At 73.5% G+C, this 94,900-nt stretch carries 86 protein-coding genes; 47 read left to right on the forward strand and 39 right to left on the reverse strand.

Going from position 1 to position 94,900, the window contains the following annotated elements; genetic code table 11:
* Positions 1 to 151: 151 nt before the first annotated feature.
* The 3 genes from ACIRPK_RS18005 to ACIRPK_RS18015 are packed head-to-tail and all read right to left on the reverse strand — an operon-like array spanning position 152 to position 3,727.
* A complete protein-coding gene (locus ACIRPK_RS18005; RefSeq protein ID WP_403039643.1) occupies positions 152 to 1,363 on the reverse strand; it encodes a ketosynthase chain-length factor in 1,212 nt (403 codons plus the stop codon).
* Positions 1,360 to 2,628, reverse strand: coding sequence for a beta-ketoacyl-[acyl-carrier-protein] synthase family protein (locus tag ACIRPK_RS18010; RefSeq protein WP_403039646.1), 1,269 nt, complete (start codon positions 2,626 to 2,628; stop codon positions 1,360 to 1,362). Before ACIRPK_RS18010 ends, ACIRPK_RS18005 begins: the two co-directional genes overlap by 4 nt.
* A gap of 34 nt (positions 2,629 to 2,662) precedes the next feature.
* Positions 2,663 to 3,727 carry a glucose-1-phosphate thymidylyltransferase gene (locus ACIRPK_RS18015; protein ID WP_403039649.1) on the reverse strand — a complete coding sequence of 355 codons (1,065 nt, stop codon included), beginning with the start codon at positions 3,725 to 3,727 and terminating at the stop codon, positions 2,663 to 2,665.
* A gap of 221 nt (positions 3,728 to 3,948) precedes the next feature.
* Here ACIRPK_RS18015 and ACIRPK_RS18020 point away from each other — a divergent pair, with 221 nt between their 5' ends.
* A complete protein-coding gene (locus ACIRPK_RS18020; protein WP_403039652.1) occupies positions 3,949 to 4,665 on the forward strand; it encodes a TylF/MycF/NovP-related O-methyltransferase in 717 nt (238 codons plus the stop codon).
* Between the two features lie 6 nt (positions 4,666 to 4,671).
* Here the strand turns inward: ACIRPK_RS18020 and ACIRPK_RS18025 are convergent, their stop codons facing one another.
* The gene (locus ACIRPK_RS18025; RefSeq protein WP_403039655.1) at positions 4,672 to 5,571 is read right to left on the reverse strand and encodes a BTAD domain-containing putative transcriptional regulator; all 900 of its coding nucleotides are present in this window, start codon (positions 5,569 to 5,571) and stop codon (positions 4,672 to 4,674) included.
* A gap of 474 nt (positions 5,572 to 6,045) precedes the next feature.
* On the opposite strand from ACIRPK_RS18025, the gene ACIRPK_RS18030 reads away from it, so the two are divergent.
* Genes ACIRPK_RS18030 through ACIRPK_RS18060 form a run of 7 tightly spaced genes read left to right on the forward strand, consistent with a single transcriptional unit; the run spans position 6,046 to position 13,842 of the window.
* Positions 6,046 to 7,071, forward strand: coding sequence for a methyltransferase (locus tag ACIRPK_RS18030; RefSeq protein WP_403039657.1), 1,026 nt, complete (start codon positions 6,046 to 6,048; stop codon positions 7,069 to 7,071).
* An 8-nt stretch (positions 7,072 to 7,079) separates the two neighbouring features.
* Positions 7,080 to 7,859, forward strand: coding sequence for an NAD-dependent epimerase/dehydratase family protein (locus tag ACIRPK_RS18035; RefSeq protein WP_403039660.1), 780 nt, complete (start codon positions 7,080 to 7,082; stop codon positions 7,857 to 7,859).
* Positions 7,856 to 8,881: a methyltransferase gene (locus ACIRPK_RS18040; protein ID WP_403039663.1), complete on the forward strand. Its 1,026-nt coding sequence runs from the start codon at positions 7,856 to 7,858 to the stop codon at positions 8,879 to 8,881. Before ACIRPK_RS18035 ends, ACIRPK_RS18040 begins: the two co-directional genes overlap by 4 nt.
* A 15-nt stretch (positions 8,882 to 8,896) precedes the next feature.
* Positions 8,897 to 10,075, forward strand: coding sequence for a nucleotide disphospho-sugar-binding domain-containing protein (locus tag ACIRPK_RS18045; RefSeq protein WP_403039665.1), 1,179 nt, complete (start codon positions 8,897 to 8,899; stop codon positions 10,073 to 10,075).
* A 10-nt stretch (positions 10,076 to 10,085) separates the two neighbouring features.
* On the forward strand, positions 10,086 to 11,585 hold the full coding sequence (locus ACIRPK_RS18050; RefSeq protein ID WP_403039668.1) for an FAD-dependent monooxygenase: 1,500 nt from the start codon (positions 10,086 to 10,088) through the stop codon (positions 11,583 to 11,585).
* A gap of 6 nt (positions 11,586 to 11,591) precedes the next feature.
* Positions 11,592 to 12,575 carry an aldo/keto reductase family protein gene (locus tag ACIRPK_RS18055; RefSeq protein WP_403039670.1) on the forward strand — a complete coding sequence of 328 codons (984 nt, stop codon included), beginning with the start codon at positions 11,592 to 11,594 and terminating at the stop codon, positions 12,573 to 12,575.
* Complete coding sequence (locus ACIRPK_RS18060) at positions 12,568 to 13,842, forward strand: AMP-binding protein (RefSeq protein ID WP_403039673.1); 1,275 nt, start codon at positions 12,568 to 12,570, stop codon at positions 13,840 to 13,842. The genes ACIRPK_RS18055 and ACIRPK_RS18060 overlap by 8 nt, the downstream gene beginning before the upstream one ends.
* A gap of 73 nt (positions 13,843 to 13,915) precedes the next feature.
* On the opposite strand, the gene ACIRPK_RS18065 is transcribed toward ACIRPK_RS18060, so the two are convergent.
* Genes ACIRPK_RS18065 through ACIRPK_RS18075 form a run of 3 tightly spaced genes read right to left on the reverse strand, consistent with a single transcriptional unit; the run spans position 13,916 to position 16,404 of the window.
* Entirely contained in the window at positions 13,916 to 14,671 is a 756-nt protein-coding gene (locus ACIRPK_RS18065) for an ABC transporter permease (RefSeq protein ID WP_403039676.1), read from the reverse strand.
* 12 nt (positions 14,672 to 14,683) lie between these two features.
* On the reverse strand, positions 14,684 to 15,658 hold the full coding sequence (locus tag ACIRPK_RS18070) for an ATP-binding cassette domain-containing protein (protein ID WP_403039679.1): 975 nt from the start codon (positions 15,656 to 15,658) through the stop codon (positions 14,684 to 14,686).
* The gene (locus ACIRPK_RS18075) at positions 15,655 to 16,404 is read right to left on the reverse strand and encodes a PadR family transcriptional regulator (RefSeq protein WP_403039681.1); all 750 of its coding nucleotides are present in this window, start codon (positions 16,402 to 16,404) and stop codon (positions 15,655 to 15,657) included. Before ACIRPK_RS18075 ends, ACIRPK_RS18070 begins: the two co-directional genes overlap by 4 nt.
* On the opposite strand from ACIRPK_RS18075, the gene ACIRPK_RS18080 reads away from it, so the two are divergent.
* Positions 16,367 to 18,841 carry an excinuclease ABC subunit UvrA gene (locus ACIRPK_RS18080; RefSeq protein ID WP_403039684.1) on the forward strand — a complete coding sequence of 825 codons (2,475 nt, stop codon included), beginning with the start codon at positions 16,367 to 16,369 and terminating at the stop codon, positions 18,839 to 18,841. The genes ACIRPK_RS18075 and ACIRPK_RS18080 overlap by 38 nt on opposite strands.
* 163 nt (positions 18,842 to 19,004) lie before the next feature.
* On the forward strand, positions 19,005 to 20,231 hold the full coding sequence (locus ACIRPK_RS18085) for a methyltransferase domain-containing protein (protein ID WP_403039687.1): 1,227 nt from the start codon (positions 19,005 to 19,007) through the stop codon (positions 20,229 to 20,231).
* A gap of 58 nt (positions 20,232 to 20,289) precedes the next feature.
* Here ACIRPK_RS18085 and ACIRPK_RS18090 read toward each other — a convergent pair whose 3' ends face one another.
* The 4 genes from ACIRPK_RS18090 to ACIRPK_RS18105 form a co-directional block, all read right to left on the reverse strand.
* The gene (locus ACIRPK_RS18090) at positions 20,290 to 21,282 is read right to left on the reverse strand and encodes an NAD-dependent epimerase/dehydratase family protein (protein ID WP_403039690.1); all 993 of its coding nucleotides are present in this window, start codon (positions 21,280 to 21,282) and stop codon (positions 20,290 to 20,292) included.
* The gene (locus ACIRPK_RS18095) at positions 21,279 to 22,481 is read right to left on the reverse strand and encodes a nucleotide disphospho-sugar-binding domain-containing protein (protein WP_403039693.1); all 1,203 of its coding nucleotides are present in this window, start codon (positions 22,479 to 22,481) and stop codon (positions 21,279 to 21,281) included. The genes ACIRPK_RS18090 and ACIRPK_RS18095 overlap by 4 nt, the downstream gene beginning before the upstream one ends.
* Complete coding sequence (locus ACIRPK_RS18100; protein WP_403039696.1) at positions 22,478 to 23,683, reverse strand: acyltransferase family protein; 1,206 nt, start codon at positions 23,681 to 23,683, stop codon at positions 22,478 to 22,480. The genes ACIRPK_RS18095 and ACIRPK_RS18100 overlap by 4 nt, the downstream gene beginning before the upstream one ends.
* Before the next feature lie 102 nt (positions 23,684 to 23,785).
* Positions 23,786 to 24,952: a nucleotide disphospho-sugar-binding domain-containing protein gene (locus ACIRPK_RS18105; protein ID WP_403039699.1), complete on the reverse strand. Its 1,167-nt coding sequence runs from the start codon at positions 24,950 to 24,952 to the stop codon at positions 23,786 to 23,788.
* 197 nt (positions 24,953 to 25,149) lie between these two features.
* Here ACIRPK_RS18105 and ACIRPK_RS18110 point away from each other — a divergent pair, with 197 nt between their 5' ends.
* From ACIRPK_RS18110 to ACIRPK_RS18140, 7 genes are read left to right on the forward strand one after another with little or no spacing between them, the layout of a single operon-like run.
* Positions 25,150 to 26,310: a nucleotide disphospho-sugar-binding domain-containing protein gene (locus tag ACIRPK_RS18110; protein WP_403039702.1), complete on the forward strand. Its 1,161-nt coding sequence runs from the start codon at positions 25,150 to 25,152 to the stop codon at positions 26,308 to 26,310.
* Positions 26,298 to 26,888, forward strand: coding sequence for a dTDP-4-dehydrorhamnose 3,5-epimerase family protein (locus tag ACIRPK_RS18115; protein WP_403039705.1), 591 nt, complete (start codon positions 26,298 to 26,300; stop codon positions 26,886 to 26,888). The genes ACIRPK_RS18110 and ACIRPK_RS18115 overlap by 13 nt, the downstream gene beginning before the upstream one ends.
* Positions 26,885 to 28,513 (forward strand): FAD-dependent oxidoreductase, encoded by a 1,629-nt coding sequence (locus tag ACIRPK_RS18120; RefSeq protein WP_403039708.1) that lies wholly within the window; start codon positions 26,885 to 26,887, stop codon positions 28,511 to 28,513. The genes ACIRPK_RS18115 and ACIRPK_RS18120 overlap by 4 nt, the downstream gene beginning before the upstream one ends.
* On the forward strand, positions 28,510 to 29,277 hold the full coding sequence (locus ACIRPK_RS18125) for an SDR family NAD(P)-dependent oxidoreductase (protein ID WP_403039711.1): 768 nt from the start codon (positions 28,510 to 28,512) through the stop codon (positions 29,275 to 29,277). Before ACIRPK_RS18120 ends, ACIRPK_RS18125 begins: the two co-directional genes overlap by 4 nt.
* 52 nt (positions 29,278 to 29,329) lie before the next feature.
* Positions 29,330 to 30,289, forward strand: coding sequence for an aromatase/cyclase (locus ACIRPK_RS18130; protein WP_403039713.1), 960 nt, complete (start codon positions 29,330 to 29,332; stop codon positions 30,287 to 30,289).
* Positions 30,273 to 31,838 carry a class I adenylate-forming enzyme family protein gene (locus tag ACIRPK_RS18135; RefSeq protein WP_403039716.1) on the forward strand — a complete coding sequence of 522 codons (1,566 nt, stop codon included), beginning with the start codon at positions 30,273 to 30,275 and terminating at the stop codon, positions 31,836 to 31,838. The genes ACIRPK_RS18130 and ACIRPK_RS18135 overlap by 17 nt, the downstream gene beginning before the upstream one ends.
* Positions 31,835 to 32,119, forward strand: a complete 285-nt coding sequence (locus ACIRPK_RS18140) for an antibiotic biosynthesis monooxygenase family protein (RefSeq protein WP_403039718.1) — start codon at positions 31,835 to 31,837, stop codon at positions 32,117 to 32,119. The genes ACIRPK_RS18135 and ACIRPK_RS18140 overlap by 4 nt, the downstream gene beginning before the upstream one ends.
* Before the next feature lie 241 nt (positions 32,120 to 32,360).
* On the opposite strand, the gene ACIRPK_RS18145 is transcribed toward ACIRPK_RS18140, so the two are convergent.
* Complete coding sequence (locus tag ACIRPK_RS18145; protein ID WP_403039721.1) at positions 32,361 to 32,588, reverse strand: hypothetical protein; 228 nt, start codon at positions 32,586 to 32,588, stop codon at positions 32,361 to 32,363.
* Positions 32,589 to 32,735: 147 nt separating this feature from the next.
* Positions 32,736 to 33,146, reverse strand: a complete 411-nt coding sequence (locus ACIRPK_RS18150) for an organic hydroperoxide resistance protein (protein WP_403039724.1) — start codon at positions 33,144 to 33,146, stop codon at positions 32,736 to 32,738.
* Between the two features lie 114 nt (positions 33,147 to 33,260).
* Between ACIRPK_RS18150 and ACIRPK_RS18155 the strand changes: the two genes are divergently transcribed.
* Entirely contained in the window at positions 33,261 to 33,749 is a 489-nt protein-coding gene (locus ACIRPK_RS18155; protein WP_403039726.1) for a MarR family winged helix-turn-helix transcriptional regulator, read from the forward strand.
* A 95-nt stretch (positions 33,750 to 33,844) separates the two neighbouring features.
* A complete protein-coding gene (locus ACIRPK_RS18160) occupies positions 33,845 to 34,831 on the forward strand; it encodes a cytochrome c oxidase assembly protein (protein WP_403039729.1) in 987 nt (328 codons plus the stop codon).
* Positions 34,832 to 34,894: 63 nt separating this feature from the next.
* On the opposite strand, the gene ACIRPK_RS18165 is transcribed toward ACIRPK_RS18160, so the two are convergent.
* Complete coding sequence (locus ACIRPK_RS18165; protein WP_403039732.1) at positions 34,895 to 35,593, reverse strand: TetR/AcrR family transcriptional regulator; 699 nt, start codon at positions 35,591 to 35,593, stop codon at positions 34,895 to 34,897.
* A gap of 126 nt (positions 35,594 to 35,719) precedes the next feature.
* Here ACIRPK_RS18165 and ACIRPK_RS18170 point away from each other — a divergent pair, with 126 nt between their 5' ends.
* Positions 35,720 to 37,171: an MFS transporter gene (locus ACIRPK_RS18170; protein WP_403039735.1), complete on the forward strand. Its 1,452-nt coding sequence runs from the start codon at positions 35,720 to 35,722 to the stop codon at positions 37,169 to 37,171.
* 7 nt (positions 37,172 to 37,178) lie between these two features.
* Here ACIRPK_RS18170 and ACIRPK_RS18175 read toward each other — a convergent pair whose 3' ends face one another.
* The 9 genes from ACIRPK_RS18175 to ACIRPK_RS18215 all read right to left on the reverse strand — a co-directional run bounded on the left by ACIRPK_RS18175 (position 37,179) and on the right by ACIRPK_RS18215 (position 46,243).
* Complete coding sequence (locus tag ACIRPK_RS18175; RefSeq protein WP_403039738.1) at positions 37,179 to 38,501, reverse strand: DUF2254 domain-containing protein; 1,323 nt, start codon at positions 38,499 to 38,501, stop codon at positions 37,179 to 37,181.
* A 68-nt stretch (positions 38,502 to 38,569) separates the two neighbouring features.
* Positions 38,570 to 39,589, reverse strand: coding sequence for a DUF2278 family protein (locus ACIRPK_RS18180; RefSeq protein ID WP_403039741.1), 1,020 nt, complete (start codon positions 39,587 to 39,589; stop codon positions 38,570 to 38,572).
* A gap of 122 nt (positions 39,590 to 39,711) precedes the next feature.
* Positions 39,712 to 41,559 (reverse strand): protein kinase, encoded by a 1,848-nt coding sequence (locus ACIRPK_RS18185; protein ID WP_403039744.1) that lies wholly within the window; start codon positions 41,557 to 41,559, stop codon positions 39,712 to 39,714.
* Positions 41,560 to 41,832: 273 nt separating this feature from the next.
* A complete protein-coding gene (locus ACIRPK_RS18190; RefSeq protein WP_403039747.1) occupies positions 41,833 to 42,573 on the reverse strand; it encodes an urease accessory protein UreD in 741 nt (246 codons plus the stop codon).
* Entirely contained in the window at positions 42,570 to 43,256 is a 687-nt protein-coding gene (ureG, locus tag ACIRPK_RS18195; RefSeq protein ID WP_403039749.1) for an urease accessory protein UreG, read from the reverse strand. The genes ACIRPK_RS18190 and ureG overlap by 4 nt, the downstream gene beginning before the upstream one ends.
* A complete protein-coding gene (locus tag ACIRPK_RS18200) occupies positions 43,246 to 43,908 on the reverse strand; it encodes an urease accessory protein UreF (protein WP_403039751.1) in 663 nt (220 codons plus the stop codon). Before ACIRPK_RS18200 ends, ureG begins: the two co-directional genes overlap by 11 nt.
* A gap of 10 nt (positions 43,909 to 43,918) precedes the next feature.
* On the reverse strand, positions 43,919 to 45,640 hold the full coding sequence (locus tag ACIRPK_RS18205; protein WP_403039753.1) for an urease subunit alpha: 1,722 nt from the start codon (positions 45,638 to 45,640) through the stop codon (positions 43,919 to 43,921).
* Complete coding sequence (locus ACIRPK_RS18210) at positions 45,633 to 45,944, reverse strand: urease subunit beta (protein WP_403039755.1); 312 nt, start codon at positions 45,942 to 45,944, stop codon at positions 45,633 to 45,635. The genes ACIRPK_RS18205 and ACIRPK_RS18210 overlap by 8 nt, the downstream gene beginning before the upstream one ends.
* Positions 45,941 to 46,243 carry an urease subunit gamma gene (locus ACIRPK_RS18215; protein WP_403039757.1) on the reverse strand — a complete coding sequence of 101 codons (303 nt, stop codon included), beginning with the start codon at positions 46,241 to 46,243 and terminating at the stop codon, positions 45,941 to 45,943. Before ACIRPK_RS18215 ends, ACIRPK_RS18210 begins: the two co-directional genes overlap by 4 nt.
* 306 nt (positions 46,244 to 46,549) lie before the next feature.
* Here ACIRPK_RS18215 and ACIRPK_RS18220 point away from each other — a divergent pair, with 306 nt between their 5' ends.
* The gene (locus ACIRPK_RS18220; protein ID WP_403039759.1) at positions 46,550 to 47,779 is read left to right on the forward strand and encodes a glycerophosphodiester phosphodiesterase; all 1,230 of its coding nucleotides are present in this window, start codon (positions 46,550 to 46,552) and stop codon (positions 47,777 to 47,779) included.
* A 54-nt stretch (positions 47,780 to 47,833) separates the two neighbouring features.
* On the opposite strand, the gene ACIRPK_RS18225 is transcribed toward ACIRPK_RS18220, so the two are convergent.
* From ACIRPK_RS18225 to ACIRPK_RS18245, 5 genes are all read right to left on the reverse strand, one after another.
* Positions 47,834 to 48,982 carry a DUF3103 family protein gene (locus ACIRPK_RS18225; protein WP_403039761.1) on the reverse strand — a complete coding sequence of 383 codons (1,149 nt, stop codon included), beginning with the start codon at positions 48,980 to 48,982 and terminating at the stop codon, positions 47,834 to 47,836.
* Between the two features lie 198 nt (positions 48,983 to 49,180).
* Positions 49,181 to 49,834, reverse strand: coding sequence for a response regulator (locus ACIRPK_RS18230; protein ID WP_403039763.1), 654 nt, complete (start codon positions 49,832 to 49,834; stop codon positions 49,181 to 49,183).
* Between the two features lie 23 nt (positions 49,835 to 49,857).
* A complete protein-coding gene (locus ACIRPK_RS18235; protein WP_403039765.1) occupies positions 49,858 to 51,186 on the reverse strand; it encodes a sensor histidine kinase in 1,329 nt (442 codons plus the stop codon).
* 8 nt (positions 51,187 to 51,194) lie between these two features.
* Positions 51,195 to 52,493 carry an FtsX-like permease family protein gene (locus tag ACIRPK_RS18240; protein ID WP_403039767.1) on the reverse strand — a complete coding sequence of 433 codons (1,299 nt, stop codon included), beginning with the start codon at positions 52,491 to 52,493 and terminating at the stop codon, positions 51,195 to 51,197.
* Complete coding sequence (locus ACIRPK_RS18245; protein ID WP_403039769.1) at positions 52,490 to 53,323, reverse strand: ABC transporter ATP-binding protein; 834 nt, start codon at positions 53,321 to 53,323, stop codon at positions 52,490 to 52,492. Before ACIRPK_RS18245 ends, ACIRPK_RS18240 begins: the two co-directional genes overlap by 4 nt.
* 167 nt (positions 53,324 to 53,490) lie before the next feature.
* On the opposite strand from ACIRPK_RS18245, the gene ACIRPK_RS18250 reads away from it, so the two are divergent.
* The 3 genes from ACIRPK_RS18250 to sph all read left to right on the forward strand — a co-directional run bounded on the left by ACIRPK_RS18250 (position 53,491) and on the right by sph (position 56,380).
* Complete coding sequence (locus ACIRPK_RS18250) at positions 53,491 to 54,063, forward strand: TetR/AcrR family transcriptional regulator (protein ID WP_403039771.1); 573 nt, start codon at positions 53,491 to 53,493, stop codon at positions 54,061 to 54,063.
* A gap of 68 nt (positions 54,064 to 54,131) precedes the next feature.
* Complete coding sequence (locus ACIRPK_RS18255; protein WP_403039773.1) at positions 54,132 to 55,166, forward strand: SDR family oxidoreductase; 1,035 nt, start codon at positions 54,132 to 54,134, stop codon at positions 55,164 to 55,166.
* Positions 55,167 to 55,402: 236 nt separating this feature from the next.
* A complete protein-coding gene (sph, locus tag ACIRPK_RS18260; RefSeq protein WP_403039775.1) occupies positions 55,403 to 56,380 on the forward strand; it encodes a sphingomyelin phosphodiesterase in 978 nt (325 codons plus the stop codon).
* Positions 56,381 to 56,424: 44 nt separating this feature from the next.
* Here the strand turns inward: sph and ACIRPK_RS18265 are convergent, their stop codons facing one another.
* Positions 56,425 to 56,850 (reverse strand): SRPBCC family protein, encoded by a 426-nt coding sequence (locus tag ACIRPK_RS18265; RefSeq protein ID WP_403039777.1) that lies wholly within the window; start codon positions 56,848 to 56,850, stop codon positions 56,425 to 56,427.
* 175 nt (positions 56,851 to 57,025) lie between these two features.
* Between ACIRPK_RS18265 and ACIRPK_RS18270 the strand changes: the two genes are divergently transcribed.
* The 5 genes from ACIRPK_RS18270 (at position 57,026) to ACIRPK_RS18290 (ending at position 59,614) form a co-directional block, all read left to right on the forward strand.
* On the forward strand, positions 57,026 to 57,691 hold the full coding sequence (locus tag ACIRPK_RS18270; protein WP_403039779.1) for a VanZ family protein: 666 nt from the start codon (positions 57,026 to 57,028) through the stop codon (positions 57,689 to 57,691).
* Positions 57,692 to 57,699: 8 nt separating this feature from the next.
* Positions 57,700 to 58,302 (forward strand): DUF4230 domain-containing protein, encoded by a 603-nt coding sequence (locus tag ACIRPK_RS18275; protein ID WP_403039781.1) that lies wholly within the window; start codon positions 57,700 to 57,702, stop codon positions 58,300 to 58,302.
* Positions 58,303 to 58,399: 97 nt separating this feature from the next.
* Positions 58,400 to 58,918: a hypothetical protein gene (locus ACIRPK_RS18280; RefSeq protein ID WP_403039783.1), complete on the forward strand. Its 519-nt coding sequence runs from the start codon at positions 58,400 to 58,402 to the stop codon at positions 58,916 to 58,918.
* Positions 58,919 to 58,992: 74 nt separating this feature from the next.
* Positions 58,993 to 59,280 carry a DUF1905 domain-containing protein gene (locus ACIRPK_RS18285; protein ID WP_403039785.1) on the forward strand — a complete coding sequence of 96 codons (288 nt, stop codon included), beginning with the start codon at positions 58,993 to 58,995 and terminating at the stop codon, positions 59,278 to 59,280.
* A gap of 142 nt (positions 59,281 to 59,422) precedes the next feature.
* Positions 59,423 to 59,614: a YegP family protein gene (locus ACIRPK_RS18290; RefSeq protein ID WP_403039787.1), complete on the forward strand. Its 192-nt coding sequence runs from the start codon at positions 59,423 to 59,425 to the stop codon at positions 59,612 to 59,614.
* A 69-nt stretch (positions 59,615 to 59,683) separates the two neighbouring features.
* On the opposite strand, the gene ACIRPK_RS18295 is transcribed toward ACIRPK_RS18290, so the two are convergent.
* On the reverse strand, positions 59,684 to 60,736 hold the full coding sequence (locus tag ACIRPK_RS18295) for a S1 family peptidase (protein WP_403039789.1): 1,053 nt from the start codon (positions 60,734 to 60,736) through the stop codon (positions 59,684 to 59,686).
* A gap of 283 nt (positions 60,737 to 61,019) precedes the next feature.
* Here ACIRPK_RS18295 and ACIRPK_RS18300 point away from each other — a divergent pair, with 283 nt between their 5' ends.
* The 4 genes from ACIRPK_RS18300 (at position 61,020) to ACIRPK_RS18315 (ending at position 64,977) form a co-directional block, all read left to right on the forward strand.
* Positions 61,020 to 61,745 carry a DUF6215 domain-containing protein gene (locus ACIRPK_RS18300; protein WP_403039791.1) on the forward strand — a complete coding sequence of 242 codons (726 nt, stop codon included), beginning with the start codon at positions 61,020 to 61,022 and terminating at the stop codon, positions 61,743 to 61,745.
* 117 nt (positions 61,746 to 61,862) lie between these two features.
* A complete protein-coding gene (locus ACIRPK_RS18305; RefSeq protein WP_403039793.1) occupies positions 61,863 to 63,269 on the forward strand; it encodes an NAD(P)/FAD-dependent oxidoreductase in 1,407 nt (468 codons plus the stop codon).
* Positions 63,270 to 63,391: 122 nt separating this feature from the next.
* A complete protein-coding gene (locus ACIRPK_RS18310; RefSeq protein ID WP_403039796.1) occupies positions 63,392 to 63,760 on the forward strand; it encodes a DUF6188 family protein in 369 nt (122 codons plus the stop codon).
* Positions 63,761 to 63,852: 92 nt separating this feature from the next.
* On the forward strand, positions 63,853 to 64,977 hold the full coding sequence (locus ACIRPK_RS18315; RefSeq protein ID WP_403039799.1) for a DUF5685 family protein: 1,125 nt from the start codon (positions 63,853 to 63,855) through the stop codon (positions 64,975 to 64,977).
* A gap of 75 nt (positions 64,978 to 65,052) precedes the next feature.
* Here the strand turns inward: ACIRPK_RS18315 and ACIRPK_RS18320 are convergent, their stop codons facing one another.
* The gene (locus ACIRPK_RS18320; RefSeq protein ID WP_403039802.1) at positions 65,053 to 67,611 is read right to left on the reverse strand and encodes a collagenase; all 2,559 of its coding nucleotides are present in this window, start codon (positions 67,609 to 67,611) and stop codon (positions 65,053 to 65,055) included.
* 1,138 nt (positions 67,612 to 68,749) lie between these two features.
* Here ACIRPK_RS18320 and ACIRPK_RS18325 point away from each other — a divergent pair.
* Entirely contained in the window at positions 68,750 to 71,740 is a 2,991-nt protein-coding gene (locus tag ACIRPK_RS18325; RefSeq protein WP_403039805.1) for an NPCBM/NEW2 domain-containing protein, read from the forward strand.
* Positions 71,741 to 71,823: 83 nt separating this feature from the next.
* Here the strand turns inward: ACIRPK_RS18325 and ACIRPK_RS18330 are convergent, their stop codons facing one another.
* On the reverse strand, positions 71,824 to 74,103 hold the full coding sequence (locus tag ACIRPK_RS18330) for a glycosyl hydrolase family 18 protein (RefSeq protein ID WP_403039808.1): 2,280 nt from the start codon (positions 74,101 to 74,103) through the stop codon (positions 71,824 to 71,826).
* 235 nt (positions 74,104 to 74,338) lie between these two features.
* On the opposite strand from ACIRPK_RS18330, the gene ACIRPK_RS18335 reads away from it, so the two are divergent.
* Positions 74,339 to 76,000, forward strand: a complete 1,662-nt coding sequence (locus tag ACIRPK_RS18335; RefSeq protein ID WP_403039811.1) for a carbohydrate binding domain-containing protein — start codon at positions 74,339 to 74,341, stop codon at positions 75,998 to 76,000.
* Positions 76,001 to 76,054: 54 nt separating this feature from the next.
* Here ACIRPK_RS18335 and ACIRPK_RS18340 read toward each other — a convergent pair whose 3' ends face one another.
* Positions 76,055 to 76,714: a 4'-phosphopantetheinyl transferase family protein gene (locus tag ACIRPK_RS18340; protein ID WP_403039814.1), complete on the reverse strand. Its 660-nt coding sequence runs from the start codon at positions 76,712 to 76,714 to the stop codon at positions 76,055 to 76,057.
* A 41-nt stretch (positions 76,715 to 76,755) separates the two neighbouring features.
* Positions 76,756 to 77,316: a CGNR zinc finger domain-containing protein gene (locus ACIRPK_RS18345; protein WP_403039817.1), complete on the reverse strand. Its 561-nt coding sequence runs from the start codon at positions 77,314 to 77,316 to the stop codon at positions 76,756 to 76,758.
* Positions 77,317 to 77,398: 82 nt separating this feature from the next.
* Between ACIRPK_RS18345 and ACIRPK_RS18350 the strand changes: the two genes are divergently transcribed.
* The 10 genes from ACIRPK_RS18350 (at position 77,399) to ACIRPK_RS18395 (ending at position 87,949) form a co-directional block, all read left to right on the forward strand.
* Positions 77,399 to 78,280 (forward strand): alpha/beta fold hydrolase, encoded by an 882-nt coding sequence (locus ACIRPK_RS18350; RefSeq protein WP_403039819.1) that lies wholly within the window; start codon positions 77,399 to 77,401, stop codon positions 78,278 to 78,280.
* 489 nt (positions 78,281 to 78,769) lie between these two features.
* On the forward strand, positions 78,770 to 79,750 hold the full coding sequence (locus ACIRPK_RS18355) for a cytochrome P450 (RefSeq protein ID WP_403039822.1): 981 nt from the start codon (positions 78,770 to 78,772) through the stop codon (positions 79,748 to 79,750).
* Positions 79,751 to 79,806: 56 nt separating this feature from the next.
* A complete protein-coding gene (locus ACIRPK_RS18360; protein WP_403039825.1) occupies positions 79,807 to 80,934 on the forward strand; it encodes an acyl-CoA dehydrogenase family protein in 1,128 nt (375 codons plus the stop codon).
* A 5-nt stretch (positions 80,935 to 80,939) separates the two neighbouring features.
* Positions 80,940 to 82,151 carry a GNAT family N-acetyltransferase gene (locus ACIRPK_RS18365; protein WP_403039828.1) on the forward strand — a complete coding sequence of 404 codons (1,212 nt, stop codon included), beginning with the start codon at positions 80,940 to 80,942 and terminating at the stop codon, positions 82,149 to 82,151.
* A complete protein-coding gene (locus tag ACIRPK_RS18370) occupies positions 82,138 to 82,623 on the forward strand; it encodes a type II toxin-antitoxin system RatA family toxin (RefSeq protein ID WP_403039831.1) in 486 nt (161 codons plus the stop codon). The genes ACIRPK_RS18365 and ACIRPK_RS18370 overlap by 14 nt, the downstream gene beginning before the upstream one ends.
* Complete coding sequence (locus tag ACIRPK_RS18375) at positions 82,620 to 83,846, forward strand: aspartate aminotransferase family protein (protein ID WP_403039834.1); 1,227 nt, start codon at positions 82,620 to 82,622, stop codon at positions 83,844 to 83,846. The genes ACIRPK_RS18370 and ACIRPK_RS18375 overlap by 4 nt, the downstream gene beginning before the upstream one ends.
* A 25-nt stretch (positions 83,847 to 83,871) precedes the next feature.
* Entirely contained in the window at positions 83,872 to 84,126 is a 255-nt protein-coding gene (locus ACIRPK_RS18380) for an acyl carrier protein (RefSeq protein WP_403039836.1), read from the forward strand.
* Positions 84,123 to 85,379, forward strand: a complete 1,257-nt coding sequence (locus tag ACIRPK_RS18385) for a beta-ketoacyl-[acyl-carrier-protein] synthase family protein (RefSeq protein ID WP_403039839.1) — start codon at positions 84,123 to 84,125, stop codon at positions 85,377 to 85,379. Before ACIRPK_RS18380 ends, ACIRPK_RS18385 begins: the two co-directional genes overlap by 4 nt.
* Positions 85,380 to 85,415: 36 nt before the next feature.
* Positions 85,416 to 86,441: an SDR family oxidoreductase gene (locus ACIRPK_RS18390; protein WP_403039841.1), complete on the forward strand. Its 1,026-nt coding sequence runs from the start codon at positions 85,416 to 85,418 to the stop codon at positions 86,439 to 86,441.
* A 65-nt stretch (positions 86,442 to 86,506) separates the two neighbouring features.
* Positions 86,507 to 87,949, forward strand: coding sequence for an MFS transporter (locus ACIRPK_RS18395; protein WP_403039844.1), 1,443 nt, complete (start codon positions 86,507 to 86,509; stop codon positions 87,947 to 87,949).
* On the opposite strand, the gene ACIRPK_RS18400 is transcribed toward ACIRPK_RS18395, so the two are convergent.
* The 4 genes from ACIRPK_RS18400 to ACIRPK_RS18415 all read right to left on the reverse strand — a co-directional run bounded on the left by ACIRPK_RS18400 (position 87,924) and on the right by ACIRPK_RS18415 (position 91,018).
* Positions 87,924 to 88,559, reverse strand: a complete 636-nt coding sequence (locus ACIRPK_RS18400; RefSeq protein WP_403039847.1) for a hypothetical protein — start codon at positions 88,557 to 88,559, stop codon at positions 87,924 to 87,926. The two genes, ACIRPK_RS18395 and ACIRPK_RS18400, sit on opposite strands and share 26 nt — an antisense overlap.
* Positions 88,560 to 88,658: 99 nt before the next feature.
* Positions 88,659 to 89,324 carry an SDR family oxidoreductase gene (locus ACIRPK_RS18405; RefSeq protein ID WP_403039850.1) on the reverse strand — a complete coding sequence of 222 codons (666 nt, stop codon included), beginning with the start codon at positions 89,322 to 89,324 and terminating at the stop codon, positions 88,659 to 88,661.
* A gap of 101 nt (positions 89,325 to 89,425) precedes the next feature.
* A complete protein-coding gene (locus tag ACIRPK_RS18410) occupies positions 89,426 to 89,992 on the reverse strand; it encodes a DJ-1/PfpI family protein (protein ID WP_403039853.1) in 567 nt (188 codons plus the stop codon).
* Between the two features lie 231 nt (positions 89,993 to 90,223).
* On the reverse strand, positions 90,224 to 91,018 hold the full coding sequence (locus tag ACIRPK_RS18415; protein WP_403039855.1) for a VIT1/CCC1 transporter family protein: 795 nt from the start codon (positions 91,016 to 91,018) through the stop codon (positions 90,224 to 90,226).
* Between the two features lie 199 nt (positions 91,019 to 91,217).
* On the opposite strand from ACIRPK_RS18415, the gene ACIRPK_RS18420 reads away from it, so the two are divergent.
* Entirely contained in the window at positions 91,218 to 92,321 is a 1,104-nt protein-coding gene (locus ACIRPK_RS18420; RefSeq protein ID WP_403039858.1) for a helix-turn-helix domain-containing protein, read from the forward strand.
* Positions 92,322 to 92,362: 41 nt separating this feature from the next.
* Here ACIRPK_RS18420 and ACIRPK_RS18425 read toward each other — a convergent pair whose 3' ends face one another.
* On the reverse strand, positions 92,363 to 93,148 hold the full coding sequence (locus ACIRPK_RS18425) for a S1 family peptidase (protein ID WP_403039861.1): 786 nt from the start codon (positions 93,146 to 93,148) through the stop codon (positions 92,363 to 92,365).
* A gap of 124 nt (positions 93,149 to 93,272) precedes the next feature.
* Here ACIRPK_RS18425 and ACIRPK_RS18430 point away from each other — a divergent pair, with 124 nt between their 5' ends.
* Positions 93,273 to 94,754, forward strand: coding sequence for an MFS transporter (locus tag ACIRPK_RS18430; protein ID WP_403039864.1), 1,482 nt, complete (start codon positions 93,273 to 93,275; stop codon positions 94,752 to 94,754).
* Positions 94,755 to 94,900 lie beyond the last annotated feature (146 nt).

Raw genomic sequence — 94,900 nt, forward strand, 5'->3', positions numbered from 1 at the left:
GGGGGTGGCGTTGCTGTGCGGGGGGGGGGTGGCGGGGTTTGGGGTGGGCGGGCCCGGGGGGGTCCCGGGGGCGGGCCCCGCCCCCCGCCCCCCCCCGGGGGGGGGCCCCCCCCGGGCGGGGGGGGCCCCGCCCGTCGTGGCGGCGCCGGTCTCAGCCGCCCGGCGCCGCCACGGCCACCGCCGAGTTGAAGCCGCCGTGCCCCCGGGCGAGCACCAGGGCGCGCCGCAGCGGCTGCCGGCGCGGCGCGGTGACCAGGTCGATCGGGTAACCAGGGGCCGGGCGGCGGACGTTGACGGTCGGTGGGATCACCTGGTCGCGCAGCGCGAGCAGCGCGGTCGCCACGTCCAGCGGACCGCTGCCCGCCGCGAGCCGGCCGGTCATCGTCTTGGGTGCCGTCACGGGCACCCCGTACGGGCCGAACAGAGCGGTCAGGACCGCCACTTCGGCCCGGTCGGCGGCGAGGGTACCGGCCGCGTCGGCGAACACCACCTCGACCTGCTCGGGTTGCCAGCCGGCCTGGGTGATCGCCTGGCGGGCGGCCCGGAGCAGGCCCGCGCCGGGCTCGGCCCCCTGGTGGCCGTCGAAGGAGGTGCCGTACCCGGCCAGCACGCCGTGCACCCGGGCGCCGCGGGCCAGCGCGGCCCGCTCGTCCTCCAGCACCAGCAGGGCGCCGCCCTCGCCGGCCACGTGCCCGCAGGCCCGCTCGTCGAACGGCAGGTAGGCGGCGGCCGGGTCCTCCCGGGTGCTCATCGTCCCGCTGGTGAGCTGGGCGGTCCAGCTCCACGGGCAGAGCGAGCCGTCGACCGCGCCGCTGACCACCACCGGTGTACCCCGGCCGATCAGCCGCCGGGCCTGGACGAGCGCGTCGAGACCGCCCGCACCATCCGCCACCACCACCCCGCTGGGGCCGCGCAGGCCGTGCCGGATCGAGATCTGACCGGTGTTCACGGCGTAGAACCAGGCGAAGGACTGGTAGGCGCTGACGTGCGCGCCGCCCTTGGACCAGAGGTTCTGCAGCTCGCGCTGGCCGAACTCGAAGCCGCCGGCGGTGTTGGCCGTCACCACCCCGATGTCGTACTCGCCAAGATCGGCGGGGTCGAGGCCGGCGTCGCCGAGCGCCCAGGCGGCGGCGACCAGGGAGAGCCGGGTGACCCGGTCGGTCTGCGGCAGCAGCCGGTCGGGCAGCTGGGCGGCCGGGTCGAAGCCGGTGATCTCGCCGGCCAGCCGGGCCGGGTAGGGCTCCGGGTCGAACCTGGTGAGCCGGGCGATGCCGCTCTCGCCGCGCAGCACCGCGGACCAGTACGCGTCCAGCCCCGCGCCGTTGGGGGCGAGCAGGCCGAGGCCAGTGAAGACCGCGGTCATCGGGCACCGCCCTCGGGCCGGGCGAGCACCATGGCGCTCTGGAAGCCGCCGAAGCCGCTGCCGATGGTCAGCACGGTGTGCAGCTCCTGGTACCGGGCGTGCAGCGGCACGTGGTCGAGGTCGCACTCGGGGTCGGGGGTGTGCAGGTTCGCGGTCGGCGGGACCACGCCGTGCCGCAGGGCGAGCGCGCAGGCGGCGATCTCGATCGCGCCGATCGCGCCGAGCGAGTGACCCACCATCGACTTGATCGAGCTCATCGGTGTCGCGTAGGCGTGGGCGCCGAGGGCGAGTTTGACGGCGGCGGTCTCGTGCCGGTCGTTCTGCTGGGTGCCCGAGCCGTGCGCGTTGACGTAGTCCACCGCCTCGGGGGCGGTGCCGGCCTCGGCCAGTGCGAGGCGGATCGCCTCGGCCAACTCCCGTCCGTCGGGCCGCAGTCCGGTCATGTGGAAGGCGTTGCAGCGGGAGCCGAAGCCGGTGATCTCGGCGTAGACGGTGGCGCCGCGCCGCACCGCGTGCCGGTACTCCTCCAGCACGAACATGGCCGAACCCTCCCCCAGCACGAAGCCGTTGCGGGTGACGTCGAAGGGGCGGGAGGCATGCGCCGGGTCGTCGTTGCGGGGCGTGGTGGCCCGGATCGCGTCGAAACAGGCCAGCGTGATCGGCGAGATCGGGGCCTCGGTGGCGCCGGCCACCATCACGTCGGCGCTGCCCTCGGCGATCAGCTCCCGGGCGTGCGCCACCGCGTCGAGGCCGGAGGTGCAGCCGGTGGACACCACCGCGGCCGGACCGCCGGCGTTCACCCGCCGGGCGATCTCGGCCGCCATCGAGCTGGGCACCAGGTGGCCGTAGAGGTGCGGGACGGCGTAGCCGGGGTCGACCAGCCAGTCCCGGCCACCGTCGCTCACCGCGACGTACTCGCGCTCCAGGCTGGTGGTGCAGCCGACGGCACTGCCCACCGTGACGCCGAGCCGGCCCGGGTCGACCTCGTCGAAAGCGAGCGCGGCGTCGGCCACCGCCTCCTCGGTGGCGACCACCGCGAACTGGGTGGCCCGGTCCATCCGCCGGACCTCCTGCGGGGTCAGACCGTGCAGCGTCGGGTCGAAGTCGCACTCGGCCGCGACCCGGGAGCGGAAGGCGGAGGCGTCGAAGAGCGAGATCGGCCGGGTCGCCGTCCGGCCGGAGGTGATCAGCTCCCAGAACGCCTTGGTACCGGTGCCGCCCGGGGCCACCGTGCCGATGCCGGTGATGACGACGCGCCTGTTCATCGGTTGCCCTCCCTGGGGTACGGATCCGGACCGCTCATGCGAGTACGCGGAGTTCGGTGTGGTCGCCGACCACCAGCCGGTGCCCGCCGCCGGGCGGGGAGCTGCCGACCCGGGCGGAGCGGCCGATCACCGAGCCGTGGATGCCGTTCACGTCGGTGACGGTCGCCCGGTCGAGCAGGATGGTGTGCGCCAGGCCGGCGTCGGTGAGCACGCAGTCCGCGCCGATCGAGGTGTGCGGACCGACGTAGCTGTCCTCCACCAGCGCGCCGGCGCCGACGATCAGCGGGCCACGCAGGTGCGAGCGGACGATCCGCGCACCGGGCTCGACCACCACCGGGCCGAGCAGCGTGCTGGCCCGGTCGACACTGCCCTGGACCGAGGTCTCCAACCGGTCCAGCAGCAGCCGGTTGCAGTCCAGGATGTCGTCGATCCGGCCGGTGTCCCGCCACCAGCCGGTGATCTCCGCGGCCCGGACCTCATGCCCCTCGGCCACCAGCAGCTGGAGCGCGTCGGTGATCTCCCACTCGCCGCGCAGACTCGGCTCGATCCGGGCGACCGCGTCGTGCACCAGCGGGGAGAAGAAGTAGGCACCGGCCACCGCCAGGTCGCTGCGCGGCCGGCGGGGCTTCTCCTGAAGCGCCGTCACCCGGCCGTCCGGGCCGGTCTCGACGATGCCGTACTCCTCCGGGTTCGGCACCCGGACCACGGCCACCTGGGCGGCGGGCCGGCGTGTCCGGAAGGTGTCGGCGAGGCCGGCCAGGCCGTCCGAGAAGACGTTGTCGCCGAGGTACATCACGAAGTCGTCGTCGGCGAGGAAGTCCCGGGCCAGCAGCACGCAGTGGGCCAGTCCGAACGGTGCCTCCTGGTGCAGCCAGGTGATCTCCAGGCCGAAGCGGGAGCCGTCGCCGACCGCCGCCCGGATCTCCCGGTGCCAGTCACCGACCACCACCGCCGCCTCGGTGACCCCGGCCCGGCGGAGCTGCTCCAGGCCGTGGAAGAGCACCGGTTTGTTGGCCACCGGGACCAGTTGCTTGGGCATCGCATGGGTGAGCGGGCGCAGCCGGGTCCCCATGCCGCCGGCCAGAACCAGAGATTTCAAGGCCATTCCTTCCTGCGGTCCAGGATGTATTTCCCCCTTGGTATCCCGCCGCCCCCACAGAGCCGGTCGAGCCGTGGTCGAACTGACCGGAGCCCGTTCGGCACCGGCCTTCGAGTGGATTTCGAGCGCGCGGCCGTACGTTTTCCGTTCCGGTGACCGGCGGTATTTCGGATCGAGGAGGAAAAGTGGTCGCAGCGAACGGCGAGCTCTATCTGGATCTCATGAAACGGGTACTCGCGAACGTCATCTACGAGGACGCGCCGGTCGGCTGGTACGGCGACGTGGACGGCTACCGCACCGAGCTGCGCTCGTCCGGCCTCGACCTGCCCACGACCGCGCACACGATGGTGGGGCTGAAGCGGCTGGACAACGTCCAGGCTTGCGTCGAGCGGGTGTTGGCGGACGGCGTTCCGGGCGATCTGATCGAGACGGGGGTGTGGCGCGGCGGCGTCTGCATCCTGATGCGGGCGGTGCTGGCGGCGCACGGCGTGCGGGACCGCCGGGTCTGGGTGGCGGACTCGTTCGAGGGCGTGCCGGTGGTGCACTCCGAGAGCCACCCGCTGGACCGGGAGATGGAGCTGCACCGGATCAACGGGGTGCTCAAGGTGACCCGCGAGGAGGTGGCGGAGAACTTCGCCCGCTACGGGCTGCTCGACGACCAGGTCCGATTCCTGGAAGGGTGGTTCGAGCAGACCCTGCCGTCAGCGCCGATCGGCGCGCTGGCGGTGCTGCGGCTGGACGGCGACCTCTACGAGTCCACCACGGATGCGCTGACCCACCTCTACCCGAAGCTGTCGGTGGGGGGCTTCGTGATCGTCGACGACTACAACATCGAGCCCTGCCGGCAGGCCGTCACGGACTTCCGCGCCCGGCACGGCATCCGGGAGCCGATCCTGCCGGTCGACACCTGCGGGGTGCACTGGCGCCGGGCGGCGTAGCCCGGGTCAGCTGGCCAGGCGGGACGTCCAGGGCCCGGGGGGTGCCGTGGGCGTTCCGCCGAGCCGGTCCAGCAGCAGGTTCCCGTCCGCCTGGTCGGGGCCCTGCTCCAGCGCCGGGTCGGCGGTCAGCATCGCCCGGTGCAGGCTCTGGATCCGCAGCGACGGATCGAGCCCGAGCTCGCCGACCATGTGCTCGCGGAGCCGACGGAAGACCTCCAGCGCCTCCGGACAGCGCCCGCACCGGTACAGCGCGAGCATGTACTGGGCGTGCAGGTTCTCGTTCATCCGGTACTGGCCGACCAACGATGCCAGCTCGCCGGGGAGTTCGTGGTGACGCCCCAACCGGAGCCGGGCGTCGACCCGTTGCATCAGCGCGGTCAGCCGGCTCTCCTCCAGACGGCGGATCTCGGCGTCCAGCAGCGGGCCCGGCTTGACGTCCACCAGCGGTGCGCCGCACCAGAGTTCGAGGGCCTCGGTGAGCAGGCGGACGGCCCTCTCGTCGTCGCAGGCGCCGATCGCCTGTCGGCCGTCGGCGATCAGTCGCTCGAACTCGTGGGCGTCGATGTCACCATGACGGACGATCAGCTGGTAGCCGCCGAACTTGGTCACCAGGACGTTCCGGGCCACCTCGGCCGCGGAGATGCCCAGCGCCCGGCTGAGCATCCGGCGGATCTGCAGGACGTACGTCTGGAGCGTGGTCTGGACGCTGACCGGCGGGTTGTCGCCCCACAACTCGCGGGCCATGGCCGCCGTGGGGACGACCCGGTTCGCCTGCATGACGAGCAGGGCGATGATCTTGCGCGGCTTGGGTGCGGTGAGTTCGTCGGCCATGTTGGCCCCGTCGGGGGTGCGCAGCTTCAGCGCGCCCAGAACTTGAATCTTGAAGCACTCGGGATGATCGCTCATGATCACTTCAGTCCCCGCAATTTCGTCGGTGCTCGAAGTCTCGTGAGACTAGTGTCGTGAGATTAATTGTTCACGTCAAGATTGTTCTTTCGGGGGCCGTCGGCCTCCCGGGCCCCGCCACCCCTAGCCCCTTCCCACAAAGCCGCTGGTCAACCACCTCCATCGGGGTGGTCGAAAACGCCGAACGGCGACCTCTTGGTGCGGGCACGGAGAGTATTCAACTCCCCCAGGCAAACCCCAGGTCACAAATGTAAAGGTTCCGCAAAGCCGCTGGCCCGGCCCCGGCCGTCTACTTCGACGTCGTCACGCCCCCGTCACCCGGCGTGCAACCCGGCTCGTTTTCTGTGATCTGCCTCACACTCCGCGCGCCCCTGTACGCCCCCGGGCTCGACCACGACTTGAGCAGGTTGCCAGGGAGCGGGACACACGATGCTCTGGCGCACCGTCAGTTCCCGTCCAACCCAGGGAGACCGGATGACCGACGACCCAGTACCGACCGTCACCAGGCAGGACCTGCTCACCATGATGTCCTCCGTCCGCCGGACCGGCGTGCTGCGGGCCGGCGTCGACCTGTTGGTCTTCGACGCCCTCGCCGACGGGCCGGCCCGCTCCGAGGCGGTCGCCACCGCCTGCGGGGCCGACCCGCGCGCCGTGCACATCCTGCTGAACGCCCTCGCCGCGATCGGCCTGCTGGAGACGGACGGTGACCGCTTCCGGCTCGCCCCGGGCGCCGACGGCATCCTGGTCAGCACCCACCCCGACTACTACGGCCACGCCGTCCGGCTCGCCGCCAGCGACTACGAGTGGGACGCGATCAAGCGGCTCGGCGACGCCGTCCGCAGCGGCGGCACGGTGATGGAGCAGAACGCCGAGACGCCCTCCTACACCTTCTGGGAGGACTTCGCCGAGCTCGGCACCCTGAACACCCAGCCGATCGCCGACCTGGTGGCCGACGCGGTGTTCCCGGTGCCCGGCCGGGACCGGCCCACCGTGCTCGACATCGCCTGCGGGCACGGCCTGTACGGCTACACCCTGGCCGCCCGCGACCCGCGGGCCGAAGTCTGGTCGCTGGACTGGCCCAACGTGCTGGCCGTCACCGAGGCCAACGCCGAGCGGCTCGGGGTCCGCGACCGCGCCCACTACCTCCCCGGCGACATGTTCGACGTCCCACTCGGCGGCCCGTACGACGTGGTGGTGGTGGCCAACGTCCTGCACCACTTCTCGACAGAACGGGCGACCGAGCTGCTGGCCCGGGCGGGCAGCGCGCTGCGGCCCGGCGGGCGGCTGGTGGCGATCGCGATCAGCACCGGCGACGCCGCACCGCACCGCGACCCGGTGCCGCACCTGTTCTCCGCGCTGATGCTGGCCTGGACCTCCGAGGGGCAGGTGCACCCGCTCTCCGCGTACGAGGACATGGTCGTGGCGGCCGGCTTCACCCGGCCCAAGCTCCACACCCTGCCGCACAACCCGCTGCGGGTGCTCATCGCCGAACGTCTCTGAGGAGCGCCATGGAGATCGTCGGACGCGGGTTCCTGGCCGGCAGCCTCCGGCCGCTGGCCGCCGCCCATCCGGACACGGTGGTCTTCGCGGCCGGCGTGTCCAGCGGACACAGCACCTCCGACCCGGAGTTCGCCCGGGAGGCCGAGCTGCTCTACCGGGTGCTCGCCCGCTGCGAGCGGGACGGCCGGCAGCTGGTCTACTTCTCCACCTGCGCTAGCGGCATGTACGGCGCGGGCAGCCGGGACAGCCGGGAGGACCGGCCGGTCTTCCCCAACTCACCCTACGGGCGGCACAAGTTGGCGATGGAGGGGGTGCTGCGCGCCTCCGGCGTCGACGCCCTGGTGCTGCGGCTCGCCTACACCGTGGGCCGGACCCAGCGCAGCCACCAGCTGATGCCGTCCCTGGTCGCCCAGGTCCGCTCGGGGTCGGTGCGGGTGCACCGCGGCGCCCGGCGCGACGTGGTGCACGTCCGGGACGTGGTCACCGTGATCGACGCCCTGCTGGCCAAGGGCGTCTCCCGCGAGGTGGTCAACGTCGCCTCGGGGTACGCCGTACCGATCGAGGAGATCATCGCCCACCTGGAGTCCCGGCTCGGCACCGCCGCCGTGCACGAGACCGTGGACGTCACGGACGACCATTCGGTCTCCAACGAGAAGCTGCTCGGCCTGCTGCCCGCCGAGGCCCGACCCCCTTTCGGACCCGACTACTTCCGGACCGTGGTCGACCGCTTCCTGGACACCCCCTCCTCCGCCCCGCCCCTCCCCCGCCAACGGAAAGGCACGACATGACCGTCCTCGCCCAGACCTCGGGACCGGCCTCGGTGGCGCGCGCGCTGCTGCGGCTGAACACCTCCTACTTCCAGGCGAAGGTGCTGCAGAGCGCCGTGGAGCTCGACCTGTTCGGACTCCTCGCCGAGCAACCCGCCACCGCCGGGCAGCTGTTCACCCGGCTCGGCCTGCGCCCCCGGCCCGGCGCCGACTTCCTGGACGCCCTGGTCGGCCTCGGTCTGCTGGAGCGCCGGGACGGCCGGTACGCCAACCACCCGGAGGCGGCCGAGTTCCTGGTCCCCGGCAGCCCGCGCTACCTCGGCGGCTCGATCGCCCAGCACTCCCGGCTGCACTTCCGCTCCTGGGCCTCGCTCACCGACGTGCTGCGCACCGAACCCGCCAAGGTGCAGCGGGACTTCCGCAAGGACTTCGAGAACCTCGACGGCGTGCGCGGGCTGATGGCGCACATGGACGCCTTCAACAGCTTCGTCGCCGACGAGCTGGACCGCTGCGTGGACTGGTCCCGGTACAGCACCTTCGTCGACGTCGGCGGGGCCCGCGGCAACGTGGCCGCCCACCTGGTGCGGGTCCACCCGCACCTGACCGGTGCGGTGTTCGACCTGCCGCCGGTGCAACCGCTGTTCGACGAGCACATGGCGGCGCTCGGCACGGCCGGGCGGGTCCGGTTCGCCGGCGGGGACTTCTTCGCCGACACCGCCCCCGCCTCCGACGTGGCCGTCCTCGGACACGTCCTGCACGACTGGCCGCCGGCCGCCCGTGCCGAGCTGCTGAAGCGGGTCTTCGACGCGGTGAACCCGGGTGGCATCGTGGTCGTCTACGACGCGATGCTCGACGACGACCGCACCGACCCGGTCTCCCTGCTGCAGAGCCTGAACTGCGGGATCATGCGCGACGGCGGCTCCGAGTACACGGTCGCGGAGTGCCGCGGCTACGCCGAGGACGCCGGCTTCACCTTCGTGTCGGCCGACCCGGTCGACTCCCTGACCGGAGACCGCGTGCTGATCGCGGCCAAGCCGTCCTGACCTCACGGAGTCGCTGTGCGCGTCCTGTTCACGACGGCGGCCTGGCCGTCGCACTACATGTTCATGGCCCCGCTCGCCTGGGCCTTCCGCGCCGCCGGCCACGAGGTCCGGGTGGCCGCTCAGCCGCACGTGGTGGAGACCGTGCTGGCCTCCGGACTGACCGTCGTCCCGGTCGGGCCCGACCTCGACTTCGCAGCGCTGCACCGCAGGTTCGTGGCGGAGACCGATCCCGCGCTGTACCGGACCAGGGACGCGATCATCACGATCTTCCACCGGGTGGCCGAGATGATGGCACCCGACCTGGTCGCGCACGCCGAGGCGTGGCGGCCCGACCTGATCGTCCGTGACCCGGTCGCGTTCGCCGCCTCGGTGGCCGGCCAGGTGGTGGGTGCCCCGGTGGTCCGGCACGCCTGGGGTCCCGACCTGTACGGCACCGACCCCGGCAAGTGGCTGGCCCACCACGTCCTGGAGCGGCTCGGTCCGACCTACGCGCTGTACGGCGTCGAGGCGCCGGGGACCTTCGACCGGTTCGCCGTCGACCCGACCCCGCCCGCGCTGCGGATCGACGCCCCGGGGCGGTCGGTGCCGATGGCGTACGTGCCGTACAACGGCCCCGGCGTGGTGCCCTCCTGGGTGCTGGAGCCGCCGGACCGGCCCCGGGTCTGCATCACCTGGGGCACCTTCACCTCCACCGCGACCGACCAGCCCGAGATGTTCCTGGTCCCGAAGATCCTCGACGCGCTGGCCGAGCTGGACGTGGAACCGGTGCTGGCGGTCACCGCCGCCGAGCGCGCCCTGCTCGGCGGGCACCGGCCCGGGGTCCGGATCGTCCAGGACCTGCCGATCCACACCGTGCTGCCGAGCTGCTCGGCGGTGGTCCACCACGGCGGTGCCACCACCGTGCTCTCCGCGGCCCGGTTCGGCGTCCCGCAGCTGACCATGCCGCACCTCTTCGAACAGCGGCTCAACTCCGACCTGTTGGAGGCGGCCGGCGCCGGCGTCCAGCTGACCGCCGGGCAGGCCGGGGTGCCGGCGATCCGCGCCGCGGTGGCCGATCTGATCCGGCCCGACGCCCCGCAGGCCGCCGCCTCGCGGGCGCTGCGCGAGCAGATCCTCGCCATGCCGCCGCTGGCCTCGGCGGTCGACCGGATCGAGTCCTGGCTGCGCAACGGCGCCGCGGACCTCGATGCCTGAGGGAGGCCCGATGGAGTACGACGTCGTGGTCGCCGGCGGCGGGCCGGTCGGCCTGCTGCTCGCGGCGGAACTGCGCCTGGCCGGGGTCCGGGTCCTGGTGGCCGAACGGCTGACCGAGCCGGCCGGCCACGACCGCGCGGGGGTGCTGCACACCCGCACGGTCGAGTACCTGGACATCCGGGGCCTGCTGGAGCGCTTCAAGGACGGCATGGCGACCGTCTCGGGGCTGCCGTTCGGCGGCATCTTCAGCCGGGGCCTGGACCACACGCTGGCCCTGACCCGGCACCAGTACAGCCTGCTGGTACCGCAGTCACGGACCGAGCAGTTGCTCGCCGAGCACGCCACCGCGCTGGGCGTCGAGGTCCGGCGCGGCCACCAGCTCACCGCACTGGCCCAGGACCCGGAGGGGGTGACCGTCACCCTGGCCGGGCCGGACGGCGAACACCGGGTCCGGGCCCGCTACCTGGTGGGCTGCGACGGCGGGCGCAGTACGGTGCGCCGGCTCGCCGGCATCGGCTTCCCGGGGTTCGCGCCCACGGTGAGCGCCCTGATCGGCTACGTCACGCTCGCCGAACGGGACCTGCCGAAGCGCTGGCTGCGCACCGCGAACGGGGTGGTGGTGCTCGCCTTCCCCCCGGAGGGCGGCACCGGCCGGGTGGTGGTCATCGAGTACGGCCGACCGCACCCGCCGGCCCACCACCCGGTCGACCTGGCGGAGTTGCGGGCCGCCACGCACCGCGTCTACGGCCGGGAACTCGACCTGGTCGAGCCGGTGCAGTGGATGTCCCGGTTCAGCGACGCCACCCGGCTGGTCGAGAGCTACCGGTCCGGCCGGGTGCTGCTGGCGGGCGACGCCGCCCACATCCACTTCCCGATCGGCGGCCAGGGCCTCAACACCGGCGTCCACGACGCCGTCAACCTCGGCTGGAAGCTGGCTGCCGAGATCCACGGCTGGGCCCCGCCCGGCCTGCTGGACAGCTACCACCGGGAACGGCACCCGGCGGTCGAGCGGATGCTGCTGTACACCCGGGCCCAGCTCGCGCTGATGAACCCGGACGAGCACCACGTCACCGCGCTGCGGCAGGTGTTCGAGGAACTGCTGCACCTGCCGGACACCAACCGGCAGCTGACCGAGGCGCTCAACGGACTCGACCTGCGCTACGGCGAGCCGGACGGCGGCACCGAACGGCACCCGCTGGACGGCAGGTTCGCCCCCGACCTCGACCTGAAGGCCGACGGGGTGCCCACCCGGATCGCCGAACTGCTGCACCGGGGAAGGGGGTTGCTGGTCGACCTGAGCACGGACGGCACCCCGGCCCGGACCGCCGCACCCTGGCGCGGCCGGATCGACGTCACCACCGCCGAGGCGCCGCAGGGCGCACCCGCCGCCGCCCTGCTGATCCGGCCGGACGGCCACGTCGCCTGGGCGGCCGGGCCCGAACCGGCCGCTCCGGCCGACGGCTTGGCAGCGGCCCTGACCCGGTGGTTCGGACCACCGGACTGGAGGTAACACGGCATGGAGCACCGATATCTCGGCCGCAGCGGACTGCGGATCAGCGAGGTGGTCTTCGGCAACCTGCTCTACCCGCAGGACAGCACGCCCGACGAGAGCGTGCTCGCCTGCCTGCGGGCGGCCCTGGACAGCGGGATCACCACCTTCGACACGGCGGACATCTACGGCCTTGGCCGGTCCGAGGAGTTGCTCGGCCGGGCGCTGGCCGGCGTGCCCCGGGACGGGGTGGTGGTCTGCACCAAGGTCTTCTTCCCGACCGGCACCGGGCCGAACGGCTCCGGCCTGTCCCGCAAGCACGTCCGCGAGGCGCTGCACGCCTCGCTGCGCCGGCTCGGCACCGACTACGTCGATCTCTACACGGCGCACCGCTACGATCCGAACACACCGCTGGAGGAGACCATGTCCGCCTTCGCGGACCTGGTCAGGGCGGGCCGGGTGCTCTACCTCGGGGTCTCCGAGTGGACCGCCCCCCAGATCACCGAAGCGGCCCGGCTGGCCCGCGAGTTGAACGTCCAGCTGGTCTACAACATGCCGCAGTACTCGGCGCTCTGGCGGGAGCCGGAGGCGGAGGTGGTGCCGGCCTGTGAGCAGTTGGGGATCAGCCAGGTGCCGTACTTCACCCTCGCCCAGGGGGTGCTGACCGGGAAGTACCGCCCCGGCGCACCGGCGCCGGAGGGGTCCCGGGGGTCCGCCGAACTGGTCGGCGGGCGGGCCAGGTTCATGCGGCGACTGCTGACCGGGGAAGTGCTCGGCCGGGTCGCCCTCCTGGAGCCGGTGGCGGCCGAGGCGGGCCTGACGCTGTCCCAGCTGGCGGTCGCCTGGGTGCTGCACCGCCCGAACGTGGCGGGGGCGGTGATCGGTGCCTCCCGGCCGGAGCAGGTCAGGGAGAACGCCGTCGCGTCCGGGGCGAAGCTCGACCCGGCGACCATGGCCAGGATCGACGAGGTCCTCGGCCCGGTGCTCGACGACGGAGGCTCGGATGGCTGAGCAGCACCGACTGCTGCCCCCGGCCGGGCGCACCGGGCGCGGCGCTCCGTCCCGCTACGCGGCCGAGCTGTTCGGCGGGCTGCGCCGCTGGCCGGGCCGGACCGCGCTGGTGGACGGCGAACGCCGGGTGGGATTCGGCGAGTTGCTGGAGCAGAGCAGCCGGATCGCCCGGGCCCTGGAGGAGCAGGGGATGACCCACCGCGAGGGAGTGGTCTGCCTGGCCGGCAACTCCCCCGAGCACGTCGCCCTCCGGCTGGCCGCCCACCTGCTGGGCTGCCGGTTCGTCCCGCTGCACGCGGGCGACCCGGCGGACGTCGCGGCGGTCCGCGCGGTGGCCGCCGGGCAGCGGCCGGCCGTCTTCGTGGTCGACCGGTGGGGCGCCCGGGCGCTGAGCCGGCCGGAACCCGGGGTGTTCTCGCTCGGCGTGCCGGGCTTCGGCACCGACCTGTCGGCCCTGGCCGACCGGATGCCGGGCGGGACGATGCGGCCGCAGGCCCGGGAGCAGGACGTCGCCCTGGTGGCGTACTCCCGGGGCACCACCGGACGGCGCCGGGGCGCGGTGCACCGGTTCGCCGCGATGAACGTCACCTGGCGGCGCCCGCACGAGGGCGAACTCGGCGACTTCCCGGCCGGGATCACCACCCTGGCGGTCAGCCCGCTGGCCGGAAACGGCGGTGAGGTCGCGCTGATGCTGATGCGGGCGGGCTGCACGGTGCGGCTGATGAACGGCTTCGACGCCGGCCGGGTGCTGGCCACCGTGGCGGCCGAGCGGATCACCAGCACGTACCTGCCGGCCCGTCAGTTCACCGAGCTGGTAGCCCATCCGGACCTGGGCCGCACCGACCTGTCCAGCCTGCGCTACCTGCCGTACGGGAACGGTCCGGTCCCGGCCGCCGTGGTGCGCCGCGCGGTGGCGGCCTTCGGGCCGATCCTGTCGCAGAACTACGTGAGCAGCGAGATCCGCGCGATCAGCCTGCTGCGGCCGGAGGACCACCGCGCGGCGGCCGGGCCCAGGCCCGAGCTGCTCGGCTCGGTCGGGCAGCCGCTGCCGGCCGTCGACGTACGGGTGTGCGGCCCCGACGGCGAGCGACGGCCGGTGGGTGGCGTGGGCGAGATCCGGCTGCGCGCCCCGCACCTGATGAGCGGGTACTGGCGCGATCCCGCCGCCACCGGGCGGGTGCTGGCCGGGGGTTGGCTGCGGACCGGGGACCTGGGCCGGGTCGACCGCGAGGGGTACCTCTATCTGGCGGGCCGGCTGCCCGGCTGACGGCTGACGGGTCGTCGACCGCGAGGGGCCCGGGGAGCCTGACGGCTCCCCGGGCCCTTCCGTGCGGTGGCGGTCAGGCGTTCTCGCGGGCGAAGGTGCGGGTGCCGACCAGGACGCAGACCCCGGCCAGGGCGACCGAGACCAGCGTGCCCTCCAGCACGGTCGCGGTGGCGTAGTGACCGGCGAACAGGTCGCGGATCGCCTCCACCACGTACCGCAGCGGGTTCAGCCGGGAGATGACGTCCAGCCAGGTCGGGGCCAGGCTCATCGGCAGCAGGATGCCGGCCAGCAGCATGATCGGCAGCGCCGCCGAGGTGAGCAGCGGGGCGAACTGGTCCTCGGACTTCAGGGCCACGCCCAGGGCGAGCGAGAGCGAGGCCAGCGCGACGCCCAGCAGGACCACCAGCACCACGGCGGCCAGGATGCCCGGCAGCACGGCGCGCAGGCCGAGCAGGAAGCCGACCGCGACGATGATCACCGACTGGGTGAGCAGGATCGCCACCTCGCGCCCGACCCGCCCCATCAGCAGGGCGAACCGGCTGACCGGGGTGACCCGCAGCCGCTCGATCACGCCGGAGCGGACGTCCGAGATGATCCCGAAGCCGCAGAACCCGGCGCCGAACAGCGCGAGGTAGACCAGCACGCCCGGCACGAAGGTCTGCCAGGTGTCGCCGTCCCCGCCCATGCCGCCGACCTTGGTCAGCAGCGGGCCGAAGAGCAGCAGGTAGAGGACGGGTTGGACCAGACCGAGGATGATGGTGATCTTGTTCCGGAAGGTGAAGCGGACCTGGTTGTCGAAGACCAGCAGGGTGTCACGGAGTGTCTGCATGTCGACCTCAGTTCAGACGGCGCCGGCGGCGGCGGCAGCGGGTTCCTCGGAACGGCCGGTGAGGGTGAGGAAGACGTCGTCCAGGGTCGGACGGTCCACCTGCACGGACACCGGCTCGACCTGGCGCGCCTCCAGCGCGCGGAGCAGGTCGATCATGGTGCGGCTGCTGTGCTCGGTCCGGAACCGGAGCGTGTCCCCGGTGGTGACCAGCCCGTACGGGCCGGCCAGCCCCTCGACCACGGCGGCCGCCTCCCGGGCGCTGCCGGGCGCGACCTCGATGGTGACCGCGTCACCCGCGACCCGCCGCTTGAGCTCCTCGGGGCTGTCCTCGACCAGGATGGTGCCGCTGTCCATGATGAGGATCCGGTCGCAGAGCGCGTCCGCCTCGTCCAGGTAGTGGGTGCTCAGGAAGACCGTGGCCCCGAGCTCGTCGCGCAGCCGGCGGATGTGCTCCCACAGCTGGCTGCGGCTGGTCGGGTCGAGGCCGGTGCTGGGCTCGTCCAGGAAGATCAGCGGCGGCCGGTGCACCAGCCCGAGGGCGATGTCGAGCCGCCGCCGCTGGCCGCCGGAGAGGCTGCCGACCACTCGGTCGGTCAGGCCCTCCAGGCCCAACTGGGCGGCCAGCGAGGTGATCCGGGTCTGTGCGGTGGCCTTGGACATGCCGTACAGCCGGGCCTGCAGCATCAGCTCGTTGGCGACCAGCTCGGCCGGGTTGGCGCCGCCGCCCTGGGCGACGTAGCCGATTTGCCGGCGGACGCCGACCGGGTCGGCGAGCAGGTCGGCACCGGCCACCACGGCGGTGCCGGCGGTCGGGCGCAGCAGGGTGGTGAGCATCCGCAGGGTGGTGGTCTTGCCGGCGCCGTTCGGGCCGAGGAAGCCGACGATCTCACCGGCGGCGACCGTGAAATCCACCCCGCGCACCGCGTTCACCTCCCCGTGCGGGCTCTGGAACGTCCGGGCCAGCCCGTGGACTTCGATCATGTTCATGTGTGGACCTCCGTGGTCGGGTCGTCGGTCTCGTCGGCTGCTCCGGAGTCGTCGACAGCTGGGCCGTCGGCTCTGTCGACCGGACGAGGCCCGGAACCGTCCGCGACGACCTGCTCGATCACCCGGTCGAGGTCGCCCTGCCAGGCCAGCTCGGCGTCCAGCTGGATCACCCGGCGGCGGAACATCGCCGCGTCCAGCGGTCCGATCGCGCCGGACCGGAGCAGGGCCTCGCCCTCCGCCGCGATGCCGTCGCGCATCCCGCGGATCGCCTCCCGGCGGCGCTTGAGCAGACCGAGCAGGGTGGGCAGGTCGTCGGTCCGGGTGAACAGCAGCGCGACCCCGAACGGGTCGGTGCCGTGGTGCACCTCGGTGACCGCCTCCTCGCGCAGCCCGCGCAGCTCCGTCTCGCCCTGGGGGGTGATGCGGTAGACGGTCCTGGCCGGGCGGCGGCCGACCTGCTCGGTGCGGACGGATTCGACCTGACCGGTCTCGTCCATCGTCCGGAGCTCACGGTAGAGGGCGCCGACGCTGACGCCGCCCCAACTGCTGACGCTCGTCACCTCGGCGATGCGGCGGATTTCGTGGCCGTGCATCGGACCACTGTTCTGCAGCGTCCCGAGAACCATGAGTCGAGTTAGATTCACGGCTTTAGTATCGTGAGAGTAGTATCGCGAGTCAAGTTCATCGGACGCCAGCGGAGGAGCAGCAGTGAGCCACCCGGACCACGTCCCCGGCGGGGATGTCATCGAGATCGTCGGCGCCCGGACGCACAACCTCAAGGACGTCAGCGTCACCTTTCCGAAGAACAAGATCGTCGCGTTCACCGGCGTGAGCGGCAGCGGGAAGACCTCGCTGGCCGTCGACACCGTGCACGCCGAGGCCCAGCTGCGGTACCTGAACGGCATCTCGCCGTTCTTCCGGCAGTTCATCTCGCCCAAGGACCGGCCGCAGGTGGACCGGATCAGCGGGCTCGGCGTCACCCTCGCGGTCGACCAGCGCCGGCTGAACCGCAGCCCCCGCTCCACCCTGGGCAGCATCAGCGGGCTGAACGACTACCTCGGGCTGCTGTTCGCCCGGATGCCCGCGCTCGGCCCGCTCGCCCTCGACCACCCCGAGCTGCGCAACCTGACCAGCGCCTACTTCGACCGGTACAGCATGGAGGGCCGCTGCAAGCGGTGCGCCGGGATGGGCCACACCGACAGCGCCGAGCCGGACCGGATCATCACCCGGCCCGACCTGCCGCTGTTCGGTGGCGCGGGCGCCTGGTTCGAACGCACCAACTCCGGCGAGCACCTGGCACTCCCCACCCTCGCCGCCCTGCACGGCGCCGACCTCGACCTGCCCTGGCGCGAGCTCCCCGAATCCTTCCGGACCGCCGTGCTGCACGGCACGGACGGCGAACCGGTCTCCTTCAAGATCACCAGCCGGCACAAGAAGTCCGGCACCGAGACGGTGATCGAGCGCGCCGTCCCGCTGATCGGCGCGGTGGCGGAGGTCACCCGGCTGCACGAGGCATCCGGCACCGACACCGCGCGCGAGAACTACGCCCGCTTCATGGTCCGGGTCCCCTGCCCCGCCTGTCACGGCACCGGCTTCGGCGAGACCGCCCGCACCCTCGAACTCGGCGGCCTCACCTACCCGGAGGTGATCAAGCTGCCGGTGGAGGACCTGCGCAGCTGGGTGGACGGCATCGACGCCACCCTCACCCCGATGCAGCGCGAGGTCGCCGTCCACGTGCTGCCGGACCTCGCCCGGCGGGTCCGGCTGATGGTCGAACTCGGCCTGGGTCATCTCACGGTGACCCGGACGGCCCCCTCGCTGTCCGGCGGCGAGCTCCAACGCGCCCGGGTCACCGCGCAGTTGAACATGGATCTGACCGGCATCATCTTCGTCCTGGACGAGCCGAGCGCCGGCCTGCACCCGGCCGACAAGCACCCGCTGCGGGAGATCCTGACCGATCTGCGGGACGCCGGGAACACCGTCCTGCTGGTCGAGCACGACCCCGAACTCATCGCGCTGGCGGACTGGGTGGTGGACCTCGGCCCTGGCGGTGGCCGCCGGGGCGGCACCCTGGTCGCCTCGGTGCCGACCGCCGAGCTGAGCAGCCACCCGGACTCGGTGACCGGCGCCTACCTGGCCGGTCGCGGCCCCCGGGTGCACCGCCCCGAGCGGTCCGACCCGCGCACGGCCGCCCGCCTGAGCCTGCTCGGCGTCGACGTGCACAACGTGCAACTGGACCGGGTGGACATCCCGTTGAACACCCTGACCTGCATCACCGGGGTCAGCGGCAGCGGCAAGAGCAGCCTGCTGCACGAGGCGCTGGGCCGGGGCCTGGACTCCGTCCTGCGCGGCGAACGCCCCGCCGCGATGGCCGGGGTCGAGGGGGCCGGCCGCCTGGACTGGGTGACCGTGGTCGACCAGGACCCGATCGGCCGCACTCCCCGCTCCAACCCCGCCACGTACACCAAGGCGTTCGACCTCATCCGCAGGCTCTTCGCGGCCACCCCGCGCGCCAAGGCACTCGGGCTGGGGGCCGGGGCGTTCTCGTTCAACTCCCCCGGCGGCCGCTGCGAGACCTGCACCGGCTACGGGCGGCGGCAGGTGGACCTGCATTTCATGCCCGACATGTGGGTGGAGTGCGACGTCTGCGAGGGCCGCAGGTTCACCCCCGAGGTGCTCGGCGTGACCTACCGGGGCAAGGCGGTGGACCAGATCCTGGCGATGACCGTGGACGAGGCCGCCGACCTGCTCACCGAGCCCGCCGGGTTGGCCGCGACCCTGCGCGCGATCCAGCGGGCCGGTCTCGGCTACCTCCAACTCGGCCAGAGCGGAACCGAGTTGTCCGGCGGTGAGGCACAGCGGCTGAAGCTGGCGAACGCGATCCTGCTCGGCACCGGCGGCCGCGGCCGCGGCCTGGTGCTGCTGGACGAGCCCGTCACCGGGCTGCACCCCTCGGACGTGCAGCGGATGGTGGACGCCTTCGACACCCTGCTGGCGAGCGGCAACTCGGTCGTCATCGCCGAGCACGACCTGCACGTCGCGGCCTGCGCCGACTGGGTCATCGACATGGGCCCGGGCGCGGGCCACCGCGGCGGCCGGGTGGTCGGCCAGGGCACCCCGGCCGAGATCGCCGCCGGTCCGGGGGTGACCGGCGCGTACCTGCGCCGGGTGCTCCCGGCCTGACCGGGCGGGCGGGCGCTCGTCCAGCACACTTCAACCGTTTGTCGAGTCGCGTTGGGAACGATCCGGATCACAGGGACCGCCCCGGGCACGGGGCGGTCCGGCTCGGGGCCACCGCCCGACCGGCCGGCGGGTCCGCGTCATCGACAGGAGTTGAGGAGCCATCATGTCTGCCACGTCCCGATGCCGTATCTGCGGCGGCGCCCTCCACGAGTTCTTCGACTTCGGCCGACAGCCCCTGGCCGACGCGTTCGTCGACCCGGGCGGCGGCACCGAGGAGTTCTTCCACCGGCTGGCGGTCGCGATCTGCGACGGCTGCACGATGGTCCAGTTGCTGGAGGACGTCCCGCGCGAGCGGATGTTCCGGACCGACTACCCGTACCACTCGTCCGGCTCCACGGTGATGCAGGAGCACTTCCGGGCCACCGCCCGGCACTTCCTGGACACCGAGCTGAGCGAACCCGACGCGTTCCTGGTCGAGTTCGGCAGCAACGACGGCATCATGCTCGACACGGTGCACCGGGCCGGCCGCCGCCATCTCGGTGTCGAGCCGTGCACGGGCGTGGCGGAGGCCGCCGCCGCGAAGGGCATCCGGGTCCGCAACGCGTTCTTCGAGGAGTCCTCGGCGGCGGAGATCGCCGCCGAGGACGGCCCGGCCCAGGTGGTCTACGCCGCCAACACCTTCTCGCACATCTCCTACGTCGACTCGATCTTCCGGGGCGTCGACGCGCTGCTCGCCCCGGACGGGGTCTTCGTCTTCGAGGACCCCTACCTGGCGGACATCGTCGAACAGACCTCCTTCGACCAGATCTACGACGAGCACTTCTACTTCTTCACCGTCCGCTCCGTGCAGGCGATGGCGGCCCACTACGGCTTCGAACTGGTCGACGTGGAGCACCTGACCGTGCACGGCGGCGAGATCCGCTACACCGTCGCGCGGCGCGGCGCGAGGGTGCCCACGCCGGCGGTCGGCCTGTTCCTGGAGCGGGAGAAGGCCGCCCGGATCACCGAGCGGGACACCCTGGCCCGGTTCGCGGCCGCCGTCGACCAGGTGCGCGACGACCTGCGCGCGGTGCTCGAGCGCTGCCGGGCCGAGGGCGCCACGGTGGCCGGGTACGGGGCCACCGCGAAGAGCGCCACCCTCACCAACTACTGCGGCATCGGCCCCGACCTGGTCTCGTACATCGCCGACAGCACCCCGGCCAAGCAGGGCAAGCTCAGTCCCGGATCGCACCTCCCGGTGCGCACGCCGGAGGAGTTCGCCGCCGACTACCCGGACTACGCCGTGCTGTTCGCCTGGAACCACGCCGAGGAGATCATGGCCAAGGAGGAGGGATTCCGGCGCGCGGGCGGGCGGTGGATCGTCTACGTGCCCGAGGTGCGGATCGTCTGACCGGCGCCCCGGCACGGAACGGGCCGGCCCCAGCGGGGGCCGGCCCGTTCGCTGCGGCTCACCCTCGGTCGGCGAGATCGGCCGCCAACTCGGCCAGGGACTCGGCGAGTTCGCGCCGGGGGTGCCAACCGGTGGCGTCCCGGAAGGCCGAGGCGTCGACGACCGTACCGGCCGCGTCGGCCGCCGTCGCCGCGGCCGGCGGCTGCACCGAGTCGACCGGGACCGGTGGTCTGCCGGTGCGGGCCGCGACGGCCCGGGCGATCGCCGTGAAGAGCTCCCGGACCTGGACCGGCCGCCCGGTGCCCACCGGCCAGGGCCAGCCGGAGAGCCGGGCACCGTGGTCGAGGCAGGCCGTGAACGCGGCGGCCGCGTCGGCGACGTGCAACAGGTCCCGGACCACGCCGCCGGTGCCCCAGACCGTCAGCGGCTGCCCCGCCAGGGCGCGCCGCACCATCGCGGCCACCACCCCGTTGCCCTCGGGGCCGGGGCCGCGACCGTACACGGTGGGCAGGCGAAGCGACACCCCGCGCAGCAGCCCCTCGGCGGTCGCTGCCATCAACTCCCGTTCGGCGGACAGCTTCTGCCGGGCGTACACGGTGGTCGGCCGGTCCGGGCCGGTGCCGTCGACCAGCCCGGCCCGGCCCGCCTGGGAGGCCGAGCCGGCCAGCACCAGCAGCGGGGCCGGCCCGCCGGTCCCGCGCAGCGCGCCCGCGATCTCCCGCACCAGGCCGGCGCCCAACCGCTCGCCGCGCTGCTCCCCGGCCTGCTCCACGGCCCGCCAGCCGACTGCCCGGTCGAGCTCGGCGACCAGGTGCACGACGGCGTCGGCACCCGCCACCGCCTCGGCGGCCGCCCCGGGCGCGGCCAGGTCGGCGAGCACGCTCTCGCAGTCCGCGACCGGCTCCCCGGGCAGCACCGGGGCCCGCCGGGCCACCAGGCGCAACCGGACCGGCCGCCGGGCGAGTTCCGCCACGACGGCCGATCCGAGATAGCCCGAGGCCCCGAGGACGACGACCAGCGGTGCGCGGCCGTCGCCGGGGGCCGCCGTCATGACCCGCCGGCCGCGAGCTCGCACAGCGTTTCGGCCACCTCGCGCGGGGTGGGCTGGGCCAGGATCTCCGCGCGCAGCCGCCGGGCGGCCTCGGCGTACGAGCCCTCCCCGAGCACTTCCTCGGCGGCGGCCCGGACCTCGGCCGCCGAGGTCCGCCCGGTCGGCAGAACGCGTGCCGCGCCGGAGCCGGCCAGCACCTCGGCATCACTGATCTGGTTGGGCAGTTGCGGCAGCAGCAGCTGCGGCACACCGTGGTGGGCGGCGGTCAGCGCGGTCATGAAGCCGCCCTGGTGGACCAGCAGGGCGCAGCCGGGCAGCAGCACGTGCAGCGGCAGGTTCTCCAGCACCCGGACACCGGGCGGCGGGGTGCCCAGCCGTTCCCGCTCCTCGGCGGTGACGGCGACCACGATCTCCGCGTCGAGCCCCGCCAGCCCGGCCAGCACCTCGGCCGGCGGGGTGCCGCCGCCGTCCAGCACGCCCGTGGTGGAGGTGCCCCAGGTGAGCGCGATCCGCGGCCGGTCGCCGGGCCGGTCGGCCCAGTCGGGGACCGTGCCGGGGCCGTTGTAGGGCGGCCAGCGCAGCTGGAGCCGGGTGGGTGCGGGCGGTGCCTGCAGGCTGGGCGGGCACGGTGAGACGGTGCGGTGCGCCGGGTCCGTCCCGCGCAGGTCGAGGCCGTGCCGCCGGTACGGCTCCCAGTAGCCGGGCAGGATGTCGAGCAGCTTCTCGCCGCCCTCGGAGCCGAGGATGTCCGGCCCCCAGAGGTGGCGGACCCCGGGCACGCCGAGGACGTGCGCGGCCACCAGGCCGGCCGGGGCCATGGTGTCGCCGATCACCAGGTCGGGGCGCCAGGCGCGGGCGAAGGCCACGGTGTCGTCCAGCGCCGCACCGGTGGCCTCGGCCCAGGCCCCGAACAGCCCGCCGTCGTCGGCCTCGGCCGCCGCGCGGATGTCCTCGGCGGTGCCCGGGGTCCCGTCGGCCCGCTCCTGCGGCAGTGTCCGGCGGCGCACCGCCAGGTAGTCGACGTCCGGGCCGACCGGGACCATCGGCATGCCGGAGCGGACGACCGCCGGCCGCATGGAGGGCTGGGCGGCGACCCGGATCTCGTGGCCGGCCGCCCGCAGCGCCCAGGCCAGCGGCACCATCGCCATGTAGTGGGTGGGCCAGCCCGAGGCGGTCACCAGGACGCGAAGTTCGGTCATTTCTCCACCAGTTGGTTCGCTCGGTCCGCCTGGTCGGCGCCCGGGTGCGGCGCGTCGTGCGAGGCGGTGGTGATCGGCAGGGGCGGGACGTCGCGCGGACGCAGCAGCCGGACCATCGGACGTTCCACCAGCCGGTACAGCAGCCAGGCGGCGGTCAGCGCGAGCACGAACTGGGCCGCGAACGACAGCAGTCCGACCCACCAGGACAGCACCGGCAGCGGCACCGGCAGCAGGTCGGCCTCCACGCCGACGTTCCACAGGCGGCTGAACAGCTCCTCCTGCACCAGCAGATGGGTCAGGTAGAAGGACAGCGACAGCTCGCCGAACCAGACCAGCGGCCGCCAGCGCAGCGGCGACCAGGACTCGGCGACGTCGGCACGGCTCAGCGCGGCGATCAGCAGCGCGAACGGGACCACCATGCCGGCCCCCAGCTGCAGGTAGCCGGGCAGGTACAGGTTGACGCCCCATCCGACGGCCGTCAGCAGCAGCGCGACGGCCACCCCGGGCCCACGCCAGGCTCCCCGGCGCACCAGCAGGGCGACCGCGATGCCGATCACGAACTCCGCCATCCGCATCGGCGGGAAGACATAGGCGAACCAGTAGCCGATCGGGCCGCCGTAGTCCGCGGTCGCGACCATCTCCATCGGGTCGGGGTGGGTCAGCGTGAAGGTGTGCTCCACCACGTACGGCAGGCCGAAGGCCAGCGCGACCGAGACCCCGGCGGCGACGTACAGCTGCCAACTCCTCGCCCGGGCCAGCAGGAGGATCAGCACCGGGAAGCAGAGGTAGAAGAACGCCTCGCAGCTGAGCGACCAGTCCAGACCGGTCATGGTCAGGTAGTACCACTGGCTCGGCACCCAGTTCTGCACCAGGAACAGGTGCGACAGGGTGACCTTCGCACCGGGGGCGCCGTACCGGACCGCCACCAGGGCGAACGCGATCGCGACGGTGACCAGGTGGACCGGGTAGACCTTGGCGATCCGCCGCCGGTAGAACGAGCGGGCGGTGTCGCCGGGCCGCGCGATGTAGGTCAGCACGAAGCCGCTGAGCAGGAAGAAACAGGAGACGGCGGGCCCGCCGGAACGGGAGAACAGGACGTGGAAGACGTTCTGCACGAAATCCGAGTCGAACGTCCCGCCGGCGAAACTGAAGGAGAGGAAGAAATGCGCACCGAAGACGGTCAGGGCGAGAATTCCGCGCAATCCGGTGAGCGACACCAGATGGCCGGCGACCGGCCCCGGGGAAACGGCTGCGGCAGGCGGTGATTTTCTCATGAATGCCTCTCTCTGCTGAGATCGGTGAGGTCAGGCCAGCTTTTCGAGTTCGGCGACCAGATCGGCCGGGGCGGGCTGCTCCGCCATCTCGGCGGCCAGCTTCCGGGCGGCGTCCCGGTAGCCGCCGCCGGCCAGCACCGCAGCGACCCGCTCGCGGATCGCGGCGACCGGGTCGGCCTCCCGGTCGAGCTCGCCGTAGGTGAGGTGGACGCCCGCGCCGGTGGCGGCCTGGCGCTCGGCGTTCAGGGTCGGCTCGGGCCGGCGGGTGACGGTCACCTGCGGCACCCCGGCCCGGGCGGCGGTGAGCGTGGTGCCGGCCCCGCCGTGGTGGACCACCGCCGCGCAGCTGGGCATCAGCAGGTGCAGCGGCAGCGACTCCACCGTCCGCACCGAGGGCGGCAGCGCGCCGAGCAGCTCGCGCTGGTCGGCGGTGGTGGCCAGGACCACCTCGACCGGCAGGCCGGCCACCGCCTCGACCGCCTGCCGGAGCAGGTCGGTCATCGCGGAGCCGAGCAGCTTGGCCGTGGTGGCGCCCCAGGTGATGCACACCCGGGGCCGCTCCGGCGGGTCGAGCAGCCAGGACGGCATCGTGCCGGGGCCGTTGTAGGGGACGTACCGCTCGGTCCGGACGTCCGGCAGCGGGCCGAAGCCCATGCTCGGCGGACACAGGTCGAACCAGGCGGCCGGCCGCAGCCGCACCTCGGCGCCGACCCGCTCGAACAGCTCGACGTAGCCGTCCTGCGGCTGGTCGCCGAAGCCCTTCATCTCCAGCCTCTGCAGGCCGGGACTGCCCCAGAGGTGGCTGACGTTCGGCACCCCGAGCGCGGCGGCGACCACCGGCCCGGCGTACGAGACGGCGTCGTGCACGACCAGGTCGGGCCGCCAGTGCCGGGCGAACGCCAGCAGGTCGTCCAGCATCCGGCCGGCCAGCGCGAACTGCCGTTGGCCGAGCGCCTCCAGCAGCTGCCGGCGCGGTGCGTCGAGCAGCCCGGGCTCGACCGGCCAGCGGGCCGGCCAGCGGTCGCGGTCGTGCCAGCCGGCCAGCTCGCGGTTGCGGGCGCTGCCACCGAGGTCCACCGCCGCGCCGACCTCCACCATCGGCAGTCCGGACCCGGTCACGGCCGCGGTCAGCGACGGCGCGCTGGCGACCCGTACCTCGTGGCCGGCCGACCGGACCGCCCATTCCAGCGGAACCATCGGGAAATGGTGGGAAGGTGAGGGGAAAGTCGTGAACAGCACGCGCATTTTCTGGACCCTCCGAATCCTGGGCCGATTCGGCCCGACCGCAGTTTCCCGCGCGCGGACCTGAGAACCGGTCGAGTTCGGCTCGACGTTGAATCGAGGAGCCGGTTCCGCCCTATTCCCACGTACCCGGCTCTGCCATGGTGGAGCGCATGAGGATTCTGCTCACCGCGGCACCGATGTACGGGCACGTCCTGCCGCTCGTCCCGATTTCCCGGGCACTCAGGTCGGCGGGCCACGAAGTCCTGCTGGCGGCGCCCGGGGAATTCGCCGAGGTGGCGGCCGAGGCGGGTCTGCCCGCGGTCGCCACGGCCGGTCCGGTGTCGATGGGTGACCTGATCGGCTTCGAACGGGACGGCACGCCCGCCGACCGGCCCGCCGACCCGGCGGGCCGGGTGCACCGCAGCGGCCGGGGCTTCGGACGGCTGGCCGCGCACGTGCTGGACCGGACGATCCGGATCGCCGAGCGCTGGCGCCCCGACCTGGTGGTCAGCGAACCGACCGAGTACGCGGGCCGGTTGGCCGCCGGAGTGCTCGACCTCCCCTGGGTGGAGCACGGTTGGGGGCTGCGCCTGCCGGACGGGTACGCCCGGGCGGCCGAGCAGGAGCTCGCCCCCGAGCTGGCCGCCCTCGGGCTGCCCGACCTGCCGGCCCCGCGCCTGCGGCTCGACCCGTGCCCGCCCCGGCTGCAACTGCCCGGCCCGCCGGCCGGTCCGGTCCGGCGGATGCGCTACCTGCCGTACAACGGCCCGGCCCGGGTCCCGTCCTGGGTCCGACTGCCCAGGGAGCGTCCCCGGGTCTGCGTGACACTCGGCAGCATGCCGCCGGCCGTCCGGTCCGGGCTGCTGGCGACGGTGCCGGCCGCCCTGCACGCGGCCGGCCTGGAGACGGTGCTGGCGACCGGGTCCGATCCGATCGACGGACCGCTGCCGGACTCGGTGCGCGCCGTCGGCTGGCTCCCGCTGGACACCGTCCTGCCCGCCTGCGACCTGGTGGTGCACCACGGTGGTCCGGGCACCGCGATGACGGCCCTGGTGCACGGACTGCCCCAGCTCGTCCTGCCGTTCCACCTCTCCGACACCGCCACCTACGCGCAGCGGCTGGCCGAGCTCGGCGCGGGCCGCCGGCTGCCCCCCGAGCGGGCCGAGGCGGCAGACGTCGCCTACACCGTAAGGGAGTTGCTCGCCGATCCGGCGGCCAGGACAGCCGCCGCCGGGCTCGCCGCCGAGATCGCCGCGCTGCCCACCCCGGCGGAGCTCGTCCCGGTGCTGACCGCCCTGACCCGGAAGGGGACCCCGGTATGCGTGAACTAGCGGTGGCGGGAGCCTGGGAGGTCACGCTGCGACCGCATCAGGACGAGCGCGGCACCTTCGTGGAGCTGTACTCGACGGACCGGCCGATCGGGTCCGACCGGCCGCTGCCGATCGCCCTGGCCGCACTCTCGGTCTCCCGCCGGGGCGTCCTGCGCGGCGTCCACTACGTCGACACCCCGCCCGGGCAGGCCCGTTACGTCACCTGCGTGGCGGGCGAGGTACTGGACTTCGTGGTCGACCTCCGGGTCGGCTCGCCGACCTTCGGGCGGTGGGACTCCGTCCTGCTGGGCCCCGGCCACTGGCGGGCCGTGCAGCTGGCGCCGGGCCTCGGCCACGCCTTCACCGCACTGACCGAGGACGCCACGGTGCTCTACCTCTGCTCCGAGCCGTACCGGCCGGAGCTGGAGCGGGCGGTCCACCCGCTCGACCCGGACCTGGCGCTGCCCTGGCCGGACACCCCGGGACGGCTGCTCTCCGAGCGCGACCGCAGCGCCCCGACCCTCGCCGAGGCGCACCGGGCCGGGCTGCTCCCGCTCGCCCCCGCCGACCCCACCGACCCAGCCAGGAGGCGGACATGACGAGCACTCAGAACTCTCCGCAGGCCCGGGTGCTGATCGCGGGCGCCGGCCCGGTCGGCCTGCTCACCGCGCTCGAACTGGCCCGGCGCGGCGTAGCCGTCCGGCTGGTCGACGCAGCCGACGGGCCAGCCGTCACCAGCCGGGCGATGGCCACCCACGCCCGCTCGCTGGAACAGTACGACCAGCAGGGCCTGCTGCCCGACCTGCTGCCGCGTGGCCGGGTGATCCAGCGCTTCACCATGCACCTGAACGGGCGCCGGCTGGCCGCCCTCGGACCGGACTACTCCCGGGTCCCGACCCGCCACCCGATGACGCTGATGATCGATCAGGCCGCCACCGAGGACGTGCTGCGCCAGGCCGTCGCCAAGCACGGCGTGGAGATCGAGTGGGGGGTGCGGCTGACCGGCTTCGAGCAGCGGGACGACGGCGTGAGCGTCGAGCTGACCGGTCCGGCCGGGCCCGAACGGGCCGACGCAGGCTGGCTGGTGGGGTGCGACGGCGGGCACAGCACGGTCCGCCGGCTGCTCGGGCTGCCGCTGATCGGCGACTCCACCGAGACCTGGCTGATCGCGGACGCCGAGATCGAGACCGAGCTGCCGCAGAACAGCATCCACTGGATCAAGGTCGGCAGCGGCACCGTGATGGCCATCCCCTTCCCGCAGGAGGGCAAGTGGCGGCTGCTGGACACCGCCGACACCTCCTACGCGGGCGAACCGGCGGACGTGGCCGAGCGGTTCGCCGACAAGCTGCGCCGGGGGCTCGGCCGGCCCGTCACCGTGCACCGGCCCAGCTGGGTGTCGGTCTTCACCATCCAGCAGCGGATGGTGCCGGCCATGCGCAGCGGCCGCTGCCTGCTCGCCGGGGACGCCGCGCACGTGCACAGCCCCGCCTCCGGGCAGGGGCTCAACACCGGTCTCCAGGACGCGTACAACCTGGCCTGGAAGCTCGCCCTGGTAGAGCAGGGGCACGCCCGGGACGCCCTGCTGGACAGCTACTCGGCCGAGCGGGTGCCGGTCGGCCGGGCGCTGCTCGGCTCGACCCGGAAGGCGACCTGGCTGGTGCAACTGCGGAACTCCACCGCCGGCGCGGCCCTGCCGGTGGTGTTCGCGCTGGTCCGCGCCTTCGCCCCGCTGCGCGGCCGGATCGAGCGGAAGATCATCGGCAGCATGTCCGCCCTGTCGCTGGAGTACCCGGACAGCCCGCTGACCCTCCCCGACCACCGGCCCGCCGGGGCCGCCGGGCCCCGGGCCGGCAGCCGGCTCGCCCAGGTCACCGCGGACCGGGCCGCCGGGCCCGGCTGGAGCGCCCTGCTGGACGAGCTGCGCGACCTGCGACCCAGCCTGCTGGTCACGGCCGGCCCGGACGGCGCGGTCCGCGCCGCCGGGGCGGCCCGGGCGGCGCACCAGGGTTGGCTCTCGGTCCGCACCGTCGGCGGCGACGGCCCGGACGCGCTGCCGGACCCGGACGGCGCGCTGCGCGCCGATCTCGGCCTGCCGCCCGGCGGCTGGCTGCTCGTCAGGCCGGACGGCTACCTCTGCGGCCGGGGCGAGGTCCTCACCCCGGCCGGGCTCGCCGAGGCCCTCGACGTGCTGCGCGGGGTCCGCCCCGCCGCCCGGGAGGTGTGACCGTGGACCTGGGGCTGACCGACCGGGTCGTCCTGGTCACCGGCGGCTCGGCCGGCATCGGCCGGCAGACCGCGCGGGCGTTCGCCGCCGAGGGGGCGCGGGTGGCGCTCACCTACCGCACCGGCGAGGACCGGGCCCGGGCGCTCGCCGAGGAGCTCGGCGGCGCGGCGGACCGGGCGCTGGCCGTGCCGTACGACCTGGCCGACCCGGGCTCGGTGGACGCGGCGCTCGCCGAGGTCGAGCGGCGCTGGGGCGCCGTCCACGTGCTGGTCGCCAACGCGCTGCGGCGCGGGCGGCGGCGCCCGCCGGGCGGCCGCACCGAGCAGGTCCCGGCCGAGGAGTGGCAGCCACTGCTCCGGGACAACCTCGAACAGACCCTGCGCACCGTCCAGTTGGTGCTCCCGGGGATGCGCGCCCGGGGGTGGGGCCGGGTGGCGCTGCTCTCCTCCCACCTCACCCGGGACGGCGCCCCAGGGCAGGAGTTCTACGCCGCGGGCAAGGCCGCCCTGCACGGGTTCGCCCGCAGCCTGGCCTGGGACGCCGGACCGGACGGCGTCCTGGTCAACGTGGTCAGCCCCGGCCTGACCCGGACCGAGGGCGTGCTGGCCGACCTGCCGGCCGGGCTCCGCGACCGGGAGACCGGGCGGACCCCGACCGGGCGGCTGAGCACCCCGGACGAGGTGGCCCGCACGATCGCCTTCCTGTGCTCCGCCGCGAACGGCAACATCACCGGCTCCGTCGTCGAGGTCTCCGGCGGGCGCTGACCCGAACCGCCCCTTCCCCCTGGGGAATCCGACCCATCGTGAGAGGAACAGCATGTCGACCACGCACACCGTCCGGCACAACGCGATCATCCAGGCCCCGGCGGGGCTCTGCTTCGACCTGACGGCCGATCTCGCCGCCTGGGCACAGCACTTCGGCCTCGCCGTGCACGGCGAGGTGGTCGAGGAGGACGCCGCCGGCACCCAGCTGGTGCGCCGCTGGGCCCTGACCGGAGGCACCGGCGTGCACTGCTGGGACGCCCGCCGCCGGCTCGACCGGGCCGGACTGCGGATCGCCCTGGAGCAGGTGTCGCCACCGGCACCGCTCGAATCCGCCACCGCCACCTGGTCGTTCACCCCGCAGGGGGCCGGCGCGACGGCGGTCGAGCTGGTGCACACCTTCGCCACCGTCGACGACGCCCCCGAGGCGGCGGCCCGGATCACGGCCGAGCACGAGGAGCGCGCGCCCGCCCAGCTCGACGCGCTGCGCGAGACGGCCGAGCAGTGGGCCGACCTGGAGCCCCGGGTGATCTCCTTCGAGGACCCGCTGTTCATCGGCGGCCGGCTGGAGGACGTCTACGAGTTCCTGTACGCGGCCGACAAGTGGCCCGAGCGGGTCCCGCACGTCACCAAGCTCGACCTGACCGAGGAGGTGCCCGGCATCCAGTTCTTCGACATGCACACCCACACCCCGGACGGCAGCGAGCACACCACCCGGTCGGTCCGGGTCTGCCTGCCGGAGATCAACAAGATCATCTACAAGCAGGTCAACCTCCCCGGCCTGCTGGACGGGCACACCGGCCACTGGGTGTTCGAGGAGACCCCGGAGGGCGTCGTCGCCCGGGCCAGGCACACCGCCACCATCAAGCCCTCCGCCCTGCACCTGCTCGGCGAGGGCACCACCGTCGCCGACGCCCGCGCCTACCTGCGCCGGGTGCTCAGCACCAACAGCCTCCAGACCCTGCGCCACGCCCAGCAGTTCGCCGAGGAGCGCCTCCGTGCGGCCCGCGACTGACCTCGCGGCGGGACGACCCGCCGCCCCCGCCCCGGGGCCCGACCTGCCGTTGGACGGCCTGCTCCGCCGGGCCGCGGCCGTCGCCCCCGACCGGGTCGCGATCCGGACCCCGCTCGGCGACACCAGCTATGCCGACCTCGACGCCGAGGTGGACACCGCGGCCGGCGCGCTCACCGCGGCCGTCGGCCGGACCGGCGCGGTGGTGGGCGTGGTGGCGAGCCTGGACGTGCCGTTCGTGGTGGCCTACTACGGCGCCGTCCGGGCCGGCCACACGGTGGCCGTGGTCAACCCGCTGATGGGCGACGACGCCCTGGTGCACGCGCTCGGCACGGCGGAGGTGGCCGCCGTGGTCGCGCCGCCCCGGGTCGCGGAGCGGCTGGAGCTGCTCCGCCCCCGGCTGCCGAAGCTCGGTGGGGTGATCACCGCCGAGCGGCTGCCCACCGGACTGCTGCCGCCGGGCGAGCGCGGCCCGGCGGCCGACCTCGACGCGGTGGCGTGCATCCAGTTCACCAGCGGCACCACCGGCGCCCCGAAGGCCGTCCGGCTGACGCACCGCAACCTGGTCGCCAACGCGGCCCAGATCGCCGCCGTGCACGGCCTGGACGGCGACTCGGTCACCGTCAACCACCTGCCGCTCTACCACCCGATGCACCTCAACTCGGCGGTGTACGCGGCCGCCACCCAGGTGCTCTGCCCCGACTCCGCGCCCACCGCCGCCGTCACGGCGGCCAACCGGCACCGGGCCACCCACCTGTACAGCCTGCCGGTCCGGCTCGCCGCGCTGGCCGCCGACCCCGGGCTCGGGGAGCTGCGGCTGGACACCGTCCGGGCGGTGCTATCCGGCGGGTCGGCGCTGCTGCCGGCTCAGGCCCGGGCGCTCTCGGACCAGTTCGGCGTCCCGGTGGTGCAGGGCTACGGTCTCGCCGAGACCTCGCCGCTGACGCACTGTGAGCGGCCCGCCGACCCGCGCCCCGGCTCGGTCGGCCGTCCCGTCACCGGGACGGACTGCCGGGTGGTCGACGTGGCCGGCCGGTTCGCCCTGCCCACCGGCGAGCGCGGCGAGATCCAGGTCCGCGGGCCGCAGTTGATGGCGGGTTACCTGCACGAGGACGGCCCGGCGACCGACCCCGACGGCTGGTTCTCCACCGGTGACATCGGCTACCAGGAGGCGGACGGCCACCTGTTCCTGGTCGACCGGCTCAAGGACGTCTTCAAGCACGAGAACTGGCTGGTCTCGCCGACCGAGATCGAGCAGGTGCTGATCCGTCACCCGGCCGTCCTGGACTGCGCCGTGGCCGACCACCCGGACCCGACGACCGGTGCGGTGGCGCACGCCTTCGTGGTCCTCGCACCGGACGCCGGCCCGCTGGACGGCCCCGACGGCCCGGCCGCCTTCGTCAACGGCCGGCTCCCCTACTACCAGCACATCCGCCACCTCGACGTGCTCGACCGCATCCCCCGCTCCCCGAACGGCAAGATCCTCCGCCGCACCCTGCGCGAGGCCGCGGCGGCGGCCCCCACCGACCGACCCCCAGGAGACCCGACATGATCACGGTCATCAACCGGCTCACCGTGCACGGCGACGTCGAGACCTTCCGCGAGGTCCTCACCGGCATCACCGAGCACATGAGCAGCCAGCCCGGCTTCCTCGAGCACACCCTGTACCGCTCGACCCGCAACCCCGCGGTGTTCGTCGAGACGGCCCGCTGGACCGACGCCCAGGCGCACCGGAACGCGATGAGCGCCGACGCGTTCCGGGAGAAGGTCCGCGACCTGGGCAGTCTCGCCTCCCCGGAGCCCGACGTGTTCGAGGCCGTCGAGGAGGACTGAGCCGGCACGGCGGCGGGGCCCCCCCCGGGGCCGGGGGGGGGGGGCGGGGGGCGGGGGGGGGGGGGGGGGCCCCCCCCCGGGGCGCCCCCCCCCCCCCCCCCCCCCCCCCCCCCCCCCCCCCCGGGCCGGGGGGCGCCCCCCCCGGGGGGGGGGCCGGGGGGGGGCGGGGGCCCCCCCCCGGGGGGGGGGGGGCCCCCCCCCCCCCGGGGGGGGGGGCCGCCGCCGTGCCGGCTGAGGGGCTTCAGCGCGGCCACCCCTGCGGGAACACCTCCAGCGCCAACGCCCGCTCCAGCGGGGTGAGCGCGAGGTCGGGGCGCAGGCGCTCCGGGTACCGGCCGGGCAGGTCCCGGGCCGCCCACTCGTCCCCGGCCAGCCCCAGGGTGATCCCCCCGAGGGCCGACAGGCCCCGGCCCACCCCCCGCCACAGCCGTCCCGGCCACCGCCTGCGCCGTACGGAACCCTGCTCCACCCGGTACCTCCCGAGGCTCGACCGTCACGGTGTGCAGGCCGATCCTCCGGCCGGCGCCTCGCAACGGGGTCGAGCTCCGATCGCGGTCGGGAACGCCGTCGAGCCCCGGACCGCTGCTCGGTCCGGGGCTCGACGACGCGCGGGCGACTACTCGACGACGAGCTCGACCTCGATGTTGCCGCGGGTGGCCTTGGAGTACGGGCAGACCTGGTGGGCCTGCTTGACCAGCAGCTGGCCGGTCTCGCCCGCCAGGGCGTCCGGCAGCTCGACCCGGATCACCACGGCCAGGCCGAAGCTGGTCTCGTCCTTGCCGATCGAGACCTCGGCGGTGACCGAGACCTCGCTGGTGTCGACCCGGGCCTGGCGGCCGACCAGGCCGAGCGCGCTGGCGAAGCAGGCCGCGTAGCCGGCGGCGAAGAGCTGCTCGGGGTTGGTGCCCTGGCCGTTGCCGCCGAGCGCGGGGGGCATCGCCAGGGCGAGGTCCAGCTGGCCGTCGGAGCTGACGGCGCGGCCCTCGCGGCCGTTGGCGGTGGCGACAGCGGTGTACAGCGCGTCCATGGTGACCCGTCCGTTCGGAACCTCGGCGGCCGTGGTCCGGCTCGCCCTCTGCCGAGAATCATTGCACGCAATTCAGTTGTGCACAACTGAGCAGCCCACAGCTATTCTGGAACCATGACCGAGTCGACCGAGCTGCCCGAGACCGAGCTGCTGCGCCTGGACCGCCAGATCTGCTTCACCGTCCAGGCCGCCTCCCGCGCCTTCAACGGCGTGTACCGCACCCTGCTCAAGGACCTCGGGCTGACCTACCCGCAGTACCTGGTGATGCTGGTGCTCTGGGAGCAGGGCGACCTGCCCGTGAAGCAGATCGGCGAACGCCTGCGGCTCGACTCCGGCACCCTCTCCCCGCTGCTCAAGCGCCTGGAGGCGACCGGCTACGTGCGGCGCACCCGCAGCACCGAGGACGAACGGTCCGTCACCGTCGGCCCCACCGGAGCCGGGTCGGCCCTGCGCGACCGGGCGCTCTGCGTCCCGCGCGGCATCATCGAGGCCAGCGACCTCTCCGCCGCCGAGGCCGCCACCCTGCACGCCCTGCTGGTCCGGGTCACCGGCTCGCTGGACGCCGCCGCGAACACGCCGGGGGCGGGTGCGGCCGCCGGATAAGCGCCGCCTAGGCTGACCCCCGAAGCAAAACGGACGAACCGGACCAGCAGCGGCCCGGCCCGGCCGGAACTGACGAGGGAAAGCAGGACCCGCCGATGGGCGACGGCATGACCGGGATGCACCACCACGGCGGGATGGCCCCTCTCGGCCCGTTCACCGCCGACTCCGCGCTGACCTGGTCGCCCGACTGGCCGTTCCTGCTCGGCTGCCTGGTCGCCCTCGGGCTCTACGGCGCCGGCGTGGTCCGGCTGGTCCGGCGCGGCGACCGCTGGCCGGTCGGCCGCGGCATCGCCTGGCTGGCGGGCCTCGGCACCGTCCTGCTGGTGACCTGCACCGGGCTCAACGACTACGGCATGGTGCTGTTCAGCGCGCACATGATCCAGCACATGGTGCTCTCCATGCTCTCCCCCATCCTGCTGCTGCTCGGCGCACCCGTCACCCTGGCGCTGCGCGCGCTGCGCCCGGTCCGCAAGGGCAGCGGCAAGGGCCCGCGCGAGCTGCTGGTGGCCCTGCTGCACAGCCGGTACGTCCGGGTGGTCTCGCACCCGGCCTTCACCATCCCACTGTTCATCGCGAGCCTGTACGCGCTCTACTTCACCCCGCTGTTCGACTTCCTGATGGGGTACCGGGTCGGGCACATCGGGATGATGGTGCACTTCCTCGCGGTCGGCCTGCTGTTCTTCTGGCCGATCATGGGCGTCGACCCGGGCCCGCACCGGCCGGGCTTCGTGATGCGGATCATCGAGCTGTTCATGGGGATGCCGTTCCACGCCTTCTTCGGCGTGGCGGTGATGATGGCGACCGGTCCGCTGGTTACCACCTTCAAGACCGCGATGGCACCGCCCGGCACCGACCTGATCACCGATCAGAAGCTCGCCGGCGGCATCACCTGGGCCTTCGGCGAGATCCCGACCGCGATCGTGCTGATCGCACTCACCCTCCAGTGGGCCAAGTCGGAGGAGCGCCAGGGCCGCCGCCGGGACCGGGCGGCCGACCGCGACGGCGACGCCGAACTGGTCGCCTACAACGCCTACCTGGCCTCGCTGGACAAGCGCGGCGCCCGGGCCGCCGACGCCGGCTGAGCCCCCGTTCGACCTGTGAGCCCCCGCCCCCGGCGGGGGCTCACTGCTGTCCCCGACGCCCCGTCAGAACGATCGGACCCGCCGGGCCAGCCCGGCCACCACGATGTCCAGCCCGAACTCGAACCGCTCGTCCCCGACGTCCCGGGTCAGCTCCCCCGCCAGCGCGACCACCAGCGGATAGCGGTCGGCCGGGACGGACTCGAAGAAGGTCCTGATCCGCTCCCCGTACGCGGAGGCGTCCTCGGCCGCCACCTGCCACCGGCTGCTCTCCTCGAAGGCGGTGGCGGTGACCAGCAGCGAGAGCACGTCCACGCCGTACGAGGCGGTCCGGTCGTCCAGGCCCCCCGCCTTGAGCAGGGCGAGCATCGCCTCCGCACTGTCCAGCGCGTGCGGGGTGACCGGCACGTTGGCGGCCATCGCCGCCCGGGCCAGGTCGCCGTGGCCGGTCAGCGCCTTGCGGGCGCGCCGCATGTGGTCCTTCACCTGCTCCTGCCAGCGCGCCGGGTCCGGGGTCTCGACGGTGATCTCCGAGTAGACCAGGTCCAGTACCTGCTCCAGCAGCTCGTCCTTGTTGCCGATGTGCGCGTACAGGCTGGCCGCACCCGTCCCGAGCTCCTGCGCGACCCGGCGCATCGAGAGCGCGTCCAGGCCCTCGGTCTCGATGATCGTCAGCGCGGTCGCCACGATCCGCTCGCGACTCAGCGGCTGCCGCCTGGGGGCGGGCTGCTCCCGGCCGGGCCAGGTGTCGGGCCAGCTGGTCATGCGGAACCTCCGGAGTAGGCGACCCCCGAATCCTACCTTGACACGAACGCCGTTCCGGTCGTAGAACAATGTTCGTCACAACAAACACTGTTCGTCCCCACGAACGACGTTCCACAAGGAGTCGTCATGACCACCGTGCTCGAAGCACCCCCCGAACGACCGGTCCACCGCTACCGCTGGGCCGCCCTCGGCGTGGTCCTGCTGGTCGAGGTGATGGACCTGCTGGACGCCACCATCACCGGCGTCGCCTCCCCCGCGATCCTGCGCGACCTGGGCGGCAGCGAGTCCCAGATCCAGTGGATCGCCGCCGCCTACACGCTGGCCTTCGCGATGCTGATGGTCACCGGCGCCCGGCTCGGCGACATCTTCGGCCGCAAGCGGCTCTTCCTGCTCGGCGCCGCCGGATTCACGCTGGCCTCGGCGGCCTGCGCCGCCGCGACCGACCCCGGCCTGCTGATCGGGGCCCGCGCCGTCCAGGGCGGCTTCGCCGCGCTGCTCATCCCGCAGGGTCTGGGCCTGATCCGGCTGATGTTCCCGCCGCAGGAGATCGGCGCCGCCTTCGGCCTGTTCGGCCCGGTGCTCGGCCTCTCCTCGGTGCTCGGCCCGACCCTGGGCGGCTTCCTGGTGGACGCCGACTGGCTCGGCGCCGGCTGGCGGACGGTCTTCCTGGTCAACCTCCCGCTCGGGCTGCTCGCCGTCCTGGCCGCCACCCGCCTGCTGCCCGCGAACCAGCTGACCAAGGCGGACGGCGCCGTCCGGCTCGACCTGCCCGGCGTGCTGCTGGTCGGCCTGGCCGCCCTGCTGCTGGTCTTCCCGCTGGTCCAGGGCCGCGAGCTGGGCTGGCCGCTCTGGACGTACCTGAGCATGGCCGCCGCGCTGCCCGTCCTGCTGCTGTTCGCCCGCTACCAGCGGCAGCTGAAGCGGCGCGGCGGCTCCCCGCTGATCGAGCCCTCGCTGTTCTCCCGCCGCGCCTTCACCGGGGCGCTGGCCACCGGCGTGGTGTTCTTCGGGGCGTTCGCCGGACTGATGCTGGTCTTCACCCTCTACCTCCAACTCGGCCTCGGCTGGACCCCGTTGCACGCCGGCCTGACGATGATCCCGCTCTCGCTCGGCCTGGTGGCCGGCGCGATCCTGTCCGGTGCGGTGCTCGGCCCCCGGTACGGACGCCGGGTGCTGCACCTCGGCCTCTCGGTCGCCGTGCTCGGTTCGCTCGGCCTGTGGGCCACCTTCGAGCGCGGCGGTCCCGGGCTGACCAGCCTCCAGCTGATCCCCGCCCTGGTGGTCACCGGCTTCGGCCTCGGCCTGATCATGGCCCCGTTCTTCGACATCGCCCTGGCCGGCGTCGAGGAGCACGAGGTCGGCTCCGCCTCCGGCGTCATGAACGCCGTCCAGCAGCTCGGCGGCTCGGTCGGCGTCGCCGTGCTCGGCACCGCCTTCTTCTCCTGGGCCGGCTCCGACGGTTTCCGCCCGGCGGCCGGCTGGACTCTCGGCCTGACCGCCGTCGGCCTGCTGATCGCCGCCGCCCTCGCCTTCCTCCTCCCGCACCGGGCCCGCCCGCACGAGGACGGCGCGCACTGACCGGGCGTCAGCCGATGCCCTGGCGGTCCGGCGCCAGCGCGAAGCTGCGGTTCGCCGGGTCGGGTACGTGTTCGGCCACCGCCCGCTCCAGCAGGGCCCGTTGGGCCAGCAGGGGCGGGCGGCGGTCCTCCGGCGTGATCCGCAGCAGGTCGTCCAGGGCGGCGGCCAGCCGCCGGGTGACCTGGGGCTGGCCGCCGCCGCAGATCCGGATCTCGGTGAAGGCCAGGTCGATGGTGCACTGCCAGTCCGGGATCGGCTGCACCAGCCGGACGGTGCCGTCCCGGTCCCGGTAGCGGAGCTCGCCGAACGGGTAGCCGGCCAGCATCGCCAGCAGCTGGTGGATCCGGTCGATCGCCTGCACCGCCGTGGTGGGGTCGTTCACCGCCGGGGAGAGCGCCCGGATCGCGATGTCCACCAACTGCCGGAATCCGAAGCTCAGGTCCTGGTGCATGGTGCGGTCCACCCCGATGTTCAGCGCCGAGGTGATCCGGTGCGGTCGGGGCGGGGTGCCGCCGACCACCATCACGGTCGGGGTGCCCGGGGCGATGAAGTCACCGATCCTGGGCACCAGGTGGAAGACCGCGTCGTGCCGCCGGGCGGCCCGCACCAGCCGGGCCAGGTTGACGTCGCGCAGCACGCCCGAGTTGCCCGCGTGCAGCAGCGTCACACTGTCGGCGGGCGGCTCCATCCGGGGCCCGGTCTCGGGGGCCATCCAGCGGTACGTGGTGAGCACCCCCACCGACTCCCGGGTCACCCGGTCGATCACGTGCGGCACCCGCAGCAGCCGCTGGGTGGACTGCACGTACAGCACGAACAGCGTCAGGCTGAGCAGCACCAGCAGCACCGCCACCACGGTGGAGACCACCGGCACGGAGGTGACCTTGGTCGGATCGGTGGTGTCGTCGTAGCCGAGCTGCACCAGCAGGGTGAACAGGAAGGTGGCCAGGCAGACCGAGAAGGTCGCCTTGGTGATCCGGCTCCGCACGTAGAGCCGCAGCACCCGGGGGCTCATCTGACTGGCCGCCATCTGCAGGGCCACCAGCGAGATCGAGAAGACCACACCGATGAAGGTGAGCATCGCCGAACTGACCGTGGAGACCACGGCCTTCGCTCCGCTGGTGAAGGCCAGCAGGTCGGCCGCGCTGCCGGTCTCGGCGATCTCCTCGTGCACCAGCTCGGCGTCCAGCCAGCTGGTGGCGCCGGCCGTCAGCACCGCCGCCAGACAGGTCAGCAGCGGGGCGAACCAGAACGAGTCCCGCAGGTGCTCGCGCAGCGGCGACAGCGGTCGGTGGCGCAGACGCCTCTGCCTGGGCTGCTGACGGTCGGTCATCTCGTCAGCCTAGGCTCAACGCCTCACCCGGTCGGTGCGCCGTACCGCCGACCGGGTGAGACGGCGGGTCAGAAGGTGATCGTCCGGCCCTCGGCGGCGGCCTGCCGGGCGGTGTAGGAGACACCGTGCACCTTCAGCCCGGCCGGGTCGAGCAGGGTGATCGACCCGCCGTGGTTGCCGAGCTCGAAGCCCCGGCCGCCGTTCACGGTGAGCACCGCGCCGGGGGCCAGCCGGGCGGCCGGGATCGGCAGCCGGTGCTTGGCCTGGTCGGCGAGCTGCCAGCCCGTCAGGTCGACCGGTGCGGCGGAGGCGTTGAGCAGCGTGACGGTCTCCCGCTCGGGCGCCGGACCGGCCGGGTTGACCAGGGCCGCGACGATCCGGACCGCCGTGCCGCCGGGATCGGCCGGGTCGGTCGGCCGGCCCGGCGTGCTCGGCAGGGTGTGCCCGGTGCTGTCGTCGGTGTGCCAGCTCTGCGACTGGAAGGCCAGGAACACCGCCACCCAGCGGTCCTCGGCGGGCAGGTGGATCAGCAGCCCGCCGTCCTGGTAGACCCCGTCGTCGCTGCGGAACCGTCCGCTGTTGCCCTGGTTCAGGTGGATGTCGTGCACGCCGTTGCCCGGCTTGAAGCCGAACGCCTTGTCGGGCACGTTCGCCTCGGGTCCCCAGCGCTCGCCGAACAGGTAGACCGCCGCCCCCGGGTCGGCGATCGCCCGCTGGACGAAGTGGTCCAGCAGGTCGGCCAGGTCGTTGTCGACCCCCGGCAGGTCCGGCGGCAGGGTGCGCAGCCGGGCCGGGTCGAACAGGTTGCCCCGGATGAAGTCGAGCGCGGCCGTGCCGGGCTCCGCGGGCAGTGCGGTCCACCCGCTGCCGGGCGCCGGGAGCAGTCCGGTCAGCGGGTGCCGGAAGTCGTCCACCACCACGTACAGCAGCTCCGGAGGAGCCTGCTGGGACAGGACGTTGACGGCGGCCCGGTAGTCGGTGCCGTGCGCGTCGCGCAGGTGGATCTGGAAGTGCGGGCTGTCGGAGGCGCCCTCCCGGCGCCGGTCCACGGCGGTGGCGGCGAGCACGCCGTAGTTCTTCAGGGGCACGGTGGGGTCCTTCGGCCGAGGCCACGTGGGCCTGCTGCGGTGGTCCTCACCGTTATGCCGTACCGACCGGGGCGGGTGCAGCGGAATCGCCGGATGTTCACCCGCCCCGACAGCCTGCGGGGCTACCAGTTGACCCGCCACTGCTGCGACTTGTTACCCGGGGTGCAGGTCTGCATGGTGACGGCCTTGCCGGCGCCGTTGTCGGTCATGCAGAGCGAGCTGCTGTAGTCCTTCAGGTAGATGCTGCCCGAACCGGTGTTGATCAGGCCCCAGCTGGTCAGGGCGCTGAAGTCCGGGTTCACCTCGACCGCACCGTCGCCCATGCCCTGCACCAGCATCGGCTTGGCGAGGTTGCACGGGTAGAGGTAGTACCAGCCGCCCGGTCCTTGGTCCGATCGCATCCAGCCGAACTCGGTCCGACCGCCCATCACCGCCGTCGTGCCCGCCACCGGGTCGCCGGCCAGGCCGAGCTTCATGCCGCTGCCCACGCCGGTGACGTAGCTCCAGCCCTTCCCACCGCACTCCGCCGGGACGCTGGGTGCGGGCGGAGGTGTGGTGGGGGCCGGGCTGGGCTTGGTGGGCGCCGGGTTGCTGCCGCCGCCCCCGCCGCCGGGCGTACCGCCGCCGTTGTTGTTGCTGCCTGCACCGCCGTTGTTGTTGCCGGCACCGCTGCCGGTGCCGCTGCCGGTGCCCGTGCCGCCCGCGTTGCCGCCCGCGTTGCCGCCGCCGGTGTTGGGGACCGTCCCGGCCGGCTGGTTCGCGGGTGCCTGCCCGGCGTTCGGGTCGGCGGGTGGTGCGCTGGCTGGGGCGGCGGGCGTCTCGGCCACCGCCGAGGCCGGAGGGGAGGAACCGGCCGGTGCGGTAGCGGAGTTCGAGCCACCGACGACCGGCGCCGACTGGCTCGGGGTGTTGCCCTTGGCCTGGCTGCCGAGCGGGCTCCGGTCGATCAGCAGGGCGCCGCCCGCCCCGGCCGTGATCACGACCGGGACGATCAGCGGAACCAGCACCCGGAAGCGCCTCCGCTTGGGCTCCGGCCGGGTGCGGGCCTGGTCGCCGACCGCGGCCACCACCGTGACCGGGGTGGCCAGCAGCGCCGGCGGCGTGCCGACGGCGGTGGCCGGGACCGTGACCGGGCCGCCGGTCCCGGTGAGCGCGGCCCGGGCGGCGGCCGCCATGGTGGCGGCGTCGGGGTAGCGGTGCTCCGGCTGCTTGGCGAGCGCGGTGGCGACGAACTGACGGACCGCCGGGGAGAACGACGGCGGCAGCCCCGGCGCGGGCTCCCGGACATGCTTGAGCACGATCTCCAGCACCGACTCACCGCCGAACGGCACCTGGCCGGTGAGCAGTTCGTAGCAGACCACGCCGATCGAGTACAGGTCGGAGAGCGGGGTGGTGACCGCCCCCTCCGCCTGCTCCGGAGCCATGTACAGCGCCGTCCCGAGCACCGCGTGCGAGGCGGTGATCTTCGTACTGGTGGCGGCCGTGGCGATGCCGAAGTCGGTCACCACCACCCGGTCGTCGGCGCGCACCATCAGGTTGGACGGCTTGATGTCCCGGTGCACGATGTCCTGCTGGTGCGCGGCGTGCAGCGCGTCCAGCGCTCCCGCCAGCAGCCCGAGCGTGCGCTCGGCCGACAGCGGACCGTCCGCCGCCAGCACCTCGTGCAGCGGGCGGCCGTCGATCAACTCCATCACGATGTACGCGACCTGGCCGCCGGGGCCGTCCACACTCTCGCCGTAGTCGTGCACGTCGACGATGCCCGGGTGGCTGAGCGCGGCGAGCATCCGGGCCTCGCGCCGGAACCGCTCGGCGAACTGCTCGTCCTCCAGCAGCGCCGCGTGCAGCACCTTGACCGCGACCTGACGCCCCAACACCTCGTCCTCGGCGCGCCAGACGTCGCCCATCCCGCCGCCACCGATCCGCTCGGTCAGCGTGTAACGACCACCGAGAACGGTCCCCCGACCCCACATGCCCCGACTCCCTTGTCATGCTCGGCCCCAACGAGCCGCCATTCGGCCACAGTCTGCCAGAGCCCCCCCGGAGGTCCAGACCCCGGGCCCGACCGTTACCGCCCTGGTGCAAGGCCCGTACGTGCCGGAACGGGTCAAGGGACGGGCACCTCCTGCAACTTGTTACCGGGTCGCACGTCGCGGCTCCCCCCGCCGCCCTGCCGTGCCGGCGATGCCATTGGATAGCTGCACCGCGCCTCGTCGGCGACGGGGATCGCCCGATCACTTTTCACGTCACGGGGCTTGACCCGCCATCAGCCGGCGCAGCACCAAGGCGTCCGGCGCCAGCGCGGTCAGCAGCGCCGCACCCTCCCCCGGCAGCGCCAGCAGCGCGGCGTCGCCCTCGGTGGGCGCCGCCGGGGCGGGCAGCCCGACGGTGAGCAGCTGGCCGACCGTGCGGTGGCCGCCGAGGCAGGCGGGGCCGTCCCAGCCGGGGGCGCCGGGGCCGAGGTCGGTCTGCTGGTCGAGGATCACCCGGCCTGCCTGACGGACGGTCAGCCGAGAGGTCAGCCGCCCCGGGCCGGTGCCCCGGGTCCAGTCGTGCAGTCGGCCGAGCACCTGCTCCTCGCGGTAGCGCAGCCGGGCCCCGACGGCCAGCTCGATCCGGGTGGTGAGCACCAGGTGGCTCCCGGCGGCGGCGATCACCGGCTCCGGCGACCAGTCCAGCAGGGCGCCCGCACCGACCGTCAACCGCTGTTCCAGGTGGGCGGATTCGGGCCCGGGCAGGCTGATGGTGGCCGCCGCGCTGGTCAGCCGCAGCTCGGCGCCGGGGCGGACGTCGACGTGCACGGCGAGCCGGTCGCCGCCCAGCGGGGCCGCCATCGAGCCGATCAGCACCACGTGCGCGCCCGGCCCGGCGCCCAGGGTGCGGCGGAGCGCGAACGGGCCGCCGCCGGCCAGCACGGGCAGGGCGGTGCCGCCCCGCCCGTCCGGCTCGGCGGTGACCCGGGCGGCGGCCGCCAGCGCGGCGGTCAACGCACCTGCCAGTCCGCCAGCCGCTCGCGGACCCAGGCGACCACGGGGGCGATGCCCTCGGGGTGGGAGAGGGCGGTGAAGACGGTCGGCAGCTCGCCGCGCTGGGCCTTGGCGTCCCGGGCCATCACCCCCAGGTCGGCGCCGACCAGCGGGGCCAGGTCGGTCTTGTTGATCACCAGCAGGTCGGAGGTGGAGACCCCGGGGCCGCCCTTGCGCGGGATCTTGTCGCCGCCGGAGACGTCGATCACGAAAATCTGGTGGTCCGCCAGGCCCCGGCTGAAGGTGGCGGTCAGGTTGTCGCCACCGGACTCGACCAGGATCAGGTCGAGCGGTCCGACGGCGGCCTCCAGCTCCTCCACCGCCTCCAGGTTGGCCGAGATGTCGTCCCGGATCGCGGTGTGCGGGCAGCAGCCGGTCTCCACGGCGGTGATCCGCTCGGGCGGCAGCACGGCGTTCCGGAGCAGGAACTCGGCGTCCTCGGTGGTGTAGATGTCGTTGGTGACCACCGCGAGCGAGAGCTCCTCGCGGAGCACCCGGCAGAGTGCGGCGACGGTGGCGGTCTTGCCGGAGCCGACCGGGCCGCCCAGGCCGATCCGCAGCGCGCGCGGGTGCTGGTGGGTGGCGGTGTGGGTGTGGGTGTGCCGGACGGTGGCGTCGTAGGGGTCGACGTGGTCACGATGCAAAGAGTCGTACCTTCCAGGAGCTGTGCTGCTCGGCGTAGACGTCGAGCAGCGGAGCGGAGGCGGCGGGCAGCTCGCCGGAGCGGGCGGCGGCCACCGCGCGGGCGGTGACGTCATCCAGCGCCGGGGCGAGCCGGGCGAGTTGGGCGGTGACCAGGTACGGGTCCAGACCGAGCAGCCGGACGCAGGCGGTGGCCGGACCGTTGACGCTCTCGTACGCGGCGACGGCCGCCGCGTCGGCCGGGGTGAGCCCGGCGGCGTGGGCGGTGGCGCCCAGCACCACCGGCTGGTGGGCGCCGCCGGGGTGACGGTCCTTCAGTCCGTCCAGCAGCGGGTGCGGCCAGGTGGCCCGGGCGGCCCGGAGCAGCTGGCGGCCGAGCCGGCGGCTGGCCGCGCGCTGCGCCGGGGACGGGGTACGGGCCTCGGCGGCCTGGTCCACGGCGTCCAGCGCTCCGGCGTCGGGATCGAGGGCGGCCGCCGCCGCGAGGGCGGCGGCGGTGAGTCCGGTGGTGTGCAGGCGGCCGGTCAGGAAGGCCGCCATCGACACGTGGTCGTGCACCCGGCCGGACTTCACCGCGGCCTCGGCCCCGCCGGAGTGCGCATGGCCGCCGGCCGGGAACCGGCCGTCGGCGAGCAGGAGCAGTGCGGCTGTCATGTCAGAACGCTCAGAACAGGAAGTACCGCTGGGCCAGCGGCAGTTCGGCGGCCGGGGCGGGGGTGACGGTCTCGCCGTCGATGGTGACGGTGAAGGTGTCGGGGTCGACCCTGACCTCGGGCCGGGCGGTGTTGTTGACCAGGTGGTCCTTGGTGACACCGCGGGTGTTCCCGATCGCGGTGAACGGCTTGGTCAGGCCGAGCCGTTCGGGCAGGCCGTGCTCGATCGCCGCCGGGGCGGTGAAGTTGACCGAGTTGGCGCCGGGCGCCCGGCCCATGGCGCCGAACATCGGCCGGGGGAGCACGGGTTGCGGGGTCGGGATGGAGGCGTTCGCGTCGCCCATCTGGGCCCAGGCGATCTGCCCGCCCTTCACCACCAGGTCCGGCTTGACCCCGAAGAAGACCGGCGACCAGAGCACCAGGTCGGCCAGCTTGCCGGGTTCCACCGAGCCGATCTCGTGGTCCATGCCCTGGGCGATCGCGGGGTTGATGGTGTACTTGGCCACGTACCGCCGGGCCCGCCGGTTGTCGGCCCGGCCGTCGCCGGGCAGCGCGCCCCGGCGGGCTTTCATCACGTGCGCGGTCTGCCAGGTGCGCATCACCACCTCGCCGATCCGGCCCATCGCCTGGGAGTCGGAGCTGATGATGGAGATCGCGCCGAGGTCGTGCAGGACGTCCTCGGCCGCGATGGTGGAGGGGCGGATCCGGGACTCGGCGAACGCCAGGTCCTCGGGCACGTGCGGGCTGAGGTGGTGGCAGACCATCAGCATGTCGAGGTGTTCGTCCACCGTGTTCACGGTGTGCGGCCGGGTCGGGTTGGTGGAGCTGGGCAGCACGTTGAGCTCGGAGACCACCGTGATGATGTCCGGTGCGTGCCCGCCGCCCGCACCCTCGGTGTGGTAGGCGTGGATGCCCCGGCCCGCGATCGCGGCCAGCGTGTCGGCTACGAAGCCCGCCTCGTTCAAGGTGTCGGTGTGGATGGCCAGTTGGGCCCCCGACTCGTCGCACACCCGCAGGCAGGCGTCGATCGCGGCGGGGGTGGCGCCCCAGTCCTCGTGGATCTTGAAGCCGAGCGCCCCGGCCCGCAGCTGGTCGTGCATGGAGACGGTGTTGACCGTGTTGCCCTTGCCGAGCAGCCCCAGGTTGACCGGCACGCCGTCCATCGCCTCGAACATCCGGGCCAGGTGCCAGGCCCCCGGGGTGATGGTGGTGGCCTTGCTGCCCTCGGCCGGTCCGGTGCCGCCGCCGACCAGCGTGGTGATGCCCGAGGAGAGCGCCTCGTCGGCCAGTTGGGGGCAGATCAGGTGCACGTGCGCGTCGATCGCGCCCGCGGTGAGGATCTTCCCGTTGCCCGCGATCACCTCGGTCTCCGGGCCGATCACCAGCTGCGGGTGCACGCCGTTCATGGTCTCCGGGTTGCCCGCCTTGCCGAGCGCGGTGATCCGGCCGTCCCGGATGCCCACGTCGGCCTTGACCACACCCCAGTGGTCCAGCACCACCACGCCGGTGATCACGGTGTCCGGCGCGCCCTCGGCCCGGCTGGTCCTGGCCTGGCCCATCGACTCCCGGATCACCTTGCCGCCGCCGAAGACCGCCTCGTCCCCGCCGGCGCTGCGGTCCTCCTCCACCTCGATCAGCAGGTTGGTGTCGGCCAGCCTGATCCGGTCGCCGACCGTCGGGCCGTACAGCGCGGCGTACCGCTGCCTGCTCAGCCGCAGTGCGTGGTCAGTCATCCAGCCCACCCCCGGTCTCCCCGCGCAGCCCGTACACCTCGCGCCGTCCGCCGATCGGCACCAACCCGACCTCGACCGGTATGCCCGGCTCGAACCGCACCGCCGTCCCGGCCGGGATGTTCAGGCGCAGCCCGTACGCCGCCCCGCGGTCGAACTCCAGACCCGGGTTGGCCTCGGCGAAGTGGTAGTGCGAGCCGACCTGCACCGGCCGGTCGGCACCGTTCACGACGGTCAGCACGGTCACCGGCAGTCCGGCGTTCAGGCCGATCTCGCCCTCGCCGTACAGGACTTCACCGGGGGTCACAGGATCGGCCCGTGCACGGTGACCAGCTTGGTGCCGTCCGGGAAGGTGGCCTCCACCTGGACGTCCGGGATCATCTCGGCGATCCCCTCCATCACGTCCTTGCGACCCAGCACGTGGCGGCCGGACTCCATCAGCTCGGCGACGGTCCGGCCGTCCCGGGCACCCTCCAGCACGTGCGAGGTGATCAGGGCGACCGCCTCGGGGTGGTTGAGCGTCAGCCCGCGGGCCTGCCGGGCGCGGGCCACGTCGGCGGCGACGTGGATGAGCAGGCGTTCCTGCTCGTGGGGAGTGAGCCTCATTCTGCACACACCTAGGGAGGGGGGTTTTCGGCATACCGTAGCGGACGCGCCGAGCACGCACCACAGGCTCCCAGCTGGGCTTCTGACACTCTTTTACAGCTTTTTACGGTGTGATTTCCGGGCGATTTCCTTTTCCTCTCACCGACATTCCCCCGACTCTTCCGAGCCTTTTCCCGGAGCCGTCGCCGCACCCCGGAGCGCCCCGACGTCACGCGAGCTTTCCACAGGGTTCGCCCGGAAGGCGGCGACAGCGGCCCGCCCGGCTCCTACCGTTCGGTAGGTACCGACATCGACCCGGGAGACGACATGACGGAGCTTCACACCCCTGAGCAGGCCGACGCCTCACGCCGCTGGTTCCTGCGCACCAGCGGCGTGCTCGGTCTCGGCGCGGCCGCACTGAGCACCGCCGGCGTCGGCGTCGGCGAGGCCCTGGCGGCCGACGAGGGGTCGGCCGAGCGCCGCCCGGCCGGCAACCGCTCCCCGGTCCGCACCGGCACCGGCCTGGACCGGCTGCCGCACCCGCTGGTGGTCGGCCACCGGGGCGCCAGCGGTTACCGCCCCGAGCACACCCTCGGCTCCTACCAGCACGCGCTGGACCTGGGCGCCGACGTGATCGAGCAGGACCTGGTGCCCACCAAGGACGGTGTCCTGGTGGTCCGGCACGAGAACGAGATCGGCGGCACCACCGACGTCGCCGACCACGCCGAGTTCGCCGCCCGGAAGACCACCAGGACCGTCGACGGCCGCGCGGTGACCGGCTGGTTCACCGAGGACTTCACGCTCGCCGAGCTGCGCACCCTGCGCGCCAAGGAGCGGCTGCCGCTGCAGCGTCAGCACAACACCCTCTACGACGGCCGCTGGGCGGTGCCGACCTTCCGCGAGGTGGTCGAGTTCGCCCAGCAGCGGTCCCGCGCCACCGGCCGCGAGGTCTGGCTCTACGTCGAGACCAAGCACCCCAGCTACTTCCGCTCGATCGGCCTGCCGCTGGAGGAGCGCCTGGCCACCGAGCTGCGCCGGGCCGGGCTGGCCGGCCGCAACGGCCGGGCGATCCTGCAGTCCTTCGAGCCCAGCAGCCTGCAGCTACTGGCCAAGCTGGTCGACAACCCCCGGATCCAGCTGCTCGGCGACGCGGCCACCCAGCCGTACGACTTCGTGCTCGCGGGCGACAAGCGCACCGTCGCCGACCTGGTCACCCCGGACGGGCTGCGCTGGATCGCGGGCTTCGCCCACGGCCTCGGCCCGACCACCAACCTGATCGCCCCGGTCGACCCGGTCACCGGCAAGCTGCTCCCGGTCACCACCCTGGTCGCCGACGCCCACGCCAAGGGCCTGCTGCTGCACCCCTACACGCTGCGCAACGAGAACGCCTTCCTGCCCGTCGACTTCCGGCGCGGCACCGACCCGAACGCCTACGGCGACCCGATCGCCTGGGCCCGCCTCCTGATGGAGCAGGGCGTCGACGGCTTCTTCACCGACCAGGCCGACACCAGCGTCCTGGCCCGCGCCGACTTCTGGACCGCCCACCACGCCGGCTGACCACCGTCCGGTGGGTCCGGCCGCCCGCCCGGCAGGCAGGCGGCCGGGCCGGTCTCAGAACTGCTGGACGTAGTACGGCTCGACGGTCATCCAGCCGTTGCCGCGCGCCCCGTTCAGCTGACCCGAGCTGGTCCGGGCCAGGGTGTACCAGGACTCCACGTAGTCCGGGTCGTCGGTCCACCAGGACTCGGGCAGCGCGCCCAACACCGCGTTCACCAGCGGGATGTAGGCACCCTGGTCGGCGATGGTGAGCAGGACGGCGGCCACCGCCTGGGCGAGGGCCAGGTAGTTGGTGTCACCGTCGTCCTCCATCAGGACGACGTCGGCCAGGTTGTACTTGTAGCTGGACCAGTTCACCAGGATCTGGTTCGGGTAGTACGTGGTGCCGTCGTACTGCAGGTACGGCATGGCGACCGAGTCGACCCGGACCTTGCCGTCCTGGCCGAAGCCGCTCACCAGGGCGAACATCTCGGCCGCGCCCTTGAACCAGGGCTCCTCGTCGTCGTTCACCCGGACGGACGTGATCTTGGTGCCCCACCAGCCGCCGGCCGCCTGCGCGGCGGCGGGCCCGTCGGTGGATGCCGCACCGAGCCCCCGGGCCCGCAACTCCCGTTGCAGGACGTCGATTCCGGCGGTCAGGGTCTTGGCCGTGTCGAGGTCGACCAGGTAGACCGGCCGGGCCGGCACCGAGCCGGTGTCCAGCGGGTAGGCCCGTCCGGCGGTGTCGTAGGCCCGTACGGTGCGGGCGTGCTCGTCGGTGGCGGCGGTCGCCACCAGCGGTGCGGCACCGGCGTCCAGTGCGGCCCGCATCGAGGGGTCGGCCAACTGGACCCGCAGCAGCGGGCCGAGGCCCGCGCCGAGGCCCTTGGCGGTGGCGATGCCCCGGTCGGCCCGCGCGACGGCCTCGGCCAGGCCTCGGGCGGCGGAGCCGGGGACGGCGGCGGCCAGCGGGGCGAGTGCGGCGGGGCCGCTCCCGGGCGCGGTGGTGCTGCGCAGGCGCTCGCGCAGGGCGGGGTCGGTGAGGGCGGTCGCCAGGGACCGGGCCACCTCGTCCTCGATCGCCGACACCCGCCCGGCGGCCGGGGCCTGACCGACCGTGACGGGGTGCGGAGCGGGTTCGGCCAGCGCCGGGACGGTACCGAGCGCGAGCAGGGACAGGGCCGCGAGGGCGACGACGGCGCGCCTCGGACGGAAGTGCGGCATGCGGGATCTCCAGACTCGTCGGGGGAGGTGTCGGAGCATCGGAGCACGGTGCGGTGGGGCGTGCGGAACGGCATCGCGCACCGGAGCGGCGGCGCCATGACAAGTGAAGGGCCTCCCCGACGCCAGATCAACCCCCGTTCAGCGAACGGCCGGTCCGGCCCACCTGAACGCCGCGTGCTCCCCCGGGGCCGGGCCGGGTCACCTCGGCGCGGCGCCGAGATAGCGCAGCACGGCCAGCACCCGGCGGTGCTCGCTCTCGGTCCGGGGCAGGTCCAGCTTCGCGAAGATCCCCGCCACGTGCTTCTCCACCGCCCGCTGGGTGACCGTCAGTTCGGCGGCCACCGCGGCGTTGGTCAGCCCCTGGGCCATCAGCACCAGCACCTCGCGCTCGCGCGGACTCAGCGCGTCCACCCCGCTGCTGTGCCGACGGATCGCCATCAGCTGGGAGACCACCTCCGGGTCGAGCGCGGTGCCGCCCGCCGCCACCCGGTGGATCGCGTCCACGAAGTCGTCCACGTCGGCGACCCGGTCCTTGAGCAGGTAGCCGATCCCGGACGCCCCGGTGGCCAGCAGCCGCGCGGTGTACCGGGTCTCGATGTACTGGGAGAACAGCAGCACGCCCAGTCCCTGGTGCTCCAGCCGGAGTTGGATCGCCGCCCGGAGCCCCTCGTCGGTGTGGTCCGGCGGCATCCGGACGTCGGCCACCACCAGGTCGGGACGGTGCTCCGCGACCGCCCGGTGCAGTGCCTCGGCATCGCCGACCGCCGCCACCACGTCGAAGCCGCGCTCGCCGAGCAGCTGGACCATGCCCTGCCGCAGGACGACGGAGTCCTCGGCCATCACGATGCGCATGCTGCTCTCCGGGGTCGTCGGCGTCAGGTGGCACCGGGTCGGGCGGGAAGCTCCACCGTAACGGTCGTCGGCCCGCCCGCCGGACTGTCCACCCGCAGGCTCCCGTCCACCGCCCGGACCCGCTCGGCCAGCCCCGACAGCCCGCTGCCGCCGCCCGCCGTGCCCGGCAGCAGCACCGCCCCGCCCCGGCCCTCGTCCCGGACCACCAGCCGCAGCAGACCGGCCGACTGCCGGGCCGTCAGCTCGATCAGGTCCGCACCGGAGTGCCGGGCGGCGTTGCTGAGCAGCTCCGAGGCACAGAAGTAGGCGATCGTCTCGACCTCCTCGGGAAGGCGCCCCGCCAGCCCGGTGCGCAGCCGGACCGGCACGCCGGTGCGGGCCGCGAGCGTCTCCAGCGCGGCGTCCAGGCCGGTGTCCAGCACCGGCGGGTGGATCCCCCGCACCAGGTCACGCAGGTCGCCGACGGCGGTGCGGGCGTTGCCGAGCGCCTGGTCGACCAGCTCCCTGCCCCGGCTCAGGTCGGCGGCCGGGATCGTCCCGTCCGGACCGAGCCGGTCGAGCCTGGACCGGGCCGAGGCGAGCGCCAGGGTGACCGCGATCAGCTGGGCCTGGGCACCGTCGTGCAGGTCGCGTTCGATCCGGCGCAGCGTCATCGCCGAGTCGTGGACGACCACGGCCCGCCGCTCCTCCAAGTCCCTGACTCGCTCGGAGAGTCGGCTCGGCCCGAGCAGCGCCCGGCCCAGGTACCGGGTCAGCACCAGCAGCCGCCGGCCCACCCAACCCGCGAACGCCAGCACGCCCAGCCCGGCCAGGGCGACCAGCAGCGAACTCGGCACGGTGTCCAGCGCCAGGGTCCCGAGGCTCAGCCCCCGGTGCCCGTCCGCGCTGACGGACCGCCACCACAGCGGGTAGAGCACCCCGGCGAGCCCGTACAGCCGAAGGCCGACGGTCACCGCCAGCACCAGGACGCTCAGCGGCGCGGCCAGCAGGACGAAGGCCAGCGTCCGCCAGCTCGCGCCGTCGGTCAGCCGGGCCCGCAGCGCCGTGCCGCCGCCCGCAGCGGGACCCGGCGGCGCCGGGACGTCCTCGCCGAGCAGGCCGCGCAGCAGCCGGCGGTGCACCGCGCCGATCCCGCGCCCGGCGGTGAGCACGGCGGCCAGCAGGGGCAGGCCGAGGTGGGTGACCGACAGCACCAGGGCCACCGCGAGCACCGGGTAGAGCAGGGCCACGCCGAGCAGCCCGGGAAGCGGGCCGGCCAGGGCGTACCCCAGCTCGCGGAGGTCGGCCCGGCCGACCGGTACGCCGAACGCCCGTAGCGTCCGCCGCGCCCGCGCACCGCTCACCTCGTCCACCCGCTCCCTCACGTGCTCACGCCCGAGGCCGGACGGATCGTCAGCAGCCGGACCAGGGGGCCGACCGAGGAGACTACAACGAGGCCGGTCACGGCGAGCGCCAGGCCGCCCCAGACCTGGACCGGCAGCTGGGCGGGCCCCGGCGCACCGAGCCGTACCAGTGGTGCGGTGGCGGCACCCGCGACCGCCGCGCCCAGCCCGAAGGCGGTCCCGGCGACCAGCGCCGCCTCCAGCAGCGCCATCCGGACCAGTTGGGCAGGACCCGCGCCGATCAGCCGCAGCAGGGCGACCTCGCGTCGGCGTGCCAGCATCAGCATGACCAGCGTGTCCACCGCCACCAGGGCGGCGAATCCGCCGTAGAGCGCGGTCGCGAACAGGTCGATCCACGGCGGGTCCTGACGTCCCACCAGGCTGCCGAGCTTGGCCAGCGTGAAGGCCACCACCAGCGCCACCGGAGTGATCGCCGCCGACAGCCGCCGGGACCGGGCCCGGCTGTTGGCGACCGCCAGCTCCCCCGGCGCCCCGCACAGCCGCAGCGGCACGGCGGCCACCGCAGCCGCCAGCCGGCCGAGCAGCGGGCCGGCCAGCGCGACCGCGACCAGGTACGCGAGCAGCAGCAACGGGACGTGTTCGGCCACCTCCTCGGCCGGTTCGGCGGCCACCGCGGACTGCAGCACCACCGCCCCCGCCAGCGCCGCCGCCGCGAGCACGCCCCGCAGCCACAACGGGCCGCCGCCGGGACCGGCCGCCTCGCCGAGCGCGGCGGCCGGGCGCAGCCGGGCCGCCCGCTGTGCGGCCAGCAGGCCGCCGAGCAGTGCGGTGACGACGAGGACGACCGCTGCGGCCACGGCGGGCGGCCAGCCGACGGTCAGTCGGAGCCCGGTCGGCACCAGGCCCCGGTCGGCCATCGCGCCGAACCACCACCGGGCCAGCAGCACACCTGCCCCGTAGCCGGCGGGCAGCGCGGGGGCGGCGGTGAGCAGCGTCTCGGCGACCACCGCGCGCCGGACCTGCCACGGGCCGGCGCCGACCGTGCGCAGCAGTGCGGTCTCCCGCTGCCGCTGGGCCACCGCCAGGGCGGCCACCTGGGCGGTGGCGAAGATCGACAGGTAGACGGTGACCAGGGTGAAGCCGATCCCGATGGTGGTCAGGTCCTCGCGCTGCGGGGACGGCGGCGCGGCGGACGCCGTGACCAGGACCGCCACCGAGGCGGTGATCACCGTCGCGGACAGCACCAGCGCGGCGAGGACGCCGACGGCTGCGGCGGGACGGGAGCGCAGCGAGGCGCGGGCCAGGCCGGTGGTCACGCCGCGACCTCCGGTCGGACCGACGGCGTGGTCAGGGCGCGCATCCGGGTGGCGATCCGGCGGGCCGCCGCCTCCCGCTGCTCCTCCCCGCCGTCGGCGCCGGGCCGGTCGGCGCCGGGCGAGTCGGCGCCGGGCAGGTCGGCCACGATCCGGCCGTGGTCGAGCACCAGCACCCGGTCCGCCCAGGCCGCTGCCGCGGTGTCGTGGGTGACCATCACCACGGTGGCGCCGCGGGCGTCGACCGAACGCCGCAGCAGGCCGAGGACCTCGGCGGCGGTGACGGAGTCGAGTGCACCGGTGGGCTCGTCGGCGAACAGGACCTCGGGCTCGGTGATCAGGGCCCGGGCGATGGCCACCCGCTGCTGCTGCCCACCGGAGAGCTGACCGGGACGCTGCCGGGCCCGGCCGGCCAGGCCGACCTCCGCCAGTGCCCGGGCGGCCTGCCTGCGGTCGGCGCGGCGTCCGTCCAACCGGATTGGCAGCAGCACGTTCTGTTCGACCGTCAGGGCCGGGAGCAGGTTGAACTGCTGGAAGACGAAGCCGACCCGGGCTCGTCGCAGCCGGGTCAGCCGCCGTTCCCGCAGGCCGGTCAGCTCCTGTCCGCCGAGCCGGACCGAGCCACTGGAGGGCCGGTCCAGGCCGGCGGCGCACTGCAGGAAGGTGCTCTTGCCCGAGCCGGACGGACCCATCACGGCGGTGAAACTGCCCCGGGGCAGCCGGAGGTCGATGCCGCGCAGGGCGTGCACGGCGTTGCCGCCGCGTCCGTACTGCCGGGTCACACCGTGCAGGTGCAGGGCGTCGGGCGGGGTGGGCGGTTCGCGGTCCGGCATCGCGGGCTCCTTCGGTGGCCGGCGGTCGCCGACGATGCTTCGAACCTACGGATCCTCAGGTCGACCAGGCACTGGGGTGGCCACCCGAGTCCGGGGTTCGGAAATACCGAACCCCGGCGGTCCGCGCCGATTGACCGGAATATGCAGACCGGTCTATTCTCGCCGCCATGGGAGCCAAGGGCGAGGAGACGCGGGCCCGGCTGGTCCGGGCCACCCGGGACCTGCTGGAGGCCCAGGGGTACGCCGCCACCGGGCTCAACCTGGTGCTGACGGAGAGCGGCACACCGCGCGGCTCGCTGTACTTCCACTTCCCCGAAGGGAAGGACCAGTTGGTGACCCAGGCGCTCACCGAGGCCGGGCGCGAGATGAGCGATCTGATCGAGCTGCTCCGGGACACCCGCACGGCGGGGGCGGCGGAGGTGATCAGCCGGCTGATCGGCCTGCTGGCCGGCCGGATGGAGCAGTCCGACTACCGCAAGGGCTGCCCACTGGCCACCGTCGCACTGGAGGTCTCGGCCACGAACGAGTCGCTCCGCCGCCTGTGCGCCGACACCTACGCGACCTGGCAACAGGCCCTGGCGGACCTGCTCGTGACGGAAGGTCACTCCCCCGCCCGGGCGGACGCCGCCGCCGGAGCGGTGCTCGCCCTGCTCGAAGGCGCCCTCCTGCTGGCCCGCGTGCAGCGCAGCCGCCTCCCGCTCGACCAGGCGGCCCGCTCCGCCGAGCTGCTGCTCGCCTGAGCCTGCCGGGGCCACGCTCCGGGCACCGCCCCCGAAATTATGTAGACCGGTCTATTCAGGGAGAACGCATGACCGCAACCACGCTCGTGCTCGGCGCCAACGGTTTCATCGGCCGCTGGCTGGTGCGCGAACTGCTCGTCCAGGGAAACCCGGTGGCCGTCGGCATCCGGTCCGGCCGGGATGCCGAGCTCCGGCGCTGGCTGACCGGTCACGACACCGCGACCGACGCCCTCACCACCGTCGCCGCCGACATCACCCGCCCCGACCTCGGCCTCTCCCCCGCCGATCACGAACGGCTGACGGAAGTCCGCGACATCCACAACCTCGCCGCCCTGTTCCGCTTCGGCCTCCCCCGCGACGAGGCCCGTACCGCGAACCGGGACGGCGCCGTCCACGTCCTGCGCTGGGCCGCCGCCCGGCCAGCCACCCGTCGCCTGGTGCACCTCTCCGGCTACCGGGTCGCGGGCCACCCGTCCCCGCTGCCACCGGACCGCACCGACCGGCTGTACCGCCGGCTCGGCGCGTACGAGGCGTCGAAGATCGAGGGGGACAGCGCCGTCCGCGCCCTCGCCCCCGAACTCGGCTTGCCGCTCAGCGTGGTGAGCCCCAGCACCGTGATCGGACACTCCGTCACCGGCGAGGCCGGCCAGTACCTCGGCCTGGCCGCCCTGGTCGAGCAGCTGTACCGGGGCCGCCTTCCCGCCCTGGCGGGCAGCCGACGCACCTTCGTGCCCGTGGTGGCCGCCGACCACCTGGCCCGCTTCCTGGCCGCCGTCCCGCAGTACGACCGGGGCCCGCTGCACCAGCACACCGTGCTCGACCCGGCCACCCCCGAACTCCCGTCCCTGATCGCCCTGCTGGCCGACCACCTGGGCGTCCGGGCGCCCCGGCTGCGGCTTCCGGTCGCCCTGGTCCGCCACCTCCCCCGGGCCCTGACCGGCGCCGACCCGGAGACCCTCTCGTTCCTCGCCACCGACCGCTACGACACCACCTCCGCCGACCACTTGGCCACCGCCGCCGGCCTCCACCACCCGCCCGTCGCCGAGACCCTCCGCCGCTGGGCCGACCACCTGGTCGCCACCGACTTCGGGCGACCCGCCTGAGCACCGCACCAACCCGTGCCAGCCGCCCGGCGGGCCGGTCGCCGGCACAACACCTGCGCGGCGCGTACGAATTGGGTACGCTCTCGGCCGCCGCAGGTACGTACCTGACAGTAGGTCTAGTTCAAGCCGAGTTCACCGGATGCTCTCCCGACGTCTTGAACCACGTGAACAAGCCCGAGTTGACTACACAACATCTCGTCGCCCGACGAGCTCCCTCACCTCTTCACGGAGCCTCGATGCCCCACACCTCCGCCCGTCGCACGGTCGCCCTCGCCGCAGCCGCGCTGCTCGGCACGCTCGCCGCCGCCCCCGCCGCGCAGGCCGAGCAGGCGCCCGTCACCGTCGCGCCGCTCAAGGTGCTGACCTACAACACCTTCCTGATGAGCACCGGCCTCTACCCCAACTGGGGCCAGGACTACCGGGCCAAGGAGATCGCGGCCGCACCGTTCTTCCAGGGCAACGACGTGGTGGTGCTCCAGGAGGCGTTCGACAACGCCGCCTCGGACAAGCTGCTCTCGCTGGCCAGAACGGCGTACCCGTACCAGACCCCGGTGGTCGGCCGCTCCACCAGCGGCTGGGACGCGACCGGCGGCAGCTACAGCTCCACCACCCCCGAGGACGGCGGGGTCACGCTGCTGAGCAAGTGGCCGATCCTGCGCAAGGAGCAGTACGTCTTCAAGGACGCCTGCGGCGCCGACTGGTGGTCGAACAAGGGCTTCGTCTACGCCGTACTGAACGTCAACGGCCAGCGCACCCACGTGCTCGGGACCCACCTGCAGTCGACCGACTCCGGCTGCTCCAACGGCCAGCCCGCCACCGTCCGGGCGGCGCAGCTGACCGCGATGAAGAACTTCGTGGACGGCAAGGGCATCCCGGCGAACGAGCCGGTGCTGCTGGCCGGCGACCTCAACGTGAACTCGCACGACTCCGAGTACCCGGCCCTGCTCGCCAACGGCAACCTGGCCCCGGCCACCAGCCGGACCGGCTGGGTCAACTCCTTCGACACCGCCGACAACTCGATCGCCGCCTACCGCTACCCGGGCGAGCCGAAGGAGGACCTGGACTACGTGCTCTACCGGGCCGACCACGCCCGTCCGCAGAGCTACGGCAACACCGTGCTGCGCTTCCACAGCAAGCCGTGGACGGTCAGCAGCTGGGGCACCAGCTACACCTACAGCGACCTCTCCGACCACTACCCGGTGATCGCGGGCTGACCAGGTCCTCCGCTCGGGCCGCCCCTCCGGGGGCGGCCCGAGCGTCAGTGCGCCACCGCCCGACCCTCCACGTGCTGCTTGAAGTCCCTCAGGCAGCGCTGCACTTCGTGGGCGATGAAGCCGAGCCAGTCCCCGACCGCGTCCAGCACACCGTGCGGGGTGTGGTCGATCTGCAGCATCACCCGGCTCCGGCCGGTCTCCAGGGCGTGGAAGGTGACCACCCCGGAGTGCTCGACCCCGGCCACCGAGCGCCAGGCGATCCGCTCGCCCGGCACCCGTTCGGTGACCTCGGTGTCGAACTCCCGACGGACGCCGTCCACTCCGGCCACCCAGTGCACCGTCGCCCCGGGGGCCGCCGCCACCTCCTCGATCCCGTGCATGAACTCCGGGAACGCGGTGAACCGCGACCACTCCCGGTAGGCGTCCTCCACCGGCACCGACACCTCGACCGACTCCGCTATGTGCGACATGGCAGCACGTCCCTTCCTGGGGTTGTCGCCCTCCGTCTGCCCCCGTCGCGCTCTTCCACTCCGGCCAACTCAGCTGTTGTCCAAGGGTCTTGACGGCCCTTCTGCTTGACCTGGCCACTGCGGGGTACACGCAGGGGACCGCGCGCCGACCGGCAGCGGCACTGGAGGCTGGAACGTGACCACAATCAGCGGGGAGACTCCCCGGGCCGACCACCCGGTAGAGCCGGTGCCGGAGTACGACCGGCCGCCGTTCCTGCACCGACGCGGCCTGCTGTCGGTGCTGGTCCGCGGCACGGTGATGCTGCTGGCGCTGGCCGCCACGGTGGCGTTCGCGGTCGCGCTGGCCCGCGTCACCCTGCTGCCCTCCCCGGCCTCCCGGAGCATCGCGCACGCCAACCTCCGGCCGGGTGCCTCCCTCCGGGCCTACCTGGACCAGCCGGCCGTCCGCGCGGCGGTGCAGCAACTCGGCGGCAACCTGCTGCTCGGCGCCCCGTTCGGGCTGTTGTTGCCCGCACTGTTCCCGCAGGCCCGTAGTCTGCTCCGGGTCACCGGACTGACCGCACTGATCATGGTGACGGTCGAGACCGCCCAGGCCCTCCTGGTCGAGGGCCGGGCCTTCGACGTCGACGACATCCTCCTCAACACCACCGGTGCGCTGGTCACCTGGCTGCTGATCGGCCACCGCCTCAGCCGTGCCCTGCACGTCCGCCGCACCACCCCCAAGGAAGGAAGACCATGGCACCGTTCGGACGCCTCCGTAACAGACCCCGCCCCGACCGACCCGACACCGACACCGACACCGGCCGCACCGGATCCCGCCGCGCCTTCCCCTGGTACCTGAGCCTGCCCGTGACACTGGCCGTGCTGTTCGCCCTGTTCCTGGCCGGGGCGAAGCTCGACCTCTTCCCCAGCCTGCCCAACCCGTTCGAGAAGCGGAGCGTGGACCGGAGCCAGCCCGTGCTGCTGCAGTCGATCCAGCAGATGAAGCGCTTCACCGGTGCCCAGGGCAACTTCCAGGTGATCGTCGACCTCGACCACGAGGCGGCCTTCCTGCCGTCCCAACTGCTCGGCAACCGCACCCTCTACGTCGCGGCCGGGACGGTGGACGCCTACGTCGAACTGGGTGGCCTCGGCCCGCAGTCCGTCACCGTCTCCGAGGACCGGCGGACGGTGGCGCTCACCGTCCCGCACGCCCAACTCGCGCCACCGTCCATCGACCTCAAGCGCTCCTACGTCTACCTGCAGCAACGCGGCTTCTTCGACCGGATCGGCGACTTCTTCAGCAGCAACCCCGGCAACCAGCAGCAGGTCGAGGAGCTCGCCACCAAGAAGATCCAACAGGCGGCCACCGAGACCGAGTTGATCCGGCAGGCCGACGACAGCACCCGCACCATGCTGACCGGCCTGCTGCACTCCACCGGCTTCACCACCGTGACGGTCACCATCGCCTGACCGCCGCCGAGGCTCCCCGGCCCCGGACCGGCCGACGGCCCGTTGTACTGTCTGATCGGCCGCGACCGGGGCCGACAGACCGTCAACGGGGGACACCATGGACATTCGGGCCGACTACACGGCGACCGAGGCGGACCTCGCCGAGGCGATCCGGAACCACACCACCCGGAGACCGGTGCGGCGTTGGCTGCTCACCGGCTTCTGGGTGCTGGTCGGTCTCTTCGGCCTGCTCGGCCCCTGGGTGGTCACCGTGATCGCGGTGACCGGGCTGGCGCTGATCTGGGCGACGCCGGCGCTGCACCGCAAGATCGTGCTGATGACGGCACGGCGGTTCAGCGGCCCCACCGTCGTACGGATCACCGGCGAAGGGCTCGACTACGCGGTGGGGGCCACCCGGCACGAGGTCCCCTGGGCCTCGGTGACCCGGGTGACGGACAACCCGGTGGCCTGGGCGGTGGCGAGCAACCTCAAGACGACCGCCCGGGTGCCGGTGGGAGCCACCGTCCTCAAGGCCGGGCTCACCCCGGAGCAGCAGGCGGAGTTCGCCGCCTTCCTGGCCGCCGACTCCCGACTGGCCGGAAAGGTCCACGGCCCCGTCGGGACCCAGTTCGCCTGAGTCCCGACCTCTTCCGGCCAGACCACCGGCGCGGCAGCGTGCGCCGCCCCCTTCACGAGGAACGGACCAATCCCGTGGACATCGTCTTCACCAGCCGGGTGATCGAGTGGCGAGGGCCTTCCCCGTTCTACTTCGTCCCCGTGCCGGCCGAACAGGCCACCGAGGTCCGCCAGGTGGCGGCGATGGCCACCTACGGCTGGGGCGTCGTCCCGGTCGAGGCCAGGATCGGTGGGACCGCCTTCGCCACCTCGCTCTTCCCCAAGGACGGCGGCTACCTGCTGCCGCTCAAGGCGGCCGTGCGCAGGCCCCTGGACCTCTCGGCGGGGGACGAGGTGCACGTGGCGATGACCGTTCGCCTCTGAACACCGGGCTCCCGGCCGTCTCCGGCGGCGCGGTTGTCCGTCCGACGGTCCGCCACCCGATCGGATCGCGTCGGGGTGCGGCTCGCCCGGGGTCCGTCCTACGGTGCCTTGGGGGTCCGACCTACGAGAGGTGAGCAGTCCCATGGCAGGAAAGTTCGAGCTCTACACCGACACGTCGGGCGTGCACCGGTTCCGGCTCAAGGCGTCCAACGGCACGGTGGTGATCACCAGTGACCCGCACGAGTCGAAGGAACAGTGCATGAAGAGCATCGACTCGATCCGGAAGCTCGCGCCGTACGCGCAGGTCCAGGAGTCGGCCGCGGCCCCGGCCTGAGCCCCTGACCAGCCCGGAGGGCCGGCCCCGTACCTGACGGGTCCGGCCCTCCGGCGTGCGGACGGTCCGTCAGTAGACGCTGACGCCGTACGCGCTGAGCGCCTCCACCACCGGCTGGAAGAAGGTGGTGCCGCCGCTGGAGCAGTTGCCGCTGCCGCCCGAGGTCAGGCCGTGCGCGGTGTTGCCGGAGAACAGCGCGCCACCGCTGTCGCCGGGCTCGGCGCAGACCGTGGTGCGGATCAGGCCCCGGACGCTGCCCTCGGCGTAGTTGACGGTGGCGTTCAGCGCGGTGACCTTGCCGCTGTGCACCTTGGTGGTGCTGCCGCTGCGGGAGACGGTCGCCCCGACGGCGGGGGTGCTCGCGGCGGTGATCCGCCGGGTGGTGCCGTTGTACAGGTCGACCGAGGATGGCGGGGTCGAGCCGTCCGTGTACCGGACGATGGCGAAGTCGTCGCCCGGGAACCGGGAGTTGGCCGTGCTGCCGAGCTTGGTGGTCTGGCTCTGGCTGGTGTACCAGGAAGCCACCGCGTTGCCGCAGTGACCGGCCGTCAGGAACGAGTACGTGCTGCCGCTGCGCACGTTGAAGCCCAGCGAGCAGCGGTAGCCGCCGCCGTAGATCGCGTCACCACCGGCCAGCTTGGTGCTGAAACGTCCGGCCACCTGCTCCACCCGGACGGCCGTACCCAGCCGCCCGGCGGCCTCGGTGACCCGGGCCAGCTCGGCGCCCCGGACGCTCTCGTCCACCGAGAGCAGCACCTGGTTGGTGACCGGGTCGACCGCCCAGGCCGTCCCGGGGACGGCGGCGGAGCGGTCGAGCTCGGCCGTCGCGGCGGCCAGCTGTGCGCCGCTCCGGGCGACCAGTTGGGCCACCGCCCCGGTCGCCCTGACCTGCTCTGCGGCGGACCGGTCCGTGACGGTGACGACCAGCCGGCCGCTCCCGTCCAGGTACGAACCGGCACTGCGCTCCTCGCCCAGCGACTGCTGGAGCGCGCCGGCCACCGCAGCGGCCTGCCCGCCGACGGGGGTGGCGCGAGCGACGGCGGCGGACGGGAGGGCTAGCGCGGAGCCGGTGACGAGCATCGCGACGGCGGCGAGCAGGACGGCGGGGCGGCGGTTTCTCATGGTGTCGTCTCCCTGATGGGGGCTGGGACCTGGCTGCTGAGCACCACCATCGAGCCGCCCCATGAGCACGTCAACCAGCTCGCTCCTGCCAATCCATCCGGCAACTCCCCTGCCATCAAACGGACTTGTCAGCACCGGCACCCCCAGGGGCCTGCCTCGCGTCCGGGTGGCCGGGCCCGCGCCCGGCGGTACCCCGAATCCCCCGGGCGGCCGGATCTACCCGCTGGTACCTTCGCACCGAGATCATCGCGCCGGTGCACCGCACCGACCCAGGGGGGCCCGAATGGAAACCGACACACCCTCAGCTCCGGCCACGGCCGGACCGCCACCGCCCCAGCCGCCGGGGGCTGCTCCCGGCCTGAGCACCAGGAGCGCCGTCCTCCAGGCGGTCGCCGCCCTCGGGCTGGCCGCCGCCGCCCTCGGGAGCGTCTGGGGCGCCGGCCTGCTCGACCCGGCGGCCGCGCACGACGAGCCCGCCGTGTGCTACCCGCCCAAACCCGCCGACGATCCCGGGTACCCGGCCCTGTGCGCCGCCCTCAACCGCCCCGACCTGCCGGTCCTGCTCGGCGCGCCGGAGACCCCCGTGTCGATCGCCCAGCCCGGCAGCGGGCCGATCACCCTCGCGGACGGCACGGTGCTGTCCGACCCCTCGGCGCGGGTCCAGCTCGGGAAGGTCTTCGTCCAGGTCACCGACAACCGCAGGATCTCGCTCCGGAACACCATGGCCTTCCCCGACCCGAGCCTCCTGCCGACCACCGTGCTCGGCCACCCGGCCGCGACCTTCTCCGACCACACCCTGGTGTTCGCCCTCGACACCAGGAGCACCACCACCGCCGGCAGCGGCGGCATCGCCCGGCACCTGGTGGTCGCCAAGGGTCCCGACGCCGACGGCGGGTCCTTCGAGTTCGTCGTGTGGCGCCAGGACCGCGGCACCCCGGACGACGCCGCGCTGTTCCGGGTCGCCACCCAGGTCCTTCCCACCCTCCCGGGCTGGGTTCCCGGTCCGTAGCGCCCGCCTGACAGAGTGCAGCGCCGGGCCGGAGGTGCGTGGCACTCTGTCCGTGGTCCCGGCCTTCGCCCGGACGATAGCCTCCCGGGCACGTCACCGAGTGAAGGCAGGTCCCCCGTGGGCTCCAACGGCAGCAGTCCCGTCGTCAACGGCGGTGTGTCGTTCTGGTATTCGTCGATCGGACTGCCCGCAGCGCGCCCCGGTCTGACCGCCGGGACGGACGTCGACGTCTGCATCGTCGGCGGCGGCTACACCGGGCTCTGGACGGCGTACTACCTGAAGAAGGCCGACCCCGGGCTCCGGGTCACGGTGCTGGAGCAGCGGGTCTGCGGCTACGGCGCCTCCGGCCGCAACGGCGGCTGGCTGTACAACGGCTTCGCCGGCCGCGGCGCCTTCGCCCGCCGGTACGGCACCGACCGGGCGCAGGCGATGCAGCGGGCGATGGACGACTCGGTGCGCGAGGTGGCGGACGTCGCGGCGGCGGAACGCATCGATGCGGACCTGGTGCTCGGCGGTGTCCTCGAAGTGGCCAGGACGCCCGCCCAGCTCGCGCGGATGAAGGCGTTCGCGGCCGACGAACACGCCTTCGTGGAGGACGAGTTGACCGTCCTATCGGCCGCCGAGGCCAGCGCCAGGATCAAGGTGGACGGCGTGCTCGGCGGCACCTGGACACCGCACGGCGCCCGGATCCAGCCCGCGAAGCTGGTCCAGGGCCTGGCCCGGGTGGTGCAGGACCTCGGTGTGGTGATCCACGAGGGCACCGAGGTGACGGCCGTCCACCCGGCCGCCGCCGGTCGCCGGGCCCGGGCCGAGACCGCCGCCGGGACGGTCACCGCCGACTACGTGCTGCGCGCCACCGAGGGCTTCACGGCCGGCCTGCGCGGCGAGCGCCGGACCTGGCTGCCGATGAACTCCGCGATGATCGTCACCGAGCCGCTGCCCGCGTCCTTCTGGGCCGCGACCGGCTGGCAGGGCCACGAGGTGCTGGGCGACTTCGCGCACGCCTACATGTACGCGCAGCGCACCGCCGACGACCGGATCGCGCTCGGCGGACGCGGCGTGCCGTACCGCTTCGGCTCCCGGACCGACACCGACGGCACCACCCAGCAGCGGACGGTGGACCAGCTCCGGGAGATCCTGCACCGGTTCTTCCCCGGCACCGCCGGGGCCCGGATCGACCACGCCTGGGCCGGCGTGCTCGGCGTCCCCCGGGACTGGTGCGCCACCGTCGAGCTGGACCGCGGCACCGGCCTGGGCTGGGCCGGCGGGTACGTCGGCAGCGGCGTCACCACCACCAACCTGGCCGGCCGTACCCTCCGCGACCTGGTCCTCGGCGACCGCACCGAGCTCACCGAACTCCCCTGGGTCGGCCACCAGGTCCGCCGCTGGGAGGTCGAACCGCTCCGCTGGCTCGGCGTGCACAGCCTGTACGCCGCCTACCACGCGGCCGACCGCCAGGAAGCGGCCGGGCGCGCCACCACCTCGCCGATCGCCCGCTTCGCCGACCGCGTCTCCGGCCGCTGAACCAACGGCGGTCACCGACCGCGTCTCCGGCGGCCGCGGCGGCCACGCCCGGCCGGGGTACGTGACGCGGGCAGGTCAGCGGATCACAATGGGGCAGCGCACCGAGCTCCAGGAGGCACCGGATGACCGAGCCCATCGCCGAGGTACTGGCGGACCGTCAGGTCCAGCGGGTCCGGGCCGGGGCCGGCCTGCGGCTGGAACTGGCCGGGGCGGTCACCGTCCTGATCGACAGTGACTTCCGGCTGCTCGCCGCCGGGGGCGTGGAGCACTTCTACCCGCAGCTCGGCACCGGCGTGAGCGGCGGCCTGACCGTGCTGACCGGCAGCCGGCTGACCGGCGCCTCGGTCAGCCCGGCGGGCGGCCTGGAGCTCAGCTTCGACTCCGGGCGCCGCCTGGTCGTCCCGCCGGACACCACCGAGCACCCCTGGCAGGTCATCGGCCCCGACGGACCGCTCTTCACCGCCGAGCCCGGCGGCTACCTGACCGGCTGACCCCGGCCGGCCGCGCGGCGACCCCGGCCCTACCGTGCCCCACTCCCCGGCCGTACCATGCTCCGGGTACACGGCCACGGGGGGAAACGGGAATGTTCGGGATCGTCAGACCGTGTCGGCACAGCCTGCCCGAACCGCTTCGGGCCGCCTGGCTCGCGCACCTCTGCGGGCTCTGCCTGGCCCTGCGGGACGGCCACGGCCAACTGGCCAGGACGGCCACCAATTACGACGGACTGGTCATCTCGGTGCTGGTCGAGGCGCAGTCCGCGCCCAGCCGCCGTCAGGCCGGGCCCTGCCCGCTGCGCGGGATGCGCGGCGCCCAGGTGAGCGACGGCGAGGGCGCCCGGCTGGCCGCCACCGTCTCGCTCGCGCTCGCCTCGGCCAAGGTGCGCGACCATGTGCTGGACCGGGACGGGGTGTTCGCCCGCCGCCCGGTGGCGAGCACCGCCCGCGCGGTGGCCCGGCGCTGGGACCGGCAGAGCGGCCGGGCCGGTGACCGGATCGGCTTCGACACCACCGTGCTACTCGAAGCGGCCGACCGCCAGGGCGAGTTGGAGCGGACGGCGACGGCGGGCAGCCCACTGCTCGCCCTCACCGAACCGACCGAGACCGCCACCGCGGCGGCGACCGCGCACACGGCCGTGCTCGCCGGACGTCCGGACAATGCGGCCGCCCTGCGCGAGGTGGGCCGGCTGTTCGGCCGGCTGGCCCACCTGCTGGACGCCGCCGAGGACCAGGCCGAGGACGACGCGAACGGCGCCTGGAATCCGCTGACCGCCACCGGCACCAGCCGCACGGAGGCCGAACGGCTCTGCCGGGACGCCACCCACGGCATCCGACTCGCCCTGGCCGAGGTCGAGTTCACCGACCGGGCGCTGGCGCACCGGCTGCTGGTGCACGAGACCCGACGCGCGGTCGACCGGGTCTTCGTCCGGACCGACCACGAGGCCCACGAGACCCACCAGCCCCACGCTCCCGAGCGACCGCCCGCGCCGCGCGATCCGCTGACCGGCTGCGCGATGTGGGCGCTGCTCGCCTGCAGCTGCCAACTGCTCTGCTGCGAACACCAGGACCCGTGGTCGCGTGAGCGGCGCGAGGGCTTCTGCCAACGCAACGACTGCTCCGACGGGTGCGACTGCCTCGGCAACTGCGACTGCAGTTGCTGCGACGGCTGCGACGGCTGCGACTGCTGTGACGGCTGCGGGTGCGACTGCTGACCCAACGGCACCGCCCGGCAGTCACTGCGTGCTGCAGCGGCTGCCGGGCGGCCCGGGGACGGTGTCGGTGTCGGCTCAGAACTGGGTGCTGACGGTGACGCCGCTGAAGTCCGTGCTGGCGTACAGGCTCAGGTAGCGGTACCCGGCCGTCGGGTTGTTCACGGTGATGCTCTGGGTGGTGCCGGGGCTGGTCGAGGACGCGGTGAAGGCGTTCGGCGAGGCCCAGGTGTTGGCGTTGTAGTAGAGGAACGCGGTGCCGGTGCCGCCGGAGGTGGTCACCTTCAGCGTGGTGGTGCCGGCCGGCAGGTAGACGTACAGGTAGTCGCTGTTCCCGGCGGTGGCCGAGCGGTTGGCCCGCGAGCAGTTCTGACCCATCGCGTCGGTGCGCGCCTCGGTGCAGGTCGGCAAAGTGACCGGGCCGCCACCGGTGAGCACGGTCACCGAGGTCGGCGTGGTGCCGCTCCGGCCGTTGCTGTCGGTGGTGGTCAGCGCGACCGTGTAGGTGCCGGCCGCCGCGTAGGTGTGGCTCGGGTTCCGCAGGTTCGAGGAGGTACCGTCGCCGAAGGTCCAGTTCCAGGCGGTGATCTGGCCGGGGCCGGTCTGCACGGACTTGTCCGTCAGGGTGACCGTGCCGCCGTTCACCGACTGGCCGAACAGCGAGGTCGGACCGGTCGCGTAGCAGGCGCCGGCGGCGCAGCTGGTCAGCCAGGCGTCGAAGTCGGCGTCGTAGCCGGTGCCGACGTTGTTGTAGACCGCGTAGCCACCGGTGTAGTCACCGACCCGGAAGCGGTTCAGCATCGCCTGGACGTCGCTCGGGTGCTTCTCGAACATGTAGCGGACCGCGAGGTAGCCCCACGGGTAGACCCGGGTCGAGTCCGAATTGCCGTACGTGTTCTGGAAGATGGTGCTGAGCTTGTAGGTGTGCTTGCCCGCCTCGACCATCGCGTCGGTGTCGGTGGCACCCCGGTAGGTGAAGGAGACGTACTCGGCGACACCCTCGACCCACCAGATGTCCGGCACCGAGGTCTGGGTGCCGAAGCTGCCCTTCATGTCGTGGATGCCGTCGAGGTAGTGGGTGTACTCGTGGTTGAGGTTCCACACCCGTGCGGTGTCGTTGACGTTCCAGGACTTCTGGTACATCACCGTCACGGCCTGGTTGTTCGGGTCGGTCGGGTCCATCACGGTCTGGCCGCCGTTGTCGGTGGAGTTGCCGTAGATCGCCCAGGAGTACGTGGTGTAGTCGGTCTTGTTCGCGAAGATCCCGAAGATGACCGTCTTGTCGTACTGGTTCGGGATCGGCCCGTTGTCCTTGACCAGGTTGTGGAAGAAGGTGTCCTCGCCCCGCAGGCTGGTGCAGACCGCCGCCAGCTCGGTGGCCGAGAGCGACTGGGCCTGGAGCGTGCGGTTGTCACAGACCAGCCGGTTCGGCAGGACCGCGGCAGCCAGCTTGGTGGGCAGGTTGCAGGTGTTGTAGTACGAACACTGGCCCGGGTTGTACTGGTTGGCCTGGTACGCGGTGCCGACGTACAGCGGACCGGTCTGGCCGAGGATCGGGCTGGCGTCGAGCACCCGCTTCACCAGCGGCTTGACCGCGGTCTCGACGGCGGTTCCGGTGCCCGCCAGCCGGCCCAGGTCGTTGCCGGCGTTCACGTCGAGGGCCGCGTTCGGCCCGCCGAGCAGGTCCTGGTGGTTGACCGCGAAGTCCGCCAGGGTGGTGGCGATGCTCGGGTCGGCGGTGACCGCCTGGACGAAGTCCGGGTTCCAGCTGCCGCGCCAGAGCGCGTACCGCAGCGGGGCGTTGACCGCGCTGACCATCGAGGGGATGGCGTTGTACGAGTTGTTGTAGGCGGTCAGGAGCTGCTTGTAGACGCCCAGGTAGCTGCCCTGCAGGTTGGCGCTGTCGGTGTAGATCAGCACCTGCTTGAGGATGTTGCCGTTGGCGTCGCTGACGTCCTTCCAGCGCGTGCCCGCGAAGAACGCGTCCATGCCCGCCTTGGAGGCGGCGGTCAGCGTGGCGTCGTAACCGCCCACCGAACCGGCGTAGTTGGACTGGACGTAGTAGCCGGCCCGGAGGAACAGCACCAGTTGCAGGATGCTGTTGGTGTTGTCGCCGGTGTAGGCGGTGGCCCGGTTCTTGAAGGCGGCCGCGACGGGCATCATCTGCGACTGCTTGAAGACACCGCCCGCCGGGGTGCCGGTGAGGTCGAACAGCGTGCTGACGCAGTCCGTGGTCGAGCTCTCGACGAACGCGACCAGGTCGGCGCCGGTGCGGGTGGTGAAGTCGGCTGCGGTGCAGCTCTGCGCGGCGGCCGCCGCGGCGGCGAGCCCGGCCTTCTTCTCGACCGCCCGCGGGGCGGCCTGGGTGGTGGGGGCGGCGACCGGCTCACCCATCGCGGCCTGGCTGAGCTGGGCCGGCGACAGCGGGGCGGCGGGCGAGCCGAACTGGTCGGAGTCGGCCGCGAAGGTGGCCAGACCGGCCGGCTTCGGGACGAGGGGGGCGGCCGCAGCGGCGGCCGGCTTGCCACCGGACGTGCCGGGCGCGGCGATCGCGGTGGCGGGAAGCAGCGAAGCGACCGTGGCGACGCCGGCTATGACGCCGGCTGCGAGGGTGGATATCGGTAGACGCAGGCGCACTGCCAAGTCCTTTTCCTGTGGGGGGCACTCACTGAGCATCAGGCGGGACAAGCGGGGGACGTGGCGTGCATCCTGCCACCGAATGGCCATCAGAACAATGTCACAGGTCATATCTCACAACTGTTGATGGCCATTCCGGTCCACCCGCCGGGCCGACGGCGCAGGAACCGGCCATCTCCCGGGCGACGACGGCCCGTTGGCCCTACGGGGACGCCTCGGGCGGTCGCATCGAAGCCGCTCCGGCAGGAACCGCAGCGCGACCGAGTTCCACACCAACTGCGCATCTCGGTCCACACCGCCCCCCTCCGGAGGGCATCGGGATGTCCGGCACCCGGACACCAGGCGGAGTCGGCTCGTTGCGGCATCGAACTCGGCGACCAGTGCGGAGAGTCCGGCGATCGAGTCGATGCGGGACGCGGGAGCTGACGACCCACCGCTCGGCAGGCAGCAGTGAGCGGCCCATGGGCTTCTCCGGAGACGGTGGGCGGATGGGCCTTGCGGGGAGCGACATTACTCAGACCTGTCAGAACATGCAACGCATCAATGAAAGCTTTCTACGCTCACGTCAGAGTGTCACTGCAAGACGGCAGTTGATTCCAACGTGTCCGAGCCGCTCCTGGTACGGTCGCCCCAACCCGACCACCCTGCCGCGCCGAGCCGCTGACCTGCCGATACACCCCGCCGCCCGGGCCGAGGCCAGCGGCCGAGGCGGGCCGAAACCGCGGTCCTGACCACCGCACCCGACCCCCACCCAGGTCATGCAGGACCGACCGACCCCACCGCAACTATTGACACTGCTTCACCGCGAAGTACTCAATAGGCAACACACTTCAACGTCTTCCAACACCTCCCGGCCGACCCCCGCGCTGCCTGACGCGAAGCAGCAGCGGGCGATTCGGCCTGGGCGAACCCAGGCTCCGCGAGCCGAGAGCAGCGGTGCCCCCCTCCCCGGGCGCCGACGATCCGGCCACCCGCACACCCCACACCCCCACAGCCGGGCGGTCCACGTCGACCGTCCTCGTACCAAGAACGCCCCCACCCTCGAAAGGACCGAACGCACATGCGCCGTTTGGCTTGTGCACTAACCGCCGTACTCGCGACGGTCGGCACCGCAATCACCCTCCCCCACGCACCTGCGGTGGCGGCGACGACGGCGACGCCCTACGTGTTCGAAGTCGAGAACATGTCGCTGACCAACTTCGCGACCGACACCGTGAACCACACCTGGAACGGCAACGCGGTCGACAACGTCACCTACGCCCGGGGCGTGGCCGGCGGGACCAGCAGCGCCAGCAAGACCTTCGGCGGCGTCGCGGGGACCTACGACCTGATCACGCGCTACAACGGCAAGACCGCGAACGGGGTGACCTACAAGCTCTCGGTCAACTCCGTTCCGGTGGACACCTGGGCGACCTCCCAGCGGTACGGCCGGGACTACACCGACCCGATGAACATCGACACCCGGACGTCCGGCAGCGTCAAGCTCAAGGCCGGGGACGTCATCGAGCTGACGGCCACCTCGGCCGGCGAGGTGCCCCGGGTCGACCGGATCACCATCCAGCAGCACGTGGGGGCGCCGACCAGCACCCTGACCATCGACTCGCCGAACGCGGCCCTGAACGACGGGTTCAACTGGGGCAAGGACCGGGCCCTGGGCATGACCTTCTACCCGGGCAACCCGATGATGGGTCACGAGCCCGAGTGGTGGCGCCTCAAGGACGCCACCCACCAGGAGAACCAACCGGGTTACTGGGGTGCGTACACCAACCGGGAGTCCTACTACAACCGGGACATCTCCCACCAGTCGGACGGTGCGCACGCGCTCGGCCTGGACACCGAGACCTTCAGCATGCTGAAGACCTTCGCGGGCGACGCCTCGAAGCCGGGCCAGAACGGCTGGCCGCTGTGGGCGCACAGCCCCACCGGCGCCATGTACTACATCGACGGCACCGGCTTCCGGGAACTGCCGTCGCCGTTCAACCTGATGACCAAGGCGTACAAGCAGTACCAGTGGACGGGCAACGCGGACTGGATCAACGATCCGACCCTCGCCGCGTACTACGACTCCACCATGGGTCCGTTCCTGGCCAGTCACGAGGTGAGCTGGAACGACGCCGACCCGTCGGCCGAGCAGCCGGTTTCGCGCAAGCAGGCCGGTGAGTACACCGCGACGTTCTTCGAGTTCCCGAACGAGAACCTGGTCTCCGCGGCGGACTCGCTCGGGTACCAGTACCAGTCGATGCTGGCGTACGCGGAGATCCTGAAGGCGAAGGGCGACACCGCCGGCGGCGCGAAGTGGGCCGACCGTGCGCAGCGGGTGCGCAACCAGTTCGAGGCGAAGTGGTGGGACTCCTCGAACAACCGGTACATGCGCGGCAAGGACGCGGCCGGTACCGGCTACAGCAGTTGGGGCCACGAGGCCAGCTTCCTGATGATGCTGACCGGGCTGGGCGACTACGGCAGCCGGACCAGCGGCTACCTGGACTTCATCGCCGCCAACGACGACAACCTGAACGTCGAGGCGACCTCCTACCTGCCGGAGATGTACTACCAGTACAACCGGTCGGCCGAGGGCTGGGCCTGGCTCAAGAAGCTCATGGCGGGCAAGGACAGCTACCCGGAGATCTCGTTCCTCGCGGTCAGCAACACCATCGACGGCATGATGGGCGTTCAGCCGGACGCGCCGCACGACAAGGTGGCGACCGTCTCGCGGCTGACCTCCGACACGCCGTGGGTGGAGATCGACCACCTCAAGGTCGGTGACAACGACCTGAAGCTGAAGCACATCGGCACGACGGCCTCCGCGCTCACCAACAACTCGGGTGGCACGGTGAACTGGGAGGCCCAGTTCTACGGCACTCCCGCCACCATCACCGTGAACGGCGTCGCCCGGACGCCGCAGACCAAGTCGCTGTACGGCCAGACGGTCTCCTACGTGACCGTGCCGGTGTCCGCCGGTGGCTCCGTGACCGCGATCGCCGGGACCCCCGGTGCCGACATCACCGCTCCCACCGCACCGACCGGCCTCACCTCGACCAGTGTGTCGTCGAGCAGCGTGGACCTGAAGTGGACCGCGGCCACCGACAACGTCGGCGTGACGAGCTACAACGTCTACCGCGGCGGCACGCTGGCCGGTTCGTCGACCGGTACCAGCTTCACCGCCTCGGGCCTGACCGCCTCGACCCCGTACACCTTCACGGTGAAGGCGGTGGACGCCGCCCAGAACCGCTCCGAGGCCGGCAGCCCGCTCGCCGTCACGACCGCGGGCAGTGGCAACGGGCAGGCGACCGACCTGAGTTCGCTCACCTGGACCGCCGCGCAGAGCGACTTCGGCACCGTCCAGAAGGACCGGAGCGTCGACTCCAAGCCGCTCAAGCTGAACGGCACCAGCTACGCCAAGGGCCTCGGCACGCACGCCAACAGCAGCATCACCTTCGCCCTGAACGGCGGCTACAGCCGCTTCCAGTCCGACGTCGGCATCGACGACGAGGTCACCTCGAACGGCACCGTGCGGTTCGAGGTCTGGGGTGACGGCGTCAAGCTCTACGAGACCCCGGCCGCCATGACGCCGTCGAGCGCCACCCAGTCCGTCGACATCAGCGTCGTCGGCGTCAACTCCCTGGTCCTCAAGGCCACGGACGCGGGCGACGGCATCAACAGCGACCACGCCGACTGGGCCGGAGCCAAGATCATCGGCTTCCCCCCGACGCCGACCCCGCTGAGTGACCTGAACTGGACCGGCAGCCCCGTCATCGGTTCGGGCATCGTCCGCAAGGACACCAGCGTGGACGGGAACCCGATCAAGCTGAACGGCACCGCCTACGCCAAGGGCATCGGCACGCACGCCGTCAGCAGCATCACCTACGCCCTGAACGGCGGCTACAGCCGCTTCCAGTCGGACCTGGGCGTCGACGACGAGATCACCTCGAACGCGACCGTGAAGTTCGAGGTCTGGGGTGACGGCGTCAAGCTCTACGAGAGCCCGTCGGCGCTCACTCCGACCAGCGCCACCCAGTCCGTCGACGTGAGCGTCGTCGGCGTCAACTCCCTGGTCCTCAAGGCCACGGACGCGGGCGACGGCATCAACAGCGACCACGCCGACTGGGCCGGAGCCAAGTTGGTGCACTGACCCCGGGCCCTCGGGCCGGTGCCGGGGCCGCGTCCGCACCGGACGCGGCCCCGGCCTCTCTCATTCCGGGGCTGCGGTGACCGTCACTTCAGGCCGTTGTCGAGCGCCGTGATCAGGGCTCCGTTCGGTGTGTCACCGGACATCTCCCAGATCATCGCGCCCAGCAGGCCCTTGGACTTCACGTAGGCCGCCTTCTTCCCGATCGACCACGGGTCGTCGAAGGTCCACCACTGCCCGCCGGCCGAGGTGTAGGCGTACGTCGACACCGACTGCTCGTCGTGCAGCACGGTCAGCCCAGGGAAGGTGGTGAGCAGGTTGCTGTAGCCCCGCGTCCCCGCCTCCTCCGCGAACTGGCCCGGTGCCGCGCCGGTCGCCGCCTGCCACTCGCCCTTCGCGCCACCGTCGGTGACGCCCTGCCAGCCCCGGCCGTAGAAGGGCAGGCCGATGGTGAGCCTGCGCGGGTTGACCCCGGCGTTCAGGTAGGTCTGCACCGCCGCGTCGGTGCTGAACTTCACCGGGTACGGGTCCTGGGCGTCCGGGTACAGGTTGGCCTGGTGGCCGGTGCGGTTGGGCTCCCAGGAGTTGTCCGAGCCGGCCCCGTGGAAGTCGTAGCCCTGGATGTTGGCGATGTCCAGCGAGCTGAAGATCTTCGACAGGTCCCAGCCCTGGGCGATCTTGGCCGGGTCGGCGGGGGTGAAGGCGGTGAGCAGCTTGTGCGAGCCGCCCAGCGCGTCCAGCTGCTTCCTGAACTCGGCCAGCAGCGCGGTGTTGTTGGCCTTGTCGTTGACGCTCCAGTGGTTGCCGGGGTGGCCGTCGGGCGAGCCGGGCCACTCCCAGTCCAGGTCGACGCCGTCGAAGATCCCGGCGGCCACACCGTCGCCGCCCGCACCGTTGTAGGCGGGCAGGTTGCCCTTGATCCAGACGTCCAGGCAGGACCTGACGAACTTCTGCCGGGAGGCGTCGGTGGCCGCCACGTCGGAGAAGTACTTGGAGTACGTCCAGCCGCCGAGCGAGACCACCACCTTCAGGTGCGGGTACTTGGCCTTGAGCTTCTTCAACTGGTTGAGGTTGCCCCGGAGTTTGCCCCAGCCGTCGTCGGCCACCCCGTCCACGGACTGGGCCGCACTGAACGGCCGCCCGTAGTCGGCGTCCGCGTCCCCGGCGCCGGTCCCCTGGTCGGGGTCCTGCGGGTTCGCGGTGGTGCCCTTGGTGACGCCGGCCAGGCAGGTCAGGTTGACCGGGTCGATGTTCTCGAAGGCGTAGTTGATCACGTCCAGCTTGGCGGCCGTGCCCGAGGTGTCCAGGTTCTTCGCGAAGTACTGGCGTCCGTAGATGCCCCACTGGGTGAAGTAGCCGACCCGGGTGTACTTCCCCGCCCCGGCCAGGTCGCCGGTGGTGACGGTGAGCGGTGCCGAGGGCGGCGACTGGTTGTCCACCGCGTCCCTGGCCCGCACCGTGAAGACGTAACTCGTTGCCGGGGCAAGCGAGTTGACCGTGACCGAGGTGCCGGTCACGCTCTGCACCGGCACGCCGCCCTGGTAGACGTCGTAGGAGACCACCCCGACGTTGTCGGTGGCCGGGCTCCAGGCCAGCGTGACGGCGCCCGAGGTGACCGTGGTGGCGCGGAGGTCGGCCGGTGCGGTGGGCGGCACCGGGTCACTGGCCGGGTCGGTGGTGGCCACCGTGCCGGCCGGGCTCACCGGCCCGACGTTGCCCCGGGCGTCCTTGGCCCGGACGGTCAGGCTGTACGCCGTGGCCGGGCTCAGCCCGGTCGCGGTGCCCGAGGTGCCGGTCGAAGTGCCGACCACCGTAGCGCCGTTGAGAATTTCGTAGGAGGCGACGGGGTAGTCCCCGGCGCCGGCGGCGGCCCAGCTCAGCGCCACCGAACGGGTGGTCACGGCGACCACCGACGGCTTCCCCGGCGCACCGGGCGGGACGTCGGGGGTGCCGTCGCACTTGTCGCCGTTGACCGTACAGCCGGTGGGGGCGGCGATCGGGCCGGTGGCGACGAACCAGAAGCTGTACGGCTCGGTGCTGCTCTTCGCGGCGACCGTGGCGTTGTAGTACGCGTTCTTGGCGACCACGTGACGGCCGGTCACGGTCGCCTCGCCGTTGTAGCTGCTGCTCAGGGTGACGCCGGCCGGGAGGTCGAACTCCAGGGTCCAGCCGGTGACGGCGGTCGCGTTGTCGTTGCGGACCACCAGGGTGCCTTTCCACCACGAGCCGTTGTCGGCCGAGCTGAACGCGGCGGTGAGCTTCCCCGCCGCGTGCGCGGGCGGTGCGGCAATGGCGGTGAACGCGGCCACCGGGAGCAGCAGGGCGCCCAGCATCGCGGGCAGCCTGCGTCTGAGGTATCCGGACATGGTTCTCCTGTTGGTGTGGGGGTGCCTGACAGGTGGGTGCAGAACCGTGCGGGCCGTCCGGTCGGGAGTCGGCTTGTTTTCGCAATGTAGGAGGACTGGACCAACGAGTCAACAGGTCCATACCATTTGCCACGGCAGCCGCCCACCCGCCGACCCGGCCCCAACTGGACTCGTACTTTCACCGGTTGACCTGCCATCAGCGACGTACCAGCCATCCCCCACTGGAGGTACTCCCTTGCGAACCCGATCCCGGCTGCTCTCCGGCCTGGGCGCCGGTGTGCTGGCCGCCGCCGCGGCCCTGACCGCTCCCACCACCGCGCAGGCTGCCAACCTGCTGACCAACCCCGGCTTCGAGACCGGCACCCTGGCCGGCTGGTCCTGCTCCGGCGGGCTCGGCTCGGTGGTCGGCAGCCCGGTGCACGGCGGCACCAAGGCCCTGGCGGGCGCCGCGAGCGCGAGCGACAACGCCAAGTGCACCCAGACCGTGGCCGTCCAGCCCAACACCGCCTACACGCTGAGCGGTTGGGTCCGGGGCAGCTACGTCTACCTGGGGGTCACCGGCGGCACCTCGACCTGGACCCCGTCGGCCTCCGCGTACACCAAGCTGACGGTCGCGTTCACCACCGGGGCGGGCCAGACCAGCGCCCAGATCTACCTGAACGGCTGGTACGGGCAGGGCACCTACTACGCCGACGACATCAGCCTGGACGGCCCGGGCGGCAGCAGCGACACGGTGGCGCCGACCGTCCCGGCCAACCTGGCCACCACCGGCAGGACCTCCTCCACCGTCTCGCTCGCCTGGAGCGCCGCCACCGACAACGTCGGCGTCACCGCCTACGACGTCTACCGGGGCGGCGTCCTGGCCACCACGGTCGGCGGCACCTCGGCCACCGTCACCGGGCTCAGCCCCGCCACCGTTTACTCGTTCACCGTGAAGGCCCGGGACCAGGCGGGCAACACCTCCGCCGCCTCCGCCGCGGTCTCGGTCACCACCGACAACGGGACCCCGCCGCCCGGGTTCAAGCAGGCCGCGCCCTACCTCTACCTCGGCTGGGGCGAGCCGCCGGCGCCGAGCACGGTGCTGAACGCGACCGGCATCAAGTGGTTCACCATGGCGTTCGTCCTGGCCCAGAACGGCTGCAACCCGAGCTGGGACAGCCAGCGCCCGCTGCTCGGCGGGGTGGACCAGTCCACCATCGCCGCGATCCGGGCGGCCGGCGCTGACGTGGTCCCGTCCATCGGCGGCTGGAGCGGCAACAAGCTCGGCCCGAACTGCTCCACCCCCGAGGCCCTGGCCGGCGCCTACCAGAAGGTGATCGACGCCTACGGGCTGAAGGCGATCGACGTGGACATCGAGAACACCGACGAGTTCGAGAACGCCGCGGTGCAGGACCGGATCGTCAACGCCCTGAAGATCGTCAAGAACAACAACCCCGGCCTGCGGACCATCCTCACCTTCGGCACCTCGACCACGGGCCCGACCTCCTGGGGCAACCGGCTGATCGAGCAGTCCAAGGCGCTGAACGCCGGCATCGACGTCTTCACCATCATGCCGTTCGACTTCGGCGGCGGCGCCGACATGTACGCGAGCACGGTCGGCGCGGCCGAGGGCCTGAAGGCCAAGCTGAAGTCGGTGTTCGGCTGGGACGACGCGACCGCCTACGCCCACCTGGGCATCTCCGGCATGAACGGGCTCAGCGACCAGCAGGAGGTGACCGGCGTGGACACCTGGACGAAGATCCGCGACTGGTCCAACGCGCACCACACCGCCCGGCTGGCCTTCTGGTCGGTGAACCGGGACCGGCCCTGCCCCGGCGGCGGCGTGGTCGAGACCTGCTCCGGAATCGCCCAGAACAACTGGCAGTTCACCCAGATCACGGCCGGCTTCACCGGCTGATCGACAGCTGCGGCCGCGTGGCCCGTCGTCACCCGCTCCGGGTGGCGGCGGGCCTCACAGCCGCTCGACCCGGGGTTCCCCGGTGCTGACCACGCCGACCGCCGCGCCGTGCACCTCGTCCTCCCAGTCCAGCAGGTGCAGATCGCCGTACCGGCCGCGCAGCGGCGAGCCGTCCAGCTCCAGCCCGGACAGGTCGATCCCGGTCAGCGTGTCCAGCGTGGTCCGCCCCAGCTTGACCATCGCCTCCTTGCGCACCCAGAGCCGCAGGAACGCCCGGTCCGGCTCGGCGTGCTCCCGGACCCGGCGCAACTCGCCCACGCTGAGCACCCGTTCCATCACCTCGGCCGCCGTCCCCCGGGACGGCTGCTCGACGTCCACCCCGACCGGGTCGGGGCCGGCCGCCGCGGCCACCACCCCCCGGCCGTGCGAGAGGCTCACCCCGACCTCGGGGTACTCGGCCAGGTACGGCTTGCCGTGGTCGTCCCGCGCGCAGTCCGGACAGCGCTGAAGCAGTGTCAGCCCGGCGGCCGGGCGGCCCAGCAGCCGGGCGGCGGCCTCCCGGACCAGCAGGTGGGCCGCGACGAAGTCGGCCCGTGAGGAGGCCAGCCGGAACCGGCCGGCCCGGGCCCGCTCCAGGTCCGTCAACAGGTGCTCGCCGAGGTCCGGCCGGGCCAGTACCTCCGTACTGCCAGCCACCATCGCCAGCGGTGCCATCCGGTCCTCCACCTTCGCCGAAAGTCCGGCCGAGCCTACCCTCACGCCTCCGCCGCCTTCTGCCGCCGGTAGTGCCTGGCCACCCGGGCCCGGTTCCCGCAGCGGGCCGCCGAGCACCACTGCCGCCGGGGGTTGGCAGGCCGGAACAGCAGCACGCAGTCCTCCGCCGCGCACTCCCGGATCGCCGCCAGCTCCACCGGATCGGCGATCAACTCGGCCACCGCGCTCGCCAGTTCGGCCGCCAGCCGGTCGGCCGGCCGCCCCTGTCGCCGCTGCCGGTAGGCCAGCTCGGCCCCGTCCCGGGTCAGCTCGCCGACCACCGGCGCGGCGCCCAGCGCGGCGTTCAGACCGGCCAGCACCTCGGCCGGCACCGGGCCCCCGCCCCGGGCCCGGCCGATCGCCTCCGCCGCCAGCGCCCGGACGCCCCGGGCCGCCGCCAGCTCGGCCGCCCCGGCCTCGGCCGGGTCGGCGGGCAGCCCGCGCCCGGCCTGCAGCCGGAGCCAGGCCCGCAGGCCGGCCACGTCGGACAGCAGGTCGCCGTCGGCGGGGCGGGTGTTGAGCAGATCCAGGGCCAGCGGCTCGCCGGTCAGTGCCTCGTCCATGCCCTAATGCTACGACAACCACTTGACACGTTAGGCATCCCACGCAAAACTAATGCCACAAACACCCCAGGAGGCATTAGCCATGATCGCCCGCATCCGCCACCGCCACCTCACCGTCGACGGCCTGCGGATCTTCTACCGCGAGAGCCTCCCGACCGACCCGGACGCACCCGTGCTGCTCCTGCTGCACGGCTTCCCGTCCGCCTCGCACCAGTACCGCCGGCTGATCGACGCCCTCGGCTCGCGGTACCGGCTGATCGCCCCGGACTACCCGGGCTTCGGCCACAGCGACGTCCCCGAGTCCGCCACCACCGGCGGCCCCTTCGACTACTCCTTCGACCGACTGGCCGACATCACCGGGAAGTTCGTCGACCAGCTCGGCCTGGAGCGGTTCGTCCTGTACGCCTTCGACTTCGGCGCCCCGGTCGGCTTCCGGCTGGCCGCCCGTCACCCCGAGCGGATCGCCGGCCTGGTGGTGCAGAACGGCAACGCGTACACCGAGGGGCTGTCCCCGATGGCCCGCGACTTCATCGCGCTGCGCCCGGAGACCCCCGGCGCCGAGGAGGCCGTCCGCGGGCTGCTCACCCTCCCCGCCACCCGGGGCCAGTACGAGGGCGGCACCGTCGACCCCGAGCTGATCGCCCCCGAGGGCTGGACCCTCGACCAGCACTTCCTGGACCAGCCCGGCCGCACCCAGCCCCAGTTGGACCTGGCCTTCGACTACCACAGCAACGTCGGGCAGTACCCGGCCTGGCAGCAGTGGCTGCGCACCCACACCCCGCCGGCCCTGATCCTCTGGGGCGCCAACGACGCCTTCTTCCCGGCCCCCGGCGCCCACGCCTACCTCCGCGACCTGCCCGCCGCCGAGCTGCACCTCTTCGACACCGGCCACTTCGCCCTGGAGGACCACCTCCCGGAGATCGCCCCGCTGATCGCCGACTTCCTGGACCGGGCCTGGAAGTGAGCCACCGACGGCCTTTCACCCCGGGGGAGCGCATGAAGTCGCGCTGCCCCGGGGTGAAAGGCCGTCCGCGCGCCGTCCGGCGACGCCCCGGCAAATACGCCAGCGGCCGGTCCTGGCAGGCCCACTGAAACGTACTCGAACTACTGATCGCCGTTCACCACCGGCCAGGGGCATGGGACTTCGGCAATTTCCGCTACGCTGCGCCAGTCACGACGAGCTAGCAAGGCCGGACCGGTGGATGCAGAGTCGACGCTCTTCTCAATCTTCACGCCCGAGGGCCGGGAGAATCCCTACCCGGCACTGGCCCTCCTCAGACGAACCGTCCCACTGTATTACAGTGCGACTATCGGCTCGCATTTCCTGACCCGATTCACCGACTGCCAGTCCGTACTGACCAATCCCGATTTCCTGGTACCCGATCAGGAATGGTGTTCCCGCGAAGTCGCGGACTGGCCGGAGCACCCCGCCGCCGAGTTCTTCTACAGCTCGATGCTCGCCACCAACGGCCCGGCCCACGACCGGCTCCGACGGCTGGTGATCCGGGATTTCAGCGCCCGGCGGATCGCCGCCCTCGGCGGTGCGGTGGAGAAGATCACCGCCGAGCTGCTGGACGCCTTCGCCGACGCCACCTGCGCGGGCGGCACGGCCGACTTCCAGGAGCTGGTGGCCTCGCCGCTGCCGGTCGCGGTGGTCGGGGAGCTGATCGGGGTGCCGCGCGAGGACCAGGCCCGGTTCCGCCGGCTCGGCGAGGACGCCGGGCGGCTGCTGGAGCCGGTCCGCAGTCCGGCGGACTGGGCCCGCGCCGACCGCGCGGTGACGGCCCTGCGGGAGTACTTCACCGCCCTGCTCCGCGAGCGCCGGGCCCGCCCCGCCGACGACCTCACCTCGACCCTGGTCGCGCTGCACCGCACCGAAGGCCCCGCCGGGGACGGCGAACTGACCGAACGTGAGCTGGTCGACACCCTGATCCTGGTCTTCGTGGCCGGTTTCGAGACCACCACCGGGCTGCTCGGCCTGACGGTGTTCGCCCTGCTCGGCCACCCCGAGCAGTGGGAGCTGCTGCGGCGCCGGCCGGAGCTCGTCCCGGCCGCCCTGGAGGAGTCGCTGCGCTGGGACTCCCCCGTACCGATGACCGAGCGGATCGCCGCCCGGCCGGTGGAGGTCGGCGGCGTCCGGCTGCCCGCCGGGGCGAGCGTGATCACCGTACTGGCGGCCGCCAACCGCGACCCCGACCGGCACCCCGACCCGGACACCTTCGCCGTACGGCGTCCGGAGATCCGGGTGCTCAGCTTCAGCGCGGGAGCGCACTACTGCCTGGGCGCCGGGCTGGCCCGCCTGGAAGGCGCCACCCTGCTGCACCACCTGCTCGACCGCTTCCCGGGGCTGACCCTGTCGGAGCGGCCACCGACCCGGCGCAGCGGCGCCGGCCTGCGCGCCTTCGAACACCTGCCGCTCGCCCGCGCGAGGTAGCGCCCGGCCCGGTGGACCCGGGCCCGACCCACTCCTGCCGCCCCGAAGGGACGTCCGTGAACTTCCTGCACCATGAACGCGCCGCTCTGGAGACCTTCCTGCCCGGGCTGGACGCAGCCCTCGCCGACCAGCCGCTGGAGCGGCTGGAGTCCGCGCCCAGCCCGGCGATCCAGGCGTTCCGGGCGGCCGGCGGCCCCGGCCTGCTGGTCCCGGCCGAGCACGGCGGGTCGGGCGCGACACCGCTGCAGGCCGTCCGGGTGCAGCGGGCCGTCGGGGCCCGCTGCCCCTCGCTGGCGGTGGCCACCACGATGCACCACTTCTCGGTCGCCGGGCTGGTCCGGGCGGCCGACGGCAGCGGGCCCGAGGGCGCCCTGCTGGCCGCGATCGCCCGGGACAACCTGCTGCTGGCCTCCGGCTTCGCCGAGGGCCGGGCCGGCCAGAACATCCTCAAACCGCACATCACCGCGCAGCGCCGGGGCGACGTCGTGGTGCTGAACGGGAGCAAGATGCCGTGCAGCCTGTCCCGCTCGATGGACCTGCTGACCGCCTCGGTCACCATGACCGACCAGGACGGTGTCGAGCGGCTGGCCGTCGCGCTGATCCCCGCGCAGTCCCCCGGGATCGAGGTCAGGCCGTTCTGGCGGACGCCGATCCTGGCCGGGGCGGAGAGCGACGAGGTGGTGCTCACCGACGTCGAGGTCGACCCCGCGATGGTGGTGCTGACCGAGGTCACCGCCGACGCCGTGCCCGACGCGCTGAACGTGGCCGGGTTCCTCTGGTTCGAGCTGCTGCTGACGGCCGGTTACCTCGGGGTGGCCAGCGCCCTGGTCGAACGGGTGCTGGCCCGGCCCGGCAGCGGCGCCGACGACCCGAGCCCGTACCTGGTGGACGTCGAGGCCGCGATGCTCGCGGTGGAGGCGGTGGCCCGCGCGATGGCGGACGAGGAGTGGACCGACACCCTGCTGGTCGCCGCCCTGACGGCCCGTTACTCGGCGCAGGACGCGATCGCCCGCACCACCAGGACCTGCCTGGCCGCGCTCGGCGGGATGGCCTTCATCAGCTCCTCCGAGGGCAGTTACCTGGCCTCGGCCGCCACCGGCCTCACCTTCCACCCGCCGGCCCGCGGCCGGATGGCCGGGCCGCTGCGGGACTTCCTCGACGGCCGCCCGCTGCGGATCGGCTGACGGCCGTGACCGTACCGACCAGGACGGCGGGCTACCGGGTGGAGGTGGTGCCCAGCATCGAGCTGCTTCCCGACCGGCTCTGGGAGCGGCTCGCCCCGGCGGACGACCCGATGTGGTCGCGCGCCGTCCTGCTCGCCATGGAGCGCGGCCGGATCGGTCCGGACGGCTTCGCCTACCTGGTGCTGCGTCAGGGTCCTGACGTGCTGGCGGTGCTGCCGCTCTGCCTGTTCCGGCAGCTGCGGCTGGACGACGTGGTCGGCCCGCGCGAGCGCCGCCTGCTGGCGCCGGTGCGCCGGCTGTTCCCCCGGCTGCTCCGGGTGCCGATGCTGTTCTGCGGCCATCTGCTCGGCCAGGGGCATGTGTTGGCGCCCGGCCGGCTCCCACCGGAGGCGGTGGCCGAGCTGGTCGCCGCGGTGCTCGCGCTGGCCCGGCGCGAGCGGCTCGGCACCGTGGTGTTCAAGGACTTCGCCCCGGCCGAGCTGGCCCCCCTGCGCCCGGCCCTGACCACCGCCGGCTTCTTCTTCCTGCCCAGCCTGCCGGACACCGAACTCCGGCTCGGCCCGGGCTCGTTCGAGGACTACCTGGCCCGGCTGCCGGCCAAGCCCCGGCGCAATGCCCGCAGCAAGCTCCGGCGGGCCGCGGCCTGGCCCGGCCTGCGGACCGAGGTGCTGGACGAGTTCGCCGAGCTGCTGCCGGAGGTGCTCGCGCTCTACCGGCAGGTGATGGCGCGGGCGGACCAGACCCTGGACGTGCTGGACGCCGCGTTCCTGGCCGCCGTGCAGTCCGGCGACCCGGCCGGGCGGCGGCTGGTGGCCTGCTTCGAGCAGGAGCGGCTGGTCGCCTTCCTGCTCTGCTTCTTCGCGGGTACGGGCGCCACCGGCGCCCGGATCGGCCTGGACTACCGGATCGCCCACGAGGCCGGGCTCTACCACGCGGTGCACCACGCGGCGATCCGGCTGGCGATCGACTCCGGCTGCCGGCACATCCGGTTCGCCCAGACCGCGTACCGGCCCAAGCTCGAACTCGGCTGCGAGCTGGTCGAGCAGTGGTACGCGATGACCCATCTCCGGCCGCTGCCAAGGGCGTTGCTCCGGCGGGTGCTGCCGTCGGCGCTGGGCTCCGCGCTGGCCGAGGCGCTCGGTCCGCACGCGGCCGCCCTCGACACCACGTTCACCGCCGACCACGACCAGAAGGGGTCCTCCCATGCCACGCGTTGAAGTGGAACTGCCGATCGCGGTACCGCCCGACACCGTCTGGGCGGCGGTGGTGGACGTGGAGCGGTACCCGCGGTGCATGGCGAGCGTCGACTCGGTGGTGATCACCGAGCAGCCCGACCCGTGCCACCGCACCACCGCCTGGTCGGTCCGGCTGCAGGGCTCGGTGCTGCGGTGGACCGAGGCCGAGGTGATCGACCCGGCCGCCCGCCGCTTCGACTTCCGCCAACTCAGCGGCGACCTCGGTGAGTTCGTCGGCCACTGGGCGGTCGACGCCGCCCCGGGCGGCAGCCTGGTGACCCTGCACGCGGACTTCGACATCGGCATTCCGCTGCTGGCCGAGATGCTCAACCCGATCGCGGCCACCGCCCTGCGGGAGAACGCCGAGGGGATGCTGGCCGCGCTCCGTCGCGAGCTGGCCCCGCTGGCCGCCCCGCGCGCCGATCGGCCCCAGCACCCGGCGGTGGCCGGATGACCACCGCCACCGAGGTGTTCGACCAGCTGCGCCGCCACCTCTCCCCCAAGCTCGCGCTGACCGGCAGCTTCGCCGGCCGGGGCGCGGTGGAGGCCGCCGCCGAGGGCGTCCGGGTCACCCTCTCGGACGGCCGTTCGGTGCTGGACTTCGGCTCCTACGCGGTCACCCTGCTCGGCCACCGGCCCCCGGCGGTGGTGGCCGCCGTCCACCGGCAGCTGGACACCATGCCGACCGCGACCCGCAGCCTGGCCAACCCGGTGGCCGCCCGCGCGGCCGACCGCCTGGCCGGCTACCTGGGCGGCACCCTGCCCAAGGTCTACTTCGGCCTGAACGGCGCCGACGTGGTGGAGGTGGCGGTCAAGCTGGCCCGGCTGGCCACCGGCCGGGACCGGGTGCTCGCGGTGCGCGGCGGCTTCCACGGGAAGTCGCTCGGCGCGCTCGCCCTGACGCACAGTCCGCTCTACCGGGTCGGCCTCCAGGGCTGCGCGGTGGACGTGGTGCACGTCGACCCGGAGGACCCGGCGGCCGTCGCCCGGGAGCTGGCCGCCGGCCCGGCGGCCGCCCTGGTCTTCGAGCCGGTCCAGGGCGAGAACGGCGCCGTCCCGCTCCGCACCGAGGTGCTGCGCCGCTGGTGCGCGGACGCGGAGCGGCACGGCACCCTGGTGATCGCCGACGAGATCCAGTGCGGCCTGCGCCGCTGCGGGGAGCCCTCGGTGGCGCTGGCCGAGGGCCTGCCGGTGGACGGCGTGCTGCTCGGCAAACCGCTCGGCGGCGGCGTGGTCCCGCTCTCCGCCCTGGTCTGCTCCGAGCGGCTGTACGCCCCACTGGCCGCCGATCCGTTCCTGCACTCGGCCACCTTCGGCGGCCACCCGCTGAGCTGCGCGGCGCTGCCCCCGGCGCTCGACGCGATCGAGCAACTCGCCGGGCACGGAGAGCTGTTGTCCGGCCTGCTGGACGCCGGCCTGGAGCGGCTCGGCAGCCGCCACCCGGCGGCCGTCCGCGCCGTCCGCGGCCGGGGCCTGCTCCGCGGCATCGACCTGTGCAGCCCGGGCACGGCCGGCGCGGTGGTGCTCGAACTCGCCGCCCGCGGCCTGCTGGTCTCCCCCTGCCTGGGCCGCCCGACCACCGTCCGGCTGCTGCCGCCACTGGTCAGCACCGAGGCGGAGCTGGCGGAGGCGCTCGACATCCTCGACGCGGCCGTGGCCGCCGCACCGATCATCTGACCCACCCTCGGAAGGAAACCCACCCATGCCCACCCGTGAGGAACTGGCCCTGATGGTCCGGACGACCATCTCGGACGTGCTCGGCACCGAGATCGAGGAGGTCCAGGAGCGCACCAGCCTGGTGGCCGACCACGGCATCGACAGCCTGGAGCTGATGGAGATCGGGGCCCGGCTGGAGCGCGCCCTGACCCTGCGGATCGCGGTCGAGGACCTGACCGGTGCCCAGGACGTCGGCCAGGCCATCGACCTGCTGTCGGCCCGGACGGCCGAGGCCCGGTGACCGCCCGCCCCTCCGGAGCCCACCCCTCCGGCGGCCACCGGGTCGCGGTGACCGGCATCGGCGTCAAGTCACCGGCCGGCAACGACCTGGAGCAGGCGTACGAGACCGTGCTGAAGGCCCGGTCCACCGCCACCCTGGTGGACCACCTGATCGAGCGGGACCTGCCGGTGCACTTCGCCTGCCTGGTGCCGCCGTTCGACGTGGACGCTTACGTCACCCGCCGGGTGGCCCGGCAGATCGACCGGGCCTCCACCCTGCTGCTCTGCGCGGCCGGCGACGCGATCGACCAGGCCGCGCTGACCGGGCTGGACCCGGAGCGGATCGGCGTCCAGATCGGCACCGGCATCGGCGGCCTGCCCAGCATGGAGGAGGTCACCCTCAGCCACGGCTCCCGGCCCAGGGACATGCCGGTGCACACCGTGCCCCGGACCATGGCCAACTCGGCCGCCTGCCGGCTGGCCCTGCGCCACGGCTTCCAGGGCGCCTGCACCACCTACTCCTCGGCCTGCGCCAGCGGCACCACCGCGATCGGCGAGGCGGCCCGCCGGATCCGCTACGGCGAGCTGGACGTGGCGGTGGCCGGCGGCGTGGACTCCTCGGTCAGCACCGTGGTGGTCGGCGCGTTCGCCCGGATGCGGGCGATGTCGATGCGCAACGACGAACCCGAGCTGGCCAGCCGCCCGTTCGACGCCGACCGGGACGGCTTCGTGATGGCCGAGGGCGCCGCCGTCCTGGTGCTCGAACGCTGGGACCTGGCGGTCGCCCGGGGCGCCGCCGTGCTCGGCGAGGTGGCCGGCTACGCGGACAACTGCGACGCCTTCCACATCGTCGCCCCGCGCGAGGACGGCGAGGCGGCCGCCCGCTGCATGAGCCGGGCGATCGCCGACGCCGGCCTCACCCCGGCCGACCTCGGGCACGTCAACGCCCACGGCACCTCGACCCTGCTGAACGACCGCGCCGAGGCCCGGGCGATCGACCGCTGCTTCGGCGGCCAGTCGCCGCCGGTCACCGCCGTCAAGGGCGTCACCGGCCACCTGATCGGCGGCTCCGGCGCCCTGGAGGCCGCGCTCGCGCTGCTCTGCGCGACCCGTGGCGTGGTCCCGCCGATCGCCAACCTGGGCAGCAGCCCGGAGGCCGACCTGGTCGACCTGGTACGGGCCGTCCCGCGCGCGGTCCGGCCGGCGCCGGTGCTCTCCAACTCCTTCGGGTTCGGCGGCCAGAACGCCTGCCTGGTCCTCACCCCGACCTGCTGAACCCCCGTCAACCGACACCCCATCAGGGACGAAGTCATGCGAATCCTTCTGACCGGCGCCACCGGTGTGGTCGGCACCGAGGTCGCCGACCTGCTGCGGACCTCCGGCCACACCCTGGTCCCGGTCGCCCGCCGGGCCACCCCCGACGCCCCGGTGAGCTGGCGGATCGGCGCCGAGCCCCCGCCCGTCGAACTGACCGGCCACTGGGACGTGATCGTGCACGCGGCGGCCACCACCCGCTGGACGCTCAGCCGGGAGGAGGCGGTCGGCGCCAACCTGGACCCGCTGCGGGCGGTGCTCGCGCTGGCCGACCGGGAGACCCACCTGGTCCAGGTCTCCACCGCCTACGTCGGTGGCACCCGGAACCCGGAGGACCTCCGGGGCGCCGAGTTCGAGGGCTACCGCAACGGCTACGAGTGGTCCAAGGCCCGGGGCGAGGACCTGGTCCGGGCCGAGCACCCCGGCGCTCTGACGGTGGTCCGGCCGCCGCTGGTGGTCGGCCGCAGCCAGGACGGACGGATCGCCCGGTTCTCCGGCCCGTACACCATCCTGCAGGCGCTGGTCTCCGGGCTGGCCGCCGTGGTGGTCGGCGACCCGGGCGGTTTCGCCGAGATCAGCCCGGTCGACCAGGTCGCCGCGGTGATCGCGGCCGCCGCGCTCGCCGACCCGCCGGCCGCCCCCAGGACCGAGGTGATCGCCGGCGGTGCCGCCTGCCTGACCCTGTCCGCGCTGCTCGACGTCATCTGCGACACCCTCAACGAGTACCGGGCCCGGCACGGCGTCGCCCCGATCGACCGGCCGCCGCTGGTCCCGGTGGAGAGCTGGAACCGCTTCTTCCTGCCGCTCGCCGACCGGTACCTCTCCCCGTTCCAGACCCAGGCAGTCCGGCTGCTGGCGATGTTCCAGAGCTACACCGCGATGGCAGAACCGTTCACCCCCACCCACCCGGTCACCGACCCCGCCACGGTGATGGCCACCGCCGTCCGGCACTGGGCCGACCGCAAACCCCGGCTCGCCCTCGCCCGCCCCGAGCCCTGGACCCTGCTGGCCACCCCGGTCTGACATACCCGCGCCCGATGTCGCCCCCTCCCCTCCCCGGGACGCGCCGGGCCCGTTAACCTCCGTCCGTGCACAAAACAGCGAAGCAGAAGCAGATCCTGGCGGTCTGCCTGGCCGGTGGCTTCACCACCATGCTGGACAACTCCGTCCTCAACATCGCCGTCCCGGCGCTCCGCGGCACACTGCACGCCGACCCCACCCAGATCCAGTGGATCGTGGCCGGGTACTCGCTCGCCTTCGGTCTCGCCCTGATCCCCGGCGGCCGCCTCGGCGACCTCCGGGGGCGCAAGCCGTTCTTCGTCGCCGGGATCGCGCTGTTCGTGGGCGCGGGCCTGCTGGCCGCCACCGCGCAGACCGCCTGGCTGCTGGTCGCCGTCCGGCTGCTCCAGGGCGCGGGCGCCGGGCTGGTGAACTCCCAGATGATCGGCACCCTCCAGGACGTCTTCACCGGCCCCGCCCGCACCCGCGCCCTCGGCCTGTACCAGGTGACCTGCGCGGTGGCGATCGCCCTCGGCCCGCCGCTCGGCGGCGCCCTGATCGCGCTGGCCGGCCCGGAGTGGGGCTGGCGGCTCGCCTTCCTGATCAGCGCACCCTCCGGCCTGGCCACCCTGCTGCTGGCGATCCGTCACCTGCCCGCGCCGGGGCCCCGCAGCACGGCCCGCACCACGCTGGATCCGCTCGGCCTGCTGCTCACCGCCGCCCTCACGGTCGCCGTGATGCTGCCGTTCGTCCAGCCCGCCACCCTCGGCACCAAGCTCTCGCTGGGCGTCGCCGCGCTCGCCCTCACCGCCGCCCTGGTGCTGTGGCAGCGGCACTACGCCGCGACCGGCCGCCAGCCGCTGATCCACCCGGCGCTGCCCCGCTCGGCGCCGTTCACCCTCGGCACCCTCACCGCGATGTGCCAGTTCGGTGCCGCGCTGGCCTCCGCCCTGGTGCTGGTGATGTTCCTCCAGGACGGCCTCGGCCTCTCCCCGCTGGCGGCCTCCGCCGTCACCCTGCCGTCCGCGCTGGCGATGGCGGTGGTCTCCTCGTTCGCCTGGCGGGCGGTCCAGCGGTTCGGCCGGCACGTGGTCCCGCTCGGCCTGGGCCTGGCGATCGGCGCCCTGCTGCTCAGCGGCCTGGCCGCGCTGTACGCCCCGTCCGGCTGGCTGCCGGCCCTGCTCGCCCTCGGCCAGCTCGCCACCGGCGCCGCCTCCGGCCTGACCGTCTCCCCCAACCAGGCCCAGGTGCTCCGGTACGCGCCGGCCGAGGCCGCCGGGGTCGCGGGCGGCATCCTGCAGATGTCCCAGCGGATAGCCGCCGCCGTCGGCATCTCGGCGATCTCCGGCATCTACCTGAACAGCCCGGCCGCCCCGCACACCGCCTTCTTCCACGCCACCCTCGCCTGCCTCGCGGTGGTGACCCTCTCCCTCGTGCTGGCCCTGCTGGCCAACCGGAGCACCCGGCGCGCCGAGCACGGAGCAGCGCCCGTGACGGACCGTCGGGTCAGCCGGTCTCGCACAGGCTCTTGAGCGTCTCGACGTCCTCCCCGACACCGGCCGCCACCGCGTTGTAGTCCCCACCCACGGCGCCCATCAGGATGAAGCCCATCTCCTGGAACCCCTGGGTCAGCCGCACCATGATCGAGTAGACCCCGCCGGAGGCGTCCAGACTCGCGCCCATCATGCCGTCGCGGGCCTCCTGCGCGGCGGCGATCCGGCTCCCCTTGGTCGTCCCGACCACCTTGTTGTAGCGGTTCAGCACCGCGTACGCCTGGTCGCAGCCGCCCGGGCGGACCGGCGGCAGCGACAGTGCGGGCACCGGCAGGGAGTGGACCGGCGACGGCGTCGGCTTCGGGGGCGGCGGCGGAGTCGGCGAAGGGGTCGGGCTGGGCTCGGGCGCCGGATAGGGCGAGGGGGTCGGCGACGGCGGCACCGGGCTCGGCGGCGGGCTCCACCCGGATGCGACGACGGGCGCCGGAACCGGGGCCGGGGCCGGCCCAGGGCTCGGCGGCAGCACGTACGCGAGCACCGCCACCGCCGTGGCCAGGGCCCCCGCGACGGCCGCCACCGCCGTCCAGTTCGTGCCGCCGGAGGAGGACGCCGCGGCGCCGTCCGGCTCCCCCGATCCGCTGTCCGTCATGCGTTCATCGTGACGCAGCGCACCGACGCCGGTCCATGCTGCCGATCCTGAACTCCGAAAACCGTGGTCACCGACCGGAGTTCAGTTCCCGACCAGGTGTCAGGCCACCGCCAGCGCGACCCGGACCGCCTCGGCCACCGGCTCCGCCCCGGCGGTCAGCTCCAGCGTCCGGCCGTCCGCCGCCGGGATGTCCAGCAGCTCCCGCAGCACCAGCGCCACGTCGTCGCGCGGCACCGGGGCGAACGGCAGCGACGGCACCGCCAGCCGGACGAAGCCGCTGCCCGGCTCGTCCATCAGCGGCCCCGGACGCAGGATGGTCCAGCCGATCCCCCGGGCCCGCAGGTCGTCCTCGGCCGCGCCCTTGGCCCGCAGGTAGTCGGTGAACTCCGGGTCCATCCCGTCCGCGCCCGCACGTTCGATGCCCATCGTGCTGATCATCAGATACCGAGGCACCCCGGCCAGTTCGGCCGCGTCGGCGAACAGCACCGCCGCGCCCCGGTCCACCGTGTCCTTGCGGGCGCTGCCGCTGCCCGGGCCCGCCCCGGCCGCGAAGACCACCGCGTCCGCGCCGCTGAGGCCGCCCGCGAGGTCCTCCGGCGAGACCGTCTCCAGGTCGCAGAGCACCCCCCGGGCGCCCACCCGGGCCAGGTCGTCGAGCTGCCCGGCCGAGCGGACCAGGCCCACCACCGAGTCACCGCGCTCGGCGAGCAGCTGCTCCAGCCGAAGCGCGATCTTGCCGTGCCCACCAGCGATCACCACATGCATGCCCCGACGCTAACGCCGCCGCCCCGTCACCGCACCACGACCGGGTACGCCGGTGGGCGGCGGCGCCTGCGCGCCGCCCCGCCACCGCACCGTCCGACCCGTCAGGTGGCCGGAGCCTTCTTCCGCAGGATCTCCACGAACGCGCGCATCCACCCCGGGTGGTCCGGCCAGGCCCGGGCCGACACCAGCACGCCGTCGACCACGGCATCACCGTCCTCGTAGACGGCACCGCCGGCCAGCACGTCCAGCTCCAGCGCGGGATAGGCGGCCGTCCGCCGTCCGGCCAGCGCACCGCCCGGCAGGCTGAGCAGCGGGCCGTGGCAGATCTGCGCGACCGGCTTGTCCTGCTCGAAGAAGTGCGCCACGATCCGCCGCGCCTCCGGGTCGTTGCGCAGGTACTCGGGCGCCCGGCCGCCGGGGATCACCAGCGCCACGTACTCGGCCGGGTCGACGTCCGCGAAGGCCACGTCGGCGGGCCAGCAGTAACCAGCCTTCTCGGTGTACGTGTCGAAGCCCGGCACGAAGTCGTGCACCACGAACTGCAGGGTCTTCTTCGTCGGGGCCGCGAGCACCACCTCGTACCCCTCCTCCAGCAGCCGCTGGTAGGGGTAGAGCACCTCCAGCGACTCCGCCGCGTCACCCGTGACGATCAGGACCTTCGCCGCCATCCCGCACCTCTCTCGAACATCGGAGCCGTCTCCGCCCCACCCTGTCGCGCCCGCCCGGCCCCGGCAACGACCGCTGTCGACCACGCCCCGCCAGTGCACCGATGCGCCCCCGTGCGCCCTGGCCGGGCACCGCTCAGACCCTCCGGGCCCCGGGCGGTGCGCCGTTGCCCGGCAGACGGACCGTCAGGCCCCGGCTGGTGTTCCGGGCCGGGCAGCCCGGCCGACCGGCCGTCAGAGCACCGCGCTCCCCGCCAGCGCCCCCAGCCCGTACGTGATCGCCGAGGCCACCGCGACGATCAGCAGCTGACGCCCCGCCAGCCGCAGCACACCCCGCCCCGAGCCGTACCCGAGCGCGCCGCCGACCGCCAGCGAGGCGACCGCCGTGAGCAGCACCGAGGCCGTCACCGCCGCGCCCCCGTCGGCGAAGAACCAGGGCAGCAGCGGCAGCAGCGCCCCGAGCGAGAACAGCAGCAGCGAGGAGACCGCCGCCACCACCGGTGAGCCCCCGTCCTGCGCGCTCACCCCGAACAGGATCCGGGTGCTGGTCGCCGTCGCCTCCCGGCCCGAGGTCACCACGCCCCGGCTGGCCCGGACGGCTGTCTCCCGGTCCAGGCCCCGTTCGCGCAGGCTGCCGGTCAGGTGGGCCAGCACCACCGGCGGCGACAACTGCCAGGCGTGGCGCAGCGATCGCTCCATGCCCTGGGCCACCTCCGCCTGACTGCGCACCGAGACCCACTCGCCGGCCGCCATCGAGAGCGCGCCCGCGACCAGGCTGGCCAGCCCGGAGAGCCGGACCGTACCGGCGTCCACCGAGGCGCCCGCCACGCCGAGGATCAGGCAGAGGTTGGTCACCAGGCCGTCGTTCACCCCGAGCACCGCGGCCCGGATGCCGCCGCCGGCCACCCGCTCGGCGGTGCCGCGCAGCGCCGCGAGCTCCGCCTCGGCCGCCGCGTCCTGCTCGGCCGACCGCTGCTCCGGCTGCCAGTGCGGCGCAAGCACCGCCCAGTCCGGGCCTGGTACGCCCATCCCCGCACACCGTCCTCTCCTGTCCCTGGCAGCCTACGGCGCACGGCTGCTGACGGTCCGTCGGCTCCGCCGTGTCGGTTTGACGTTCTCGCCATCCCGGGGATACCTGTCCATGACAAACCCTTGCGAGGCTCCGACCAGTCCGTCCACCCCGCGTGCGCCCCCTCCCCCGGTGTGGACACCCCCCACCGGAGGTCCCGTGTCCCTCGACCTGCACCAGGCCGGCTCGGCCCGCTCCGACTTCGGCGCCCGGCTGCGCCACTGGCGACTGCTCCGCGGACTCAGCCAGGCCGAGCTGGGCCGCCGGCTCGGCTACGACGACTCGCACATCAGCCGGGTGGAGAACACCCGACGCTGGCCGCCCGCCGGGATGGCCGAGCGCTTGGACGAACTCCTCGACACCGCAGGCGAGTTGGCCGGGATCTGGCCGCAGGTGGAGCGGGAGCGCCGACGGCTGGCCCGGTACGGCCGACCGGCCGGCGCCACCCCGGGCCCGGACACCCTGGAGCAGCTGCTCACCGCCTACCGGGCCGCCGCCCACGCGGTCGGCGGCCACGCCCTGGTGGACGTCCTGGAGCAGCACGCCCGGCTGGCGGCCCGTCAGCAGCGCACCGCCCCCTCGGCCGAACGGGCCCGGCTCGGCTCGCTCGCCGCCCGCTACGCCGAGCTCGCGGGCTGGGCCCGGTTCGACCGGCTGGAGTACGGGCGGGCGCTCGCCTGGTACGACTGCGGCCGGGAGTGGGCCGCGCTGGCGGGCGACCCGGCGGGGGTGGCGCTGCTGCTGGCCCGGCAGAGCGCGGTGCACTGGGCCTGCGGGGACTCGGCCGCCGCGCTCGGCACGGCCGACGCCTCGTACCGGCAGGCGGTGCTGGCCGGACGGCCCGCCCCGCAGGCCCGCGCGCTGCTGGCCCGGGCCCGGGGGCACGCGCTGGCCGGCGACCGCCGGGAGGCCGAGTGCGTTCTGGAGGAGGCCGCCCGGCTGACCGGGTCCGACCCGACCGCCGAGGCCGGGACCCGGCTGCTGCTGGTGCACGGCACCTGCCACCGCGACCTGGCCGTCCGGACCGGCCACCGGGCGCACGCCCGGCTGGCGGCCGTCGGCCTGGCCGAGGCGCTGGACCGGCTGCCGCCGGAACAGCAGCACTACCGGGCCCTGGTGACCGCCCGGCTGGCCGGGGCGCACGTCTGGGCCGGCCGGCCGGAGGCGGCCGGCACCGTGCTGGCCCGGGTGCCGACGGGGGCGGGCCGGGTCGCGCTGGAGCGCCGCCAGTCCGAGCGCTGGCTGTCCAGGCACCACGGCTGACGGCCCCTCCGCCGACGGCGGAGGGGCCGGACCGGGCGGGGTCAGAGCGTCGCGGCCGCCGCCGTGATCGCCGCCGCGTAGGTGCTCACCTGGGTGTACACGCCGGGCAGCCCTGGCCGGGCGCAGCCCTCGCCCCAGCTGGTGATGCCGACCTGGATCCAGTTGTTCGCGGAGTCCCGGCGGAACATCGGGCCGCCCGAGTCGCCCTGGCAGGTGTCCACCCCGCCGTTGGCCAGGTCGCCCGCGCAGAGCGAGGCGCCGGTGACCAGGCCGGAGTACGCCGAGGCGCAGTTCGCATCACTGACGAACGGGACGTTCGCCTTCAGCAGGTACCGCTGCTGGCCGCCGCCCTCGGTGGCGGCGCCCCAGCCCGCCACCGTGAAGGTGCCGCTGTCGTACGCGGTGCTGCCCGCGATCGGCAGCGTGCTGACGGCGGTGCCGGTGACCGGCGAGGCGAGCTTGATCAGGGCCCAGTCCTTGCCGTTCTCGGCACCGGTGAAGCCCGGGGCCCGGTACACCTTGCTGGACTTGACCTTGATCGCGCTGCCGCTGTTCAGGTCCACCACGCCCAGGGTGGCGGTGATGCTGGTGGTGTTCCCGCTGGCGCCGACACAGTGCGCGGCGGTGAGCACGATCTGCTGGGTGAGCAGCGCGCCGCCGCAGCCCATCGAGAGCCGGACCATGAACGGGAACTCACCCTGCGCGGCCCGGGTCCCGCCGACCACGCTCGGAGTCACCTCCCCGGCCTGGGCGGGCAGCACCAGGCTGCCGGTCGCGAGCAGGGCGCCCGCCGCGAGCGTGCTCCACCGTGCCAGTTGACGCTTCATCAGGTACCTCCGAAGTGGGGGTCGGGAGGGCCTCAGCTTCCTTGTCGGAGCACCGTCAGCGGCAGGGGTGGGAATCTGCCACCGGGAACTGGCAGAAGCGCCGCCGACGGCGGAGGATCGGGGCGTGGACACCGAAACCCCGGTCGGGCTCAGGCTCGGCACCGCCCGTGGCCGCTGGGTGCTCGCGGCCACCGCCCTCGGCTCCGGCATGGCGATGCTCGACGGCACGGTGGTCAACGTCGCGCTGCCGACCATCGGCGCCGATCTGGGCGCCTCGATGGCCGCGCTGCAGTGGACGGTCAACGCCTACCTGCTCACCCTGGCCGGGCTGATCCTGCTGGGCGGCTCGCTCGGCGACCGGTACGGCCGCCGCCGGGTCTTCCTGGTCGGCGTCGGCTGGTTCGCGCTGGCCTCCGCGGTCTGCGCGTTCGCGCCCGACGTCGAGCTGCTGATCGCCGCCCGTGCCCTCCAGGGCATCGGCGGCGCGCTCCTGACGCCGGGTTCGCTGGCCATGCTGCAGGCCTCGTTCCACCCGGACGACCGCTCCGGCGCGGTCGGCGTCTGGTCCGGCCTCGGCGGGGTCGGCGCGGCCGCCGGACCGTTCCTCGGCGGCTGGCTGGTGGAGGGTCCCGGCTGGCGCTGGGTCTTCCTGCTGAACCTGCCGCTGGCCGCCCTGGTGACCTTCGTGACGGTCCGTCACGTCCCGGAGACCAGGGACGAGGGCGCCACCGGCCGGTTCGACGTCGCCGGCGCGGCGCTCGCCGCCCTCTCGCTGGCCGGGATCACCTACGCGCTGACCGCCGGGCTGCACGGCCTGTCACTGCTCTACGGCGCGGCCGGCCTGCTGCTCGGCGTGGCCTTCGTCCTGGTGGAACGGCGCAGCGCCGAGCCGATGATGCCGCTCTCGCTGTTCTCGTCCCGGCTGTTCTCCGCCGTCAACCTGGTCACGCTCTGCGTGTACGCGGCGTTCAGCGGGGTCTTCCTGCTGCTGATGGTGCAGCTCCAGACCGTCTCCGGCTTCGCCCCGCTGACCGCCGGGGTGGCGCTGCTGCCGATCACGCTGCTGATGCTCGCCCTCTCCGGCCGGGCGGGCCGGTTCGGGCACCGGGTCGGGCCCCGACTGCCGCTCAGCCTCGGCCCGTTGATCTGCGCGGCCGGAGTCCTGCTGCTGCTCCGGATCGGCCCCGGCGCCTCGTACTGGACCGAGGTGCTGCCCGCCGTCACCGTGCTCGGCTCCGGCATGACCCTGCTGGTCGCCCCGCTGACCGCCACCGTGCTGGCCGCCGTCGAGGTCCGGCACGCGGGTATCGCCAGCGGGGTCAACAACGCCGCCGCCCGGGCGGCCGGCCTGCTCTCGGTGGCCGCCCTCCCCGCGCTGGCCGGTCTGACCGGCGACGCGTACCTGGACCCGGTCCAGGTCGACCACGCCTTCCACACCTCGATGCTGGCCTGCGCCGGCCTGCTGGGTCTGGGGGCACTGGTCTCGCTGCTCGCCGTCCCGCGCACCGCCCTGGCGCCGGAGCACCCGATCGCGGAGCCCACCTGCGAGTGGTACTGCGACGGCACCGCCCCGCCGATCGACTCCGGACCGGACGGCGCCGCCTAGCTCCCGCGCCCGGACGGCGGAACGGCCGTGGGGCCGCCCCCCCCCCCCGGGGGGGGGGGCGCCGCCCCCCCCCCCCCCCCCCCCGCCCCCCCCGCCGCCCCCCCGGGCCAGGCCCGCCGCCCCGGGGGGGCGGCGCCCCCCCCCCC

Source organism: Kitasatospora sp. NPDC101801, from assembly GCF_044766665.1.
Classification (GTDB): Bacteria; Actinomycetota; Actinomycetes; order Streptomycetales; family Streptomycetaceae; genus Kitasatospora.

Excerpts from the sequence above, each read along its gene's own strand:
- ACIRPK_RS18250 (WP_403039771.1), top strand. The coding sequence starts at position 53,491 with ATGGGAGCCAAGGGCGAGGAGACGCGGGCCCGGCTGGTCCGGGCCACC.
- ACIRPK_RS18065 (WP_403039676.1), bottom strand. The coding sequence starts at position 14,671 with ATGCAGACACTCCGTGACACCCTGCTGGTCTTCGACAACCAGGTCCGC.
- ACIRPK_RS18075 (WP_403039681.1), bottom strand. The coding sequence starts at position 16,404 with ATGACATCCCCGCCGGGGACGTGGTCCGGGTGGCTCACTGCTGCTCCT.
- ACIRPK_RS18215 (WP_403039757.1), bottom strand. The coding sequence starts at position 46,243 with ATGAGGCTCACTCCCCACGAGCAGGAACGCCTGCTCATCCACGTCGCC.
- ACIRPK_RS18245 (WP_403039769.1), bottom strand. The coding sequence starts at position 53,323 with ATGCCGGACCGCGAACCGCCCACCCCGCCCGACGCCCTGCACCTGCAC.
- ACIRPK_RS18355 (WP_403039822.1), top strand. The coding sequence starts at position 78,770 with ATGCTCGCCACCAACGGCCCGGCCCACGACCGGCTCCGACGGCTGGTG.
- ACIRPK_RS18350 (WP_403039819.1), top strand. The coding sequence starts at position 77,399 with ATGATCGCCCGCATCCGCCACCGCCACCTCACCGTCGACGGCCTGCGG.
- ACIRPK_RS18315 (WP_403039799.1), top strand. The coding sequence starts at position 63,853 with ATGTTCGGGATCGTCAGACCGTGTCGGCACAGCCTGCCCGAACCGCTT.
- ACIRPK_RS18035 (WP_403039660.1), top strand. The coding sequence starts at position 7,080 with ATGGAGATCGTCGGACGCGGGTTCCTGGCCGGCAGCCTCCGGCCGCTG.
- ACIRPK_RS18280 (WP_403039783.1), top strand. The coding sequence starts at position 58,400 with ATGGACATTCGGGCCGACTACACGGCGACCGAGGCGGACCTCGCCGAG.
- sph (WP_403039775.1), top strand. The coding sequence starts at position 55,403 with ATGCCCCACACCTCCGCCCGTCGCACGGTCGCCCTCGCCGCAGCCGCG.
- ACIRPK_RS18330 (WP_403039808.1), bottom strand. The coding sequence starts at position 74,103 with ATGTCCGGATACCTCAGACGCAGGCTGCCCGCGATGCTGGGCGCCCTG.
- ACIRPK_RS18340 (WP_403039814.1), bottom strand. The coding sequence starts at position 76,714 with ATGGCACCGCTGGCGATGGTGGCTGGCAGTACGGAGGTACTGGCCCGG.
- ACIRPK_RS18400 (WP_403039847.1), bottom strand. The coding sequence starts at position 88,559 with ATGACGGACAGCGGATCGGGGGAGCCGGACGGCGCCGCGGCGTCCTCC.
- ACIRPK_RS18425 (WP_403039861.1), bottom strand. The coding sequence starts at position 93,148 with ATGAAGCGTCAACTGGCACGGTGGAGCACGCTCGCGGCGGGCGCCCTG.
- ACIRPK_RS18255 (WP_403039773.1), top strand. The coding sequence starts at position 54,132 with ATGACCGCAACCACGCTCGTGCTCGGCGCCAACGGTTTCATCGGCCGC.
- ACIRPK_RS18085 (WP_403039687.1), top strand. The coding sequence starts at position 19,005 with ATGTCTGCCACGTCCCGATGCCGTATCTGCGGCGGCGCCCTCCACGAG.
- ACIRPK_RS18375 (WP_403039834.1), top strand. The coding sequence starts at position 82,620 with ATGACCACCGCCACCGAGGTGTTCGACCAGCTGCGCCGCCACCTCTCC.
- ACIRPK_RS18415 (WP_403039855.1), bottom strand. The coding sequence starts at position 91,018 with ATGGGCGTACCAGGCCCGGACTGGGCGGTGCTTGCGCCGCACTGGCAG.
- ACIRPK_RS18230 (WP_403039763.1), bottom strand. The coding sequence starts at position 49,834 with ATGCGCATCGTGATGGCCGAGGACTCCGTCGTCCTGCGGCAGGGCATG.
- ACIRPK_RS18165 (WP_403039732.1), bottom strand. The coding sequence starts at position 35,593 with ATGACCAGCTGGCCCGACACCTGGCCCGGCCGGGAGCAGCCCGCCCCC.
- ACIRPK_RS18070 (WP_403039679.1), bottom strand. The coding sequence starts at position 15,658 with ATGAACATGATCGAAGTCCACGGGCTGGCCCGGACGTTCCAGAGCCCG.
- ACIRPK_RS18300 (WP_403039791.1), top strand. The coding sequence starts at position 61,020 with ATGGAAACCGACACACCCTCAGCTCCGGCCACGGCCGGACCGCCACCG.
- ACIRPK_RS18200 (WP_403039751.1), bottom strand. The coding sequence starts at position 43,908 with ATGACAGCCGCACTGCTCCTGCTCGCCGACGGCCGGTTCCCGGCCGGC.
- ACIRPK_RS18170 (WP_403039735.1), top strand. The coding sequence starts at position 35,720 with ATGACCACCGTGCTCGAAGCACCCCCCGAACGACCGGTCCACCGCTAC.
- ACIRPK_RS18220 (WP_403039759.1), top strand. The coding sequence starts at position 46,550 with ATGACGGAGCTTCACACCCCTGAGCAGGCCGACGCCTCACGCCGCTGG.
- ACIRPK_RS18390 (WP_403039841.1), top strand. The coding sequence starts at position 85,416 with ATGCGAATCCTTCTGACCGGCGCCACCGGTGTGGTCGGCACCGAGGTC.
- ACIRPK_RS18005 (WP_403039643.1), bottom strand. The coding sequence starts at position 1,363 with ATGACCGCGGTCTTCACTGGCCTCGGCCTGCTCGCCCCCAACGGCGCG.
- ACIRPK_RS18040 (WP_403039663.1), top strand. The coding sequence starts at position 7,856 with ATGACCGTCCTCGCCCAGACCTCGGGACCGGCCTCGGTGGCGCGCGCG.
- ACIRPK_RS18055 (WP_403039670.1), top strand. The coding sequence starts at position 11,592 with ATGGAGCACCGATATCTCGGCCGCAGCGGACTGCGGATCAGCGAGGTG.
- ACIRPK_RS18010 (WP_403039646.1), bottom strand. The coding sequence starts at position 2,628 with ATGAACAGGCGCGTCGTCATCACCGGCATCGGCACGGTGGCCCCGGGC.
- ACIRPK_RS18175 (WP_403039738.1), bottom strand. The coding sequence starts at position 38,501 with ATGACCGACCGTCAGCAGCCCAGGCAGAGGCGTCTGCGCCACCGACCG.
- ACIRPK_RS18290 (WP_403039787.1), top strand. The coding sequence starts at position 59,423 with ATGGCAGGAAAGTTCGAGCTCTACACCGACACGTCGGGCGTGCACCGG.
- ACIRPK_RS18115 (WP_403039705.1), top strand. The coding sequence starts at position 26,298 with ATGCGTGAACTAGCGGTGGCGGGAGCCTGGGAGGTCACGCTGCGACCG.
- ACIRPK_RS18405 (WP_403039850.1), bottom strand. The coding sequence starts at position 89,324 with ATGCATGTGGTGATCGCTGGTGGGCACGGCAAGATCGCGCTTCGGCTG.
- ACIRPK_RS18060 (WP_403039673.1), top strand. The coding sequence starts at position 12,568 with ATGGCTGAGCAGCACCGACTGCTGCCCCCGGCCGGGCGCACCGGGCGC.
- ACIRPK_RS18120 (WP_403039708.1), top strand. The coding sequence starts at position 26,885 with ATGACGAGCACTCAGAACTCTCCGCAGGCCCGGGTGCTGATCGCGGGC.
- ACIRPK_RS18020 (WP_403039652.1), top strand. The coding sequence starts at position 3,949 with ATGAAACGGGTACTCGCGAACGTCATCTACGAGGACGCGCCGGTCGGC.
- ACIRPK_RS18110 (WP_403039702.1), top strand. The coding sequence starts at position 25,150 with ATGAGGATTCTGCTCACCGCGGCACCGATGTACGGGCACGTCCTGCCG.
- ACIRPK_RS18130 (WP_403039713.1), top strand. The coding sequence starts at position 29,330 with ATGTCGACCACGCACACCGTCCGGCACAACGCGATCATCCAGGCCCCG.
- ACIRPK_RS18095 (WP_403039693.1), bottom strand. The coding sequence starts at position 22,481 with ATGACCGAACTTCGCGTCCTGGTGACCGCCTCGGGCTGGCCCACCCAC.
- ACIRPK_RS18050 (WP_403039668.1), top strand. The coding sequence starts at position 10,086 with ATGGAGTACGACGTCGTGGTCGCCGGCGGCGGGCCGGTCGGCCTGCTG.
- ACIRPK_RS18370 (WP_403039831.1), top strand. The coding sequence starts at position 82,138 with ATGCCACGCGTTGAAGTGGAACTGCCGATCGCGGTACCGCCCGACACC.
- ACIRPK_RS18030 (WP_403039657.1), top strand. The coding sequence starts at position 6,046 with ATGACCGACGACCCAGTACCGACCGTCACCAGGCAGGACCTGCTCACC.
- ACIRPK_RS18140 (WP_403039718.1), top strand. The coding sequence starts at position 31,835 with ATGATCACGGTCATCAACCGGCTCACCGTGCACGGCGACGTCGAGACC.
- ACIRPK_RS18025 (WP_403039655.1), bottom strand. The coding sequence starts at position 5,571 with ATGAGCGATCATCCCGAGTGCTTCAAGATTCAAGTTCTGGGCGCGCTG.
- ACIRPK_RS18265 (WP_403039777.1), bottom strand. The coding sequence starts at position 56,850 with ATGTCGCACATAGCGGAGTCGGTCGAGGTGTCGGTGCCGGTGGAGGAC.
- ACIRPK_RS18310 (WP_403039796.1), top strand. The coding sequence starts at position 63,392 with ATGACCGAGCCCATCGCCGAGGTACTGGCGGACCGTCAGGTCCAGCGG.
- ACIRPK_RS18150 (WP_403039724.1), bottom strand. The coding sequence starts at position 33,146 with ATGGACGCGCTGTACACCGCTGTCGCCACCGCCAACGGCCGCGAGGGC.
- ACIRPK_RS18160 (WP_403039729.1), top strand. The coding sequence starts at position 33,845 with ATGGGCGACGGCATGACCGGGATGCACCACCACGGCGGGATGGCCCCT.
- ACIRPK_RS18205 (WP_403039753.1), bottom strand. The coding sequence starts at position 45,640 with ATGACTGACCACGCACTGCGGCTGAGCAGGCAGCGGTACGCCGCGCTG.
- ACIRPK_RS18225 (WP_403039761.1), bottom strand. The coding sequence starts at position 48,982 with ATGCCGCACTTCCGTCCGAGGCGCGCCGTCGTCGCCCTCGCGGCCCTG.
- ACIRPK_RS18090 (WP_403039690.1), bottom strand. The coding sequence starts at position 21,282 with ATGACGGCGGCCCCCGGCGACGGCCGCGCACCGCTGGTCGTCGTCCTC.
- ACIRPK_RS18295 (WP_403039789.1), bottom strand. The coding sequence starts at position 60,736 with ATGAGAAACCGCCGCCCCGCCGTCCTGCTCGCCGCCGTCGCGATGCTC.
- ACIRPK_RS18105 (WP_403039699.1), bottom strand. The coding sequence starts at position 24,952 with ATGGTTCCGCTGGAATGGGCGGTCCGGTCGGCCGGCCACGAGGTACGG.
- ACIRPK_RS18345 (WP_403039817.1), bottom strand. The coding sequence starts at position 77,316 with ATGGACGAGGCACTGACCGGCGAGCCGCTGGCCCTGGATCTGCTCAAC.
- ACIRPK_RS18410 (WP_403039853.1), bottom strand. The coding sequence starts at position 89,992 with ATGGCGGCGAAGGTCCTGATCGTCACGGGTGACGCGGCGGAGTCGCTG.
- ACIRPK_RS18185 (WP_403039744.1), bottom strand. The coding sequence starts at position 41,559 with ATGTGGGGTCGGGGGACCGTTCTCGGTGGTCGTTACACGCTGACCGAG.
- ACIRPK_RS18380 (WP_403039836.1), top strand. The coding sequence starts at position 83,872 with ATGCCCACCCGTGAGGAACTGGCCCTGATGGTCCGGACGACCATCTCG.
- ACIRPK_RS18155 (WP_403039726.1), top strand. The coding sequence starts at position 33,261 with ATGACCGAGTCGACCGAGCTGCCCGAGACCGAGCTGCTGCGCCTGGAC.